The 81,635-nt window shown below is 40.0% G+C and carries 71 protein-coding genes, 2 tRNA genes and 1 rRNA gene (1 of these 74 cut by a window edge); 20 read left to right on the forward strand and 54 right to left on the reverse strand.

Annotated elements, in window-relative coordinates; genetic code table 11:
* Both T344_RS29670 and T344_RS0108315 read left to right on the forward strand, forming a co-directional pair.
* Positions 1–98, forward strand: the end of a protein-coding gene (locus tag T344_RS29670; protein ID WP_051571686.1) for a TetR/AcrR family transcriptional regulator. Its footprint begins 595 nt before the window's first position; only the last 98 of its 693 coding nucleotides appear in the window; its start codon lies beyond the left edge, outside the window; its stop codon occupies positions 96–98.
* A gap of 3 nt (positions 99–101) precedes the next feature.
* Positions 102–1,058, forward strand: coding sequence for an alpha/beta fold hydrolase (locus T344_RS0108315; RefSeq protein ID WP_027628321.1), 957 nt, complete (start codon positions 102–104; stop codon positions 1,056–1,058).
* On the opposite strand, the gene T344_RS0108320 is transcribed toward T344_RS0108315, so the two are convergent.
* Positions 1,048–2,418, reverse strand: a complete 1,371-nt coding sequence (locus tag T344_RS0108320) for an aldehyde dehydrogenase (RefSeq protein WP_027628322.1) — start codon at positions 2,416–2,418, stop codon at positions 1,048–1,050. The two genes, T344_RS0108315 and T344_RS0108320, sit on opposite strands and share 11 nt — an antisense overlap.
* 134 nt (positions 2,419–2,552) lie before the next feature.
* On the opposite strand from T344_RS0108320, the gene T344_RS0108325 reads away from it, so the two are divergent.
* Together T344_RS0108325 and aspS are read left to right on the forward strand one after the other, a co-directional pair.
* Positions 2,553–4,334: a M3 family oligoendopeptidase gene (locus T344_RS0108325; protein WP_027628323.1), complete on the forward strand. Its 1,782-nt coding sequence runs from the start codon at positions 2,553–2,555 to the stop codon at positions 4,332–4,334.
* Between the two features lie 698 nt (positions 4,335–5,032).
* A complete protein-coding gene (gene aspS, locus T344_RS0108330) occupies positions 5,033–6,781 on the forward strand; it encodes an aspartate--tRNA ligase (protein WP_027628324.1) in 1,749 nt (582 codons plus the stop codon).
* 197 nt (positions 6,782–6,978) lie between these two features.
* On the opposite strand, the gene T344_RS0108335 is transcribed toward aspS, so the two are convergent.
* From T344_RS0108335 to sleB, 8 genes are all read right to left on the reverse strand, one after another.
* Positions 6,979–7,383, reverse strand: coding sequence for an FMN-binding protein (locus T344_RS0108335; RefSeq protein ID WP_027628325.1), 405 nt, complete (start codon positions 7,381–7,383; stop codon positions 6,979–6,981).
* Positions 7,384–7,427: 44 nt separating this feature from the next.
* Positions 7,428–8,234, reverse strand: coding sequence for an ElyC/SanA/YdcF family protein (locus T344_RS0108340; RefSeq protein WP_051571687.1), 807 nt, complete (start codon positions 8,232–8,234; stop codon positions 7,428–7,430).
* Positions 8,235–8,271: 37 nt separating this feature from the next.
* Entirely contained in the window at positions 8,272–9,072 is an 801-nt protein-coding gene (locus T344_RS0108345; protein WP_027628327.1) for a sugar phosphate isomerase/epimerase family protein, read from the reverse strand.
* A gap of 142 nt (positions 9,073–9,214) precedes the next feature.
* A complete protein-coding gene (locus tag T344_RS0108350) occupies positions 9,215–11,068 on the reverse strand; it encodes an ABC transporter ATP-binding protein (protein WP_027628328.1) in 1,854 nt (617 codons plus the stop codon).
* Positions 11,058–12,791, reverse strand: a complete 1,734-nt coding sequence (locus T344_RS0108355) for an ABC transporter ATP-binding protein (RefSeq protein WP_027628329.1) — start codon at positions 12,789–12,791, stop codon at positions 11,058–11,060. The genes T344_RS0108350 and T344_RS0108355 overlap by 11 nt, the downstream gene beginning before the upstream one ends.
* Positions 12,792–12,806: 15 nt before the next feature.
* On the reverse strand, positions 12,807–13,253 hold the full coding sequence (locus tag T344_RS0108360) for a MarR family winged helix-turn-helix transcriptional regulator (RefSeq protein ID WP_027628330.1): 447 nt from the start codon (positions 13,251–13,253) through the stop codon (positions 12,807–12,809).
* A 297-nt stretch (positions 13,254–13,550) separates the two neighbouring features.
* Positions 13,551–14,966: a germination protein YpeB gene (gene ypeB, locus T344_RS0108365; RefSeq protein ID WP_084331160.1), complete on the reverse strand. Its 1,416-nt coding sequence runs from the start codon at positions 14,964–14,966 to the stop codon at positions 13,551–13,553.
* A gap of 14 nt (positions 14,967–14,980) precedes the next feature.
* Positions 14,981–15,676 (reverse strand): spore cortex-lytic enzyme, encoded by a 696-nt coding sequence (gene sleB / locus T344_RS0108370; RefSeq protein ID WP_027628332.1) that lies wholly within the window; start codon positions 15,674–15,676, stop codon positions 14,981–14,983.
* Between the two features lie 265 nt (positions 15,677–15,941).
* Between sleB and T344_RS0108375 the strand changes: the two genes are divergently transcribed.
* The gene (locus tag T344_RS0108375) at positions 15,942–17,054 is read left to right on the forward strand and encodes an MGDG synthase family glycosyltransferase (protein ID WP_027628333.1); all 1,113 of its coding nucleotides are present in this window, start codon (positions 15,942–15,944) and stop codon (positions 17,052–17,054) included.
* Positions 17,055–17,141: 87 nt separating this feature from the next.
* Here the strand turns inward: T344_RS0108375 and T344_RS0108380 are convergent, their stop codons facing one another.
* The 15 genes from T344_RS0108380 to T344_RS30305 form a co-directional block, all read right to left on the reverse strand.
* Entirely contained in the window at positions 17,142–18,068 is a 927-nt protein-coding gene (locus T344_RS0108380; protein WP_027628334.1) for a C40 family peptidase, read from the reverse strand.
* Between the two features lie 52 nt (positions 18,069–18,120).
* A complete protein-coding gene (locus tag T344_RS0108385) occupies positions 18,121–20,256 on the reverse strand; it encodes an ATP-binding protein (RefSeq protein WP_027628335.1) in 2,136 nt (711 codons plus the stop codon).
* Positions 20,256–21,413 carry a metallophosphoesterase family protein gene (locus tag T344_RS0108390; protein ID WP_027628336.1) on the reverse strand — a complete coding sequence of 386 codons (1,158 nt, stop codon included), beginning with the start codon at positions 21,411–21,413 and terminating at the stop codon, positions 20,256–20,258. The genes T344_RS0108385 and T344_RS0108390 overlap by 1 nt, the downstream gene beginning before the upstream one ends.
* An 87-nt stretch (positions 21,414–21,500) precedes the next feature.
* Positions 21,501–21,884: a holo-ACP synthase gene (gene acpS / locus T344_RS0108395; RefSeq protein ID WP_027628337.1), complete on the reverse strand. Its 384-nt coding sequence runs from the start codon at positions 21,882–21,884 to the stop codon at positions 21,501–21,503.
* 35 nt (positions 21,885–21,919) lie between these two features.
* Positions 21,920–23,848, reverse strand: coding sequence for a GAF domain-containing protein (locus T344_RS0108400; RefSeq protein WP_027628338.1), 1,929 nt, complete (start codon positions 23,846–23,848; stop codon positions 21,920–21,922).
* 42 nt (positions 23,849–23,890) lie between these two features.
* A complete protein-coding gene (locus T344_RS0108405) occupies positions 23,891–25,468 on the reverse strand; it encodes a FapA family protein (protein WP_027628339.1) in 1,578 nt (525 codons plus the stop codon).
* Between the two features lie 63 nt (positions 25,469–25,531).
* Positions 25,532–26,356: a hypothetical protein gene (locus T344_RS0108410; protein WP_004624425.1), complete on the reverse strand. Its 825-nt coding sequence runs from the start codon at positions 26,354–26,356 to the stop codon at positions 25,532–25,534.
* Positions 26,357–26,419: 63 nt separating this feature from the next.
* On the reverse strand, positions 26,420–26,911 hold the full coding sequence (locus T344_RS0108415; RefSeq protein WP_027628340.1) for a GNAT family N-acetyltransferase: 492 nt from the start codon (positions 26,909–26,911) through the stop codon (positions 26,420–26,422).
* A gap of 46 nt (positions 26,912–26,957) precedes the next feature.
* A complete protein-coding gene (locus T344_RS0108420) occupies positions 26,958–27,689 on the reverse strand; it encodes a PspA/IM30 family protein (RefSeq protein WP_027628341.1) in 732 nt (243 codons plus the stop codon).
* Between the two features lie 126 nt (positions 27,690–27,815).
* Positions 27,816–29,429 carry an ATP-binding protein gene (locus T344_RS0108425; RefSeq protein ID WP_027628342.1) on the reverse strand — a complete coding sequence of 538 codons (1,614 nt, stop codon included), beginning with the start codon at positions 29,427–29,429 and terminating at the stop codon, positions 27,816–27,818.
* Between the two features lie 105 nt (positions 29,430–29,534).
* The gene (locus T344_RS0108430) at positions 29,535–30,218 is read right to left on the reverse strand and encodes a GntR family transcriptional regulator (RefSeq protein WP_004624376.1); all 684 of its coding nucleotides are present in this window, start codon (positions 30,216–30,218) and stop codon (positions 29,535–29,537) included.
* A gap of 14 nt (positions 30,219–30,232) precedes the next feature.
* Positions 30,233–31,075 (reverse strand): 4-(cytidine 5'-diphospho)-2-C-methyl-D-erythritol kinase, encoded by an 843-nt coding sequence (ispE, locus tag T344_RS0108435; protein ID WP_479692229.1) that lies wholly within the window; start codon positions 31,073–31,075, stop codon positions 30,233–30,235.
* Between the two features lie 207 nt (positions 31,076–31,282).
* A complete protein-coding gene (locus tag T344_RS0108440; RefSeq protein WP_027628344.1) occupies positions 31,283–32,851 on the reverse strand; it encodes a DUF3794 and LysM peptidoglycan-binding domain-containing protein in 1,569 nt (522 codons plus the stop codon).
* Between the two features lie 399 nt (positions 32,852–33,250).
* Entirely contained in the window at positions 33,251–33,517 is a 267-nt protein-coding gene (locus T344_RS0108450) for a Veg family protein (protein WP_004624451.1), read from the reverse strand.
* A gap of 240 nt (positions 33,518–33,757) precedes the next feature.
* Positions 33,758–33,931, reverse strand: coding sequence for a sporulation peptidase YabG (locus tag T344_RS30305; RefSeq protein ID WP_004624371.1), 174 nt, complete (start codon positions 33,929–33,931; stop codon positions 33,758–33,760).
* Positions 33,932–34,254: 323 nt separating this feature from the next.
* Here T344_RS30305 and T344_RS0108460 point away from each other — a divergent pair, with 323 nt between their 5' ends.
* Positions 34,255–35,925, forward strand: coding sequence for a formate--tetrahydrofolate ligase (locus tag T344_RS0108460; RefSeq protein WP_027628346.1), 1,671 nt, complete (start codon positions 34,255–34,257; stop codon positions 35,923–35,925).
* A gap of 101 nt (positions 35,926–36,026) precedes the next feature.
* Here T344_RS0108460 and T344_RS0108465 read toward each other — a convergent pair whose 3' ends face one another.
* The 7 genes from T344_RS0108465 to T344_RS0108495 all read right to left on the reverse strand — a co-directional run bounded on the left by T344_RS0108465 (position 36,027) and on the right by T344_RS0108495 (position 41,444).
* The gene (locus tag T344_RS0108465) at positions 36,027–37,010 is read right to left on the reverse strand and encodes a CotS family spore coat protein (protein WP_027628347.1); all 984 of its coding nucleotides are present in this window, start codon (positions 37,008–37,010) and stop codon (positions 36,027–36,029) included.
* A gap of 306 nt (positions 37,011–37,316) precedes the next feature.
* Positions 37,317–38,255, reverse strand: a complete 939-nt coding sequence (locus T344_RS0108470; protein WP_027628348.1) for a thiamine pyrophosphate-dependent enzyme — start codon at positions 38,253–38,255, stop codon at positions 37,317–37,319.
* 11 nt (positions 38,256–38,266) lie between these two features.
* Positions 38,267–39,451: a pyruvate ferredoxin oxidoreductase gene (porA, locus tag T344_RS0108475; protein ID WP_027628349.1), complete on the reverse strand. Its 1,185-nt coding sequence runs from the start codon at positions 39,449–39,451 to the stop codon at positions 38,267–38,269.
* Between the two features lie 16 nt (positions 39,452–39,467).
* Positions 39,468–39,779, reverse strand: coding sequence for a 4Fe-4S binding protein (locus T344_RS0108480; protein ID WP_004624467.1), 312 nt, complete (start codon positions 39,777–39,779; stop codon positions 39,468–39,470).
* Positions 39,776–40,354: a 2-oxoacid:acceptor oxidoreductase family protein gene (locus T344_RS0108485; protein WP_027628350.1), complete on the reverse strand. Its 579-nt coding sequence runs from the start codon at positions 40,352–40,354 to the stop codon at positions 39,776–39,778. Before T344_RS0108485 ends, T344_RS0108480 begins: the two co-directional genes overlap by 4 nt.
* A gap of 353 nt (positions 40,355–40,707) precedes the next feature.
* Positions 40,708–40,899 carry a pro-sigmaK processing inhibitor BofA family protein gene (locus tag T344_RS0108490; RefSeq protein WP_004624343.1) on the reverse strand — a complete coding sequence of 64 codons (192 nt, stop codon included), beginning with the start codon at positions 40,897–40,899 and terminating at the stop codon, positions 40,708–40,710.
* Between the two features lie 290 nt (positions 40,900–41,189).
* Positions 41,190–41,444: a DUF2508 family protein gene (locus T344_RS0108495; RefSeq protein WP_004624416.1), complete on the reverse strand. Its 255-nt coding sequence runs from the start codon at positions 41,442–41,444 to the stop codon at positions 41,190–41,192.
* 197 nt (positions 41,445–41,641) lie between these two features.
* Between T344_RS0108495 and T344_RS0108500 the strand changes: the two genes are divergently transcribed.
* Positions 41,642–42,139, forward strand: a complete 498-nt coding sequence (locus T344_RS0108500; protein ID WP_027628351.1) for a GNAT family N-acetyltransferase — start codon at positions 41,642–41,644, stop codon at positions 42,137–42,139.
* A 20-nt stretch (positions 42,140–42,159) separates the two neighbouring features.
* On the opposite strand, the gene T344_RS0108505 is transcribed toward T344_RS0108500, so the two are convergent.
* On the reverse strand, positions 42,160–42,696 hold the full coding sequence (locus T344_RS0108505; RefSeq protein WP_242842044.1) for a hypothetical protein: 537 nt from the start codon (positions 42,694–42,696) through the stop codon (positions 42,160–42,162).
* Between the two features lie 92 nt (positions 42,697–42,788).
* Positions 42,789–43,427 carry an HAD-IA family hydrolase gene (locus T344_RS0108510; RefSeq protein ID WP_027628353.1) on the reverse strand — a complete coding sequence of 213 codons (639 nt, stop codon included), beginning with the start codon at positions 43,425–43,427 and terminating at the stop codon, positions 42,789–42,791.
* A 267-nt stretch (positions 43,428–43,694) separates the two neighbouring features.
* Between T344_RS0108510 and pssA the strand changes: the two genes are divergently transcribed.
* Positions 43,695–44,234: a CDP-diacylglycerol--serine O-phosphatidyltransferase gene (gene pssA / locus T344_RS0108515; RefSeq protein ID WP_004624481.1), complete on the forward strand. Its 540-nt coding sequence runs from the start codon at positions 43,695–43,697 to the stop codon at positions 44,232–44,234.
* Between the two features lie 201 nt (positions 44,235–44,435).
* Here pssA and T344_RS0108520 read toward each other — a convergent pair whose 3' ends face one another.
* The 21 genes from T344_RS0108520 to dnaA form a co-directional block, all read right to left on the reverse strand.
* Entirely contained in the window at positions 44,436–46,190 is a 1,755-nt protein-coding gene (locus T344_RS0108520; RefSeq protein ID WP_027628354.1) for a class I mannose-6-phosphate isomerase, read from the reverse strand.
* Positions 46,191–46,226: 36 nt separating this feature from the next.
* Positions 46,227–47,144: an ROK family protein gene (locus tag T344_RS0108525; protein WP_034860834.1), complete on the reverse strand. Its 918-nt coding sequence runs from the start codon at positions 47,142–47,144 to the stop codon at positions 46,227–46,229.
* A 72-nt stretch (positions 47,145–47,216) separates the two neighbouring features.
* Positions 47,217–49,823 carry a glycoside hydrolase family 38 N-terminal domain-containing protein gene (locus tag T344_RS0108530; RefSeq protein ID WP_027628356.1) on the reverse strand — a complete coding sequence of 869 codons (2,607 nt, stop codon included), beginning with the start codon at positions 49,821–49,823 and terminating at the stop codon, positions 47,217–47,219.
* A 30-nt stretch (positions 49,824–49,853) separates the two neighbouring features.
* Positions 49,854–50,681, reverse strand: coding sequence for a carbohydrate ABC transporter permease (locus T344_RS0108535; protein ID WP_027628357.1), 828 nt, complete (start codon positions 50,679–50,681; stop codon positions 49,854–49,856).
* A gap of 2 nt (positions 50,682–50,683) precedes the next feature.
* Positions 50,684–51,604, reverse strand: a complete 921-nt coding sequence (locus tag T344_RS0108540) for a carbohydrate ABC transporter permease (RefSeq protein ID WP_027628358.1) — start codon at positions 51,602–51,604, stop codon at positions 50,684–50,686.
* Between the two features lie 130 nt (positions 51,605–51,734).
* Positions 51,735–53,039, reverse strand: a complete 1,305-nt coding sequence (locus T344_RS0108545; protein ID WP_027628359.1) for an ABC transporter substrate-binding protein — start codon at positions 53,037–53,039, stop codon at positions 51,735–51,737.
* 221 nt (positions 53,040–53,260) lie between these two features.
* Positions 53,261–54,466 (reverse strand): ROK family transcriptional regulator, encoded by a 1,206-nt coding sequence (locus tag T344_RS0108550; protein ID WP_027628360.1) that lies wholly within the window; start codon positions 54,464–54,466, stop codon positions 53,261–53,263.
* A gap of 155 nt (positions 54,467–54,621) precedes the next feature.
* Positions 54,622–55,599, reverse strand: coding sequence for a 2-hydroxyacid dehydrogenase (locus T344_RS0108555; RefSeq protein WP_027628361.1), 978 nt, complete (start codon positions 55,597–55,599; stop codon positions 54,622–54,624).
* A 49-nt stretch (positions 55,600–55,648) separates the two neighbouring features.
* Positions 55,649–56,620: a serine hydrolase domain-containing protein gene (locus tag T344_RS0108560; protein WP_051571690.1), complete on the reverse strand. Its 972-nt coding sequence runs from the start codon at positions 56,618–56,620 to the stop codon at positions 55,649–55,651.
* A 392-nt stretch (positions 56,621–57,012) separates the two neighbouring features.
* Positions 57,013–57,104 (reverse strand) — tRNA-Ser (locus T344_RS0108570).
* A gap of 43 nt (positions 57,105–57,147) precedes the next feature.
* A tRNA-Ser gene (locus T344_RS0108575) sits at positions 57,148–57,238 on the reverse strand.
* Between the two features lie 133 nt (positions 57,239–57,371).
* Positions 57,372–58,139, reverse strand: a complete 768-nt coding sequence (locus T344_RS0108580; RefSeq protein WP_027628363.1) for a hypothetical protein — start codon at positions 58,137–58,139, stop codon at positions 57,372–57,374.
* A gap of 41 nt (positions 58,140–58,180) precedes the next feature.
* Positions 58,181–58,714 (reverse strand): DUF4446 family protein, encoded by a 534-nt coding sequence (locus tag T344_RS0108585; protein WP_027628364.1) that lies wholly within the window; start codon positions 58,712–58,714, stop codon positions 58,181–58,183.
* Positions 58,715–58,881: 167 nt separating this feature from the next.
* Positions 58,882–59,724 (reverse strand): ParB/RepB/Spo0J family partition protein, encoded by an 843-nt coding sequence (locus T344_RS0108590; protein ID WP_027628365.1) that lies wholly within the window; start codon positions 59,722–59,724, stop codon positions 58,882–58,884.
* A 5-nt stretch (positions 59,725–59,729) separates the two neighbouring features.
* Positions 59,730–60,503: a ParA family protein gene (locus T344_RS0108595; RefSeq protein ID WP_027628366.1), complete on the reverse strand. Its 774-nt coding sequence runs from the start codon at positions 60,501–60,503 to the stop codon at positions 59,730–59,732.
* A gap of 295 nt (positions 60,504–60,798) precedes the next feature.
* On the reverse strand, positions 60,799–62,727 hold the full coding sequence (gyrB, locus tag T344_RS0108600; RefSeq protein ID WP_027628367.1) for a DNA topoisomerase (ATP-hydrolyzing) subunit B: 1,929 nt from the start codon (positions 62,725–62,727) through the stop codon (positions 60,799–60,801).
* A gap of 30 nt (positions 62,728–62,757) precedes the next feature.
* Positions 62,758–63,027, reverse strand: a complete 270-nt coding sequence (gene remB, locus T344_RS0108605; protein WP_004623400.1) for an extracellular matrix regulator RemB — start codon at positions 63,025–63,027, stop codon at positions 62,758–62,760.
* A gap of 71 nt (positions 63,028–63,098) precedes the next feature.
* Complete coding sequence (gene recF, locus T344_RS0108610; RefSeq protein ID WP_027628368.1) at positions 63,099–64,214, reverse strand: DNA replication/repair protein RecF; 1,116 nt, start codon at positions 64,212–64,214, stop codon at positions 63,099–63,101.
* 29 nt (positions 64,215–64,243) lie between these two features.
* Positions 64,244–64,456 carry a S4 domain-containing protein YaaA gene (gene yaaA, locus T344_RS0108615; RefSeq protein ID WP_027628369.1) on the reverse strand — a complete coding sequence of 71 codons (213 nt, stop codon included), beginning with the start codon at positions 64,454–64,456 and terminating at the stop codon, positions 64,244–64,246.
* A 38-nt stretch (positions 64,457–64,494) separates the two neighbouring features.
* Positions 64,495–65,595, reverse strand: a complete 1,101-nt coding sequence (gene dnaN, locus T344_RS0108620; protein ID WP_027628370.1) for a DNA polymerase III subunit beta — start codon at positions 65,593–65,595, stop codon at positions 64,495–64,497.
* A 246-nt stretch (positions 65,596–65,841) separates the two neighbouring features.
* A complete protein-coding gene (dnaA, locus tag T344_RS0108630; protein WP_027628371.1) occupies positions 65,842–67,164 on the reverse strand; it encodes a chromosomal replication initiator protein DnaA in 1,323 nt (440 codons plus the stop codon).
* Positions 67,165–67,827: 663 nt separating this feature from the next.
* Here dnaA and rpmH point away from each other — a divergent pair.
* The 12 genes from rpmH to T344_RS0108690 all read left to right on the forward strand — a co-directional run.
* Positions 67,828–67,962, forward strand: coding sequence for a 50S ribosomal protein L34 (rpmH, locus tag T344_RS0108635; RefSeq protein ID WP_004623422.1), 135 nt, complete (start codon positions 67,828–67,830; stop codon positions 67,960–67,962).
* A gap of 102 nt (positions 67,963–68,064) precedes the next feature.
* Positions 68,065–68,430 (forward strand): ribonuclease P protein component, encoded by a 366-nt coding sequence (rnpA, locus tag T344_RS0108640; protein WP_027628372.1) that lies wholly within the window; start codon positions 68,065–68,067, stop codon positions 68,428–68,430.
* Positions 68,412–68,627, forward strand: a complete 216-nt coding sequence (yidD, locus tag T344_RS0108645) for a membrane protein insertion efficiency factor YidD (RefSeq protein WP_027628373.1) — start codon at positions 68,412–68,414, stop codon at positions 68,625–68,627. The genes rnpA and yidD overlap by 19 nt, the downstream gene beginning before the upstream one ends.
* Positions 68,628–68,658: 31 nt before the next feature.
* The gene (locus T344_RS0108650; RefSeq protein WP_027628374.1) at positions 68,659–69,501 is read left to right on the forward strand and encodes a YidC/Oxa1 family membrane protein insertase; all 843 of its coding nucleotides are present in this window, start codon (positions 68,659–68,661) and stop codon (positions 69,499–69,501) included.
* Positions 69,501–70,130 (forward strand): RNA-binding cell elongation regulator Jag/EloR, encoded by a 630-nt coding sequence (gene jag / locus T344_RS0108655; protein ID WP_027628375.1) that lies wholly within the window; start codon positions 69,501–69,503, stop codon positions 70,128–70,130. Before T344_RS0108650 ends, jag begins: the two co-directional genes overlap by 1 nt.
* Positions 70,131–70,222: 92 nt before the next feature.
* Positions 70,223–71,602 (forward strand): tRNA uridine-5-carboxymethylaminomethyl(34) synthesis GTPase MnmE, encoded by a 1,380-nt coding sequence (mnmE, locus tag T344_RS0108660; protein WP_027628376.1) that lies wholly within the window; start codon positions 70,223–70,225, stop codon positions 71,600–71,602.
* A gap of 67 nt (positions 71,603–71,669) precedes the next feature.
* Complete coding sequence (gene mnmG, locus T344_RS0108665; RefSeq protein WP_027628377.1) at positions 71,670–73,580, forward strand: tRNA uridine-5-carboxymethylaminomethyl(34) synthesis enzyme MnmG; 1,911 nt, start codon at positions 71,670–71,672, stop codon at positions 73,578–73,580.
* 51 nt (positions 73,581–73,631) lie between these two features.
* Positions 73,632–74,375 carry a 16S rRNA (guanine(527)-N(7))-methyltransferase RsmG gene (gene rsmG / locus T344_RS0108670; RefSeq protein ID WP_034860844.1) on the forward strand — a complete coding sequence of 248 codons (744 nt, stop codon included), beginning with the start codon at positions 73,632–73,634 and terminating at the stop codon, positions 74,373–74,375.
* Positions 74,376–74,534: 159 nt separating this feature from the next.
* Positions 74,535–75,380: a nucleoid occlusion protein gene (noc, locus tag T344_RS0108675; protein WP_004623424.1), complete on the forward strand. Its 846-nt coding sequence runs from the start codon at positions 74,535–74,537 to the stop codon at positions 75,378–75,380.
* 460 nt (positions 75,381–75,840) lie between these two features.
* Positions 75,841–78,357 carry a DNA gyrase subunit A gene (gene gyrA, locus T344_RS0108680; RefSeq protein ID WP_027628379.1) on the forward strand — a complete coding sequence of 839 codons (2,517 nt, stop codon included), beginning with the start codon at positions 75,841–75,843 and terminating at the stop codon, positions 78,355–78,357.
* 325 nt (positions 78,358–78,682) lie between these two features.
* A complete protein-coding gene (locus tag T344_RS0108685) occupies positions 78,683–80,935 on the forward strand; it encodes a HelD family protein (RefSeq protein ID WP_027628380.1) in 2,253 nt (750 codons plus the stop codon).
* Between the two features lie 599 nt (positions 80,936–81,534).
* A 16S ribosomal RNA gene (locus tag T344_RS0108690) occupies positions 81,535–81,635 on the forward strand; the annotation flags it as partial.

Consider the following 81,635-nt stretch of genomic DNA (forward strand, 5'->3'; position numbering starts at 1 on the left):
AACAGGGCTTTGAGAAGTGGATAGACATTCTTGAACTGCTTCTCAAAGACAGGAGCAAAGGCTGTGACCAAAACAAAAAGAAGGAAGGACAGGTGTAAAATATGAAGGACACTTTTGAAACGGGAGAATTAACCGGCGGGATTGAAAATGTACCCGGGCTGAAGCATCATGAATTAAATATTTGCGGCGGGCCCATGTCGGTCTATGAAGCCGGCAGTTCTGATAAACCGGTCGTTGTGATGCTGCATGGCTCTATGTATGATGAATCCAGGTTCATATGGGATCAGATGTTCCCCTTTTTAAGTGCATATTATCATTTATTCGCGCTGGATATACCACGGCACGGTAAATCGAGACCCTGGGAAGGAATCATGGATCACTCAAGGCTGATGGATATTCTGAATTGTACCTTTGAACAGTTGCAGATTAACTCCTTCAGTCTCGTGGGGCTTTCCATGGGTGGCGGACTCAGCATCGAATATGCATCATTATATCCGGACAAGGTAAAATCAATGGTGCTATTTGAGCCTGGCGGGCTGGGTGACAAGGTGGATATGGAATTCATAACCTGGCTATATATAAATTTTCCGGGGATGCTCAGGAAGCTTAGCAGAAAGTATATAAAACAGGACCATTCCTATATGAAGAAGCTTGTCGAATCCCTATTTGCAGGTGGCTCAAAACCTACCGACCCTGAAAGATTAACTTCCATAATCCGTGATGAGGTTAAAGGTAAATACATTTACCGAGAAAATGACATGGACGACTGGTTACTGCACTGCATAGGACCTTTCCGCCTGAAATGGAATCTTTTGGACCGGATCCCGCAAATCAAAAGCCCCTCTCTTTGGTTGAGAGGAGCCGACAGCGTTCTGGTGAAACAACATGAAATGGATAGAGCTGTAAAGCTGGCCATTGCCGGTGGAGCAGAAGCTGAATTTAAACTGATTCAGAACGCAGGACATTTATTGCCTCTCGAAAGACCTGAACAGGCAAATGCAGCAGTTAAGGAATTTTTGGACAAGACAGCCGTCACAAAGGTTACCCTTATCTCATAATTTTTTTCAGCAGCTTCAATTTGTTTCCATACGGTGCATATCTGAGCTTAATATCAAACAATGTGGACTTTTTCAATATGCTTTTTTGACGGGTAAAGGTATCAAAGCTCCATTTTCCGTGATAACCGCCTATCCCGCTGGCACCTGCCCCTCCAAACGGCAGGTGTGAGGAGGCAAGATGTATGATTGTATCATTAACGCAGCCTCCTCCAAAGGAAACATTTCGTAATACCTCCTCCTCCACCGGCCTGTTGTTTGTAAAAAGGTATAGCGCCAACGGTTTGGGATGCCTGTTAATCTCAGCCGTAACTTCGGATATACTGTCATATTCGAGGACAGGCAGCACCGGCCCGAATATTTCTTCCTGCATGACAGGGTCCTCCCAGGTCACATGGTCAATAATAGTGGGTGATATTTGTAAGGTACCGGTATTTACATATCCCCCCGCAAGTATTGTTCCCCTGTCCATAAGTGCTCTTAGCCTGTTAAAGTGCCTTTCATTTATGATCCTGGGGTATTCCTCGTTGTTGCAGGGATCCTCTCCGTAAAATTCGGTTATATACTTTTTCATGGCTTCAATTAATTCCTTTTTTACCTCCCGGTGAACATATAGGTAATCTGGTGCCACGCAGGTCTGTCCGCTGTTCAGGCATTTACCCCATATTATTCTTCTGGCAGCTATGTCAACCCTGGCATCCCGGTCTACTATGCAGGGACTTTTACCTCCCAGTTCCAGTGTGACAGGTATCAGCTGTTTGGCTGCAGCCTCCATGACTATCCTTCCCACACTTGCACTTCCGGTAAAAAATATATAGTCAAAGCTTTCCTGAAGCAGCTGGCGGTTGACTTCAGTCCCTCCCTCAAGCACTGTAATATGCCTCTCATCAAAACTTTCACCGATAATTCTGCTTAACAGGCGGCTGGTATGTACCGAATATTCGGAAGGCTTCAAAATAACACAATTCCCTCCCGCAATTGCTCCCAGCAAAGGGGCAATAGTCAGCTGAAAGGGATAATTCCATGGGGACATGACAAGCACTACCCCATAGGGCTCGGAAATAATGTAGGATGTGGACTTGAAATGTGATAGCGGGGTTTTGACCTTCTTATTTCTGCACCAGCTTTTTATATTTTTGCTCATGTATTTGATCTCATCAAGTATAATTCCTATTTCAGTCATGTAGGTTTCGAAAGGTGCCTTATTCAAATCTTTCTTCAAAGCCTCAAATATTTCCTGTTCATGGGCTCTTATGGTTTTCTCCAGAGTTTTGAGTGCATTCAGCCTGAAGGAAATCCCCGCTGTCTCTCCTGAATAAAAATACTCACGCTGCCTGTTAACAATATCTTTTATCTGCGACATGATAAATCCTCCCGGACTTTATTTTCCTACCGGCACTGCCATTTATCCTATTAAAGATTATGATCCAGCCGGTATTATTAATACTTGAATTGTTGTATACTCATAGTATGACCAAAATTTAGGAGGGAAGCAACATGGATTATTTGTGGAGTTTGAAAGATCTATATTCGTCCTTTGACGGCGAAGACTTCAAAAAGGATATGAGTGCTCTGAACGGCATCTTAAAAGAGTATATTAATTGGGTGGATAATACCGTCGAAAGCAGTAGGGATATTAGAGCTGCACTTGAACAGTTTATAGGAATAAAAACCCGTCTTTCGGAATTAGCCAGCAGACTGTACAACTTCTCGGAGCTATCCTATACTGTTGATACCAAAAATGAGAAGGCTACAAAAAATATGGAAATCCTTGAGGTAAAACTCAGTTCTGTTGCTGAAGCAAATGCAAAAATTAACAAATGGATAGGTTCGGCAGCAGATATTGATAATGCCATACAAGCCTCTGATATATTGAAGGAACATGAATTTTATCTAAAGGAAATAATTGAAAAGAGTTCACATCTTCTGGACGGTAAGCAGGAAGCTATCATCGCGCGTATGAAAAATACAGGCTCAAGTGCCTGGTTAAAGCTCAAGGATCTTCTGACCTCCACCTTAAAGGTTGATATAGAGCTGGACGGAGAGAAAAAGCAGCTGCCCCTTTCAATCATAAGAAATATGGCTTACGAAAGCAGCAGGGAATTGAGGAAAAAGGCTTACGAAGCTGAACTGGCATCGTATGAGAAAATTGATGATTCCCTGTCCGCCTGCCTGAACGGCATCAAGGGTGAAGTTATTACCGTTGCCGAACTGAGAGGTTTTGGTTCTCCTCTGGAGGAAACCCTGTTCAACTCCAGAATGGAAGCACAGACACTGGAGGCCATGCTGACTGCAATGAGGGAAAGTTTACCTGCCTTTAGGAAGTACCTCCGTACCAAGGGACAATTGCTGGGAAGTAAAAAGGGGCTTCCTTTCTTTGATCTGTTTGCTCCTATGGGAGATTTGAATAAAAAATATACCTATGAGGAAGCTGTAAAGATTGTCGACGAAAACTACAGGACCTTTAGCAGCAGTCTCGCAGATTTCGCCAAAAAGGCCATAGAATCCAACTGGATAGATGTTTATCCCAGAGAAGGAAAAATCGGAGGTGCCTTTTGCCAGGACCTGCACATTATTGGTCAGAGCAGGGTAATGCTTAACTTCGGAGGAACCTTCAGCGATATCATAACCATGGTGCATGAATTGGGGCACGCTTATCATGATGAGTGCATAAAGAATGAAAGCATGCTCAACAGCGATTATCCCATGCCGTTAGCCGAAACCGCTTCAACCTTCTGTGAAACCATAGTTAAAAAGGCCGCTATAAAAGCAGCCTCAAAGGAGGAAGCCTTTGCAATCCTGGAAATGGAACTGAGCGACGTCACACAGGTAATCGTTGATATCTACAGCCGGTTTCTTTTTGAAAGCGAACTGTTCAAGAGGAGAAAAGACGGTTCCTTAAGCACCGGAGAATTGAATGAAATAATGCTGTGGGCCCAAAAGGAAGCATACGGCGACGGACTGGATCCCGAATATATGCACAAATATATGTGGGCCTGCAAACCGCACTACTATACCGCTGATACAAACTTCTACAATTTCCCCTATGCCTTTGGACAACTTTTCGCAAAAGGTCTGTACGCAGAGTATGAAAAAAGAGGAAAAGCTTTTGTCAAAGACTATGAAGCTCTGTTACGCGTTACAGGTAAGAATAAAATAGAAGATGTAACAAAAATGATGAATATCGATGTCCGGGGTATTGATTTCTGGAGAAATTCCTTAAAAACAATAGAACAGGACATTGAAAAATTCCTGGAACTGAGTGCTGAAAAACTTTAACAAATATCTGCCAGTTGACTTTTAATACTTTAGTATGCTAATATTGAAAAAAAAAGAAAGCAGGCTGCTAATATGTCTAAACTTCAGTTAATAAACCTGAATCATGGGGACAATATTTAGCGCTTGTATTTGTGAGAACAATCAATCACAGGTGCAAGCGCTTGACGTGTTGTACCTGTGTGGAGACCGACGGACGACGGATAAGAACCACATTGGTAAATAATAATATTTACATATGCGGTTCTTTTTTTGTATTATTTTTAAGGCTTGAGAGGATGTGATATTCAGGAACGGTTACCTGTTCCAGGCACAAAGCTTATGACTGCATTAATTCGTGAGAAGCAACTGTTTTTAAGAAAAGGCAATGACGAAGAGAAGTAGCGCAATTTATCGTTTCCAGTGAGTGGAGGCCGGTGAGAACTCCACAAAGTGAATTTGCGTGAATAACACTTTACCAGCCTCAATCCGAACTTCAGGTTTAGTTGTACATTTATTTGTTTTTGAAAAAATGTATCTGCCAGTCCTGACCAGTAGGTGCGACGTATGCCGGTGCGTTAAACAGCATGGTTTTTTTGAACCGTTGAGTGACTGCTAGCCAGTAATTCAGGTGGTACCGCGGACATTATATGTTCGTCCTGGACTTATTAGTTTTGGATGAGCTTTTTTTATGCTCAAAATATCAGTAAAGGAGATAAATTATGAACACATCTAACATTTACAGGAACAGGACTTTGAACAGCATCAGTGAAGGTGATGTTGGCAAAACACTAAGAATTGCAGGTTGGGTCGAAAATATACGGGACCATGGCGGTGTATCTTTCATAGATCTTAGAGACATGTACGGTGTCATGCAGGTCGTAATACGGAACACAGACCTGCTGGAAGGAATCGGCAAGGAGGACTGTATTTCAATTGAAGGCGTAATTGAATGCCGTGACGAAGAGACATACAATCCAAAGATTCCTACCGGAACGATCGAACTGGAGGCTCACTCAGTTGATGTTCTGGGAAAGGTATACAAACAGCTCCCCTTCGAGGTTATGACTTCAAAGGAAACCCGTGAGGATCTGCGGCTTAAGTACCGTTACCTTGACCTTCGCAATAAAAAGGTTAAAGACAATATTATTTTCCGCTCGGAGGTTATCAGCTTCCTGAGACAAAAAATGACCGACATGGGCTTCCTGGAAATCCAGACTCCCATTCTCTGTGCGTCATCACCTGAGGGTGCAAGGGATTATATCGTACCTTCCCGCAAGTACAAGGGAAAGTTTTATGCACTTCCACAGGCTCCTCAGCAGTATAAGCAGCTCCTCATGGTATCAGGCTTCGACAGGTATTTTCAGATAGCTCCCTGCTTCCGTGATGAGGATGCCCGCGCCGACCGCTCACCGGGAGAGTTTTATCAGTTGGATTTCGAGATGAGCTTTGCCACCCAGGAAGACGTATTCCGTGCAGGTGAAGAAGTTCTTACCTCTGCATTTAAGAAATTTGCCCCCGAAGGATACTCTGTGACCGAAGCTCCATATCCCGTAATCAGCTACAGGCAGGCAATGCTTGAGTTCGGCACCGATAAGCCCGACCTGCGCAACCCTCTGAGAATAATAGACCTGTCGGATTTCTTCCAGAAATGTACCTTCAAGCCCTTCCACAACAAGACAGTCCGCGCTGTCAGGGTTCATGCCGAAATGTCCAAGGGCTTCCATGAAAAGCTGCTGCAATTTGCTACATCAATCGGTATGGGCGGACTCGGCTATCTTGAGGTCAATGGCGATATGACATATAAAGGCCCTATAGACAAATTCATACCGGATGAAATAAAGAGAGAGCTTTCAGGCCTTGCAGGCCTTGAACCGGGTGATACGATTTTCTTCATCGCCGACAAGGAAGAACGCGCCGCCCTGCTTGCCGGTCAGATCCGAACGGAACTTGGCACACGCCTCGACATATGTGAAAAGAATGCTTACCGTTTCTGTTTTGTAAATGATTTCCCCATGTTTGAGTATGACACTGCCGAAAAGAAAATCAACTTTACCCATAACCCCTTCTCCATGCCCCAGGGCGGACTGGAAGCACTCAATACAAAGGACCCTCTGGAGATCCTTGCTTACCAGTATGATATAGTGTGCAACGGCATTGAACTCTCCTCGGGCGCTGTTAGAAACCACAGCCTTGACATAATGATCAAAGCCTTTGAGATAGCCGGTTACTCTCAAGAAGATCTCCGTAATAAATTCGGGGCCCTGTACCAGGCTTTCCAGTTTGGAGCACCGCCTCATGCGGGTATGGCTCCGGGTGTTGACCGTATGATCATGCTTTTGAGGAATGAGGAAAACATTCGTGAAGTTATCCCCTTCCCCATGAACGGAAATGCCCAGGATCTCATGTGCGGCGCCCCTGCCGAAATAACCGAGGCCCAGCTCCGTGAAGTCCACATTAAAATCAGATAGTGTCAAAGCAGCTGTTGTAAATTGAGACGACTGCGATACATGAATTACTATTGATTAAGGTGCGCGCGTACAACTTCAATAAATGGGAAGCTTTACAAAACCCAGTCCTGTACTTTGCAGGTAATCCATTTATCGAAGCCAGTACGCGCACACCTTATAATAATTTCACATTTGGTCCAATGGTTTTTTGCAGTACCTTATTTTAAAGCATTTTCCAATGCGTTTTGTATGGCCTTCAGAATTACTTTGCTGCTGTTGGTAGCACCTGATACGGCATCAACCTGAAGGGACTGGGTCTCCACAACTTTCTGGGGTATTACCTCAGCCTTTGCACCCCGCCCGTTTTTATGCCTTATCAGATCAATATTCGCTATTTTATGGTCCTTTACATTGACTTTGACTTCGGCTGCTATCCAGAGCACCTCGGCACTTCCCACATATGTCCCGTCTGAAATACTGCTCAGGTCCACATTCTCTATTTTAATATCTTCGATCTGCTTCTGATACTTCCTCAAATCAAGGTACGACTGTATGCCTTTTGCTCCGAAATACCCCGCAAGGATTACTCCCACAATAACAAATACCGCAATTACCTTTTTCATTTTAACCTCCATGAGCCACATTTGTGGCCAATCCTGCATGCAGCTCATTTTCTAAACTTGATATGTTTGTATTCAACATATATCGATTGCAATCTATCATAGGCTTCAAGCACATTGTCAGGAATATCAACATGTACTATAAAGTCCTTCCCTTTCGGTCCGTAACCCTCCTGGTCATCCCTCAGTCTTGGTATTTCACCCATGACAAGATCTATAAACCTGTCAAATGACCACAAGCCATAAATATTGTCTGAAAACTTTAAGCTTCCGGTCTCTGCTTTAATAGTGGGAATAAAGGGGCTGTAACTGATGATCCTCGTTTTCTCACCGGCCCAGGTCTTGAGAAATGCCGCATGGGTCCTTAACTGCATTGTAGGGTCCTGAAGGATTATTACCGAAGCCGGAATTTCAGCCCTCTCCCTTAAGACCTTCAGAGCCTGTGAAGCATTCTCGCCACAGTTGGTTGACCTGTTTTCAATAATAATATTGTTAACCTCCAAACCTGTGTTTTTTGAAACCACCTCTTTCAAAATATCCGCCTCAGGCCTGTTTTCAACAGCAATATCCCGGTATTCCGGATTATTGCGTATATTTTCGGCCAGATATTTGGTAGAATGACCTATTCCTCCAACTATCATCAATTCTTTGGCGACTCCGCCAACAAACGCCCTTGCGCCAAGTTCCGCCAGGTACGGAATACTGCTGCCGAGTATAATGAGCAGGTCGGCCTGTGAAATTCCAAAACCGTCGTACAATGCCTGGCCGGTAAGCCGGAGAATATCCCTTCTGGATAAAAATTTTATTATATCATTCAAATCTGCTGCCGCATCAAACTCCGTATAGTTCTTCATGCTCCATCCCTTTCATACCCCGTTCACTTGAGGTCCATCACAGTATCAGGCTCTCAACGTAGCTCCTGGCCCTCTTCATACTTTCCACAGATACCTCAGGCCTGCCCTTTTCATAGGGGATATTGCACTCCAGAGTCAGTGCATGCAGGCCGTCAAGTTTCAGGGAGTTGACAAAGCCCTTCAGCTCCAATACTCCCTCACCCGGGAACAAATGCCTTTTGCCGTCCTTATAATCACTGAAATGCACCCCTTTGACATAATCCCTCACGAACTTTGCCGCAGAGACTATATCGATCCCGCACTGTGCATAATGGGTGGTGTCGATATTTATGTACAATCCATTGTCCCTGACAAAGGCAAGCATCTCAGCAGGGTCGATCAAAGAGGTCTGGTATCCCGGAAAGTTTTGAATATTTTCTATGCAGACCAGAAATCTGTCTTTAAGTGCTTTCAAATCCTCTGCGGCTTTTGGAGCATACCCGGACCACCAGCTCCTGTCCTCTGTCTTTTTATGAGGTGCATGAAAAACCAGGCAGGGAATATCCTTTTCTCCAAATTCAAGGTACTCGTATGTACCGGCACCGATCAGGGTATCGGTGTCCTTGAATATGACGCCACCCATATCATGGAGGGAATTTATTCTCAGTCCGCTTTCCCTTACTATCTTTAACACCTCTCTTGGCCGGATATTTCTGAGATGCTGTGTTACCTCCCAGTTGTCACCGCCGGTCCAGTAGGTATCCAGCTCAATGCTCTCAAAACCGGCACGTTTTATGAGCTCCAGCGCTTCTGTAAAAGGTATGTTATAAAATGTTGCAGTAGCAATAGATATGTTCATAGCATCTCTCCAAACTTTACTTTTATATCTTCTGCATCCATCCGGCCGACAAGTATTATTATACATTACCCTCTATTGACAATGTACAATACGTTTTTGAGAGGGTAAGATAAGTTAATTGTAATATCTGGTAATGCGGGTGTCAACCGGCTTCCTCATCCAATCCCAGCTGGCTGATAACCATTCTGTAGTATACTCCCTTTTTCTCCATCAGCTGGAGGTGCGTACCTGTTTCAAGAATACCTCCGTCCCCTATGACCAGTATTTTATCGGCGTCCCGGATGGTGGACAGGCGGTGGGCTATCAGGAAACTTGTATGGTTTTTCATCAGCTTCAGAAGCGCCTGTTGTATTTCCTTCTCTGTTTTGGTATCAACGCTGCTTGTGGCCTCGTCAAGTATCAGAACAGGCGCCTGGCACAGGACTGCCCTGGCTATGGCAATGAGCTGGCGCTGCCCCTGGCTCAGGTTGTCGGAGCTGCCGGAAACCGGAGTATTATAACCCTTTGGAAGGCGGGAAATAAAACCGTCTGCGTGAGCCATGACGGCAGCGTCCCTGACTTCGGCATCGGCGGCATCAGGTCTCGAATACCTTATATTGTCGGCAATGCTTCCGGTAAAAAGGCAGGTATCCTGCAATACCACCGAGAAGCAGTTCCTCAGATCCTTTCTTGTTATATCTGTAATGCTTACATCGTCAATTAATATCCGACCCTTTTCAGGTTCGTAAAAGCGGGTCAGAAGATTTACAATGGTTGTTTTTCCGGCCCCCGTCTCACCTACCAGTGCAACAACTTCTCCCGGCTGCACCTGAAAGCTGACATTGTTCAATACAGGTTTTCCCTGGGTATAGGAAAAGCTGATTTCCTTAAACTCCACTTTCCCCAAGGCCGGTCCGAATTCCTTGAGATTTGGCTTATCGGATATCTCTTCCTTCTCGTCCAGTATCTCAAAGACTCTTTCAGCGCCGGCAAGGGCCGACTGAATGGTATTAAACATACCGGCTATTTGATTAAGGGGCATTCCGAATTGTCTCGAGTATGTGAGAAAGCTGACTACAACTCCTACGGTTATGTAATCCCTGACTGCCATTAATCCGCCGGCGCAGGCTATCAGCGTATAGCTGAGATTATTTATTACATTCATGAACGGCATAAGAAAACCGGCCCAGATCTGAGCTTTTGTGGAGTAATCGCACAGAGTCCGGTTAACTTCCTTAAAATCCTCCAGTACTTTTTGCTGCCTGTTAAAGGCCTTTACCATCTTCAGCCCCTGAATGCTCTCCTCTATAACGCCATTGAGATTTCCCAGTGTCTGCTGCTGGCTGGTAAAATACTTTCTGCTTCTTTTAGCTATTGTCTTTGTAAGTACGAATATTAACGGTATGGTTACCAGTGCAACCAACGTCAGCCCCGGACTTAATACCAGCATCATTACCAGTGCCCCCGTTATTGAAAAAACACTTGATATAAGCTGTGTGGTTGTTTGTCCTACCGTACTGCTTATATTGTCAACATCATTTGTGATCCTGCTCATGGTATCCCCGTGAGATCTTGTATCATAAAAATTCAGGGGAATTCTCTGGAGCTTGGAAAAAAATTCTGTTCTTATGTGCTTTACAAGGCTTTGGGTTACTCTGGCCATGAGTACGCCATTAAAGGTATCCAGTATCCAGCTGGTCAGGTAGCAGAAAACCAGAGCCGTCAATATAGTTACAAGCAGCTTGTTGTCAACTGTGTTTGTATCAATATTAAATGTGTTAATAGCCTGGCCAAGCAAATATGGAGTAAGTAAACCTGCCGCTGCCGACAGAACTGTGAGTGATGCCGCAATCAGTATTGATTTGCGCCATCTTCCGAACATTCTTATCAGTCTGACAAGAGTTCCTTTTGTGTCCTTGGGCTTCGCTGTGGGTTTAAATCTCTGATGTCCTGCCGCTCCCCATCTTCCCAGCTTTGGCATATTGTCGAGATTCCGTACTTCATTCTTATTTGACATGTGTTATAAGGCCACCCCCAATTTGTGAATCATAAATCTCCCTGTAAGTACTGCAGTTATCTAATAAATCCGCATGCTCTCCGAAGCCCACATTTACTCCGTTATCCAGCACCAGAATTTTATCGGCCGACATGGCCGTACCGATCCTTTGAGTTATCATTATAACAGTCCTATCTGTATCAAGGCTTTTCAAGGCCTTCCTGACCCGGGCCTCGGTAATTGCGTCAAGTGCACTTGTACAATCATCCAGGATCAGAACCGGCGCTTGCTTTGCAAGGGCTCTGGCTATTGATAGTCTCTGTTTCTGTCCTCCTGACAGGTTCACTCCGTTCTGTCCCAGCACACTGTCAAATTTGTCCGGCATTTTTTCAATAAATTCCCGGGCCTGGGCATTTTGGGCAGCCCGGATTACCCGTTCCTCCTCCATTGTACTCTCTCCCCAGGCGATATTATCAAAAACAGACCCGGTGAAAAGCATGCTTTTTTGGGGTGCAAAGGCAATGTTTTTTCTGAGGACAGATGTATCTATATTTTTGATATTGTTCCCATTGATATAAATTGCACCCTCATTCACATCATAAAAGTGCAGGCAAAGCCAGGCAAGCGTGGATTTTCCCGCACCTGTGGGCCCAATTACCGCCAGGGTCTCACCCGCATTTATTTTAAAGGACAGCTCCTTTAATACAGGCAGCCCGCTGCCGCCGGGATATGCAAAGGTCACATTTTCAAACTCCAGCTCACCTGTAATAACCGGTTTCGGGCTGCCGGCACCTGCGAAATCCTCTTCTCCGGCCAATATTTCTTCTATTCTCTCAGTTGATGCCTTTGTTCTTATGAAAGTGTTGAAAATATTGGTTATCATTATGAGAGAGGTCAGTATTTGAGTCATGTAATTTATAAAAGCGGCAACTTTGCCTACCTCAAGCCGGCCATTTCCGAACAGTATGCTGCCCAGATAGATAATGACTGCAATTCCGATGCTGACAGTCAAAGACATGACCGGTGAAAAATATGCTATTACCAGTTGGGAAGAAATACTTTTTTTATTGAGATCCGAGTTTGCCACCTCGAACCGTCCCTCTTCCTCCTCATATGTTCCAAAGGCCTTGACCAGTCTTATGCCCAGCAGATATTCCTGTACAACGGTATTTACCTTGTCGATGGCTTTCTGAACCTTTGAAAAACGGATATAGCTTAATTTCATACTAATGACGATCAAGGCCGCCACTACGGCTATAGCTATCAGCAGCACCACACTCATGTACGGGCTCAGCATAATGGCAAGGATTATACTCCCGATACATGTGAGCGGAGCCTTAAGAAATATTCTCATAATGCCGTTTACAAACTGTGTCACCTGGGAGGTATCATTTGTCATTCTGGTTATCAGGGAGCCGCTTTCTATACTGTCGGCACTTGCTTCGGAAAAGTTCATGATCTTCTTGAAAACATCATACCTTAAATCCGCACCGAAGCTTTGCGATACCCTGCTTGCAAGAATATTCCTCGTAGCGGCAAAGCAAGCTCCAAGAGCGGTTATGCCAAGCATTGTAAGTCCAAAATATAAAACGGAAGCAACGCGGCCGTTTTTTACTCCATCATCTATTATATGCGCCATAATGGTTGGCTGGAGCAAATCGCATACAGCCTCAAAAAAAACGCAGCTAATGCCAAGCAGGAATAATGTCCTGTATTTTTTGAAATATGGTTTATATAGGTCCATTTGCGTTATATCCTCCTAGGTCCGCCATTCCTGCTGTTCTCCGTCTATCATATTTCTGAATATCCGGGTAAGGAAGTCTCCGGCAAGCTGCTTTTCTTCTTCTGAAAACCCTTGAAAGCACTCATCAGCCATTGAAATAAAAATCCTGTCTATTACTTTTTTCTTTTCCAGGCCCTTGTCGGTCAGCCATACCTCAAGAGCCCGCTTGTCTCCCTTTACAGGCCTTTTCTCTACCAGCCCGGACTTTTCCATGCTATTAAGTACACTGGTTACAGAAGCAGGCTCCATATGACAGTCGGCCGCTATTTCCCTTTGAATGCAGCCGTTATGTTCAAACAGGTAATTTATCATCCTGGGCTGGCCTGCGGTGAGATTACACTTCATAAATTCATAAGTGGATCTCCTCCTATGTACCGCACCTACTTTAACAAGCAGTAAATTTAATTCTCTCTGATCCAACATGTTATCTCCTATCCATAAAAAAATTTAAAACTCATTTTATATTAATTAGAATTCAAATTATTAGAACTCTAATTATATATTATTAATAAATCCTTGCAGCGTCAATAATTAAAATTATGGTTAAAAGTTCACAAAGTACATGCCTGAAGTTTGTACGGCTTACCACAAGTGTTTTAGCCACAATTTCAGACATGTACTTTTAATTGAGCTTCCCGTTTATCAAAGTGTCCCCGCACACTATTACCTGTAATTCATTATTTGCAATTCTCTCATTTTAAGGCATCCCATTGTGTGCACTTACATAGTCAATGAGCCTTCATCCGTACTTACCAGCATGAGGATATCCTCTTCGGTTCCGGTCAAAGCGTTTATATATAATATAAATTTCTGATCATCCAGCGATCCTATAAATTCGTAACAGTATTTTTCCGTTTTAAAATCTGTGGGAATTATTGCTTTGCCTTCCTTCTCGATTTTCAGATTTTTATTTATCTTGCTTCTCGCCTGATCAACAGTAAGCTGCGTTTGAGGAATATCCCGTGTCTTGTGGTTATACAAATAACCTTTTGATTCAACTCCCAGCACTTCACCGTTATCAAGGGCCACCTTCACCTTGACAAGATCGGGGTAGACCGTTACTCCATCCTGCTCATAGGCATAACATATTGTTGCTATGCCGTCAGTTCTCATATAATAGGTGTCGGTCATACTGCCGAACCCATTTTTCTTAAGAAAGTCCTGTGCGGATTTTTTAGCGGCGTTCATGGACATCTTTCCTGAACTGACGCTCCTGTTTCTAAGCATCCAGTACACCTGTCCGCCCTGTTGTGTTATATCAATTTCAGCACTGCCGTCATTGTCGGAATTTTTGTAGCTAACCTTATACCTGTAAGTTTTTATGCTTCCCTCATTGCTGTCTTCAAGCCGCGAAATACCCTGGATCTTATCATTCCCTATTATTTTACGGACGATTTCCTCTGCCTTGGAAGCACTGACTTTTTCATCCTTCAAACCTATGGGCTTAACCTTCATCATATGGTCGGAATAAGGCCCGTCGTATATCATTGAAGGATACTCCTGAAAGTTCTTGTCAACATTTTCAAACTGCGTTGTCTGAATATTCTTGGTATTTTGGCTTTTCAGCTCCCTTGGTCCTCCTGCACTCCCCCAGGCCATCTTCCCGTTATTGATCTGTTCTTCTATTCCGTGGAGACTGTTTTGCAAAGATAGGGCAAAGCCGTGCATTTTTTTAAGGCTCTGATATTCCTCATCACTCAAAGGCAGACCGTTTGCAGTCTTTGTGTTATATGCATAGGCCATATCTCCCACCTGAGTTAGAAAGTTGGAGGTTTTTTCAAGTATGGGAGGTGCTACCGGAAGCTGCCCCATATTTGTCTGAGCCAAATTCGACTGGCGCCACACTTCCTCCAGCATTGAGGAAGTACCTCTCGGAGTGGATGTAACCATGGATTTGGCCAATAAAACTTCAAGGTTGTCAACATACTCGTTCAAATCCAGGAAAGCTCTGCTATACTGGTTGTCCATCATTATCCTGAGATCGCTGAGCTGCTTGCTCTGGTAGTATCCCCATGTGGATACTCCTGCCAATGCCAGTACTGCAACAATTGCTACAGGTACTCCCCAAGACATTCTTCTTTTTTTCTGCCATAAGTCATTATTATTGTCCATGTTTTCATTTTCATTCTGTTCCATCAAATCACCTCCATTTATATTCCAAACCAGTGTTTACCTATTTTCAGCTTTACCGTTCTTGACCATATCCATTTACTTGTAGCCGTTGCAGGATTCCAGTAATACAGGCATCCGTCGGTTGGGTCCCATCCTGCAAGAGCATCTCTGGCTGCCTTGACCACTGTGGATTTCGGGTCAATGGCTACATTTATCTGTCCGTCGGACACAGCTGTGAAAGCCCCCGGCTGATATATAACACCCGCCATGGTCTTGGGGAATTTTGAATTCTTAACCCTGTTGAGGATTATCGCTCCCACTGCTACCTGTCCTTCAAAGGGCTCTCCTCTGGCCTCGCCATTTATGACCCTGGCAAGCAGCTGCTCATCGGTAACTTTGGTTGAAGCGGCATTAACTGTTCCGGTTTCAACAACTTTACCAAGGCCCATTGACAACAGTATATTCCTGTCTGCAATTCCGTTGGCACGAAAACCATAGTTCCTTTGATATTTAAGTACTGAAGTGAAAGTGTCATATCCAAAATTTCCATTTACCTTGCCGTTATAATAACCCCAATTTTTTAATTCCTGCTGCATTTCCTTTACTTCCTGACCCTTGTCACCTAACTTAAGAGATGAAGCGGTACCAGTAAAATACAGTGATTCTTGACCTAAAAGAGTAAGACTGAAAACAACGACTAAACAAAAAGCAACTAATTTTATGTGCTTTTTCAAACCTGTACCTCCTTCCAAATTCACACCGGATTCAAATTGTGTTGTTACCCTTTTTATTATTCAGGGTAATTGAAGTTTTAATTGTGCAATGTTATTTTTAGTTATTAGCTGTTAAAATATTCGTAATATAATATAAAGTTCTAACATATTTACGGGCTGTTAATTTCTTTATTTACACATATAACGTATAATCCCGGCCATAATGTCAAAAATCTATATTGAATATAAATTTTCTTATTTTCAATTATTTTATGTGGAGATCATTATGAGGGTATTAATACTGTATGTATCTGTCGGAACAGGTCACATGAAGGCTGCCGAAGCGTTGAAGGAATCAATTGAAAGGCAGTTTGCAGGTTGGTCAGTCGATATTCTGGATACGCTTAAATATATAAATCCGATCGTAGATAAAATTGTTGTCAGCAGCTACCTTGGTGCCCTTAAAAGAAGTCCGGGGCTGTACAGCAGATTATACACCGCGTCAGGTACGGGCACCGGTATTTACGATATCAGCAAAGCACTGAATAAGCTATTATCCTTTAAGCTCAATAGCCTTATAAATGATTATGGACCTTCTGCGGTTGTGTGTACGCACCCTTTTCCCATGCAGATGCTGTCCTCCTTAAAGGAGAAAAACAAAATAAAAATCCCTACCGTTGCCATTCTCACCGACTATGTGGTTCACTCTCTCTGGCTGGACAGCGGTATGGATGCTTTTGTCGTGGCCAATGATTTGATGAAATCGGAGATGATGCAAAGAGGCATTCCCGGAAACATTATTTTTCCGTATGGTATTCCTGTGTCACCCAAGTTCCTTACCCGGGTTGACAAGAAAAAACTCAAACAGGAACTGGGACTGGAAGATAAGTTTACTGTCCTTGTCATGGGAGGGGGTATGGGTTTTGGCAATATTGACAATACCATGGCCTCATTGCTGGATTGTGATATAGATATTCAAATTATAGCTGTAACAGGTACAAATCAGAAACTTAAGGCACAGCTTGAACTCAGTGCCGGAAAGAGCAATAAAAAGGTACTTGTTTTGAGTTACACGGATAAGATTAATGAACTTATGGATATATCCGACCTATTAATAACAAAGCCCGGAGGTATGACTATCTCCGAGGCTCTGGTCAAGGGTCTTCCGATTTTTATTATTTCTCCCATACCCGGTCAGGAGGAAGGCAATGCAAGTTTCCTGATAAGAAGTGGTGCAGCCAACAAGATAGAAGACTCGGGCCAGCTTATAAGTGTTTTGTCACAGGTTGCAAATGACCCTGTAACTCTTAATATAATGCGTGAAAACTCCAGGTTTTTGGGAAAACCTCATTCGGCTTCCGATATTGCCACCCTTCTTGGCAAGCTGGTCCTGGGATGAGTGACTTAGCGGCCGGCAGCAGCTGTCTTTTGTCCGGTAAGGTAATTTAACCGCCGGCAATGTACAAATTCAGGTGTTACAGGACCACTAAAATATTCTCCTCACGGTTAATATTCTGTCCTTAAAATAACTGTCCTCCAGCGTCTCGTTAATGACACCCCTCGATGCGCTGGAATGTACGAACTTATTATCTCCCAGGTAAACACCGACATCATAAATATCTTTCTTCAGGCTGTCTGTGCTGAAAAATATAAGATCTCCCGGCTGAATATTTTCGAGTGTCACCTGGGTTCCTGTTTTACTCATTTTGACCATATCTCTTGGTATGTCAACACCATTTATCCTGCTGCATATATATGCGAGGCCGGAGGAGTCCATTCCCCACCTGCTTATGCCTCCCATAATAAATATTGTACCTTCAAATTTTTTTATGGTTTGAATAAATTCATCCTTGCTTGTTTTGGGAATGACATTATCCTCTATGGGAACTGCTATTACTCCGCCTTCCTCTACCCAGCCTTTCTTATTATCGGGAAGCAGGACATCATATCCGGTTTTTGTCTTTCCTGTGGAATACAGTTCGGTCCCAAGCACAACCTTCTTAAAATTTACCGCATTGTTTGCACCGGTAAAAATATCTATGTTTTTAGCCGTAACGATTATTTTATTTTTAATTCCGCCGTCAGTTACACTCCCGGTATTACTGCTTATATATTTACTCTTAACCCAGCCTGAGCTGCCATCCAGTAATTTTATATTGGTCCAGGAATTCTCTTCCCGGACAACCTTTACGACCTGGTTGTACAGCACCTGTGTCAGCCGGATACCGAGTATGTCCGGTTTATCGAACATATCCACCACGGCTTCGGTAACTACTGCCGCATTTTCAGGAGTTATCCCGCTTAAAAGCTGCTCATTCCTTGTTACGGGTATCTCTCTGCTGCCGCAGCCTGTCAGCGTAAGCATAAAGATTATAAATATTAAAATCAGTCTTGTAATTCGTTGTTTCATCATATTGCCTCATAAAAATACATTTTAATAGTCTTACTATATTTAGATTTTAACGCTATGTCAATGAACAGATTTTACATGCATTTCCCCCGGTTAATTCACTTATCATTTCAACCTCCCGCTGCTTGCAGGTAAATATCAGAACCTGCTGTTTCCTGCCCAGTTCATTTATAAGTCTCAATGCATTTTCTGTTCTGATATCATCATACTGTGCAAAGGGTTCATCCAGAATCAAGGGAAGCTGTTCTTTGTTCTTCAATACGGTTTCAGATATTGCAACCCTCAGTGCAAGGTAAAGCTGATCAGCCGTACCGTTGCTCAACACCGGTACAGGCACCAGGGTTTCACTCCCCGGATCGCTCAGCATTATATTCAGGTTGTCTCCGGCTTTTGTTTCGGTATATTTCCGGGAGGTCAAACCTGAAAATGTACTGCTGAAAGCCTTGTTCATTATGGGAAGGAACTTCTTCCGTACCTCCCGTGCTGCTGCTTCAAGCGTTGTCATTGCGAGCTGCAAAGCCTCTCCTCTTTGCTCCAGTGCTTTTTTCTGCTGTGTCAGCCTGTAAATTTCCTGCTCGACAGCTTCGGTATCCGCGGTGCTGCTAAGGTTTTTTACTTGAAGTTCAAGCGCCGCCTTTTCAATCCGTTTTTGCTGGAGCTGTCCGGCATAAAATTCCTGTAGCCTGTTCAATTCCCTTAGCCGGCCCTCATCCGGATTCTCAAGTATATTTTCTGCCAGAATGGCCTCACCCCCGGGCAAGGTGCCGTCAGCGTTCAAAGTCTCCAGCAGCCGGATTATTTCCATGGACAATGTGTCAACCCTGCTTTCCAATTGTTCCAGCTCCTGCTGCCTAAGAGCCGGTTCAATACTCTCCAGCCTTTTGATCTGCTGCTCATACTGCAATTTTTCAATTGCAAGACGTTCCGACAGACCTGCAAGTTGATTTGATGCTGAAGACCTGACTTTTTTGATATTTTCAAGCTGCTGCACAAGCAGCCTCTCCCTGCCGGCCAGCTCCTGCTGTTCTCTCTCCAGCTTCTTTAACCTTTTCCCTTGTACAGCCCTGAAAACACCGGCAGTGATGAAAGCCAGAGACGGTATTGCCGTAAAATACAGGGGCAGCAGTTCAAATACGAAAGACCCCAGAGCACAGCCTATTGCAGCTGCCAGTGTGAGGATTCCGGCAATACTAAAAACCTTCACCCGTTTTCCAAGGCTTTTTAAATCCTCTTGGGAAACGGTCCGGTTCAACCTCTCCAAATCCTCCTCAAGCCTGCTCTCCTCACGGGTGGTTTTTACAACTTCCTGCTCCAGCGCTGCTGCGTCTCCTGTTAGCCTGGTAATATTTTTCCGCAGAAGCCCTGTTCCGTCATTCAGAAACCGTATTTCCTCGGCCTTTCTCTCCTGCAGACCAAGTCTTTCCCTTGCATCCAGGAATTCCCCCGCCAGTGTAAAAAGTCTTTCTATTCCGGCAAGAACAGCTATTTCCGAAGCCATGTGTTTCAATTCACGCTGGGCAGCTGTCTGGCTTTCCTCTTCCTCCCTGAGCTTCTTTTGCATCAGGCAGAGTTCGCTTAACCGCCTGTTTATCATGTCCAGCGGCCGGGTAAAGCTCCTTTCGGTGCCGACCTGTGATTTCAGGGCCTCCTTCAGCGCCGTATGAGCCTTTTTATATGATATATCTTCATAACCGCTCTGACAAATATTTGATATCCTGTCAATCAATTCTTTGGACGATGCCGTATCAATTTTTGTTCCCAGCTGCCGTATATATACCGTTCTTTCGAACAAGCCCTCATTTATGCCCAGCAGCTTCTCGGCAATCCCCCTGCCATCCCTGGCAGCTGAAAAAAGACCTGTTATATCATTGAAATCCTGGTCGTAAAGTTTCACGCTGCTTTTATCAAAATCCCTGTCCAGCCTGTAGGCCGCAGGGGTATCCATTTCAAAGCCAATATACCCTCCATAGGAGGAATTGCTCCAGGGCCGGTATCTCCTGAGTTCGGCCGCTGTTCCCTCCCTGTCGGCCCTGCCGCCCTTCAATCCGAACAGAACGGCTTTTATGAACGCCATAATTGTTGATTTACCGCTTTCGTTAGGACCGTAAATTACATTTATATTTTTTGACAGTTCAAGCTCGAATTCTTCTATTTTTCCAAATCCGCGTATATAAAGTTTTCTGATTTTCATTAGTCGACCCTTTCATTTTCCAAGGCCTGCAGCCCATACTGCATGGCCAGGAAAAGTGTAGCCCTTTTCTCCGGTGATCCTTCACCCTCCTGCAGGTCCAGAATTCTGCGGACAAACTCTCCCTTTATACCCGGGTCTTCCAGGTAACACTCATATTCAAATTTGGCCGAGGTCTGATTTCTCAGCTTAATATAAAAGCACCTGCCGTTTAAGGTTTCCTGGATATACCCAAGATCAGGGGAATAATTTTTGCTGATGAATCCTGTAAGCGTTATTTTATAAAAATCAGTTTCCCTGAAGCTGAATTGATCCACGCTGTCCATTTGTCCCTCTGGACAGATCTTTTCAATAACCTCCCAATCGTCGGAGCAGCCGCTGATATTTACATCAATGTTATGATAGTGCCTTGCGGCATCCTTTATAAACCTTATTTCACACTGCTTTTCACAGTCTTCTGAAATACTTAAAAGCCCCTGCACATATCCATGTTCACCTTCCTCGTCAAAGCCCAAAGGTTCCGGACTTCCGGGGTTAACCATTACGGTGCTTTCATTTTTGTATTCACTGTAGCAGTGCATGTGCCCCAGGGCAATATAGTCCATATTAAGTGAGAATAATTCCTTTGATGTTATGGAGTTATAATTATCCTCTTCAAAAGGAATATCAACCGTACCATGCAATAGCAGGATATTGAACCTTTCCCTTGCAATTACCATCCCCGGAATTTGTTCCATATCCATTCTCACATTATTTTTAACACCCAGATTATAAATGCAGGTGTTATACTTTTCCAGATACAATACCTGTTTCGAGTCCTCCAAAATATGCACATTACTGCCCCATACAGTAGTTCTGTAAAAGGAATTTTCCCGCAGGAGGTCATGATTGCCCGGGATAATGACAATTTCGGTATTATATATTTCAGTAAATAAATTTTTTATTTTAAGTATGGTAGAACCTTTAATATGTTTATCTTCGAATAAGTCCCCGCTTATTATCAGAATATTTATGCCGGCCTCCTGGACCCTCCGTATAATTCTGCACAGACAGGACTCAAGTTCATTTCTTCTTTTGCAGGCTTTTGCTTCATCACCCAGGGAGGAGAAGGGTGCATCAAGGTGAAGATCCGCCGTATGCAGGAAAGATACTTGTTTCACGTGAAACCACCTCTCTGAAATTCCTATGGTATAAACAAGAACTTCCCGTCCAATTACCCGGAAAGTCTTTTTATATCATACTTATAGTTATTTAGTTATTGTCACATATGCAACTGCATATTCCCGGCAATGGGAAAGTGAGATTGATATACCCGAAGCTCCCAGTCCTTCATAGTATTTTTTGGCCCTTCCGTGAAGGATTACAAGAGGTTTGCCGTTTTGGTCATTGAGTATTTCTATTTCATTAAAAAGCGCATTTTCCCCTATTCCTGTGCCAAATGCCTTGGATACGGCTTCCTTTCCCGCAAACCTGGCCGCATAGCTCTGATATCTGGAAGCGCCTTTACTTTCACAATATTTAACCTCTTCAGGTGTAAAGACCCGTGCTGAAAATTTTTCTTTTATCCCGTTATCCAATAAATTCTTAATTCTTTCTATTTCAATTATGTCCGTGCCTATAAGTAATTCCACACCAACCTCCATATTTTACTGCACCTTCTCTTATACTACCTGTATAAATTGAAAAATTCTGCGAAACTTTTGAAATCCGTTCCCAGCTTCATTTTCCTTATAAAGAGTTTTTTGCCTTTTGTATATTTTTCTATTCTCTCTTCAAGTTCCCTGTCATCAATATTTTCAATAATAAATATATTATTTGAGGAAAAGGGATAGAGCTTGCTGAAGCTTTCCTTCAAACTGTCAATAATCTCACTGCTCTTAAACAATGAACCTTCTTCATCTATTATCTGAACAACTGTCAAATCCAGATTGTATTCAATGGCCTGCTTAATTTCCTCTTTCAAATCACTTTTAAATATCTCAATATAATTAGGCAGCATAAATCTCTGCTGCAGCTGCATCATAAGAAGGTTGTTCAAAACCGGCGCAATACTTCCTGCTATTGTTTCAAGAATCAGCATGTTCTCCTCATTATCCAGCTGAATATCGTCATATTTAAATACGGCCATAAGCCCAAGTATTTCAATATCCATCATATCAATGTAGACAGGTATCAGCAGCACACCCTGGGCCTCACCGATTTCAGCAGCCAGGCTTTCGCCAACATAACCCGCAAGGTTCTGCTGTCCCATGGCGAAAACTGTGTCCCCCTCGAATATCCTCTTCCATTTCTTATTTGGAGTAATAACCTTTTTACTGCAGTTATCAAGGTTGATGGTACTTGCTATTTCAAATTCGTTTGTTTCCTTCTTATAAAGGCAAAAAGCTCCTTTTGAAGTGTTAAAGGATATCTGGAGGGTTTTGGTGCAGGTCTCCAGCAATGTCTCCATCCTTATGGAACTGCTTATATTTTTGGTCAAACTGTTCAAGGAAATAAGCTTGTCCAGCTTTTTTTGAATAAGCGCCTTCTGCTCGTTCACAAGCCCGAAATGCATGGCATTGCTTAATGCAGTATAGGTTGATGAAGCCAGACTTTCTATCAGCTCGAATATCCCCGAGCTATATTCCCCGCCTGTGACTGTTTCACTTAAAGTAACCAATCCCAGCAGCTGGCTCTGCTTTAAAATCAGCACCGCATATTTTGCCTCCAACTGTTCCAATTGGGCAGAGGCCCCGTCAAACAGGCCGTTCAAATATTCGCGGTCTTCCGCTTTTCCCAGGTCTATGATGACTTTATTCTGATCGATACCGGCACTTTTGCTGAGCTCCAGGTTTATATGAGCATCCTTCGTTTTATAAAAAACATCCTTATAGGACTTCAAAACAAACTTTTCAGACTTTTCGTCAAAAAGGACAAAGCCGGTTATCTTACTGCGGGTGAGCTCGGAAAAAACATCTACCGAAATGCTGTAAAGAACATCCATGCGAAGCTCGCTTAAAAGAATCTTTGAGGATTGGTTTATGGCAAAAAGATTAAAAATTTTCTCATCCAATTCAGAATTTACCCTTGCCAGTTTTTCATACCTGCTGAAATTTTCCAATGCATTATTGATGAGCCTCATTAATGCTTCCGAAATTATAAAGTCGTCTTCTCCTATACTCTTGTTATAAAATAATATAAAACCGTATAAATTCCCTTCAATTATCAAGGGGACAGCGGCATTCACCGCCAGAGCATCAATAATTTCAGGATCAAAGAATTTAATTATTTTCTCACGTTCATATAATATATTACCATTGAAGGCTGCCAGGTTTCCAAGCTCTGTGGTCACAGGTATTTTTCCGATTTTCTTTGCAATACCCTTAACTTTTTTTATATAATACCCATCGTTTTCATAAACAAATATCGCCGAACTGTCAACCAAAAGCAGCTCATTTATGAAATCAAAAGCAGCATCTATTATCTGCTCAAATACAAGCTTTTGCGAAAAATAATCTATTGCCTGAACCAAACCCGTATATCTATATAGTTTTGCAGAAATGATCTCGTCTTTTTTCTCATCTTCTATGCGTTGCAGTATTGATTGATACCTCATATGGCTTACCCCCTAAGTTATGCTTTATAGTTGAAAATGTCGCTACAGCTCTTTGATTTCTCCTTCGTGGTAATAATACGTCACTCTTAGTACGGATTTCTGGATTTCTTTCTGGATTCTCCTTATTTCCAGCATTGTATTTGGGAAGGCCTTTTTTAGAATTGAAATTTCACCCTCACCCTTGGCTTTTAAATAATTAATCATATTCCGTTTATTTTCTTCTACTTCGGTGAGTGCTGACTTGAAAGAATTGTATTTTTCGTTTATACTGTCAAACTGGTCTTTACGTACCTGTCCATTGTCATAAAGATTTACAAATATTGATAACTGCTGTTTATATTTATTAATTTCTGCTTTTAAAACCTCGACTTTATTATTCAGTTCATCCAGGATATTTTTATATTCATTTCTGTCAAAGCCTTTAACGCAGACATTTGTTCTTTTTTCACTGGAGGAACCCATAATTGCCGAAACTACTCTTATGTGGGCATTGATATTCCCGCCGATTATTTGACCCTTCATGGAATCCAAAATAACTTCCTTTGCTGTTATGGTACTGTTCAGGCAATAAAAGCCCACATGTACGCTCCCATCGCAAATTATCTCGGCATCGGCTATATATTTAAGATACAGGTTTTTTTTGCACCTTATGGTGGTCTTTCCTCTCCCTGCTATTCCGCCTTTTATGTATATACTTCCCTCTGAGCTGCTGATTTCTTTTACGTTTCCCACACCGTACTCACCCAGTATTTCTATATCCTTTGTAGAGGCTACCGAGTAGTTGTCTTCCACCGTTCCTTTTACGGTAAGGTATCCGTCGAAATCGACATTGCCCGTTTTAACACCGATATTCTCTTTTATTTCCAGATGATTTGATACCCCTACGCTGTCTCCCTCGAAGAAAACAGCCCCTGTCCGTAATGCGTAAAGGGTTGATTTATTTTCTTCCACAACTTCTTTAACAGTTTTTTTATCATACAGCAGGGGATAATTCTTTCCCGGCATGGTCTTGAGAGTTGTGCCCTTTACCGTCTTTCCCTCCCTGCCCGGCGTTGCATGGATTTTTTCCCCGAGCCAGTCTCCCTTTTGGACCATGTTGATCAAATTTAACTCATAATGATCAACATTACCGTCCTCTTTTATTTCGGGCTTGACTTCTTTTAACTGATAATATGTATTCTGAGAATCCCTTCCCGGTTCAGGCAGCAGACCCTCGGCAATCAGTATGGGTTTTCCCATATATAAATTTAAAAGGGCCTCCTTCCTGATTCCGTAGACGACACCCTTTTCATTCAATTTAGCTATGATTTCTTTTATTAATTCCGGACTCTCAAGCTCATTCCGGTTTACGTTCAATGTCATAAAAGCTTTTAATCCGTCACCCGATACGTCCACAACTATTCTTTCCTTTGATAGGGCGAACTTGCGAGACGGCTGCGGAGCGAGGACCAAAGCTTCTTTTATTACATTGAAATTATTTATTTGTATTTCAGGGTGTGCACCGATAATTTTATTGAATTCATCTACATTCAAACCTTTCTTAAAGGATTGCAGATAAAATCCATCCCAACGCCTGGTTATCTCTATAAAAGGAGAAGAATAAATGATAGTACTTTCCATGGGTAAGCCCCCTCAGATTGTGTAGATTCATACAAGGTGAGTATGTCGTTATATTATGGTTTATTACATTCTGATCTGATTGCGCCTTCTTTCCTGTAATACATTATCAAGTGCGGTAGCTTCATTAACTGCTGTTTCCAGTTTTTCAACCATCTCTTCCGATTCAATGCTTGAAACAATTTGATGCTTGAACATGCTTAGCATGCTCTCTATATAATCCAGCCTGGCATGGATTCTTTCAAGCTCATTTTTTTCATCCTTGACCCTGTTTATTACCTGTTCATCCATCTCAATGATGCTCTTGACATCGTCATATGTTCTGTCATCCTTCATAAAGTTAAGCTTCCTGCGGTTTGCATTTATTTTATTCATCAGATCGCTTATGTTTATTTCAGACAGTTCCTTGCTTCTTATGGAATAATTCGTCATTAATCTGGTATAGGAGATAACGAGATTAAGACTCTTTTCCACTATCTTCTCCTTGAGATAGCTGTAGTCGTCTCCTCTTTTCAAGGAGTTGAATATATCATCCTTGTCCTGCATTATTTTCCTGAGTTTCTGCCTTTGGATAGGAGAAGCATAGTTTCTTGTCTGGGACGACAATCTCGAACATTCCCTGTTCAGCCTGTTTATTTCTCTTTTCTTCTCTTTTCGCTGCATTTCTTCCTTGAAGTTGCTGCTAAACATACTCTGGATTACAAGAGCAACATAAAGCAACGCTCCTGTACCATATGCACCGGTGGCAAGAGTGTTAATGTCAATACCGCTAATGTTTGTACCCTGAAGATCGGGAGCACTGCTGATCAAAAATACAAGTGCACACCAAAAAATCAAAGTAGTAATATTTCTAAATCTGAATACTGCACTATAAAATAAATTCCCGTTCATAACATTCCTCATTTCACCGTTATGGCAGTGTAGCAAAAATTAATGAAAATCTATCAGTCTCCTCTACAGCAGGTACTGATAAAATAAACAATCCAAATATCTTCCAAATTTATAGCCTGTTTCCTTTAAATGCCCGCACAGCTCAAAGCCGTACTTTTCATGCATTTTTATGCTAACCTCATTATCTGAAGTGATGCAGGAAATTATTGCATGAAAGCTTTTTTCCCTGCCGGCCTCGATTACCGCCCGCATTAATTCATTGCCTATACCCCTTCTTTGATAATCAGGATGGATATATACCGACAACTCGCAGGTATCCTTATACCCCTCTTTGGCCTTGAATTCGGACAGACAGGCATAACCTGCAACACACCCCTCCAGTTCATAGACAATCAAAGGATGCCTGTGATTGTAATGGGAGAACCAAACAGCTCTCTGTTCCACAGTTTGAGGGTTAATATCAAATGAGGCAGTTGTATTTTCAACCGCCCAATTGTATATCTCTGTAATTACAGGTAAATCAGTCTCGTTTGCCGTACGTATAAGTGCTCCCATTTTAACATCCATTCCCCATGTATAAGTTTAAGTTTGATTTATTTTATTAATTTGAAGCCTTATTTTCGGTTTTTTCCTTTACCTCAAAACCGCCGTTATCTCCGCCTAGCATTGCCTCAGCCCTGGCTCTCGCTCTGTCTCTTGCCGAATTCATATCAAGTCTCTTCAGCTTCATATCAATATTGTCATTATTAAGAGATTCAACAGCATTTGCTCTTGCAGTCTTTTTATTGACTATTTCACGGGCTCTGTCAAGGTTGTCGTTGACACTGCCCACACGGCTGTTCTTAGAGGTGTATTGCGCATTGACAGAATTGATGTTTTCGCGGAGATTTGCCATTTTAGCCTGTGACTTGAGAGTTTTAAGCTCGTTAAGCTTGGCATTCATTTCAGACTCAAATATCTTATAATCTTCACGTATTTTCTCAACCTGAACCATTGCATTCTCATAGGTGGCCTTATGGGTCTCAAATACTGTCTGATATTCCTCTTCCTGAACGAGAAGTTCCACAAGCAGCTCCTTGTCTCCGGTTCTGGAAGCAGATTCCACTCTTGCCTTTATGGCATTGAGATTTCTTTCCGCGTTTTTCATTTCTATTTTTATCATTTCAGCACTTGTCTGGATTTCAATTATCTGGTGCTCGGCCTCACGTCTTGCCTTGTCAATCTGGTTTTTAATATCTTCAAACAATGCTTCCGGATTTCTCTCTTCCAATCCTCCGACAAATAATCCGAAAAATCCTCTGAACATCTGTCCAAGCCTGCTAAATAAGCCCATTACACTTCCTCCTTAAAATTTGATAATGTCTTTTATAAGTTTGTTTATAATTTCAAATATCCAATACTTTAAATTTATAATAAAAAGCTGCTAAAGTAAATATCCTTTTAACATTATTATAAATATTTATGCCTGTTTTGACACTTTTTCAAATCTTCCCCAATACCTCTTGGGAAGCAGGTCTATATCGTCACATTCAGCCAACGCCAATTCAGTCATAAATTCAATATCCTGTGTACTGGGCCTGCACTTTTTCAGTGCCTCCTTCAGAATGGGTCCTGTTATCACGGGGTGTTCCTCTTTTTTGTTGCAGGCCAGTTCATAAGCTTTTCTTACCACAGTGTCTATCTCTGCTCCTGTATAGTTTTCGGCAAGCTTTGAGAAGGGCAGGAAATCCTGAATATTTGTAGCTATGCCATATTTGTTAATAACTATCTTGAAAATTTGAGCCCGCTCCTCCTGTTCAGGCAGAAGCACAGGTATTTTTTTGTCAAACCTTCCCGCTCTCTTCAGTGCGGCGTCAAGCAGGTCGGGTCTGTTGGTGGCTGCTATGAATATAATTCTTCCCCTATTATTTGTATTACCGGTGAACTGTAAAAATTCGCTGAAAATATTTCTGCTAACGCCGCTGTCCCCGGATTCTCCTCTTCTGAAAGCGGTGTCTATCTCATCCACAAAAACAATAACAGGTTCCTGGGATTTTGCACCCAGCAAACACTTTTTGAAATTCTTTTCGCTTTCACCCACGTACTGCCCCAATATCCTGGACATATCTATCTTCACGCAATTAAACCCGCTGGATTTGGCCAGAGCTTCTACCAGCAGGGTTTTACCGGTACCCGACGGCCCACATAAAAGTATTCCCATCGGAACTCTCCTTGAGTCGCCTCTTCTGACGGGTTCGATAATATTTTTAGTCAGATAGGCCTTGGCAGCATCCATACCGCCAAGATCATCAAAATCTATTTCGGGATATATAAATTCAAGCACATCTCCGTATTCCTTCTGCAGGACATCGTGCTTTTTCTGCTTGATGAATTCAAAGGTAATGGGCACCCCTTCGGCTTCAGCCTTAAGCTTTATATCCTTGATGCTCTTTCTGTTAAGTCCCGAGGACAGCTTTGCGAATTCCTCCAGGGAGATCCCGGAGTGGGCCGTTTTGTCCTCCAGAAGATAACTGATATAATCTTTTCTCTCTGCTTCACCGGGCAGCTCCACCAATACCGGCTCAATACGGTAGGCCGGCTTCAGAAACTCCCTGCTGATGTCCGCAAGGTTGTCGGCCAGCATGAATATGGTGCTTCCCACCGAGGATATCCGTGGATTGACCGACCATTCGGACAGCCATATGAGTGCCATTCTTTCTTCGAGAGTCATGCTTCCCAGATCGCCGGCCGGCACGATTTTTTCGGCATGGTCAATAAACAGCGCCATTTTGGTGTTCCGGAGAGCCATATCTATAAAAGGAAATATCTTGGACGGCATGGACCTGAAAAGATTTGAAACCTCATTCCCGGTAATCATGTTGAATTCCCGTTCCATTGAAGGTTCCAGAAAAGTCAGTCCCCTTGATATATCATAAAAAGCAACTATCCCGAAATTTCTCTGTTTTATAAACTCATCATCCAGGTATCTGAATATGTTCCTGCTGTTATCCATCAGATCCTTTACATTAAAATAAAACAAAAATTCATGTGATATTCCGGATTTATATTTTGACAAAAATTCATTGAACCACATATATTATCCTTTTCCAGCTTGCATTTTTTATTTTATTATTATAATAATTATATACAAAAAAACAAAAAAAGTCTGCTAATAGTAAGGTTAAACATTTGTTATTTATTACCTGTTTTTTTGCATTTTAATTGAACTCAGGATTGTTTCCTCCTGATTCTGAATATGGGTTTTAGCCAGGCTTCTTGAAGCCTCAATTGCCCTTGACGAAATTGCCTCATAAATGTCATTGTGCTCTTTAATGAGATTTTTAGGACTGTTGTAATCCTTTATATAAATGACTCTGAATCTCTGAACCTGCTCTCTGAGGTTGTTCAGGATATTAAGCAGCTTGTCGTTTCTGGATGCCCTGTATATAATGTCGTGGAACTCGGCATCTTTTTTTATTGAGCCGTTAAGATTTTCCTTTTCAATATATGAGGAAAACTGGAGATTTATATGCTTGAGTTCCTTCAGCTCGTCATCGGTAATTCTTTCTGCCGCGAGAGCGGTAGCCAGACCATCAAGGGATGCACGCACTTCCAGCACATCCATTATATCCTTGACTGAAAGCTCTGCAACATGGGCACCCTTTCTCGGTATCATGTCAACAAGCCCTTCCAACTCCAGCTTTCTGATAGCCTCCCTTACCGGAGTCCTGCTGACACCCATTTTCTCAGCCAGCTGTACCTCCATTAAGCGTTCTCCGGGACGGAGCTCTCCAATAATGATAGCTTCCCTTAAGGAATTAAAAATAACCTCCCTTAAGGGCTTATAATCGTTTAGATTGATTTTTGATAGTTTACCTGCCATAGCTGCCTCCTTAATCAAACTGTATGAGTTAATATGCACTCATGTTTACTGTTTTTTATTTTATTAAACGCGTACTCTGCTTTGTCTGCATCTTCAAATATCCCGAATACCGTGGGGCCGCTTCCGCTCATCATACTGCCCAGAGCACCGAGCTTTACCAGTTCACTCTTAATGGCATCGATAACCGGATACTTCTCACGTGTCACACTTTCCAGGACGTTTTTCATATTAGCGGCCAAATTTCTTTTGTTTCCTGAAGCCAAAGCCGAAATAAGCATTTGCGTGTCTGGTCTTTCCTTAACCTTTTCCAATTTAAAGTTCTTATATACCCAGGCGGTGGATACCCCTATCCTGGGCTTTACCAGTACCAACGGTATATTCCCTGCGGCCGGCAGGAGTGTGAGCTTTTCTCCGATGCCTTCGGCCAGGGCCGTTCCGCCCATGATACAATACGGGACATCGGCTCCGATTGTCTTTCCCAGCTGCATCAGTTCGGCCTGTTCCGCACCCAGCTCAAACAGGGAATCAATACCCTTCAGAACCGCTGCCGCATCAGTGCTCCCCCCTGCGAGGCCGGCAGCAACAGGTATACTCTTGCTGATCTCCACTCTTACGCCGGCCTTGATTCCATATCTGCCAAGCATGGCTTCGGCTGCCTTGTATGCAATGTTTGAGCTGTTGTTGGGGACATAGGGAGCTTCACACATTATTTCCACTCCGGCTGGAATTTTACGAATAGATATAGTATCATGTAATTGTATTGTCTGCATGATCATTTGAAGGGTATGATATCCGTCATCTCTTTTTCCCAAAACATCCAACGACAAATTGATCTTTGCATGTGCTTTAAATGAAATCATCTATTCTCTTCCTTTAATAATTAGTTTAGTACATTATATACAAAATACAATTTATATTCAATACAAATCAATAACGGGAGTACTTTCAAAGTTATACACAAATTATTTTACTACTTTTAAATACATTTTAACACATAAAAAAAGATGCCTGAAAAATTCAGGCACCAGTTCTTAAATATTTTCCTATGGAATTGTAAATTATTTCTAAATGGCCTTCTTCAATACAAGAATCTGCTGGCCTACCATCAAAACATCCCTGTCCTGGAAATTATTGATTTTCATTAAAATATCCACAGTTGTTCCGTATCTCTTTGCAATTTTCCACAAACTGTCCCCGGGCTGTGTAATATATATTATAACACTGGGCATTGACTGCAGCTTCTTCTCATCAATCTGTCCTTCATTGGCTTTAAATATGACCGGAACCTTCTTTTTGGCCTCCACTTTTGTATTTACACCTATGGCCACTCTTATCTCCACCTGGTTCGAAGAGACCATACTGTAGTTGCAATGCTCCATTTCCAGGGATACATTCGGTTTCATGTCCCTGTTGATCCCCTTTATCTCTATCTCATGCTTGAAGGGAATATCCTTCTTGCAGCAGAATATGGGCTGCTCTTCACTGTTAGCCAGATAAAGCAGGTTGTTTTGAACCGACCCTTCGATTACGACCTTATCCTCTTCAAGCCGCATATCGGCTGTATTGTACTTCGATAAAACATTGAAAATTTCCGAAACTTCTGGTGAGCACTCATTTAAATCAACAAGATCCCTTATTGTAATCTGACTCCTGTTTTCTGCAAATATTTCGTCCAGTTCAATAGTGCTCCTCTCCAGTGAAATCCTCAGCTTTGGGCTGTATGCGTCTGCCAGGATCTCGGCCTCTTTTCTGCTGGTACCTTCCACATAGATATTTAAGTTAACCTCAGCTCTTAAGCTTCTGAGCTCTCCGTCCGCATCCTCTGCAGCATCAACCTTGTAATCTACCAGATCATAGTCAACATCAACAAGGGTATCATCATCTACGCCGTCAAGGTCAACAAACTGCGTAAAGGCTACCTCATTTTCCATGTACTGCATACTTCTTGACTCATCATCAGCCACATAAAGCGTGGAAATAGCTATATCTCCCTTGACTATGACCCTGCCGTCGGCTATTTTGAAATCCTTGCCGGTTATCTTTACATCGTTGCTCAGAACCTCTCCAATGGTGGGTTTGCTGGAGGGCAGGTCAAGATCCTCCTTGATTACATAGTTTACCTTGTTGCTGCCCAGATACGAGTTCAATACGACATTGTCGGTGAGGACCTGGACATCCTCCAGTCCTGCCACACCTGAGCAATACTCCCTTTCAAGCTCATCCTGAGCCCTGCAGTTCAGGGAAAGTATAGATTTTACATTTATTTTCCTTCCATTCAGAAGATTATAATCCATATGTTCCAGAATACCTTTTGTTCTGCATTTCATTCCTCCTCTGACACCGGGTATATCAAGAGTGTAGGAAAAAGGTATATTTGATATTATACTTTTAACGCTTCTAGCTTCATCGTCCGAGACATAAAGAATCTTACACACAATGCAGCCCGAGGCGACTGCTCTGTCTGTTCCCGCATCACAGCCAGTAACAAAAACATCTCCGTCTAGAAGAAGCACTCTGGCAATGTCCGGTTTTGTATCCGGTACTATTATGTCATTTTCGATAACTGTCTGAATTGTATCCTCACCTAATAAATTATTCACCTTAAAGGCCTCTTTAACTAACTCCAGAGACATTTCTCCATCCTCCCCCTATTTGAATTGATACATCTTTAATTATCAAGGCGAAAAACCTGCTAATCAATAAATCTGCTATGTAATATATATTAGTATCCCGGGAAAAATATGCGTAAAAAAAGAGACTTATTTTTACCAAGTCCCCCTGTTTCCCACATGCAATATTCTGTATATTCAAGGCGCATCCTTTGGGCGAATTTCCCTGATGACTGCATTGTCCTCTAAAAAATTCACTCCAAATTATGCACCCAATATGCAGAATATTGTACTAGAAAACAAAAAAGTCATTATAAAAATGACCTTTTTTGCAAACCCATATAAAAGTCAGGGTTTAATTATATTATTAAGTTTTCTCAGAAAGCGTTGTCAACTCTCTCAAGAGAGGTTAAATAAACAAGTCTAGCATACCTGAATTTTTTTGTCATCCTTATATACAACCAATTCAACTGCTTTTGTCAGTATATCAGTGTAGCTATATGAAACCCTTCTGGTATTATCGTACTCGTTCTCGAATTTAACTACAAAAATACTTGGATAAGTATTTTCAAGAACACCTTCTCTAATAAAAGATTTTTTGCGGCCTTTGTTTGCCCTGAGTTGTACCTTCTCACCAATACAACCTTCAATGTCCCTCTTTATCTGAAAGAGTTCGCCTCGATCTATCATGCTATCACCTCATCATCAGTTTAATTAATTATAGCATAAATGAATCTGCTTGTCAAAAATATTATATTATACAAGCGTATTGCATCTATGTCAAGCATTTTTTTGAGTTTTACCGCCTATATTACCCAAAAACAAGGGGTTTTGGTGAAATTTAGCATTGATTATTTCCAAAAAACCTCAAATAATTTCAAGAGAGCCTCAATTGGAAATTTAAGTAATCGGGTATTTCCAGTTCTTGTCCTATTGCTTTATATCAAGATCTTCCTCTTCTGCGTCCGCAATTAACCTGACATCTACACCCTTTAAAATAATGACTTTCTTTCCGTTAACATATCTTATATCAGATACCTTGAAAAGAACATCTTTCTGGTAAGACTTTCTATATACCAGGCTACCTATTTCAATTTGCTGCATAAATTGCCTTCCCCTCATAGTTTATTATGCCAACTTTTGAATTAATTATTATGATTGTATGTAACCAAAAAATTCAAAAATTTTTTATATTATATTTTATGCGTTTATTTGCGGGTTGGTGATTTTGAGTATATTGTATTTCTTTATTATACCCCATTGTACCTCTTTCCCAGCCTGTTTTTCTTCATATCCCTAATTTTTTTTGAACTTTGGTATTTGTTGTTGTATAATCAAAATTGCACAGTATTTTTTCGCAATTCCAGTTTAATTGCCCATAAATTTTTTAAATAAATTTTAAGTGACTTTCAGGAAGGAGAAACACATTGCTTACAGATATTCAAATTGCCCAGAACTGTAAAATGCTCCACATCGGAAAAATAGCCGAGAAACTTGGAATATCCGGAGAGGACATTGAATATTACGGAAATTATAAGGCCAAACTTTCCGAAGGCTTATGGAACAAGGTCAAAAACAACAAAGACGGCAAATTAGTGCTTGTGACAGCCATAAATCCGACTCCTGCGGGAGAAGGAAAAACTACAACCACTGTCGGACTTGGACAGGCCATGGCCAAAATTGGAAAGAATGCGGTTATTGCACTGAGAGAGCCATCCCTGGGTCCCGTAATGGGCATTAAGGGTGGAGCGGCAGGAGGCGGCTATGCGCAGGTCGTTCCCATGGAGGATATAAATCTTCACTTTACAGGTGATATGCACGCCATAACTGCCGCAAACAACCTTTTATCAGCTGCCATTGACAACCATTTGCAGCAGGGTAACACTTTGAATATTGACTCCAGGCAGATTGTATGGAAACGCTGCATGGACATGAATGACAGGGCTTTAAGAAACGTTATCGTGGGTCTTGGAGGCAAAATGAACGGCATTCCCAGAGAGGACGGCTTCAACATCACTGTTGCCTCCGAAATTATGGCCATCCTCTGTCTGGCGTCCGACATAACCGACCTGAAGAAGCGCCTGGGAAGGATCATTATCGGCTACAATTACGACGGTCAGCCTGTCACTGCCCGGGATCTCAAAGTTGACGGCGCTATGACGCTTTTACTCAAGGACGCCATAAAGCCAAATCTGGTGCAGACTCTTGAGGGCACTCCTGCCATAATGCACGGAGGACCTTTCGCCAACATCGCCCATGGCTGTAACAGCGTTACAGCCACAAAGCTTGCCTTGAAGCTGGCTGATTATGTTATAACCGAGGCCGGCTTTGGTGCCGATCTGGGAGCCGAAAAGTTCTTTGATATCAAGTGCCGCTTTGCAGGACTGAAACCTGCCGCAGTTGTCCTGGTTGCCACCATAAGGGCCCTTAAATACAATGGAGGCATAAAGAAGGAAAATCTTAAGGCTGAAAATATTCCGGCTCTATCTCTGGGTTTTGCCAACGTAGAGAAGCATATAGAAAACCTCCGTCAATTCGGCGTACCTGTTCTTGTAGCAATAAACCATTTTGACACCGATACCGATGCTGAAATACAGCTGGTACGTGACAGATGTACAGCTCTTGGTGTCAGGGTTGCCTTCTCCGATGTATTCCTGAGGGGCGGTGACGGCGGTGTGGAACTTGCCGAAAAGCTGGTCGAGCTGACTGACACCGCAGAAGCCAACTTTGCCCCGATATATGACGACGCTCTTCCCATAAAGGAAAAGATCAAGGCAATAGTAACAAAAATATATGGAGGCAATACGGCAATCTACACTGCGGCCGCAGAAAAGTCAATTGCAAAAATTGAAGAAATGGGCCTGGACAAAATGCCCATATGTATGGCAAAAACGCAATATTCACTATCCGACAATCCTGCACTGCTGGGCAGGCCCGCCGGCTTTGACGTAACAGTCCGGGAAGTGAGGGTTTCAGCCGGTGCCGGCTTTATTGTTGCTCTCACAGGTGATATTATGACAATGCCGGGACTTCCAAAAGCACCTGCGGCAGAAAAGATTGATATTGACGAAAATGGTGTCATTACCGGGTTGTTTTAAATTGCTAAAATATATTGCTTCAATATAAGGACGTAATTAAAGAGGGAGCCTGCATCTGGGAGCTCCCTCTGTCTTGTTATCCGGTATAAATTATTTATGAGTCAAAGTGCGCTGAACTTCTCCAGGAACTCCTTTAGATATTTTACCTCATCAATAACCTCTTCCAGCCTGCTTATGTAATTTTGCTCCGACCAGCTTTTCCGGCTGTTATAATACTTATTTATGACCCTCCAGAACTTCTGCGGGAACATGAGCATTAATTTCATCAGGTCCAGCTCGCTTTCAGAAAGTGATTCGATTTTACTGTATTCATTAATTATCAACGCCGCTTCGTCAATGTCCCATTGGCATTTTCTCATTTTTCTTCTCAGCAGGTTGACCAGATCGTAAACCTTTAAATCATAGCAGCAGTACTCAAAATTTATGAGATACATATCATTGTTTTGTACAAAGATGTTATGATGATTAAAATCATGGTGTGATATGTTTTTATTTTTTTCGGCATCCTCCACCAGTTCATAGTAATCAGAAGTATCCAGCAGGTTCAGCGCTCTTTCTCCAAGCTCATAGAAATAATCTACATGTCTGCACATGAGATTGTCAAACTTCATCTTTCCCTTTACAGCATTCTTTTTGAGCTTTTTTATCTCGTCCAGGCGTTTTCTGTAACTGGACGGCAACCTTCCCAGTTCATTTCTGGGACTGCTGTTTTCAGAGCAGCCGAAGCCAATTGAAGCCCTGTGCATTTTAGCCAGGAGCCTGGCGCACCTGATGCTTTCCTCCCTGTTATCCAGGTTGGATTCACGGCCTTCTATATACCTGCACATATATATTGTCTGGTCATTGTAGGTAATACAGGATTTCCCCGAATTTGTAAATATGTTTCTGTCTATATTGCAAAAACCGTTTTGAAATAAATGCTCTTTTGCCTCGGCAATAAAATTGACCCTGTCGGGTTTGAGACCGGTTATTTTAATCAATCTCCTGCCATTATCGGTGTTAGCAATAAACATATCTCTGAAATTGCTTATACTATTTATCCTAATATCGTAATTTTCCTGCAGTTCCCTTTCTAATTCATGCATAAAGGCCTCCATATACTACCTGAACTTAAATAGATTAAAACTGAACCGGTATCTTCTCATCAAGCGGACTGTTTAAGCAAATTCAGTGATTTCAAACCGCAATATTTTTTACCTGGAAAGCTTTCGCTATTAGATTATATGAACCATAGGCAATATGTAGAATTAAAATATGCTATTGTGCGCCCGGTAATGTACCCTTGCACATCAAATCCGGGAGGCATGGCTTGTTGATATAAAAAAAAGGATGAATCAAAAGATTCATCCTTTTTTTATCCTCAATTAATGAAAACAAAAATCTATTTGTTATTATGCTTCTTCTCCGGCAAGTCTCAAGAGTTCTTCCCATCTCTTGTCAACTTCATTCTGGATTTCTTCGATCATGTATTCATTTCCAGCTTTGAACAAGTGCTTGAATCTTCCCTGCTTCTTCAAGAAATCAACAACTGGAAGCTTGTTCTTAGGCTTGTAGTTAACGATATATTTACCGTCGATTATTTCATACAACGGCCAGAAGCACGTTTCAACAGCCAACTTGTTCAACTCCATCAAATCAGGAGTATTGTAGATCCAGCCTCTTGGACATGGAGCCAATACGTTCATGAATGCAGCACCCTTTGTATAAAGAGCCTTTTCAGACTTTTCATAAAGGTCTTTCATATTTCCGATAGCAGCAGTCTGACACACATATGGAAGGTTATGGCTTGCCATAATACCTGTCAGATCTTTTCTCCACTGCAGTTTTCCGGGGATAACCTTACCTGCAGGTGAAGTAGTGGTATCAGCATACTTGGGAGTAGCTGATGATCTCTGGATACCGGTGTTCATGTATGCTCCGTTGTCGTAGCAAACATAAACCATGTCATGGCCTCTTTCCATAGCACCTGAAAGAGACTGGAGACCTATATCGTAAGTTCCGCCGTCACCGCCGAAAGCGATAAACTTGGTTTCACCCTTAACTTTTCCTCTTTTCTTCATGGCAACATAAGCAGCTTCAGCTCCTGATATATTTGCAGCTGAGTTTTCAAATGCATTATGAATGAAGGAATCTTTCCATGCAGTATATGGATAAAGGAAAGTAGAAACTTCCAAACATCCGGTAGCCGAACCAATAACTGCGTGATCTTCAGGCTTTAAAGCTCTTAAAATCTGTCTAACTACAACCGGAGCTCCGCATCCGGCACACATTCTATGTCCGCCAGTAAGCCTTTCAGGCTTCTTGGCAACTTCTTTTAAATTGTAAGCCATCATCGCACCTCCTATTCTCTTACGCCGAGGTAGTTGTAAACCGAATCAACTTTACCTGTAGCGACAATTTCCAATGTTTTATTAAATACAACTTCAATATCGTCAGTCTTAACGTCTCTTCCGCCAAGTCCGTAGATATAGTTTATTACCTTGGGTCCAAATACGCTCTTGGCATACAGTGCACTGGTAACGTCGGTGAATAACGGACCGCCGGCAGCATTAAAGCTTTCAGCCTTGTCCATTATGGCAATAGCCTTGTATTTGGCCAAAGCTTCTGCTATTTCATCAACAGGGAAAGGTCTGAACAATCTTGGTTTCAATACGGCAACCTTCTTGCCCTGAGCTTTGTATTGGTCTGCAACGAATTTTGCAGTTCCTGCCGTAGAGTTCAAAACCACTACGCAAGCTTCTGCGCCTTCTGCATTGTATTCTTCAAACAAGCCATAGCTTCTGCCTGTCAATTTTGCAAATTCAGCCGAAACTTCAAGAACAACCTTCTTTGCATTCATCATTGCCTGAGCCTGTTGTCTCTTGTGCTCGAAGCAGTGGGTAAAGTGATCCAGAGGACCGACTGCAATTGGGTTTTCTTTATTTAAGAGGTATTCTTCAGGATTGTATTCACCAACAAAAGCCTTTACCTTGTCATCTTCAACAAGATCAAGATTTTCGATAGCATGAGAAGTGATAAATCCGTCCTGGCAAACCATAACCGGAAGAAGGACGTCGGGATGTTCCCCTATTCTGTTAGCCATTAACATATTGTCATATGCTTCCTGGCAATTTTCTGAATAAATCTGTATCCAACCTGAATCTCTGGCACCCATTGAATCACTGTGATCGTTATGTATGTTCAAAGGTCCTGAAAGAGTTCTGTTAACACATGCCAAAACGATTGGAAGTCTTGAACATGAAGCTATATATAAACATTCCCACATAAGAGCAAGTCCGTTTGCAGAGGTAGCTGTCATAGCTCTTCCTCCTGCAGCCTGTGCACCTATACATGCTGACATGGCACTGTGCTCTGACTCAACAGGTACAAACTCAGTATCAACCTGACCGTTTGCAACAAATGTTGAGAAGTATTGGGGAACTTCTGTTGATGGAGTTATTGGGAAAGCCGCAACTACATCCGGATTTATCTGCTTCATGGCAACAGCCATAGCTTCGTTACCACTTAATCTTTCTCTAATAGCCATTTTGAATTTTCCCTCCTTACTTTTCTTCTACAAAGTCGATAGCTTTGAAAGGACAAACCTTTACACAAACGCCACAACCTTTGCAGTGATCATAATCAAATTCTACTCTTTTACCTTCTGCATTAACCAATATGGAAGTATCAGGGCAAACAGGGTAGCAAAGTAAACATTGCTTGCACTTATCCTCCAGCCAGATCGGCTTCATTGAACGCCAGTCACCGGTTTTAAAAAGCTCGGCATTACCTGCCCAGGGAATATTTCCGCCCTTGGTTATGTCTTTCCAGTTAACGTCAGGAGAAACTGTTTTTAATTCTTTGTTGCAACTCATAGCCCTTTCACCTCCTGCATAGCTCTTTCAATAGCTTTGATATTTGGTTCTATAACTTCCGGTTTCTTAGCAAATTTATGTTTGAAGGAACCAACCATGTCATCAAGGAATTCTTTTTCGCCCATTACTCCGCTTACTTTTACAACTGCACCAAGCATTGGAGTGTTAGGGAAGTACTTGCCCAAAGTTTCAATAGATATGGTTCTTGCATCTACTGTACAAACTTTGCCCTTGTACCCCTTTAATAATGGTTTGATTTCTTCCGGAGTTTTAGTAGTATTGATTATTAAAGCTCCCGATTCCTTTAAACCCGAAGTAACATCTACAGCTGTAAGCAGAGTATCATCTACTACTACAACATAATCTGGTTCATAAATGTTACAATGAATTGTAAGTTTATCATCGCTTATTCTGTTATAAGCTGTGATTGGAGCACCCATTCTTTCAGGGCCGTATTCAGGAAAACCCTGAATGTATTTACCGGTATTGAACGCTGCATCTGCAAGCAATAATGATGCTGTCTTTGCGCCTTGACCACCACGTCCATGCCATCTGATTTCAACAACCTTGCCCATTTGGCAAACCCTCCTCTTTATTTGAATTTTAAATGAATCTCTATAAGGTTTTTGAACCTCATTTTAACTTTTATCAGCATACAGCATTTACTTTATTGCTACGTCAAATTCTGCCAGCTATGTACTTCGAGATTCATTTTAATAACTATAAGACAACTAACCAAAAGATAAACTTGTCCATATAAAAGTATATATGTTTGACTTTTTATTGTCAAGCAACTATGTTTAAAGTAGCATTAGTTCTGTACTTTTGTAAACTTAAATTGTTCTTTGTATACAAACATGTAACAATTATACAAAAAATAATACTTCATACTATGACCATGTCATAATATGAAGTATTATTTACTATATTATATAATATATTTTAATATAATCAGAAGAATCAAACCCGGGACACCAAGTACGCCGATTATTAATGCCGAATATATATTTAGTGCTATGCTGAAATTAAAGTATATCCCGGCAAAATTTATAATTGCCAGCAATACTGCACCTAATATTGTGTTCAGCATTATTTTTTTCAGGACATTCACAATATTCATATTAGCCTCCATGAGCCACATTCGTGGCCACAAAACAGTAATGAAATTAATTCACTCCCATATCGCTATTAAGGCGGATAAAGGAGGTTAAGTGGCTTACTAATATGTATTTTTAAAGTGGACAAAATATTCCTGTCCGGATGAAAGCTTTTCGGCAAATGGGCATTTATCGTCCTCCGGCTTAACATGTTCCTGATAAATCTAAAAAGGATTTGCCTGTTTTGCAACTGACAAAATCCTTTTTAATCCTAATAAAATCATATTTATATATTAACTCATCCCGGTATAAATTATTTATAGCATATCCCCATTGCTTTGGCTCTCTTTATCAGATATTCAAACTTTGCCTCGTAAGCCTTTATCTGATATGTATAAAAATCCACCATCAGTGAATCCTGAACAAAATCAAAATTATTATATGCATCCTGCAAATCGCACTTTACTTTGTTAATCTCAAATAAAATATCAGTCCTCTCAGCATCCAGTATTTTTTCTTCTACGGTGCCAACCACTTTATTCAACTGCTTGTTCAATGAAACTTCCATAAGCGTCTCCTTCCATTTTTACTGGTATATAAAGGATTGACCCATTACTATACTATTTATACGTCTGTGGAAATATTCTTGCTACTGTTTTTTTAAGCCACTGATCATATATTATTCCTGGTAGTTTAGCTGAGGATATATAAGATGGTATATAATAAAATAGAAGTAATTATTTGATTTTAGAAGGGACCGGATATATGGTAATAAGAAAAATACAGACAAAAGACTCGGAAATATTTTTAAATATGCTGAAACAGTTGGATAATGAAACAAAGTACATGATGTATGAACCCGGGGAAAGAAAAACCTCTGCAGGCGAAATGAAATCGGTCATTGAGAGTTTTTATTCATCAAATTCACTCATGCTGGCAGCTGAGGAAAATGGAGATCTGGTAGGGTTTCTGACTGCCGAAAGAGGCTTCGCAAATAAAATAAGACACAGTGCCTACATAGTTATTGGCCTTTTAAAAAGCCACAGAGGTAAAAAAACCGGTACAAGGCTGTTTGAAGAATTAAACAAATGGGCAGCGGATAATGGCATAACAAGACTGGAACTCACTGTTATGACGCATAATGAAGCTGCCATAGGTTTGTATAAGAAAATGGGATTCAATATCGAGGGCCTGAAAGAAAATTCACTGCTTGTGGATGGAGTTTATGTTGATGAATACTATATGGCCAAAATTCTTTTATAGCAGGCTTAAATCCGCCGGTATCAGTACTTTTCCACCGATAGGGCACCGTTTTCCTTTACTATCTCTATAATTGTGTCCATTCGTTCTTCATCAACTTTCATGCTGAAAATAGCATTACCGTCCGATACCAGCTTGTGGTATTTCTCCTTTTTGCTTTTGGGTACCCGCATATCGGTTACAACTCCTATCAGGCCTCCCAGGATAAAACCTGCAAAAAGACCGGTAATAGGCCCGCTTGCAGCTATCAATCCCAAACGGGGTATAAACATACTTACTGCCCCCAGTACCACGCCTGTTACTCCTCCAAATATACCCCCGGTGATTATTCCATCCGATATTTTCTCCCGCCGGGTCAGTCTGAAAGGATAGGCAGAGCAGCCGGCAGCATATATCTGACCATCATTGCCTGCTTTTAAATATCCCCTGTTTCCGTTATCCTTGACAATAATTGAGATATTATCAGTTCTTAAGCCCTTATCTCTTACTTCATATGCTGCTTTTTCAGCATTGTCATACACATCAAAAATTGCAACGATAGTCCTGGACAATAAAATCACTCCTGTTTTGTAGTCCTGCCTTCAGATAAAGTATTTGCATTTTGTTGTGTATATATGCTTTTTCAAAAGCTTGTCGTTATAGCCGCAATATTTTAAATATACCTGAGCAGCTCTAACGGCTCTTCGAGAAAAATGTCAGGCTCCACTTTTTCCAAATCACTTCTTGGACTGTAGGTCCATGCTACTGCTGCGCTTCTGACACCCGCATTTTTAGCACAAAGAATATCCAGGGGACTGTCACCTACGTACAAGACCTCTTCCTTATTCAGCGCGTTTACTGCCTCCATGGCTTTAAGAAGAGGCTCTCCCTCGGGTTTATGCTTTTGTGACGCTTCCGAGCCGTTGACAAACGCGAAATAGTCCATCAGATTAAAGAGTTTTAGTCCCCTGACTGCCAGCTCTCTCCTTTTTGAAGTGACAACTCCCAATACAATTCCTTTTTCATAAAGAGTTTTGATCAACTGGTAGATTCCCAGAAAAACCCCTATGCTGCTGTCATGTTTTCTATCATTGTAATCCCTGTATGTTTTGGCCAGTTCTTCTTCTTTGCCGGGATAAATCTCTCCCAGGTGCTTTATCAGGGGAATCCCTATATAGCTTATAGTTTCGGCTTCGGGCCTGGTCTCACCAAAATGGTGCATAAAAGTGTAGTTGAAGGATTCCAGAATAAGCGGAACCGTATCTATCAGCGTTCCGTCCAAATCAAAAAAAACATACTTAAAATTATTCATAATTATTTTCCTATCCAAACTCCATAAATTAATTAGAAACAATCTATAATTTTTAAAGATAATAAACCTTTTCAAATTTGTTACGTATATTATATAAAGTAACAATTAACTTGTTAATTTTAATATAATTAATTATAATCTATAATATATACATTTATAGACTAATACAAGAATATATTTATTTTTTTATCAAGCTTTCAGTATATACATGGGTGGGGCACTAATGACAATATAAAATAATTTGTTTGGAAGTAGAGGGTGGATTCATTGAAAAACAAGATTAAGCATTCATTACCAAACCTTTTAACCTTCATTAATCTTTCTCTTGGTATAATTGCATTGCTCTTTTCCATAAAAGATGATCTGATACAGGCCTCTTTATTGGTGATGGTAGCTGCATTAACCGACAGATTTGATGGAAAGGTAGCCAGGATGCTTGACAGTACAAGTGAATTGGGAAAAGAGCTGGATTCACTTTCAGATTTGATTTCATTTGGTGTGGCACCAATTATAATCGCCTGGAAAATAAGCTTTTTCAATTTAGGCATTATCGGATATCTGCTCACTGTGTTGTTTCCTATTGCCGGAGCTTACAGGCTGGCAAGGTACAACATTACTACATTCAATAATGTATTCTGCGGCGTTCCCATTACAATTGCCGGTGCTTTTCTGTCAATAATAAATCTTTATAACAGTTTTTCACACATTAGACACAGTTACAGCAATATAAACACCATAATCTGCGCTGTAATAATAGTTTTATTATCCTATTTAATGGTTAGCAAAATTCAAATCAAAAAGAGATGACAAAGAATTAAATTTTTTATCCACAGAATTTTGAAAAATTGCAGCTTAAATCCACATTTAAATCCCATTGTGTTGAAAAGTAAGTCCGGGAGATTTCTTTAAGCCCGATTTAGCAGGAAAAAACCCTTAAGCGCTCATTGCATAAGGGTTTTCATTTTCTAATAAATATTTATCATTTATAATATGGTTTAAGTGTAGGATTTAAGTTCTCACATAAGCTTTTATAGTTCCTATGGTTTTACCCTCCGATTCACCGCAGGGTCTGATGGTATACTTTCCGACAGATGCCGGAATTATAAAGGTTTCGGCATAATGCACCTTAAACGGTTCAAATCGGCCGTCAGCAGATTCAACAACTGCTTCCCTGCCCTCAACAAGGTTAATAACATTTACTCCGCCATTTGTATCATGACTTACGGCCGAACTGAACCAGTGTCTCCGGGTTTCTATAAACTCCCTTTCATGAAGCCCCGTCCTCTCCTCTTTCCATCCATCACCTTCGGACAGGATCTCGATTTTGTTTATAAGGTTTTTTTCTACCCACTCTGTGTTCCGGTCAAACTGCAGAACAGCCTTGCCATGCTCCAGATGTATTGGGCGGGGTTTTCCGTCCAGCCCCAGCCTTCCCCAATCCCACAACTTAAAGGTAAAAATAAATGGAGTTGAGGAAATCTCCAGAACCATGGTATTATCCCCCGAACAATGGGCCGTACCGGCAGGTATCAAGAAATGGTCATGTTTCTTTGCCTTGAATTTATTAACATGCTTTTCTGCCGGGAAGTCCATAATGCCTTGCTGGGCTTTTTCCAAATCGCTGAAAAATTCTTCCTTTGAAGTGTCTGCTCTGACTCCGAGGTAGACACAGCCATCCTCTTTCGCATCCAGAAGATAGTATGATTCGTCCTGAGTATAATTCATTCCGAATTTCTCCTGGATATACTCGGTCAAGGGATGAACCTGCAAAGACAGGTTTTGCCCTCCCATTGTATCCAGGAAATCGAACCGGATAGGGAATTCTGTCCCGAATCTTGCATGCACCTTGTCACCAAGGAGTTCTCTGGGATATTTGAAAACCAGGTCAATAGACGGAATCTCAGCAATAATTTCCCCAACCTTTAACAAAAGGGAATTTTCTTCAGGTACACAGTCAAAGCACCAGGCATAGTTTTCAGTGTCTCTTTCCAGATCACAGATATCTTTCATCCATTGCCCGCCCCATACTCCCGGGTCAAAGAAGGGAACAACTCTGAAGGGCTGTCCTGCAGCCTGTCTGAGCCCTTGAATGTAGGCCTCTCCCGTTATCATTTTGGGGTTATTTCTCAAGTTTGTGTCCAGAACATAATTAAAGGAATCCATCCTTTCCTTTTTATATCTGTCGGCAATGCGCCATTCGAAGAAGAAGCCTCTTTTATATTTAACAAGCGCATCATCCTTAAAATTATCATGCTTCCAGTTGGATATCTCACCGGAGCGGTACCGCTGCTGGATCTCCCAGCGTGCCATATCCGCATATATATGAATATCCGGTTTAACAAGCAGGCAGGCTGCAACACCATAAACCACTATCCTGCCCTTGGCCTCGCTTATTTTTCTGCTGACTTCGTTTAGTTTATCAGCATTAATGAAATCCTTAAAGTTCAAGTGGCACATGATGCCGAATACGCGGTCATCTGTCATATACTCCGCTATTTTATCGGTAATATATTCATTTGTTTCAAAGATATCCTCATCAGTGAAAATGATTAAATCACCCTGCAGTTTATCTATAATATTCTCCTTGAGTTCTTCAGTCCTTACCGCGGGGTAGAAATCCACGGCAATAATGGTCCTTTCACCCTTTAGCCCACCCGCGGCACGTAGAACCTCACCGACAATATTGCCGTAACCCTGCCAGCTGTGATTATTTTCATAACCTTTAACTTCTATATATGGCTGCTTATTATAATTTGATTTCATCTTAACCTCCATGTCCCGTTATGTGCCTGTTCAATGTCACTGCCCCCGGCTTAAACTCCGGTAAAGACCCATCAAGGTACTTTTTGAAGTATTATGAGTCAACCGTATATCAACTTTCTCAGCTTTGCAGAACTCCTCAATCTGCCGGCCAAAGAATTTAAAGCTTTTGACTATTTCCCCGCCCAGGATGATGCAATCGGCTTTAAATCCACTGATAAACGGGGTAAATGCCTCATACAGGTCCCGCCCAAATTCTTTGAATACCAGCAATGCGGCTTCATCCTGCTTTATAGCCCTGTTATATAGTTTCCTTCCATCCTGGGAGTCTTTAAAATATTGAGCCGCGATGTTTGCCAGTCCTCTTGCCGAGATATAATCATCAATGATACTGGACTTAAAATTTGTATTATAGATCCAGCCGTTTTCCGGTACTCCTTCTCCGGTCCCCACCAGCCTACGGTCTATTGAAAATGCCGATCCTGCTCCGGTCCCTATGCACAAATGAATAATCCGGTTATACCCTATACCCTTGCCATAGAAAATTTCACCCAGCGCAAACGCTGCTATATCATGCATAAATATAATCTCTGGTTCTTTATCCATAAGAGACGATAAATATTCATCCTCTCTTATGCTGCGGAAGAATTCTTCCCTTAAGTTAATATTATAAATACTGTCATATTTGCCAATTCCTCTTATAAAGCTAATACCGCCGGCATAATCAAATGGCCCCGGGAAAGCCAGCCCTATTGCCTTTATATTAATTTCCGGATCTGATATTTTTCCCGCCAAATCTTTAAAAATTGCCGAGAAATTGGATATAATAGTATCTTTATCTGCGTAGGACTGTGCATTATAAGAAAATATTCTATCAAACATGATGTTGCCGGACTCATCTATGATTCCGCATTTTACCGAGGTTCCGCCAACATCCAACCCCAAATAATAATTCATTTTTTCACCCCTGCGTAATTGGATAAAGACATGCCTCTTCCGAAACCCAATCCAATTTTTTATTAAATGTCATCACTGAAAAGCTACAAGCAAATGGGAAAGTGCACAAGGTGGAATATTCACATTGACCTTATTGTCTATAACATTTATTTCTAAAATTTCCTCACCTAAAACGTTTACAAGGCAAGCCCTTAAAATTTTCTTTCCCGGAAGGCTAAAGCTGTATTGACCTTCTGCCTCTGTCATATTTTTTAACATAACAATCAGACCGCCCTCTTTTTTTGCAGGCCTTATCAGTATTGGTACAACTCCTTCTCCGCAGCCCTCAAAAAGCTTGCCCCTCTCCACCTCTTTGCAGCTGACGGCAGCATTGATGACAAGCGGTTCATTTGCCAGCTGTCCAAGGTTGTATGCATTTATCGCATCAAATTCCTTAAAAGGTGTCATTTCATAACTGAGCTGAATAGGCCCCGGCTGGCTGATCCAGAAATTGGTGTCCCAGTAGTTGTTCATAGGCCAGGCTAAAAGCAGGGGATTTTCTTTTCGTTCAATGCTTTGGCTTTCTCTGCCGAAATTGAAATCTCCGATTTGTACCATCGGCGCATCAGGACAAGCCAGTACTATACCTTTTTCGTCATCATATATTGAGACCGTCTGATCAACAGTCACCCAATCACGGCTTACCTTGCCCAATTGCTCCCTATCGAGTTCAATGAAGGTTCCGGCGGTATCAAACCGGCTTTTCCAGCCGCCGTTGATATTTAAAGGAAAAGCAAAATATATTCCTTCAGGTTTGGTAAAGTTCTCCTTCTTCATGTACGCCTTGAATTTAATTCTTGAGTGCAGCGTGGAAAAAGTTATTTTTTGCTTAAGTGCCTCAACGCCTTCTGCCTCAAATTCCATAACAAAAGAAACAGAATTTGCCTCTTCTTCTATATGCCATTTCAATATTCTCTCGGCACTTTGCCTCCTGCCCTTCCAATTGTGGTTCCAAACGCTCACACTTCTGTTGCCCAGTTCCACATCCCGGGGGAAAAACGTAGACCTGTGTTCTTCATTATAAAGAGGGTCTATAGTTTCTCTGACATATTCAAACAAAGTCCACTGGCTGTTTTTGTCCAGCATGGCCCAATCAGATGATAAATCGTACAGCTGTTCAATCCTTCCTGTTGCGGGATTAAAGGTCATGCGGTAATACGGTGTCTCAATACTGTTCCCGGTTATCTTATAACCTTTAGCCTCAGCCGGCTTGGCTGCTCTTTTCTGCTCCAGAACAGAAAACGGTATTTTAGTCCAGGAGAAAGGTGGAAGTTTTTCAGTGCCGAAGTACTTATAATCTTCATCCTTTGAATTATAGGGCAGTAATCTTTTCATACGTATTGCAGACAGGTGCCTGCCTTTTTCCAGAAAAGTCTCCGGAACCTTCAGCTCTATTTCCTGCTCGGTACTCGAAGTGTTAACAACAATTATTCCGTCAGGCTGGTCTGATTGAAAAGCATTCTCTGCCAGCTGCTCTGCCTGCCTTCCCAGCAAATAAGCCGATAGATCGGCAGCTTTATAGGCCATTTGAGATTTATGCATTCTCTGGGAGTATACCTCTTCATCATCAGGATCACTTATTGATTGAGATGCTCCCCAGGTATGTTCGTCAAACATGACAGCATTAATATAGGCTTCATCCTTCGCCCTGTCGTAAAATGCCCCCGGACTGCCTGAAAAAGCCTCCAGCAGTTCAGCTTTCCTTATTGTCTCCTTCGCTCTGCGATTAACTCTTGTCTCTTTTGCAGAACTTCCGCAGCCAAAATTCCAGTAATCCGTCCAGTCCCCCTTATGGACCGGAATGTCATTTTTATTAATACTCAATACTTTTTCCCTCAGCATCTCGGGAGTAACAAATCTTACTGTATATTCATGCCCTTCCTGATTATACTTGTTAATCAGCTCAGCCAGTCCGGCATCAGGCGAATTGTTATCATACAGGGGAGGATTGGTAGCAGTTAAAAACGCAAAGTCATAATTATATCCGCCTTGCTCAAGACGATTTACATAATCTTTTATACCTTTATCCATTAAACCGGTATCTGACAGGGAAGTATTTAAAAATTGACTGAACAGTGAATAATGTTCTCCCAGGAAAGTAAGCAGTTCACGCCTGTCGGGCGTCTCCCAGCGAAAAACGGCAGGTCTCTTGAACGGTATCCCGCCAAAATGAATGTTTATCCCGGTAATATAAAAATCAATTCCGCTGTCCAGCAGCATTTGGCTCATTGTCCAGGGCTGACCGTTAACATCATGGTTTATGGCTGTACTGATGGGTATATCCAGGCATTTGCTCAAATCAGCCGATAATTTCAACATATAATCCATTTGAGCGGTATTGCATAATGGTGTAGTATGCATTGGCATGACTGTTACACTTATCTGTTTATCTTTTATTAACTTTTTAAACTGAGCTTTTCTTTCATCGGTTGCTGTTTGAAGCCATTTCAACACCGGATAGGTCGCTTCGCATGTCCATCTGAATTTTGATTCCTCCGGATAATTCGATGTGCTTAAACATAAATCGATAGCTTGATCTATATAATCTCTCTGCAATTCAAGCAATAATGTCTGTGGATGTGTATACCCTATATCAAGGTGGCTATGGTGCATACATAATATCTCTTTTATTTTGGACATATAAAATCTCCTTTGAATGAAAATGTGGGATTACCCTTTTACACCGCCTGTTGCAACCCCCTCCAGAATCCTCTCCGAAAATATAACGAATATTATCAGGATCGGAACCGTGGACAGTACAGATGCTGCCATAGCAAGGTCCATAGTGCTCAATAGGTTCTTTGTATATTTTACTATTATCAGTGGAATGGTCTTATACGCTTCACTTTGCAGGAAAATGAGGGGCATGAAGAACTGGTTCCAAACTTGAACCGACATGATTATGCAAATTGAAAATACAATGGGTTTGGCCATAGGGAACATAATCTTGTAAAATGTTTTCCATTCGCCTGCTCCATCGATAATTGCCGCTTCATAAATCTCATTGGGCAGATTTGCAAAGAAATCGGTCAGCATAAACACCGGCATGGAAATTCCTGCTGATAATATCAATATAACAGAAGCATGATTATTGATTAAGTTAAGGTTCTTCATCAATAAAAATATTGGAACAATACCAAGCTGAACAGGGAACATCAATCCTACCAGAAAGTATATCCTTGTGAACTTTCTAAATTTAAATTTATATCTGCCGATGCCATATGCCGTCATTGAAGATAACAACGTTATTAAAATCAGGCTGAATACAAGTATTACGGCACTATTCAGAAAATACCTGTAAAAATGGTCATTAACAAATAACTTTTTAAAATTGTCAAGATTTAATTTTTTCGGCATGCCGAAGGTGTTGGACAGAATATCCTGTCTTGTTCGGAATGAATTATATATCATGTAAATTAAAATAGAGAATGTAATCAGAGAATAAATCCACATTAAGCCCTTGATTACCAAAGCCATAAATCCTTGATGTTTATTCATTCCTATTCCTCCTTCCGGTATACTATTAACAGCTGTATTAAAGCAATTATAAAAATCATAAGGAATAATACACACGCAATAGTCGTACCCATACCCATGGAATTCTGGCTGATGTTGCCGCCCAGTGGATTAGTATCACCAAAGGCCATACGGTAGAAGAATAAAGACATGACGTCAACGTTTCTTTCTATACCGCCCGATGTTCCTCCAAGGAGATAACTAAAATCAAATATCGTCATTCCGAAAATATAAGATATCAGCACCATATTAAGTATGGTAACCTTTATTTGTGGTAAAAAAATTGTTATAAGTCTCTTCCAGAAGCCCGCTCCATCCAAATATGCAGATTCCAGGCAATCTACAGGCACCATCTTCATTGCACCTACAAAAAACATCATCCCGACTCCCATTCCGGCCCAGGAGATCATAATCCAAACTATATACATTCCAAACTCAGGTATACCCAGCCATGGTTTTGTCAAATGACCTTGCCCTATTGATTCCAAAAACTTGTTGACTACTCCGATATTAGCATCCAATAATAAGGTAAATATAAAGATAATTACAGGAGTTGAAATAAATTGTGGAGAAAATATCGCTACCTGGAAAAAGCTCTTCCCTCTGACCTTACTGTATACCATATAAGCCATAATGATTTGAACGGGAATGACAAATATAACTGTTAATATAAAAATCATTAAACTGTGGGATAGCGCATTCCAAAGTTGTGATACCATATCTTTGTTGTTGAATAATTCAATATAATTATTGAATCCGACAAATGTTTTTGGTCCTATACCATTCCAGCGGTACAAGCTGATAACAGCTGCTGCTGCTATGGGGTAAATTACCAGTATGGTGTATAAGATAAACCCTGGTGCTATAAAAAGAAGATACGGCCTTTTTTTAAAAAAAGAAAGCAATTTGAACAACTCCCTCTGTCCTTCGAATATAAATAAATGACCCTCAAATACCAGGAGAAATCATTTATTTATATTCTTTAGTTAATGTCAATTAATTTTTCGATTATTGCCGGGGATATTTGGTATTTAACTATTTTGCACTACTTTTTGCTATTTCATCTTTAATCTTTTGAGCAGCTTCTTCACCTGTCATTTTTGAAGTCATCAGTTTAGGTAAAATATCGGCAAGTAACATGTCCTGAGGTCTGGCAGTTTCATCGGCAACTCCTGAAAGTACGTGGTAAATATTATTACCGACCTGGTCATATTCCGCCATCTCTTTTACAGATTCATCCTTTGGAGTAAGATCTTTTACGAGAGGAATAGCACCTAAATTATTTTCAAATATCTGTTGTGACTCTTTATCATTAAGGAACTCAATATACTTGACTGCCTCGTCAGGGTACTTGGTCTTTGCTGACACAGCATAAGTATTATAGTTACTTGGGCCGCTCTGCGAATAAAGCACTCCGTCCTTTGACGGCAAAGCAAATCTTCCTACATTAAAGTTGACACTTGCGAAAACCTGATTATTCCATGTACCGTCAACAAGCATTGCAGCTTTCCCGTTTGTAAATGCCAACTGGGCACCTGCTCCGTCTGTAGCCGCAAAATCTTTTCCCAGATAACCTTTTTCGGCAAAGCTGCGGTAAATATTAAATGTGTCGATCAGGTTTTTATAATCGGTATCTGCCTTGTGCTCCTTTATATTCTGCAGGACATCATTAGCCAGGGTCGGTGCCAGTACCTGCATCAGCCAGTATCTGTCAAAATCACCCTTGCCGCCGAATGATATTGCTGTTTCTCCTTTGTCTTTAAGTGTTTTTACTATATTCTCAAATTCTCCCCAATTCTTTGGCTTATCAAGACCATATTTTTGGAAAATATCTTTGTTATAGTACATTATGGCATAGTCAAAAAATGAAGGGAATGAACAATAAATCTTACCATCTACGGTTGCATATTCTATTGACTGCTCGGGGAAACGGCTTGAATCCAGTTTATAATCATCTAAAGGCAGCAGGAAGCCTTGTTTTGCCATCTCTGCCATCTTTGTTGATTTATTACCCTGTACCCAGAATAAATCAGGCAATGAATCGGATTGTAAAGCTACATTAATGGAATCAAAACTGCCCGAATACTGGTAATCCAATTTAATATTGGGGTATTTCTTGGTAAATGCTTCATTGATTTCATTAAACGAAGCTTCAAGAATAGCCTGGTTGTCTGTATCTCCCCATATCTTGAGGGTTACCGGCTGACTGCTTTTTTCAGCTGTGCTTCCGCTTGCTTCTGTGGAATTCGCACTTTGCTCACTGCCGCACGCAGTTAAAAATGACACTGATAAAACCACTACCAATAAAACCATACTAAGTGCTCTGTAGAATTTCTTCATGATTTTTCCTCCAAAAATTATTTTATTAATTAAATGACACTTAATCTTGAAAGAAATAAGGTAAGCACTATCTATCAGTAATATATTCTTTCTTAAAAAAGCCCCATTTATTAATTCGTAATTATACTTTTTTCATTGCATTAATTAAGTTTTTGAATTTATTGGGTTTTAAGGATTTATAAATTTAAGATACATATTTTTTAATGCTTTGCAAAATTAACCTACGCTTTAAATATTTCCTGTAATGCGATTACTGCCCCTCCCAATGCTCCCTGCACATCTCCAAAATCCGTCAGGACAATTTTCATATCATAATGCGGAGGAAATTTCTTCGCTTTGACATGTTTGATTATCATATCTTTATAAAGGTGGCACTTATTGATAAAATTACCTCCCATAACTATAACTTCTGGGCTGTACAAATTCACTATATTTGTTATAGCTACGCTCACACATCTGGCACCTTCATCAATGACCGTCCTTGTAAGAGTATCATCCTTTTTTAAGGCATCTATCATCATATCGATACTTATGTCGTCAATATCTTTAACCTGCTGCTCTATTATTGATTTTCTACCTTTTTTAATCTCACTTTTAACTTTATCCAATAACGCAACACCTGATGAAATTGTTTCCAGACATCCGGTATTACCGCATTTGCACAATTTCCCGTTAATATCGATAGACATGTGACCGACATTGGCAGCTCCATCCTTAAAGCCGCGGAATAATTGGTCGTTTATTATAACTCCGCCGCCTATACCGATGTCATATATATTCATGGCAAAAAGATTTTTTACATCACTTACATCCCCGTACCAATGTTCCGCAATAGCAGCAGCATTAGTGTCTTTCTCAAAATAAGTAGGTATATTCAATTTATCCTGAATAAGATTTTTAATGGGAACGCTGAACCATCCGGGGAAATTCGGAGGGTTGACCATTATGCCTTCCTCCCTGTCGTAAGGACCTGCTGATACCAAACCAATACCGCAGATTTTTTCCTTTGCTATGCCTGACCGGGCAATGATCTTTTCTATTAAATCTATAATCCTGGCTATTACCTTCTCCTGGCCTTCAGAAATATTAGTATCTGCTTCAAGTCTCTCCACAATTTCAGCTTTAAAATTTGTGAGAATGCATGTGATTTTTACTACATTTAATTCTATACCGATAGCATAGCCTGCCTTGGCATTTAATTGCAGGAAAACCGGCCTTCTTCCGCCGTCGGATTCACCCTTTCCGGTTTCAATAACATATCCGCCCTCAATTAGTTCATGGATTATATTAGTCACTGTGGATTGGGTCAAACCCACTTCATCTGCAATAACTTTTCGTGAAGCCGACACTTTCTCCCTTATATAATTCAGAACAACTTTTGAGTTAATAATTTTCATTCTTTCATTATTTATGTTTTTTGATTTCATTTTTATCAACTCCATATTTCCACAGTTATTCCAAATTCAAAGGACTTACTTTTTCCATTGAATTAAGTTACTTAAATTATATAAATCTTTTATTCTAATGTCAATACCCAAATGCTCAAAAGTTTACAAAAGACCGCAAAGCCGCGCAGGTTTCATTATTTATTTTGCGTGCTGCTTTTCTTTTGGTCTACTCTATTTATCGGCTGTCCTTTTGAAAAAGCACAGATATTATCCTGGATCAATGATACTAAACGTTGTCTTGTTTCTAACCCACGCCATCCCATGTGCGGAGTAATGATAACATTATCCATTGTATACAATGGGCTTGCATCATTTAATGGCTCCACTTCCTGCACATCTAATCCTGCACCTGCAATTACATTATTCTGCAGCGCGTCAATCAATGCTGCTTCATCAATTAATGCTCCTCGCGCAGTATTGATTAAATATGCTGTTGGTTTCATCATTGCCAGTGTTTCTTTATTGATCATATGTCTTGTTGCTTCATTTAAAGGACAATTCAGAGAAATAAAATCGCTTTTCCTTAAAATATCTTCATTTGTTGCAAAGTTAATTTCCTCCATATCTACTCTGGGGGTTCTGGTAGATACTAAAATTTTCATGCCCAGTGCTTGCGCAACCTTGATTATTTCCTTTGCAATATTTCCATAGCCGATAACTCCAAGTGTTTTACCGTTCAATTCCACATGGTCTACCATTAAGTGTTTATGGAAATTATCATGATTTCCTTCCGAAAGCATACGAATCTGTTTTTGCATTGAGCTTGCCAAATTTAAAATCAAAAGAATTGCTGTATGTGCTACTCTTTTACTACTATAAGCGGGAATGTTACATAACAGGATTCCCTTTTCGCGTACTGCATCCAAATCTATATTATTGTATCCGGTTCCGGCTTCACAAATCATCTTTACACTATCGGGAAACTTTCTAATAATGTCACCGCTGACTTTCATTTCTTTCGTTACAACTATTGTAAAACCATCCACTCTCTCCAAAATTTTATCTTCAGGTGTTTCGTCATAGATTACCACTTCAGATGCAATTTGTGAGTAATCAATGTTCCCATCATAATTTACAAGACCGGCATTCAATACCACCGTTTTATCATTCATAATTTTGTCTCCTTTTGGTATTGTTAATTACTAATTTGCAATGGTAACTTCAATTAATAGATTTAAAAATATACTCACGAAAATATTGCATTGGTTTCATCGTATCGCTATAATTTTCGCTGACAAAAACAGCCACCATATCATATTCCGGAACGATGATGATAAACTGACCAAATAAGCCCATAGCAAAATAAAACTGTACTTCCTTATCTTCTTTCGCACTGATACTTGATACCCACCATTGATAGCCATAATGCCCGATAACCGGATATGTTAAGAATCGAGGGATCGTTGACTCTGTAATCCAGTTTTGAGGTAAAATTTCTATACCTTTAATAGTCCCTTTTTTCAGATAAAGATAACCGAATTTCAACATATCCTGTATCTTCATGCTCAATCCGTTTGCGCCGAGATTGATATTTTGTTTACTAAGCCAATGAGCATCTTTAATACCGAGCGGTGCAAACAAGTGTTCTTCAGCGAATTTACTTGTTGTTGTGCCGGATACTCTTTGTATGATGGCTGATAGTAGATGGGAGCAGCCTGAATTATAGTTCATTTTTTCGCCTGGATTTGCTTCCATTTCTCGATCAAAGATGAATTGAATGATATTTTTACTGTATTCCATCGGGGAGAAGTAATTCCATTCGCCAAATTCAGGCCAATCGAGCCCCGCACTCATAGTCAGTAAATGATAAAGCGTAATATGCTGTTTTCTTATGTCACTTTGATTCGATAGCACGTCTCCGAAGAATTCAACTATCGGGGTGTTGATATCCTGTAAAAGCCCTTGCTTCATGCAAATACCAATTAATGCAGATGTAAAGCTTTTTGTACTTGAATTGATGTGATGAACGCCGTTTTCAGCCTTTTTGTTTTTATAGTACTCAAATATGATATTTTCGTTACGCATCACAAGGCTGCAGAGAATACCATCCTTTTTCATGCCTCTTCTCATATTTTCTAAAATAATATTATTCATACCGCTTGCTTGCGGATTAGCATTTGAAAATGCTATCATACATTTTATCCTTTTTCTCTGTATTTTTTTCCAATCTGTAAGCTTTTTCCCGTATTTCCTGTGCAGGAAAACGTCCCGCGCCCATGAGCAATTATATGCCTATTCATTAATGGATTCTCCGAATAATTCCTGATTCCTGTATGTTATAAAAGTAAATTTACCTCTATTATACCTTGCCAGAGCAAAAAGAAACAGACAAACTTCTTGCCTACAATATTAAAAGGGCAATAAATATCATAGGAACAAAGAAATTAATAGAAGCAATGCAGGGATAAAAAAGAGGAAACTCTTTTTTATTGAAAAATTATATTGAAAAAAGCCCGCAAACGCACTAAAATTTTATATATAAAACGCTGAAAAGCCTGATAAAATCAGGCTTTTCAGACAAATTGTGGCGGAGAAGCGGGGATTCGAACCCCGGCTAGAGTTACCCCTACTAACGGTTTAGCAAACCGTCCCCTTCGACCTGCTTGGGTACTTCTCCATTTACTTTAAGCTGACTCATTTAGAGCCAGCTTTTATTAAATTGGCGGAGAGAGTGAGATTCGAACTCACGGTAGGCTCACACCTACGCCGGTTTTCAAGACCGGTGCCTTAAACCAACTCGACCATCTCTCCAGGTCATCGCGTCAGCAACGAACTTAATTTTACAATGAATCCGACTATTTGTCAACACTTTAATTGCAGAAAACTTGTAAAAAGAACCGCTGTAATAATTACCAGAGCTCACTTTTATGCTTTTCCTGCCTTATTACCCCATTACCTTTTTATTCAGCGCTTTCATATCTTTAGTAAAAGAACTTTTAGGACAATTAATGAAAAACTCTCCTATTGTTTTTTTTACACCATCAATATTTGAAATTTTATAATATGAGTTGGCCATATAATAGTATGCATCATCTACGTAATATTCATTCTTTTCTGAGAATTCTATGGCCCTGGAAAGGTTTAATATTGCCTCGGAATAATTTTTCTTTCTATAATTTCCATACCCCTCCCTGTATAAGAGCAAAGATGCTTTCGAATAACTCTCTTTTGCCAATTCATTATACAACTGCAGTGCACTGTTACTGAGGTAAGCAGTATTTATATTGAATTTCAGATTTACCGCACAGCTTATATAATCTTCTTTAATATAGTCATCCTGAGCTTTCATTAACAAATCGGCAGCACCGGTTGCATTTTTGTATTGTGTTTGAATATCGCTGCTTTTTTCTTCTTCAGCTGCCAGTTGCTGTTCTGACTGTAACAGTTTATTTCTCAGAGCATCAATTTCCGATTTAAGTCTTTTATTTTCTTTAACAGCACTGTTAAAGTCGGTGACTGCATTTATCTTTGCCTTTTCCTGTGATGACAGTTTGTTTTGATATTCACTTATGTTATTTTGAAATTTAACCTGGCTATATGCAGTCAGTAACAATACTATGAATGCACCAGTAAATAAAATCAACGCATACATCCATATTTGCTTCTTTTCGTTTTTACTTTCCTTATTATTTGTAAATAATTTAAAGTTCATATTCCGAATGGCCTCCATATGCCTTTTTGGCATAAAACACGCTATAACTGAGCAGTATAATTTCTTTCAATATTGGTTTTCTTGGCAATATCAATTGCCTGTATCTCTTCAGCAGACAGTGTATACTTGGATTTTCCCAGAGTAACGGGTTTTGCATAAGTTGAGGAGCTGTCTCTTGCATATATTCCGCTGATTATAATACCGGAATCGTTATTATCCAGCAGAGCAATTGAAAAGCTGAGATCACTTCCTACATTATCGAATGCATTAAACCTCACTATACCCACTTTTTGTATGCATTGTATTAGGTATCTTTCAATTTCATTAATTTTCAGTTCAATATCCCTATTCCTAGAATTAACCGAATTAACACTTTCAAGGCAGTTTTCCAAAAGCTCTTCCATATTTCTGTCACTTAAGCCATTCATAAATCTATTATACTTTGTCCTGATCCTATTTGTTTTTTTAATATTGGCTATAAGCATAAAACAATTAATTATTAGAATAAAGAAGGCTATTGCAAACAAAATCAAAATCTCAAATTGCAAATTTAAAATATTATTTATAAAATCCATTTTTTCATTACTCCTCATGTCTCTAACTTACTAAAAAAATCCTATTTTTTTAGTATATAGTCTATTTGCCCACAATTTCGGTTTTAAGGATAAATTTATCTTTATATACAAATATCATTTGCTTCGTTTTAAAAATGCATTAAAACGAATTTTAGAAGGCCGTTTTTTTAACGGCTTTTGTAAAAAAATTCTAATAATCTTTCAAGTTCATCATTTGAATAATACTCTATAGTTATTTTACCTTTATTATTATTTGCTTGTAATTTTACTTTAGTACCCAAAATATTTTTTAACCTATCTTCAACAAACTTAAAATCTGGATTCTCAACAACTTTTTTCTTTTCACTTTTATTTTGGAATAACTTTTTTATATAATTCTCAGTTTCCCTTACACTCAATTTATTTTCAATAATATATTCCGCAGCCTTCAGCTGAATTTCAGGGTCCTGTATAATAACCAGTGTACGTGCATGTCCACTTGTTAAATCACCGCTTACAATATATTTTTTTACATCTTCGGAAAGGCCGAGGAGGCGAAGAGAGTTTGCAATGGCCGGTCGGCTTCTGCCTATAGTCTCAGCTATTTGTTCCTGAGTCATATCATACTCATTCATGAGGTGAAGGAAAGCATCTGCTTCTTCAATTGGATTTAGATCTTCCCTCTGAAGGTTTTCAATCAAAGCTACTTCCATTACCTGTTTATTTGTAAATTCTTTTATTAATACGGGTACTTTGCTTAATCCGGCAAGTTTGGCCGCACGCCATCTTCTCTCACCGGCAATTATTATATATCTGTTATTATCTTTTTTTACTATTATTGGTTGGATTATTCCGTGTTGTTTTATTGAATCTGATAATTGAACTAATTTTTCATCATCAAAATATTTACGGGGCTGCCCCGCATTTGGCTCTATTTCATTAATCCTTAGTTCTATTATTCCTGTCTCATCCTCTGTTGCTTCATTTGATATAAGTGCACCGAGACCCTTACCCAGACCCTTTTTTACCATACTCTTTATACCACCTCTTCAGAATACTCTATTACTTCTTCTGCTAATTCAATATAGCATTCAGCTCCCTTTGATTTTGCATCATACAATATTATAGGCAACCCAAAACTGGGAGCTTCACTTAGTCTCACATTTCTTGGTATAACTGTTCTATAAACCTTATTTCTAAAATATTTTTTAACTTCATCAACTACCTGTATTGATAAATTTGTTCTGGCATCAAACATTGTTAATACAACACCTTCTACGTCCAGTTCAGGATTCAGGTGTTTTTGAACCAGTTTAACAGTGTTCATTAATTGGCTTAAACCCTCCAACGCATAATACTCGCATTGGATAGGCACCAAAATAGTATCAGCTGCAGTTAGAGAATTTAATGTGAGAAGTCCTAATGACGGCGGGCAGTCGATTATAATAAAATCATATTCTTTTTTTATGTAGTACAACGCTGCCTTTAATCTGTTTTCCCTTGATATCACAGATACCAGTTCAACTTCTGCACCCGCAAGTTGTATATTGGATGGACACAGCATAAGATTGTCGATACAGGTTTTAATCAAAGTGTTTTCAATCGCTTCATCATTAATAATTACATCATATACTGAATGCTTAATTGATTTTTTATCCACCCCAAGCCCGCTTGTTGTGTTGCCTTGAGGGTCTATGTCAATAACCAGGACCTTTTTACCTTTATATGCAAGGCATGCACTTAAATTTACTGCTGTTGTTGTCTTTCCAACTCCACCTTTTTGGTTTGCAATGGCAATTATTTTCGCCAAGAAAATCTCACTCCTTATCGAGCAAACTATACTTTACTCATTAATCTCCATTTGAAAATTATATCATAGGGGAAATAATATTACAAAGAATTTAATTTAAATGTAAAATGTTTCACGTGAAACATTTTATTACTAATTTATTCTGATCCATTAATAAATATTCCTTATAGATCCGACTATAAATGTTTCACGTGAAACAAAAAACAAAACCTATTTCATATAGCACATAATTTATCAATGCTGATGAAATAGGTTATTTTTAAATAGATTTCTTCATATACTGTTTATCATAAAATTAGAAATCAAGATTTGTAACATCTTTTGCATGAAGATGTATATATTCTTTTCTCGGCTCTACCTTGTCACCCATAAATGTGCTGAATACCTCATCAGCAGCAATTGCATCATCCAGCTCAACCTTCATGATTGATCTGGTCTCAGGATTCATTGTTGTCTCCCACAGCTGATCGGGATTCATTTCTCCAAGACCTTTATATCTCTGAATATTAACATTGGGATCTTCTTTTCTCCAACCCTTTTCACGGCATATTTTTTCAACCTGCCTGTCATCATAGGCATAATACTCTTCTTTTCCCTTATATACCTTAAAAAGAGGCGGCATTGCAATATATACATGTCCTTTTTCTACCAATGGTCTCATATATCTAAAGAAGAAGGTAAGTAACAGCATTCTTATGTGTGATCCGTCAACATCAGCATCGGCCATTATTATAACTTTATCATATCGTAGCTTACCGGTATCAAATTCATCTCCGATTCCAGCTCCCAAAGCAATGATAACAGGTGAGAGCTTTTCATTGTCAAAGACCTTGTCAATTCTGGACTTTTCCACATTCAGCATCTTTCCCCACAGTGGAAGTATTGCTTGAATTCTTCTGTCCCTTCCCTGTTTTGCAGATCCACCTGCCGAATCACCCTCGACAATAAATATCTCTGTAACGGAGGGATCCTTTTCTGAACAGTCTGCAAGCTTGCCGGGAAGTGTACTAGTGTCCAAAGCACTTTTTCTTCTTGTTAATTCTCTTGCCTTTCTGGCTGCTTCCCGCGCTCTGGCGGCAGTTAAGCATTTTTCAAGAATAATTTTTCCCACCGAAGGATTTTCCTCAAGAAAACTTGATAGCTTTTCGGTTAAGACATTTTCCACCAGGGTACGAATTTCACTATTTCCCAGTTTTGTTTTAGTCTGTCCTTCAAACTGCGGTTCAGGAAGCTTTATGCTTATAACAGCAGTGAGTCCTTCTCTGACATCTTCACCTGAAAGATTTTTGTCGCTCTCTTTTATAAAGTTATATTTACGTGCATAGTCATTGAATACCTTTGTTATTGCTGTTCTAAAGCCGGTTAAATGAGTACCGCCTTCAGTTGTGGCAATATTATTTGCATAACTGAATACATTTTCATTATACCCGTCATTATATTGCATTGCTACTTCAACAATATTTGCATCCTTGCTGCCTTCCACAAATATAACCTTGTCATGAATTGTATCTTTTGTCTTATTAAGATACTCAACAAAGGATATGATTCCGCCCTCATAATGCAAATTTTTAACTATTGGCTCTTCCGGTCTTTCATCAATAAGAGTAATTTTTATACCCCTGTTTAAAAAAGCCATTTCCCTGTATCTTGTCAACATACTTTCAAAATCGAAACAAATATCTTCGAATATTTCCGAGTCAGGCTTAAAAGTAGATTTTGTACCATGATCCTCAGTATCACCAATTATTTCTACAGGAGTAACAGGTGCACCTCTTGAATATTTCTGCCGGAATATGTGGCCTTCTCTCTTTACTTCCACTTCCATACTTTCGGACAAAGCGTTAACAACAGAAGCACCAACACCGTGAAGACCGCCTGATACGCTATATGCACCCGTTCCAAACTTACCTCCGGCATGGAGGATAGTATGTACTACTTCAAGAGTGGATATTCCCATCTTTGGATGGGCACCGACAGGTATTCCTGTTCCATTATCAGTAACAGTAACAGAATTATCCTTATGCACAACAACTCTTATTTCGTCACACCGTCCGGCAAGGGCCTCATCGACACTATTTGCAACTATTTCGTATACAAGATGATGCAATCCTCTCAAAGAAGTGCTTCCAATATACATTCCCGGTCTTTTCCTAACGGCCTCAAGACCTTCCAAAACCTGTATCTGACTTTCATCATATGAATTTACATTATTAATATCACTCATGATGTTGTGTTTTTCGTCCTTTCAAAACATTTATACATTTGCAATCTCACTAATAAAGCTTGATCTCTTCTGAAGAGTAACTGATGATATGGGTGACAAATAGATCTTACTTTTTTTATCAGTTTCAGTTATAATAAAAGATTTCGGGAGATCTTCAGATATACTCTCAATAAATCCTTCCTCTTCAGCTATCTTTAAAAACTCCTTTGTATCCTTTGAAATTGTTGTAGTATCAATATCCATAATAGCAATAACATTTTTAATAGGAATAACTACATCTCCACCTATATGCAAAAACATTTCCATGTCCTCCCATGAACGTCTACCTTTAATTTTACATTATTAATAAATTTAATGCAAACTAACATTTTTTAAAATTCACCTGCTGCCCGCCCATCCTCAATTTTAAAATAAAAACATTTGTCTTTAAGAGTGTTTCTAAAATGAGCATCACTGGTGCAGGTAATAAAAGTCTGTACATTTGTTATACTATCCATCAGATATTTTTGCCTATTATCATCGAGTTCAGACATGACATCATCCAGCAGCAGTATGGGATACTCCTCAGTTTCCTTGTATATAAGCTCTATTTCAGCTATTTTAAGAGATAAAACGGCTGACCGCTGCTGACCCTGAGACCCGTATGTTTTAAGACTTTTACCGTTAATCAGTATATCATAATCATCTCTGTGCGGCCCCACAGATGTATATCCAAGGGCAATATCTCTTGTGAGATTTTTTTCCAATATTCTTACGTAGTTTTCAATTAAATCTTCCCTTTTACTATCGTCATTTGCCTGAAAACTGCAATCGTAATTAAAAGATATTATTTCCTTTTCAACCGTAAGATATTTATGTTGATTTTGAGCCAGCTTTGATAAGGTTTCAGAAAATTTCCGGCGGGAAATAATTATTGAGGCTGCAACCTCGGCTAATTTAATATTCCATATCTCCATTGTATCCGCAAGTGACGAATTGGTATCGATTGACTTTAACAGCATATTTCTTTGTTTAAGTATCTTTGCCATTAATTGAAGATCATAAAAATAAGAAGGTTTTATCTGACTTAGAGTTATATCTACAAACCTTCTCCGTTCCATAGGACCCTGCTTCACAATAAACAAATCCTCCGGAGAAAAAAGTACGGCATACAGGTTTCCCATAAGTGCACCTAATTTGTTAAGAGGAATTTCATTTATTTTTATCTGCTTTTTTTGGTCGTTGAAATATGAAATGTCAATTTCTCTATCCAGTCCGGAATTCACGACAAAGGCTTTTATATTATATGAATTGCAGCCGAATCTTATAAGTTCGGAGTCCTTTGAGGTCCTGTGTGATCTTCCGGAAGCGCATAAATAAATGGCTTCAAGGATATTAGTTTTCCCCTGGCCATTATCTCCATAAATAATATTAAAACGATCAGAAAATAAAATCTTAGTATCCTTGTGATTCCTAAAATTCTCTAAATCCAAGCTTTTAACAATCAATTGAGTACCTCTGTGAAACAAAAGTTACACTATTTCTGTACAACTTGATATTTTTTATCTTCAAATTCTACAATATCGCCGTTTCTCAGCTTTTTTCCACGCTGTATTTCTATATTCCCATTAACTTTGACAAAGCCGTCCAATATAAAGCCCTTAGCCATGGCACCGTTGTCAACTGCGCCGGCCCATTTTAAAAACTGGTCCAGTTTTATATATTCAGTACTTATCCTGACTTCTTCCATAAATCCTCCAACCTGTACCCTTAGCGGGTTTCAGGTAATTATATCCTTACAGCCTGAACCAGATATGCAAAATCATTATTATTTTCAACAACAGGTCTTAAGGTACATGGTGCGTTGGTTGTAATAAAATATATCGCAGCTCTGTCTTCATCAATTGCCTTTAACGCATCAATCAAAAATGCAGGATTATATCCTATTTCAAGATTATTCCCTTCAATGTCAACTTTTATCTCCTCACGGACAGCTCCCAGTTCGGCATTTGAGGTAATAACTATCCTATCATTGCCTATGGAAAGTTTCACCGGACTGTTCTTGTCATTCATGGATATAAGTGAAGCTCTCTCAAGGCTGGATTGAAATTCTTTTATATTTATTATTACCCTTGTCTCAAATTCCTTGTTTAACAAGCTGTTGTAATTCAGGAATTTTCCTTCTATGAGTCTTGAGACTATTCTCCAGGATTGGGCATCAAACACTATCTGATTGTTTGAGTTATAAATATAAACTTCTTCCTCACCTGCTTGAAGTATTTTAGATATTTCATTCAGGGTTTTACCCGGAACGATGACACTGAAATCATTAACATCACCTTCCAGAATTTTTCTCCGCAATGCAAGTCTGAAACCATCTATGGAAACTACTACCAGTTCCTTGTCCTTAACTTCAATAAGCGATCCGGTCAGAACGGGTCTGTTTTCGTCAGTACCTACTGCAAAAACTGTTTGTCTGATCATATCCTTTAATTTGCCTTGTGTCAAAGTTAAAACATTTTCTTTGTCAACATTGGGTAAAGCAGGATATCCGTTTGGATTGATACCTTTTATTTCAAAATGTGAATTTTCACATTCTACAATTACGAGATTATTTTCCTTAACTTCGATAAGTACTTCTGAGTCTGGCAATCGTCTTACTATATCACCAAAAATCTTTGAGTTGATAACTATGGAACCTGTTTCTCTTATATCTGCTTCAACAAAACATTCGATTCCTATTTCAAGGTCATTGCCTGTAAGTTTGAATTTTTCATCTGCATTTAAAAGTATACCTTCAAGTATAGGTAATGTGGTTTTTGTTGAAACCGCTTTTTGTACTATGTTAATACCGTTCAGTAAATTTTCCTTGGAGCAAATTATTTTCATGGGTACCTCCGTATTTATAAATATATTAAAAGATATTAAAGCAGTAATAATAGTAGTAAGGGCTGTTGGAACTGTGAATAACTTTTGAAAATCAGTGAGATCAAGTGTTTGCTTATGTTGATAATCTGTTGAATATCTGTACTGATTTATTAACAAAATAATAAAGTTATCCAAAACTCTAAGTTATACACAAACTTTAATCACCAAATCAACAAAAACTGTGAATAAAGTTTGAAATAAAAAGATTTAACCCCCAACTATATTCTTTTTTATATCTTCGATGGTTCTTCTCAGTTCAGCGCTGTTGGCCATGTCCTGATTTATTTTTTCACACGCATGGATTACCGTGGTATGATCGCGGCCGCCAAATTCATCTCCAACCTTCGGCAGCGACATGTCTGTCATTTCACGGCAAAGGTACATGGCAATCTGTCTCGGGAAGGACACGTCCCTGGATCTTCTCTTTGATTTAAGTTCGTCGGTCTTAAGGTGAAAATAACGGGATACGGCTTCCTGAATAGTTTTTGAATTTATAACAACCGCTTTACTGTTATTGAACATATCCTTCAAAGCTTCAATAGCCATATCAACATTTATCTTGTTTTCGGTAAGTGTGGAATATGCGATAACTCTGTTCATCGCACCTTCAAGCTCACGGATATTGGAAGCCACCTTGTCGGCAATGAATACCATTACATCATCGGGTACATCCAGGTTCTCCAGCTGGGCTTTCTTTCTGAGGATTGCAATCCTGGTTTCCAGATCAGGAGGAGCAATATCCGCAATTAATCCCCATTCAAATCTGGATCTGAGCCTCTCCTCCAGGGTAGTAATGTCTTTCGGAGGTTTATCACTGGAGATGATAATCTGTTTGTTGGCCTCATACAAAGCATTAAATGTATGGAAGAATTCTTCCTGGGTTCTTTCCTTACCTCCGATAAACTGAATGTCATCTATCAGAAGTACATCTATGTTTCTGTATTTGTATCTGAACTCTTCGTTCTTGTCATCTTTTATTGCGTTGATCAATTCGTTTGTGAATTTCTCGGACGATACATATAAAACTTTCAATGCAGGATTCTGACTTAAAACAAAATGTCCGATGGCATGCATAAGGTGAGTCTTGCCGAGACCAACTCCTCCATATAGAAAAAGAGGATTGTACGCTTTTGCCGGAGCTTCCGAAACAGCTAATGAAGCAGCATGGGCAAACCTGTTTCCATTTCCTATTACAAATGTATCAAATGTGTATTTAGGATTCAGCAGCAAACCGGAGGTATCTTCAGTATACTCCTGAGCGGCAGGTTTCACCGGTGTTTGGGATGGTGTTGAAAAATATATATTGTAATCCTTGTGGGTTATTTGTCTAAGTGCATTCTTTATAAGATAGGAATATCTGGATTCGAGAATTCCCTTTTGAAAATCCGCAGGAACTCCCAAAGTAATAGTACTTGAATCTATAGCCATAGGTTCTATGGTCAATATCCAAGTATTAAAACTGATTTCCGTCATTTCACCTTTTAATAATTCCAATGTCCGATTCCATACATCATTTAGTTGCACGTTCATGTTATTTCGCCCACCTTGGTTATTCATTAAGTAATTTATCAAGCGTATTTTTCATAGCCAACATAGCACACTGAATGCTTTTTGAAGCTGTAGATATATTTCAAAACAAAAAAATAAAAACCATAATAAAATATACACATATTCGGTGTATATAGGAGATCAGTATTGCTAACCCTGATTTATAGACTATTGCAGATATTTTGTAACTGATTCCTTAAGATATTATCGTTTTTCATCCTATGTAATACATTTTTGTGATTAATCTTTAGTAAAGTTGGAGCAATTCAAACATTAAAGATCAAAAGTTATTAACATCCAGAATGTTAATAAACACAGGTTATCAACAAGTATTATTAAATATATCAGAGTTTTGTGGAAAATTCAATACGAAAAAGCATAGATATCCACAAAAAATATTTTTTTATTGAGATATATCCACAGGCTGTCAGGTAAATAATAATTATAGTAACAAGATATTGAATATGAAAAATTGAATTCACCATATATTGATTTTTAAAAGTTTAAAACTAAAAAATTAACAAAAAACTGTGATTACAAATGACCTTGACAGTTTAAAAAGTATTAATATATAATAGGTTTGGTATCTTTAAAAGAAAAACACTTTTAAGTTTATATAAAGGAAACCAGAACGGGGGTGTACTAATGTTAAGAACATATCAACCTAAAAGAAGACATGCGAAAAAGGAACACGGCTTCAGAAAGAGAATGAGCACTGCTAACGGAAGAAAAGTATTAAGAAGACGCAGATTAAAAGGAAGAAAGGTTCTTTCAGCATAAGACCGCATAAATGTGGTCTTTTTCTTTAAAAGTGCGTTCGGAACTTGCTTCCGCCTCACACCTGCTATTCTCGATACAAACTAAACAATAAGGTAGTATGGTATGAGAAAAATTGTTACTTTGAAAAAAAATTACGAATTTTCTAGAGTATTTAATAAGGGAACATTTTATGTTGGAAGGCATATTACCGTATATGTCCTTCCAAATAAATTTTCCTCAAATAGAATTGGAATTTCAGTTTCAAAGAAGGCTGGAAAAGCTGTTGTCAGAAATAAAAAAAAGCGACTTATCCGCGAGAGCTATCGACACTATGAAGAATTTATAAAAAACGGATTTGATATAGTTATTGCTGCACGGGGAGACCAAACAGTTCCAAAGTACGGAGCATTGCTAAAGGAATTTAAGTACCTGCTTAAAAAGCTGCAGGTTTTTGATCAGGAGAAATACGATTGTTTAAAAAAGCTTTGATTTTACTAATCAGGTTTTATCAAAAGTTTATATCACCGCTTAAAATGAGGCCTACTTGCAGGTTTTATCCTACTTGCTCACAGTATGCCATTGAAGCTATAATGAAATATGGCTGTATAAAAGGCAGTTATATGGCAATAAAGAGAATATTAAAGTGTCACCCCTTCCACCCAGGAGGGTTTGACCCTGTGAAATAGATACACTACGTTTGAGTTATAGGAGAAAAACATGGGATTTTTAGATTTTATAGCTAAGCCGCTCGGTCAATTCCTTTATTGGATTTATAATACGGTTGCTCTTCAAAATTATGGACTGGCTATTATAATATTCACTATTATTGTAAGGGCCGCATTGGTTCCTCTTACTTTGAAACAGTACAAATCAAGTGCTGAAATGCAAAAAGTTCAGCCGTTAATGCAAGAACTTCAGAGAAAATATTCCAATGATAAGCAAAAATTAAATGAAGAAACTATGAAGCTCTACCAGGAGCATAAAATAAATCCTGCCGGCGGATGTTTGCCCTTGCTCATTCAAATGCCCATCCTGCTTACATTATGGCAGGTTATAACCAAGCCTTTGAAATATATGCTTGGATTTACAACTGCGCAGCTGGAAGATTTGGCAAAGCTCGCAAATATACCTGTGGCCAGTGCATATTCCGAAATCAATACTATAACGTATTTTATGAAAAACGGTCAGGGAGACAAGGTTGGAAACCTGAATATGTTTTTTCCGAGTCACGGAGGAATTAACTTAGGTTCAATACCCACATATCATTTTGATCAGCTTGCTTCCGATCCTATGAAAATCTGGCTGCTGGTTTTGGTTATACTGGCCGTTGGAACTACTTTTCTGACAGCCCGCATGTCAATGCCAAAAACAACTGACAAGGCAACTAACCCAATGGGAAATACCATGTTGTATATATCTCCATTAATGACATTAATATTTTCATTCCAATTCCCTGCAGGTCTAGCATTATATTGGATTGCTGGTAACATATTCGCAATTGGACAGCAATACTATGTTAATAAATATGTCCTTAAGAAGAAGGAGGTAGAGAGTAAATAATGGCTTACAGTATTGAAAAAACAGGGAAAACGGTTCAAGAGGCCATTTCAGCAGCGTTGTCAGAGCTAAATCTGTCTCAGGAAGATGTCGAGATAGAGGTTTTGGATGAAGGCAATAAAGGCATTTTCGGTATTATCGGATCGAAGGTTGCAAAGATCAGAGCATCAGTTAAGGAAGTGGAAACCAGCCGCGGCGATATAGCATCAGACTTTTTATACACTATTTTGAACAATATGGGTGTTGAAGCCGATATTTCGGTAAATGAAGACGAAGAGAGCATAGTAGTTGATATAAATGGTGATGATATAGGTATAATTATCGGCCGCAGGGGAGAAACAATGGACTCTCTTCAATATCTGACCAGTCTTGTAATAAACAAGGGATATGAAGATTATAAGAGAGTAATCCTGAATGTTGAAAATTACAGGCAAAAACGGGAGGAAACCCTTATAAAGCTGGCTAACAGATTGGCTGACAAGGTTGTTAAATATAAAAAACCTGTTACTCTTGAACCAATGAATCCGTATGAGAGAAGAATAATTCATTCAACTCTTCAGGGACATAAATATGTAGAAACATATAGTACAGGTGAAGAACCAAAAAGAAAAGTTGTTATAACTTTAAAATAATTGGTCATTACTTTAAAATGGTTTGAGGAGTATTATATTCCTTGAACCATTTTGTGCGTTATTTGCAAAAGTAAATGCGGAATGGAGTATCTATGTATTTTGAAGATACAATAGCAGCACTGTCCACACCCTATGGAACCGGTGGTATAGGAGTAATAAGAGTAAGCGGAGAATCGGCTTTTGATATTTCAGCAAAGCTTTTCAATTCTTCAAAGGAAATGGAGGATATTCCTTCACACACTGTATCCTATGGTAAAATCACAAACCCGGAAACTAAAGAGATGGTTGATGAAGTGCTGCTTCTAAAGATGAAAAAGCCCAATACTTTTACACGTGAAGATGTGGTTGAAATACATTGTCACGGAGGTATTGTCGTAATAAACAGGGTAATGGAACTGCTGTTCAAATACGGTGCCAGGCCCGCGGAAGCCGGTGAGTTTACAAAGCGTGCATTTTTAAACGGCAGAATTGATTTATCCCAGGCTGAGGCCATAATCGATCTTATAAACTCAAAGACGGTGGAGAGTTCGAAGGCGGCGGTAAGCCATCTTGAAGGCAGGCTGTCAAATAAGTTAAAGCTTTTAAGGGAAGACCTGGTGGAGCTTCTTGCACACATTGAAGTGACAGTGGACTATCCTGAGCATGATATCGAGGAGATTACAGGAGAAAAAGTCTATGAAGGCCTGAAGCAGATAAGGGCTGAGCTTGCTGACCTGGCAAAGACCTTTGACCGCGGCAAGCTGCTCAGGGAAGGAATAAACATAGTCATAGCCGGAAAGCCCAATGTGGGGAAATCCTCATTGCTCAATCAGCTTGCCGGCAGCAGCCGTGCCATAGTTACCGATATCCCCGGTACCACAAGAGACATCATTGAAGAGTATGTCAATATAAAAGGCATTCCTGCCAAAATTACCGATACTGCCGGAATAAGAAATACCCGGGATGTTGTTGAAAAAATAGGTGTGGATAAGGCATACAGGGCAATTGAAGCTGCCGACCTCATAGTGATGGTAATTGCCGCAGACACCGGAATTCTCAAGGAAGATGAGGAGATATTGCAAAGCATCGGAGGAAGGAAAAGTCTTATACTCATAAATAAAACCGATCTGGCGGACAGAGCAGGGATAGATGAAATAAAAAGCCGGCTTTCGGCTGATATCGTGCTTGAAGCATCGGTAATAAATGACGAAGGCATAGAGGGCCTGGAGGACAAAATTTCCGAGCTGTTTTTCAAGGGAGACATAAGTAAAAATGAAGAAGTCCTTTTAACCAACGCAAGGCACAAAAATTTGGTGGACAGGTCAATTCATGCTATCGACCAGGCTTTGGGTTCATTTGATATGGGTATGCCGCTGGATATGGTCACTATAGACATAAAAAGTTCAGCAGAATATATTGGACAAATAACAGGGGAATCCATTGATGAGGCTGTCATGCACAACATTTTCAGCCGTTTCTGCATAGGAAAATAACAGTAAAAAGCAGAGTGATGCACAAGCTGTCACTCGTTATAAATAGGAGTAGAAAGGAAGAATCCTGATGGATTATTTCGCTGGAAGTTATGATGTAATAGTGGTAGGTGCCGGACATGCAGGTTGTGAAGCTGCTTTGGCCGCCGCAAGACTGGGCTGCAAGACCATTGTATTTTCTATAAATCTGGACAGTATGGCAAATATGCCCTGCAATCCAAACATAGGAGGAACGGCTAAAGGCCATCTGGTAAGGGAAATAGACGCTTTGGGCGGGCAGATGGGCAAGACGACCGACAAGACCTTCATCCAATCAAAGATATTGAACAATTCCAAGGGACCGGCGGTATATTCCCTGCGTGCCCAGGTTGACAGACGCCACTATCAGATGGAAATGAAACACACATTGGAGCTGCAGGAGAACCTTGACATAAGACAGGCTGAAGTTGTTGAGCTTCTGACAGATGAAGCAAAAACAAAAATAACCGGAATTAAAACACATACCGGTGCAATATTCCATTGCAAAGCAATCGTGTTGACAACCGGTACCTACTTGCAGGGCAGGATCATTATAGGAGATGTCAGCTATAGCGGGGGTCCGGATGGAATTTTCCCCGCCAATAAACTATCTGCAAGCCTTGCGGAGCTGGGAATATCCCTGCTGAGATTTAAAACCGGAACGCCTGCCAGACTTAACAGAAGGAGTCTGGATTTTTCCAAGATGACAGAGCAGCCCGGAGACGATACAATCATTCCTTTTTCATTTGAAACCGAGAGTATAGAAAAGGAGCAGGTTTCCTGCTGGCTTACCTATACAAATAAAGATACACATGAAATTATAAAAAGGAATTTGCACCGCTCACCCCTGTACAGCGGAGATATCACAGGGATAGGTCCCAGATACTGCCCGTCAATCGAGGATAAGATAGTCAGGTTTGCCGATAAGGAAAATCATCAGGTATTTGTGGAACCAATGGGTCTTGAAACCGAGGAAATGTATTTGCAGGGCATGTCCAGCAGCCTTCCCGAGGATGTCCAGATTGAATTTATGAAAACTGTCCCGGGGCTGGAGAATGTGAAAGTGATGAGAAGTGCATATGCAATCGAATATGACGGGATAGATGCAACCCAGCTGAAACTGTCCCTGGAATTTAAAAACATAGAGGGCTTGTTTTCAGCGGGACAGATAAACGGAAGCTCAGGGTATGAAGAAGCTGCTGCACAGGGTATTATTGCAGGAATAAATGCGGCTCAAAAAATTCATGAGAAAGAACCCCTCATACTGGACAGGTCCCAGGCCTACATAGGTGTATTGATAGATGATCTGGTCACAAAGGGAACAAAAGAACCCTACAGAATGATGACTTCACGTGCTGAATACCGCCTGCTGCTGAGACAGGATAATGCAGACCTGAGGCTGACGCCTTTAGGCAGGAAAGTCGGTCTTATCAGTGAGGAAAGGTACCTGAAATTCCAGGAGAAAAAAGAGCTTATAGAAAAGGAAATAGACAGGCTGAACAACAGCTATCTTCCTCCGAGCGAGGAAGTATTGAAATACCTTGAAAGCAGGGAAAGTACAGCTGTTAAAAGCGGAATTAACGTGGCCGAACTTTTAAGAAGGCCCGAGATCAGCTATGAAAGCCTTTCGGAGGTTATGGAGCTTCCTGTTCTGCCAAGATCGGTACGGGAACAGGTGGAAGTGGCAATTAAGTATGAAGGTTATATAAAGCGTCAGATGCAGCAGGTTGAACAGTATAAAAAGCTTGAAGGACGCAAGCTTCCCCGGGAGATGGATTATTCGCTTATCCAGGGCTTGAGACTTGAAGCCAGACAAAAATTGTCCCAGATAAAACCTGATTCCATAGGTCAGGCTTCAAGAATAACGGGAGTTTCACCTGCCGACATATCGGTACTGCTTATCCATCTGGAACAGATGAACCGCAGCAATAATCAAAGGCAAAGCGAGTCCCCCGGCAATTAGAATAAAGTGTACAATAGTTTGGAGGAAATCAGAAGAAATTGGGAGGAAAATATGGCATTGGATAAGGAATTAACCCAACTGCTGGCGGAGGGAGCCGCCCATTATGGAAGAGAACTTTCCGGTCAGCAGATCAGCCAGTTTGAAACATATATGGAGCTGCTGAAGGAATGGAATCAAAAAATCAATTTAACGGCTATTGAAGAAGACAGGGAAATAATAATAAAACATTTTATTGATTCCATGAGCATACTTCCACATATAAAAAACGAAAAGCTAAAGCTGATTGATGTCGGCACAGGAGCCGGTTTTCCAGGCATACCTTTAAAGATAACAAACCCAATGCTGGAAATAACATTGCTGGATTCCCTGGACAAAAGAATCAAGTTTTTAAATGAGGTAATAATTGCAGCAAATATTTCCGGACAGAAGGAAATGTCAGAGATAAAAACAATTCATGGGCGGGCTGAAGACTACGGAGCCAATCACCAGCACCGAGAAAAATACGATATTGCTGTAGCCCGTGCGGTTGCAAATCTTCCGGTTTTACTCGAATATTGTCTGCCTTTTGTGAAAATAAACGGGATTTTTATCGCTATGAAGGGGAGTAACACTGAAGAATTTGACGTCAGTGCAAAAGCTCTCGACATTTTAGGAGGAAAAATCGTAAAAATTGAAAAATTGGAGCTACCAAAGACTAATATAGAAAGAAATGTCGTCATCATAAAAAAGTTTAGACAGACGCCGACAAAATACCCAAGGAAAGCTGGAAAACCCTCTAAAGAGCCGTTGATATAAGTATTATTATCAACCTTTTTATAATTTTTTATCGAACGATTTTTATCTGGGAATAAAGGAAATGGAATAAAAGAAAAGAATAATCCTTTGTGTGTAATTTACAACATATGGTAGATTGCTTAAGAGAACAATAAAAAATATACAAAGGATGGTGCCGTTATGTTAGAAAGCAAGATTCAGTTTTCAAAGCAGGAAAAAAAGGATGATTTAAAAAACATTACTTATGTTGGTATAGACTATATCAGACCTAATCCATACCAGCCAAGAAAGCAGTTCAATAAATTTGCGCTTGAGGAACTGTGTGAATCCATAAAGCAATATGGAGTACTGCAGCCCATAAATGTAAGAAAGATTTCACACAGCACATATGAACTTGTGGCAGGCGAAAGAAGACTGAGAGCCGCTACAATGGCAGGACTTAAAGAAATTCCGGCTATAATCATCAATGTTGATGATAACGACTCTGCGGTAATGGCACTTATTGAAAATCTACAGAGAGAGGATCTCAGCTACATGGAGGAAGCTGAAGGTTACAGCAATCTCATTAATGAACATGGCTTTACACAGGAGGAACTGGCACAAAAGATAGGAAAAAGCCAATCAACCATTGCAAATAAAATCAGGCTTCTGAAGCTGTCTCCTCTGGTAAAAAAGATCCTGTCGGACAATAATCTCACTGAAAGGCATGCCAGAGCATTATTAAAGCTTCATGACGAACAGCTCCAGTTAAAGGTGCTGAAGCTTGTGTGCGAAAGAGGCTTGAATGTCAAGAAAACTGAAGAACTTGTGGAAAAGGCAATTGACAAGTTCTCCCGGGATATAAGACAAAAACCTGCCGACAGAAAAATGACTAAAGCCATCAAGGACGTCAGGATCTTTGTTAATACAATCAAACAGGCCATTGATATCATGAAACAGTCGGGAGTCAATGCCAAAGCAGCTCAGATTGACAGAGGCGATTACATAGAATTTGTAGTAAGGGTACCAAAGAACAATATGGCATAAGTTTAACAGCAAAACAATATAAACTGACTATGGCAAATCAAATAGCAATTTTATATTATATTGTGGACGGTTTAACTGTCCACTTTTTTCTTGAAAAAAGAATGGCCGCATTTAAAAGGAAGAACAAATATTGAGAACAGGAGAACAGTTAAAATTCTGTTATTTTCCACACATTTAACAGCAAATCTGGATAACTTATCCGATTTTATAATAATTATCAACAGTTCTGTAAGAGAACTCAGGCTAAGGCAGTATTAGCTGGGCCATAATATAGTTGTGAAGTTAATATTTGGTATCCATCGGAATTGGGTTTAATTGACTGTCAGCATTACAGCGAATTGGCTTTTAGACAAAAAAGTGGACAGTTCGTTAAATTTTTATTACAATATATAGTGGACAACTTGAGAAATGTACTACAAGCAAAAGGGTTTTTATAATATGAAAAGAGGTAATAAATTAAATGGCAGATGAAATAAGGGAGCAGAGAATTATTCCCATAGACATTGAATCTGAAATGAAAAAGTCTTTTATAGACTATGCTATGAGTGTAATTATTGACAGAGCACTACCTGATGTTCGTGACGGTTTAAAACCGGTGCATAGGCGTATACTTTACACTATGTATTCTTCTGGATTTACACCGGATAAGCCATACAGAAAATCTGTTGCAACCGTTGGTGAAGCTTTGAAAAGTTTCCACCCTCACGGTGATGCTGCTGTTTATGACAGTCTTGTGCGTATGGCACAGGATTTTTCTCTGAGACATCCGCTTGTCGACGGGCATGGCAATTTCGGTTCCCGTGACGGTGATGCTGCGGCTGCAATGAGATATACTGAGGCAAGGCTTGCTAAAATATCCATGGAGATGCTTGCCGATATTAACAAGGATACCGTAGATTTTAAACCAAACTTTGATGAGCATGAGGTCGAACCTGTTGTTTTGCCATCCAGATTTCCAAATCTGTTGGTCAACGGTTCTTCAGGTATTGCCGTTGGTATGGCCACCAATATTCCACCTCACAATTTAGGGGAGGTTATTGATGGGATATATGCCGTTATTAACAACCCGGAAATAACCATAGATGAATTAATGCAGTATATAAAGGGACCTGATTTTCCAACAGCTGCAAAGATTATTGGTAAAAAAGGAATCAGAGATGCATACAGGACCGGAAGAGGCAGGCTTGTTGTCCGGTCTGAAGCAACTATAGAAGAAATGCATGGAAACAGGCATAGGATCATTGTAACTGAAATACCATATTTGGTTAATAAGGCGCGGCTCATTGAGAAAATTGCTGAACTGGTTAAGGATAAAAGGTTGGAGGGTATATCCTTCCTGCAGGATGAATCAGGCAGAGAAGAACCTGTAAGAATTGTTATAGAACTTAAACGTGATGCAAATCCAAATGTCGTATTGAATCAATTATATAAAAACACCCAGCTGCAAGAAACCTTCAGTGTCAATATGGTTGCCATTGTTCCAACCGAGGATAATCTCTATGAGCCCAGAACTTTGAATTTAAGACAGGCTATTGATTATTACATAGCTCATCAGGAAGATGTTGTCAGACGCAGAACAAAGTTTGAACTTGACAAGGCAGAGGCAAGGGCTCATATATTGGAAGGCTTAAAGGTGGCACTCGACCATCTGGATGAGGTTATTAAAATAATCAGAAATTCCAAAACAGAAGCTTTGGCAAAAGAAGGTCTGTCGGAGAGATTCAGCTTCAGCGAAAAGCAGTCCCAGGCAATTGTAGATATGAGATTGGGTCGACTTACCGGACTGGAAAGAGAGAAGCTGGAAAATGAATATAACGAGCTGCTTGAGAAGATCAAATATTATAAAGATGTTTTAGCTAACGAAATCCTTGTTCATCAGATAATTAAAGAAGAATTGGATGTAATTAAAAATAAATATGCTGATGACAGGAGGACTAAATTAGAAATTGATGAAGACGAAATTGATATTGAAGATCTCATTCAGGAAGAAGAGAGTGTTATAACAATGACTCATTTCGGATACGTCAAGAGGCTCCCAGCCGATACTTACAAGAGCCAGAGACGCGGAGGAAAGGGAATAATCGGGCTTAGCACCAGAGAAGAAGATTTTGTTAAAAATCTTTTTGTAACCTCAACCCATAACTTCATCATGTTCTTTACCAACAAAGGAAGGGTTTACAGACTTAAGGCGTATGAGATTCCGGAAGCCGGCAGACAGGCCAAGGGTACAGCAATAGTAAATCTGCTGCAGCTGAATGGTGATGAGAAGGTAACCACTGTAATTCCGATACAGGAATATAGGGAAGGTCTATACCTTGTAATGGCCACACGTAACGGTCTGGTCAAGAAAACTGATCTGATGGAGTATGATAACATTAGAAAAGGCGGACTGGCGGCAGTAACACTCAGAGAGAATGACGAACTTATAGATGTTAAACTTACAGATGGAAATCAGGATATAATGCTCTCAACTGTCAACGGAATGGCAATCCGTTTCAATGAAACCGATGCCCGGCCTATAGGACGTGTATCCCAGGGTGTTAAAGGCATTGAGCTGGATGAGGATGACTATGTAATTGGCATGGAGGTTGTTACCGACAATACAACCCTTCTGGTTGTGACCGAGAACGGCTTTGGTAAGAGGACGGAGCTTGAAGAGTACAAGGTTCAGACAAGGGGCGGTAAGGGTATATTGACCTACAGAATTACCGAGAAAACCGGAAAATCCATAGGAATGATGCTTGTTTCTGAAGAAGATGATATAATATTAATTAGTTCGGACGGAAGTATCATTAGAATGAAAGTTAACGAAATAAGTATTCTCGGACGTGCGACTCAGGGAGTAACACTTATGAGAATGAGCGAGGGCAATAACGTTGTAAGTATGGCTAGAATGATAAACGAAGAATGCCCGGAGGGTACCGACTGTGAAGATACGGAAGGTGAAAGCCCTGAGGAAACGGACGATCAGCTGTAATGCCGTAATTAATAAGTGAGCAGTAATTTTTTAATAAATATGACTATTCCAAAGCCGGTAACAGGCTATACCGCATTTATTACACAGTTCCATGGGGTAAGCGGTAAGCCTGCGGCTGACTTTAATATTGGAAATAGGACAAACTTCACAGAAGGAGAGTATACTACGTGTATGCTCTCTTTTTGTGCCATCTGAATATATGTCATCTTCATATTGTAGATTTTATATAAAATGTAAATATTATAAAGGAAAAAACGGCAGACGCGTTTAATATATATTGTCTAATATTTAATGTCTAGTATTTAAGTCGGAGGAGAGTAATATAATGGATAATTACCAGGAACAGTTTGTATCGGAAAAGAATTATCTCGGCAGGATTAAAGAGATTATTAAAAATCAGCTGTCGGATGAAATAGACAGGCTTAAAAATAAAAAGGGGCAGTTAATAGCCGATAGGAAGGATATGTATGAAAACACCACCCATTACTCCAATGATTTTGAAAAACTGTCCGATGCAATACAATACCTGAACCCTATTGAAGTCCAAACATATGATTATGAGGCTACCGAGGCAAGAATACGGAAATACGACAGGATGCAGCAGTCGCCGTACTTTGCCAGAATTGACTTTACCGAAGCTGGATTTGACAAGGAGAATATATACATTGGCCTTGGGAACCTTACCGATGAAAAAACCCGCCAAACTTATATTTGTGACTGGAGAGCGCCCATATCCAGTATTTTTTACCGCTTTGGTCTGGGAAAGGCCAGCTATAAGGCACCCTACGGAATAATTGGAGGGGAAGTTTCACTCAAAAGACAATTTGAAATAAAAAAGGGTGAGATACAATATTTTTTCGATTCAAGTATGACTATCATGGATGATATGTTGAAACTGGCATTGTCCCAGAATGCTTCTGCAAAAATGAAAAGTATTGTTGAAACAATACAAAAGGAGCAAGACATTATAGTAAGAGATATTGAAAATGATCTCCTGATGGTGCAGGGGGTAGCGGGAAGCGGAAAGACCTCGGTAGCACTTCATAGAGTTGCCTATCTCATGTATCATGGTTTAACCGGAAATCTCAGTTCCAATAACATCATACTTATTACACCTAATAACCTCTTTGAAAAATACATTGACAGTGTGTTGCCTGAATTGGGTGAAAAGAATATTCAGGCTCTTACAATGGAAGAAATATTTAATAATATCTTTGAAGAAAAAATTGAAATTGCCAATCGTAATACCTTAATAGAAGAAATAATATCCACCAAAGATATAAACAAAAAGAATTTAATTAAAAGCAGCATGGAATTTATACTGTCAAAAGAATTTTTATTTATCATAGAAAGATATCTTAAATATTTCGAACACAGGATGATCGATTTCAGAGATATATACTACAATGGTGAATGTATTGCAAACAGACACCTGACCAAAGCCGAGCTTTTAAGGCAGAATGAGATTTCCCTGCCGCTGGAGAAGAGGCTGGAAACAATAGAAAAACGCATCATGATAAAAATTCACGAGTTAAGAAAACATCGGCTTGTGAAGCTTGAAAAGTTTATCGCTGAATATCCGGAACATATCTATGAAGTTAAGACGCTTGCCAGATTGTTATCACTTAAGGAAAATGCAGCAATGAAAAGAGAGGTTATGAAGTTCTCAAGAGTTGATGTGATGGTGCTGTACAAGAGACTGGCAGGGGACCGGAATCTGTTTTACAGGCTGGCTGAAGGAATAGACCTGCCTGTAAATATTGAAGAGATAATGAACCATGTAAGTAGAGGTCTGCAAAAGCCGGTCTTGAGTTATGATAATGCAATGGTACTTCTGGCAATGAAGCTGATGCTGGGGGGATGTGAGCATTACAAGGAGATTATGCAGGTAGTTGTAGATGAAGCCCAGGATTATTATCCCGTCCATTATGAAATTCTGAAAAGATGTTTCGGAAATGCCAAGTTTACCGTGTTGGGGGATATAAATCAGACTATAGAAAAAACATCGGATTTATCTGTATACTCGGATATAAGACAGATTCTTAATAAAAAGAGAAGTACAACCATTATGTTGAATAAAAGTTTCAGATGTTCCTATGAGATTAATCAATTCAGCTCCCATTTCAGTGATCGGCATCTGGAGGTTGAAAGTTTCGAAAGGCATGAAAGTCTGCCGGAAATTGTCGGTACGGAGAATGGTGGGCAGATGAAAGAATATGCGGTAAATATGGTCAGCAAATATAGGACTGAAGGATTTCAGTCAATAGCTGTTATATGTAAAAGCATGACGGGTGCGGAACAGCTATATAGGGAAATTGGAAGTGAACTTGGTGCTGCACTGATCAATACTGATTCCTTTGATACGATCAATAAGGTTACAATTCTTCCGGTATATATGGCAAAGGGGCTGGAATTCGATGCGGTGCTTGTCTATGATGCAAATGATGAAATGTATTGGGATGCGGAAGACAGGCAGCTTCTATATATTTGTTGTACCCGCGCATTACACAGATTATCAATAATTTATTCAGGTAAGAAAAGCAGGCTGATTCCTGATAATTTAAATGGTATTGAGTAAATATTATTTTATGTAGGAACTATTGAAAAAAAGAGATATGAAACCTGAGAATACCGGACATTTAATGGGAAATATATGCGAATAATGCAGAATAACCGTTGTAAATCAGTTTAACACGTAAATACAGGAGTAATATACGTTGCCATAACTCACTGCATGATGATATACTAACCAAGCTGTCGCAAACGGCAACACCAAGTAAATCAGAGTTATGGTGTTTTGAAAAAAACTCATAACAAAAATTAAAAAAAGTGTTGACAAAGAAACAGCAAAGTGATATTATAATTAAGCTGCTTGCGGCAAGCAAACAGTGAAAACCTTGAAAGTCAACAGAAATAATACTTTTAAGGTAACAAATGGACTTTGAAAAGTAAACAGTGACAAATACATGCAAATGTAATGTAAAGGAACTCGAAAAATTCCGAAATCGCATAGCGATTTCAAAATTGAGTAACTTGCGAACTTTACAACCTGGTTTTTGGAAACAAGAACTAGAAAAAAAGTCAGCAATTTTAATGAGCATGCTGAATAAAATTCAGCAGTCAAGCTTGTCAAATAAGTTAATTGTGCAGCAGATTTTCTGCGAAACATATAAATTTTAATTTGAGAGTTTGATCCTGGCTCAGGACGAACGCTGGCGGCGTGCCTAACACATGCAAGTCGAGCGGAGATGATCTGAAGTTTACTTTGGGTCGTCTTA

Source organism: Ruminiclostridium cellobioparum DSM 1351 = ATCC 15832 (assembly GCF_000621505.1).
GTDB lineage: Bacteria > Bacillota > Clostridia > Acetivibrionales > DSM-1351 > Ruminiclostridium > Ruminiclostridium cellobioparum.

Coding starts and splice junctions, on each gene's coding strand:
- T344_RS0108315 (WP_027628321.1), top strand. CDS start 102: ATGAAGGACACTTTTGAAACGGGAGAATTAACCGGCGGGATTGAAAAT.
- T344_RS0108320 (WP_027628322.1), bottom strand. CDS start 2,418: ATGTCGCAGATAAAAGATATTGTTAACAGGCAGCGTGAGTATTTTTAT.
- T344_RS0108325 (WP_027628323.1), top strand. CDS start 2,553: ATGGATTATTTGTGGAGTTTGAAAGATCTATATTCGTCCTTTGACGGC.
- aspS (WP_027628324.1), top strand. CDS start 5,033: ATGAACACATCTAACATTTACAGGAACAGGACTTTGAACAGCATCAGT.
- T344_RS0108335 (WP_027628325.1), bottom strand. CDS start 7,383: ATGAAAAAGGTAATTGCGGTATTTGTTATTGTGGGAGTAATCCTTGCG.
- T344_RS0108340 (WP_051571687.1), bottom strand. CDS start 8,234: ATGAAGAACTATACGGAGTTTGATGCGGCAGCAGATTTGAATGATATA.
- T344_RS0108345 (WP_027628327.1), bottom strand. CDS start 9,072: ATGAACATATCTATTGCTACTGCAACATTTTATAACATACCTTTTACA.
- T344_RS0108350 (WP_027628328.1), bottom strand. CDS start 11,068: ATGTCAAATAAGAATGAAGTACGGAATCTCGACAATATGCCAAAGCTG.
- T344_RS0108355 (WP_027628329.1), bottom strand. CDS start 12,791: ATGGACCTATATAAACCATATTTCAAAAAATACAGGACATTATTCCTG.
- T344_RS0108360 (WP_027628330.1), bottom strand. CDS start 13,253: ATGTTGGATCAGAGAGAATTAAATTTACTGCTTGTTAAAGTAGGTGCG.
- ypeB (WP_084331160.1), bottom strand. CDS start 14,966: ATGGAACAGAATGAAAATGAAAACATGGACAATAATAATGACTTATGG.
- T344_RS0108375 (WP_027628333.1), top strand. CDS start 15,942: ATGAGGGTATTAATACTGTATGTATCTGTCGGAACAGGTCACATGAAG.
- T344_RS0108380 (WP_027628334.1), bottom strand. CDS start 18,068: ATGATGAAACAACGAATTACAAGACTGATTTTAATATTTATAATCTTT.
- T344_RS0108385 (WP_027628335.1), bottom strand. CDS start 20,256: ATGAAAATCAGAAAACTTTATATACGCGGATTTGGAAAAATAGAAGAA.
- T344_RS0108400 (WP_027628338.1), bottom strand. CDS start 23,848: ATGAGGTATCAATCAATACTGCAACGCATAGAAGATGAGAAAAAAGAC.
- T344_RS0108405 (WP_027628339.1), bottom strand. CDS start 25,468: ATGGAAAGTACTATCATTTATTCTTCTCCTTTTATAGAGATAACCAGG.
- T344_RS0108410 (WP_004624425.1), bottom strand. CDS start 26,356: ATGAACGGGAATTTATTTTATAGTGCAGTATTCAGATTTAGAAATATT.
- T344_RS0108415 (WP_027628340.1), bottom strand. CDS start 26,911: ATGGGAGCACTTATACGTACGGCAAACGAGACTGATTTACCTGTAATT.
- T344_RS0108420 (WP_027628341.1), bottom strand. CDS start 27,689: ATGGGCTTATTTAGCAGGCTTGGACAGATGTTCAGAGGATTTTTCGGA.
- T344_RS0108425 (WP_027628342.1), bottom strand. CDS start 29,429: ATGTGGTTCAATGAATTTTTGTCAAAATATAAATCCGGAATATCACAT.
- T344_RS0108430 (WP_004624376.1), bottom strand. CDS start 30,218: ATGGCAGGTAAACTATCAAAAATCAATCTAAACGATTATAAGCCCTTA.
- T344_RS0108440 (WP_027628344.1), bottom strand. CDS start 32,851: ATGTCTCTGGAGTTAGTTAAAGAGGCCTTTAAGGTGAATAATTTATTA.
- T344_RS0108450 (WP_004624451.1), bottom strand. CDS start 33,517: ATGATAGATCGAGGCGAACTCTTTCAGATAAAGAGGGACATTGAAGGT.
- T344_RS30305 (WP_004624371.1), bottom strand. CDS start 33,931: ATGCAGCAAATTGAAATAGGTAGCCTGGTATATAGAAAGTCTTACCAG.
- T344_RS0108465 (WP_027628347.1), bottom strand. CDS start 37,010: ATGCATGAATTAGAAAGGGAACTGCAGGAAAATTACGATATTAGGATA.
- T344_RS0108470 (WP_027628348.1), bottom strand. CDS start 38,255: ATGGCTTACAATTTAAAAGAAGTTGCCAAGAAGCCTGAAAGGCTTACT.
- porA (WP_027628349.1), bottom strand. CDS start 39,451: ATGGCTATTAGAGAAAGATTAAGTGGTAACGAAGCTATGGCTGTTGCC.
- T344_RS0108480 (WP_004624467.1), bottom strand. CDS start 39,779: ATGAGTTGCAACAAAGAATTAAAAACAGTTTCTCCTGACGTTAACTGG.
- T344_RS0108485 (WP_027628350.1), bottom strand. CDS start 40,354: ATGGGCAAGGTTGTTGAAATCAGATGGCATGGACGTGGTGGTCAAGGC.
- T344_RS0108490 (WP_004624343.1), bottom strand. CDS start 40,899: ATGAATATTGTGAATGTCCTGAAAAAAATAATGCTGAACACAATATTA.
- T344_RS0108495 (WP_004624416.1), bottom strand. CDS start 41,444: ATGGAAGTTTCATTGAACAAGCAGTTGAATAAAGTGGTTGGCACCGTA.
- T344_RS0108500 (WP_027628351.1), top strand. CDS start 41,642: ATGGTAATAAGAAAAATACAGACAAAAGACTCGGAAATATTTTTAAAT.
- T344_RS0108510 (WP_027628353.1), bottom strand. CDS start 43,427: ATGAATAATTTTAAGTATGTTTTTTTTGATTTGGACGGAACGCTGATA.
- T344_RS0108520 (WP_027628354.1), bottom strand. CDS start 46,190: ATGAAATCAAATTATAATAAGCAGCCATATATAGAAGTTAAAGGTTAT.
- T344_RS0108525 (WP_034860834.1), bottom strand. CDS start 47,144: ATGAATTATTATTTGGGGTTGGATGTTGGCGGAACCTCGGTAAAATGC.
- T344_RS0108530 (WP_027628356.1), bottom strand. CDS start 49,823: ATGTCCAAAATAAAAGAGATATTATGTATGCACCATAGCCACCTTGAT.
- T344_RS0108535 (WP_027628357.1), bottom strand. CDS start 50,681: ATGAATAAACATCAAGGATTTATGGCTTTGGTAATCAAGGGCTTAATG.
- T344_RS0108545 (WP_027628359.1), bottom strand. CDS start 53,039: ATGAAGAAATTCTACAGAGCACTTAGTATGGTTTTATTGGTAGTGGTT.
- T344_RS0108550 (WP_027628360.1), bottom strand. CDS start 54,466: ATGAAATCAAAAAACATAAATAATGAAAGAATGAAAATTATTAACTCA.
- T344_RS0108555 (WP_027628361.1), bottom strand. CDS start 55,599: ATGAATGATAAAACGGTGGTATTGAATGCCGGTCTTGTAAATTATGAT.
- T344_RS0108560 (WP_051571690.1), bottom strand. CDS start 56,620: ATGATAGCATTTTCAAATGCTAATCCGCAAGCAAGCGGTATGAATAAT.
- T344_RS0108580 (WP_027628363.1), bottom strand. CDS start 58,139: ATGAACTTTAAATTATTTACAAATAATAAGGAAAGTAAAAACGAAAAG.
- T344_RS0108585 (WP_027628364.1), bottom strand. CDS start 58,714: ATGGATTTTATAAATAATATTTTAAATTTGCAATTTGAGATTTTGATT.
- T344_RS0108590 (WP_027628365.1), bottom strand. CDS start 59,724: ATGGTAAAAAAGGGTCTGGGTAAGGGTCTCGGTGCACTTATATCAAAT.
- gyrB (WP_027628367.1), bottom strand. CDS start 62,727: ATGAGTGATATTAATAATGTAAATTCATATGATGAAAGTCAGATACAG.
- remB (WP_004623400.1), bottom strand. CDS start 63,027: ATGTTTTTGCATATAGGTGGAGATGTAGTTATTCCTATTAAAAATGTT.
- yaaA (WP_027628369.1), bottom strand. CDS start 64,456: ATGGAAGAAGTCAGGATAAGTACTGAATATATAAAACTGGACCAGTTT.
- dnaN (WP_027628370.1), bottom strand. CDS start 65,595: ATGAAAATAATTTGCTCCAAGGAAAATTTACTGAACGGTATTAACATA.
- dnaA (WP_027628371.1), bottom strand. CDS start 67,164: ATGAACGTGCAACTAAATGATGTATGGAATCGGACATTGGAATTATTA.
- rpmH (WP_004623422.1), top strand. CDS start 67,828: ATGTTAAGAACATATCAACCTAAAAGAAGACATGCGAAAAAGGAACAC.
- rnpA (WP_027628372.1), top strand. CDS start 68,065: ATGAGAAAAATTGTTACTTTGAAAAAAAATTACGAATTTTCTAGAGTA.
- T344_RS0108650 (WP_027628374.1), top strand. CDS start 68,659: ATGGGATTTTTAGATTTTATAGCTAAGCCGCTCGGTCAATTCCTTTAT.
- jag (WP_027628375.1), top strand. CDS start 69,501: ATGGCTTACAGTATTGAAAAAACAGGGAAAACGGTTCAAGAGGCCATT.
- mnmE (WP_027628376.1), top strand. CDS start 70,223: ATGTATTTTGAAGATACAATAGCAGCACTGTCCACACCCTATGGAACC.
- mnmG (WP_027628377.1), top strand. CDS start 71,670: ATGGATTATTTCGCTGGAAGTTATGATGTAATAGTGGTAGGTGCCGGA.
- rsmG (WP_034860844.1), top strand. CDS start 73,632: ATGGCATTGGATAAGGAATTAACCCAACTGCTGGCGGAGGGAGCCGCC.
- noc (WP_004623424.1), top strand. CDS start 74,535: ATGTTAGAAAGCAAGATTCAGTTTTCAAAGCAGGAAAAAAAGGATGAT.
- gyrA (WP_027628379.1), top strand. CDS start 75,841: ATGGCAGATGAAATAAGGGAGCAGAGAATTATTCCCATAGACATTGAA.
- T344_RS0108685 (WP_027628380.1), top strand. CDS start 78,683: ATGGATAATTACCAGGAACAGTTTGTATCGGAAAAGAATTATCTCGGC.